Source organism: Streptomyces sp. NPDC007863 (assembly GCF_040633895.1).
Taxonomy (GTDB): Bacteria; Actinomycetota; Actinomycetes; order Streptomycetales; family Streptomycetaceae; genus Streptomyces.
The window spans coordinates 1-113,190 of sequence record NZ_JBEYEI010000010.1; the positions used below are offsets into that span (position 1 = coordinate 1).

General features: G+C 73.2%; 96 protein-coding genes, 7 pseudogenes and 1 riboswitch (1 of these 104 only partly in view). Of the genes and pseudogenes, 42 read left to right on the plus strand and 61 right to left on the minus strand.

Going from position 1 to position 113,190, the window contains the following annotated elements; all coding sequences use genetic code 11:
- Positions 1-185: 185 nt before the first annotated feature.
- Positions 186-515: pseudogene (locus ABZ621_RS16980) on the minus strand (DUF4265 domain-containing protein); the annotation flags it as partial.
- Positions 516-864: 349 nt separating this feature from the next.
- Between ABZ621_RS16980 and ABZ621_RS16985 the strand changes: the two are divergent.
- The 3 genes from ABZ621_RS16985 to ABZ621_RS16995 all read left to right on the plus strand — a co-directional run bounded on the left by ABZ621_RS16985 (position 865) and on the right by ABZ621_RS16995 (position 6,499).
- Positions 865-1,368: an N-acetyltransferase gene (locus ABZ621_RS16985; protein WP_360605130.1), complete on the plus strand. Its 504-nt coding sequence runs from the start codon at positions 865-867 to the stop codon at positions 1,366-1,368.
- A 461-nt stretch (positions 1,369-1,829) separates the two neighbouring features.
- On the plus strand, positions 1,830-2,843 hold the full coding sequence (locus ABZ621_RS16990) for an EcsC family protein (protein WP_360605132.1): 1,014 nt from the start codon (positions 1,830-1,832) through the stop codon (positions 2,841-2,843).
- A 200-nt stretch (positions 2,844-3,043) separates the two neighbouring features.
- Complete coding sequence (locus ABZ621_RS16995; RefSeq protein ID WP_360605133.1) at positions 3,044-6,499, plus strand: ATP-binding domain-containing protein; 3,456 nt, start codon at positions 3,044-3,046, stop codon at positions 6,497-6,499.
- A 118-nt stretch (positions 6,500-6,617) separates the two neighbouring features.
- Here the strand turns inward: ABZ621_RS16995 and ABZ621_RS17000 are convergent, their stop codons facing one another.
- Positions 6,618-7,238 carry a DUF4865 family protein gene (locus tag ABZ621_RS17000; protein ID WP_360605135.1) on the minus strand — a complete coding sequence of 207 codons (621 nt, stop codon included), beginning with the start codon at positions 7,236-7,238 and terminating at the stop codon, positions 6,618-6,620.
- 115 nt (positions 7,239-7,353) lie between these two features.
- The gene (locus ABZ621_RS17005) at positions 7,354-7,929 is read right to left on the minus strand and encodes a TetR/AcrR family transcriptional regulator (RefSeq protein ID WP_360605137.1); all 576 of its coding nucleotides are present in this window, start codon (positions 7,927-7,929) and stop codon (positions 7,354-7,356) included.
- Between the two features lie 168 nt (positions 7,930-8,097).
- Here ABZ621_RS17005 and ABZ621_RS17010 point away from each other — a divergent pair, with 168 nt between their 5' ends.
- Together ABZ621_RS17010 and ABZ621_RS17015 are read left to right on the plus strand one after the other, a co-directional pair.
- Positions 8,098-9,000, plus strand: coding sequence for a hyaluronoglucosaminidase (locus ABZ621_RS17010; RefSeq protein WP_360605139.1), 903 nt, complete (start codon positions 8,098-8,100; stop codon positions 8,998-9,000).
- Between the two features lie 2 nt (positions 9,001-9,002).
- Positions 9,003-9,161 carry a hypothetical protein gene (locus tag ABZ621_RS17015; RefSeq protein WP_360605141.1) on the plus strand — a complete coding sequence of 53 codons (159 nt, stop codon included), beginning with the start codon at positions 9,003-9,005 and terminating at the stop codon, positions 9,159-9,161.
- A gap of 92 nt (positions 9,162-9,253) precedes the next feature.
- Here the strand turns inward: ABZ621_RS17015 and ABZ621_RS17020 are convergent, their stop codons facing one another.
- From ABZ621_RS17020 to ABZ621_RS17035, 4 genes are all read right to left on the minus strand, one after another.
- Positions 9,254-12,967 carry a hypothetical protein gene (locus ABZ621_RS17020; RefSeq protein ID WP_360605143.1) on the minus strand — a complete coding sequence of 1,238 codons (3,714 nt, stop codon included), beginning with the start codon at positions 12,965-12,967 and terminating at the stop codon, positions 9,254-9,256.
- Between the two features lie 251 nt (positions 12,968-13,218).
- The gene (locus ABZ621_RS17025; protein ID WP_360605145.1) at positions 13,219-13,650 is read right to left on the minus strand and encodes a hypothetical protein; all 432 of its coding nucleotides are present in this window, start codon (positions 13,648-13,650) and stop codon (positions 13,219-13,221) included.
- A 16-nt stretch (positions 13,651-13,666) separates the two neighbouring features.
- Positions 13,667-15,934, minus strand: a complete 2,268-nt coding sequence (locus tag ABZ621_RS17030; RefSeq protein ID WP_360605147.1) for a PQQ-binding-like beta-propeller repeat protein — start codon at positions 15,932-15,934, stop codon at positions 13,667-13,669.
- A 10-nt stretch (positions 15,935-15,944) separates the two neighbouring features.
- A complete protein-coding gene (locus tag ABZ621_RS17035) occupies positions 15,945-16,589 on the minus strand; it encodes a toll/interleukin-1 receptor domain-containing protein (RefSeq protein WP_360605149.1) in 645 nt (214 codons plus the stop codon).
- A 124-nt stretch (positions 16,590-16,713) separates the two neighbouring features.
- Between ABZ621_RS17035 and ABZ621_RS17040 the strand changes: the two genes are divergently transcribed.
- Positions 16,714-17,943 carry a helix-turn-helix transcriptional regulator gene (locus tag ABZ621_RS17040; RefSeq protein ID WP_360605151.1) on the plus strand — a complete coding sequence of 410 codons (1,230 nt, stop codon included), beginning with the start codon at positions 16,714-16,716 and terminating at the stop codon, positions 17,941-17,943.
- A 407-nt stretch (positions 17,944-18,350) separates the two neighbouring features.
- On the opposite strand, the gene ABZ621_RS17045 is transcribed toward ABZ621_RS17040, so the two are convergent.
- The gene (locus ABZ621_RS17045) at positions 18,351-19,091 is read right to left on the minus strand and encodes an alpha/beta hydrolase (protein ID WP_360605153.1); all 741 of its coding nucleotides are present in this window, start codon (positions 19,089-19,091) and stop codon (positions 18,351-18,353) included.
- Between the two features lie 240 nt (positions 19,092-19,331).
- Between ABZ621_RS17045 and ABZ621_RS17050 the strand changes: the two genes are divergently transcribed.
- The 5 genes from ABZ621_RS17050 to ABZ621_RS17070 all read left to right on the plus strand — a co-directional run bounded on the left by ABZ621_RS17050 (position 19,332) and on the right by ABZ621_RS17070 (position 24,761).
- Positions 19,332-20,183, plus strand: a complete 852-nt coding sequence (locus tag ABZ621_RS17050) for a hypothetical protein (RefSeq protein ID WP_360605596.1) — start codon at positions 19,332-19,334, stop codon at positions 20,181-20,183.
- Between the two features lie 410 nt (positions 20,184-20,593).
- Positions 20,594-21,040: a TIGR03618 family F420-dependent PPOX class oxidoreductase gene (locus ABZ621_RS17055; RefSeq protein WP_360605155.1), complete on the plus strand. Its 447-nt coding sequence runs from the start codon at positions 20,594-20,596 to the stop codon at positions 21,038-21,040.
- Positions 21,041-21,588: 548 nt separating this feature from the next.
- Positions 21,589-21,770: riboswitch (cobalamin riboswitch) on the plus strand.
- Positions 21,771-21,814: 44 nt separating this feature from the next.
- Complete coding sequence (locus ABZ621_RS17060) at positions 21,815-22,834, plus strand: ABC transporter substrate-binding protein (RefSeq protein WP_360605157.1); 1,020 nt, start codon at positions 21,815-21,817, stop codon at positions 22,832-22,834.
- Positions 22,831-23,955 (plus strand): iron ABC transporter permease, encoded by a 1,125-nt coding sequence (locus ABZ621_RS17065; protein WP_360605159.1) that lies wholly within the window; start codon positions 22,831-22,833, stop codon positions 23,953-23,955. Before ABZ621_RS17060 ends, ABZ621_RS17065 begins: the two co-directional genes overlap by 4 nt.
- Positions 23,952-24,761, plus strand: coding sequence for an ABC transporter ATP-binding protein (locus tag ABZ621_RS17070; protein WP_360605161.1), 810 nt, complete (start codon positions 23,952-23,954; stop codon positions 24,759-24,761). Before ABZ621_RS17065 ends, ABZ621_RS17070 begins: the two co-directional genes overlap by 4 nt.
- 23 nt (positions 24,762-24,784) lie before the next feature.
- On the opposite strand, the gene ABZ621_RS17075 is transcribed toward ABZ621_RS17070, so the two are convergent.
- The 3 genes from ABZ621_RS17075 to ABZ621_RS17085 form a co-directional block, all read right to left on the minus strand.
- The gene (locus tag ABZ621_RS17075; protein ID WP_360605163.1) at positions 24,785-25,642 is read right to left on the minus strand and encodes a PRD domain-containing protein; all 858 of its coding nucleotides are present in this window, start codon (positions 25,640-25,642) and stop codon (positions 24,785-24,787) included.
- A gap of 134 nt (positions 25,643-25,776) precedes the next feature.
- Complete coding sequence (locus ABZ621_RS17080; RefSeq protein ID WP_360605165.1) at positions 25,777-27,885, minus strand: glucose PTS transporter subunit IIA; 2,109 nt, start codon at positions 27,883-27,885, stop codon at positions 25,777-25,779.
- Positions 27,886-28,187: 302 nt separating this feature from the next.
- A complete protein-coding gene (locus ABZ621_RS17085) occupies positions 28,188-29,075 on the minus strand; it encodes an NAD(P)H-binding protein (protein WP_360605167.1) in 888 nt (295 codons plus the stop codon).
- Between the two features lie 54 nt (positions 29,076-29,129).
- Between ABZ621_RS17085 and ABZ621_RS17090 the strand changes: the two genes are divergently transcribed.
- On the plus strand, positions 29,130-29,726 hold the full coding sequence (locus tag ABZ621_RS17090; protein ID WP_360605169.1) for a TetR family transcriptional regulator: 597 nt from the start codon (positions 29,130-29,132) through the stop codon (positions 29,724-29,726).
- Between the two features lie 838 nt (positions 29,727-30,564).
- Here ABZ621_RS17090 and ABZ621_RS17095 read toward each other — a convergent pair.
- The 4 genes from ABZ621_RS17095 to ABZ621_RS17110 form a co-directional block, all read right to left on the minus strand.
- Positions 30,565-31,005, minus strand: coding sequence for a pyridoxamine 5'-phosphate oxidase family protein (locus tag ABZ621_RS17095; protein ID WP_360605171.1), 441 nt, complete (start codon positions 31,003-31,005; stop codon positions 30,565-30,567).
- Between the two features lie 598 nt (positions 31,006-31,603).
- A complete protein-coding gene (locus ABZ621_RS17100) occupies positions 31,604-31,744 on the minus strand; it encodes a hypothetical protein (protein WP_360605173.1) in 141 nt (46 codons plus the stop codon).
- 397 nt (positions 31,745-32,141) lie between these two features.
- Positions 32,142-32,747 carry a hypothetical protein gene (locus ABZ621_RS17105; RefSeq protein WP_360605175.1) on the minus strand — a complete coding sequence of 202 codons (606 nt, stop codon included), beginning with the start codon at positions 32,745-32,747 and terminating at the stop codon, positions 32,142-32,144.
- Positions 32,747-34,426: an acyltransferase gene (locus ABZ621_RS17110; RefSeq protein WP_360605177.1), complete on the minus strand. Its 1,680-nt coding sequence runs from the start codon at positions 34,424-34,426 to the stop codon at positions 32,747-32,749. The genes ABZ621_RS17105 and ABZ621_RS17110 overlap by 1 nt, the downstream gene beginning before the upstream one ends.
- A gap of 387 nt (positions 34,427-34,813) precedes the next feature.
- On the opposite strand from ABZ621_RS17110, the gene ABZ621_RS17115 reads away from it, so the two are divergent.
- Positions 34,814-35,569 carry an SDR family oxidoreductase gene (locus tag ABZ621_RS17115; protein ID WP_360605179.1) on the plus strand — a complete coding sequence of 252 codons (756 nt, stop codon included), beginning with the start codon at positions 34,814-34,816 and terminating at the stop codon, positions 35,567-35,569.
- 13 nt (positions 35,570-35,582) lie between these two features.
- Here ABZ621_RS17115 and ABZ621_RS17120 read toward each other — a convergent pair whose 3' ends face one another.
- Entirely contained in the window at positions 35,583-36,176 is a 594-nt protein-coding gene (locus ABZ621_RS17120; protein WP_360605181.1) for a TetR family transcriptional regulator C-terminal domain-containing protein, read from the minus strand.
- 155 nt (positions 36,177-36,331) lie between these two features.
- Here ABZ621_RS17120 and ABZ621_RS17125 point away from each other — a divergent pair, with 155 nt between their 5' ends.
- Entirely contained in the window at positions 36,332-37,765 is a 1,434-nt protein-coding gene (locus ABZ621_RS17125) for an amidase (protein ID WP_360605183.1), read from the plus strand.
- A 27-nt stretch (positions 37,766-37,792) separates the two neighbouring features.
- Here ABZ621_RS17125 and ABZ621_RS17130 read toward each other — a convergent pair whose 3' ends face one another.
- Positions 37,793-38,065: a hypothetical protein gene (locus tag ABZ621_RS17130; protein ID WP_360605185.1), complete on the minus strand. Its 273-nt coding sequence runs from the start codon at positions 38,063-38,065 to the stop codon at positions 37,793-37,795.
- A 113-nt stretch (positions 38,066-38,178) separates the two neighbouring features.
- Here ABZ621_RS17130 and ABZ621_RS17135 point away from each other — a divergent pair, with 113 nt between their 5' ends.
- The gene (locus tag ABZ621_RS17135; protein ID WP_360605187.1) at positions 38,179-38,331 is read left to right on the plus strand and encodes a hypothetical protein; all 153 of its coding nucleotides are present in this window, start codon (positions 38,179-38,181) and stop codon (positions 38,329-38,331) included.
- A 208-nt stretch (positions 38,332-38,539) separates the two neighbouring features.
- On the opposite strand, the gene ABZ621_RS17140 is transcribed toward ABZ621_RS17135, so the two are convergent.
- The gene (locus tag ABZ621_RS17140; protein ID WP_360605189.1) at positions 38,540-39,448 is read right to left on the minus strand and encodes a LysR family transcriptional regulator; all 909 of its coding nucleotides are present in this window, start codon (positions 39,446-39,448) and stop codon (positions 38,540-38,542) included.
- Positions 39,449-39,575: 127 nt separating this feature from the next.
- Between ABZ621_RS17140 and ABZ621_RS17145 the strand changes: the two genes are divergently transcribed.
- A complete protein-coding gene (locus ABZ621_RS17145) occupies positions 39,576-40,406 on the plus strand; it encodes an oxidoreductase (RefSeq protein ID WP_360605191.1) in 831 nt (276 codons plus the stop codon).
- A 99-nt stretch (positions 40,407-40,505) separates the two neighbouring features.
- Here the strand turns inward: ABZ621_RS17145 and ABZ621_RS17150 are convergent.
- The 16 genes and pseudogenes from ABZ621_RS17150 to ABZ621_RS17225 all read right to left on the minus strand — a co-directional run.
- A pseudogene (locus tag ABZ621_RS17150) lies at positions 40,506-40,787 on the minus strand (long-chain fatty acid--CoA ligase); the annotation flags it as partial.
- Between the two features lie 122 nt (positions 40,788-40,909).
- Positions 40,910-41,764: pseudogene (locus ABZ621_RS17155) on the minus strand (aldehyde dehydrogenase family protein); the annotation flags it as partial.
- Positions 41,765-41,938: 174 nt separating this feature from the next.
- On the minus strand, positions 41,939-43,300 hold the full coding sequence (locus ABZ621_RS17160; protein ID WP_360605193.1) for an MFS transporter: 1,362 nt from the start codon (positions 43,298-43,300) through the stop codon (positions 41,939-41,941).
- A 150-nt stretch (positions 43,301-43,450) separates the two neighbouring features.
- Positions 43,451-44,377, minus strand: coding sequence for a TauD/TfdA family dioxygenase (locus ABZ621_RS17165; protein WP_360605195.1), 927 nt, complete (start codon positions 44,375-44,377; stop codon positions 43,451-43,453).
- Positions 44,378-44,778: 401 nt separating this feature from the next.
- The gene (locus ABZ621_RS17170; protein ID WP_360605197.1) at positions 44,779-45,387 is read right to left on the minus strand and encodes a TetR/AcrR family transcriptional regulator; all 609 of its coding nucleotides are present in this window, start codon (positions 45,385-45,387) and stop codon (positions 44,779-44,781) included.
- Positions 45,388-45,571: 184 nt separating this feature from the next.
- On the minus strand, positions 45,572-47,401 hold the full coding sequence (locus ABZ621_RS17175) for an ABC transporter ATP-binding protein (protein ID WP_360605199.1): 1,830 nt from the start codon (positions 47,399-47,401) through the stop codon (positions 45,572-45,574).
- Positions 47,398-49,137, minus strand: a complete 1,740-nt coding sequence (locus tag ABZ621_RS17180) for an ABC transporter ATP-binding protein (protein ID WP_360605201.1) — start codon at positions 49,135-49,137, stop codon at positions 47,398-47,400. The genes ABZ621_RS17175 and ABZ621_RS17180 overlap by 4 nt, the downstream gene beginning before the upstream one ends.
- Positions 49,134-50,237 (minus strand): SagB/ThcOx family dehydrogenase, encoded by a 1,104-nt coding sequence (locus tag ABZ621_RS17185; RefSeq protein ID WP_360605203.1) that lies wholly within the window; start codon positions 50,235-50,237, stop codon positions 49,134-49,136. Before ABZ621_RS17185 ends, ABZ621_RS17180 begins: the two co-directional genes overlap by 4 nt.
- 6 nt (positions 50,238-50,243) lie before the next feature.
- Positions 50,244-51,623 carry a YcaO-like family protein gene (locus ABZ621_RS17190; RefSeq protein ID WP_360605205.1) on the minus strand — a complete coding sequence of 460 codons (1,380 nt, stop codon included), beginning with the start codon at positions 51,621-51,623 and terminating at the stop codon, positions 50,244-50,246.
- Complete coding sequence (locus ABZ621_RS17195) at positions 51,620-53,125, minus strand: CocE/NonD family hydrolase (RefSeq protein ID WP_360605598.1); 1,506 nt, start codon at positions 53,123-53,125, stop codon at positions 51,620-51,622. Before ABZ621_RS17195 ends, ABZ621_RS17190 begins: the two co-directional genes overlap by 4 nt.
- A gap of 20 nt (positions 53,126-53,145) precedes the next feature.
- Positions 53,146-54,006 (minus strand): hypothetical protein, encoded by an 861-nt coding sequence (locus ABZ621_RS17200; RefSeq protein WP_360605207.1) that lies wholly within the window; start codon positions 54,004-54,006, stop codon positions 53,146-53,148.
- An 81-nt stretch (positions 54,007-54,087) separates the two neighbouring features.
- Positions 54,088-54,201, minus strand: a complete 114-nt coding sequence (gene amiA / locus ABZ621_RS17205) for a streptamidine family RiPP (protein WP_360605209.1) — start codon at positions 54,199-54,201, stop codon at positions 54,088-54,090.
- Positions 54,202-54,283: 82 nt separating this feature from the next.
- Positions 54,284-55,081 carry an ABC transporter ATP-binding protein gene (locus tag ABZ621_RS17210; protein WP_360605211.1) on the minus strand — a complete coding sequence of 266 codons (798 nt, stop codon included), beginning with the start codon at positions 55,079-55,081 and terminating at the stop codon, positions 54,284-54,286.
- A 69-nt stretch (positions 55,082-55,150) separates the two neighbouring features.
- Positions 55,151-56,143 (minus strand): iron ABC transporter permease, encoded by a 993-nt coding sequence (locus tag ABZ621_RS17215; RefSeq protein WP_360605600.1) that lies wholly within the window; start codon positions 56,141-56,143, stop codon positions 55,151-55,153.
- 398 nt (positions 56,144-56,541) lie between these two features.
- Entirely contained in the window at positions 56,542-57,480 is a 939-nt protein-coding gene (locus ABZ621_RS17220) for an iron ABC transporter permease (protein WP_360605602.1), read from the minus strand.
- Between the two features lie 92 nt (positions 57,481-57,572).
- On the minus strand, positions 57,573-58,580 hold the full coding sequence (locus tag ABZ621_RS17225) for an ABC transporter substrate-binding protein (protein WP_360605213.1): 1,008 nt from the start codon (positions 58,578-58,580) through the stop codon (positions 57,573-57,575).
- Between the two features lie 104 nt (positions 58,581-58,684).
- On the opposite strand from ABZ621_RS17225, the gene ABZ621_RS17230 reads away from it, so the two are divergent.
- Positions 58,685-59,878, plus strand: coding sequence for a hypothetical protein (locus tag ABZ621_RS17230; protein ID WP_360605215.1), 1,194 nt, complete (start codon positions 58,685-58,687; stop codon positions 59,876-59,878).
- A 126-nt stretch (positions 59,879-60,004) separates the two neighbouring features.
- On the opposite strand, the gene ABZ621_RS17235 is transcribed toward ABZ621_RS17230, so the two are convergent.
- The 3 genes from ABZ621_RS17235 to ABZ621_RS17245 all read right to left on the minus strand — a co-directional run bounded on the left by ABZ621_RS17235 (position 60,005) and on the right by ABZ621_RS17245 (position 62,430).
- Positions 60,005-60,415 carry a Fur family transcriptional regulator gene (locus ABZ621_RS17235; protein ID WP_360605217.1) on the minus strand — a complete coding sequence of 137 codons (411 nt, stop codon included), beginning with the start codon at positions 60,413-60,415 and terminating at the stop codon, positions 60,005-60,007.
- Positions 60,416-60,526: 111 nt separating this feature from the next.
- Positions 60,527-61,360, minus strand: coding sequence for a TIGR03943 family protein (locus tag ABZ621_RS17240; protein ID WP_360605219.1), 834 nt, complete (start codon positions 61,358-61,360; stop codon positions 60,527-60,529).
- The gene (locus ABZ621_RS17245; RefSeq protein WP_360605221.1) at positions 61,357-62,430 is read right to left on the minus strand and encodes a permease; all 1,074 of its coding nucleotides are present in this window, start codon (positions 62,428-62,430) and stop codon (positions 61,357-61,359) included. Before ABZ621_RS17245 ends, ABZ621_RS17240 begins: the two co-directional genes overlap by 4 nt.
- 439 nt (positions 62,431-62,869) lie before the next feature.
- On the opposite strand from ABZ621_RS17245, the gene ABZ621_RS17250 reads away from it, so the two are divergent.
- Together ABZ621_RS17250 and ABZ621_RS17255 are read left to right on the plus strand one after the other, a co-directional pair.
- Positions 62,870-63,736 (plus strand): alpha/beta fold hydrolase, encoded by an 867-nt coding sequence (locus tag ABZ621_RS17250; RefSeq protein WP_360605223.1) that lies wholly within the window; start codon positions 62,870-62,872, stop codon positions 63,734-63,736.
- 252 nt (positions 63,737-63,988) lie between these two features.
- On the plus strand, positions 63,989-64,345 hold the full coding sequence (locus tag ABZ621_RS17255; protein WP_360605225.1) for a hypothetical protein: 357 nt from the start codon (positions 63,989-63,991) through the stop codon (positions 64,343-64,345).
- A gap of 115 nt (positions 64,346-64,460) precedes the next feature.
- Here the strand turns inward: ABZ621_RS17255 and ABZ621_RS17260 are convergent, their stop codons facing one another.
- Entirely contained in the window at positions 64,461-65,282 is an 822-nt protein-coding gene (locus tag ABZ621_RS17260) for an NAD(P)H-binding protein (protein WP_360605227.1), read from the minus strand.
- Between the two features lie 87 nt (positions 65,283-65,369).
- On the opposite strand from ABZ621_RS17260, the gene ABZ621_RS17265 reads away from it, so the two are divergent.
- Complete coding sequence (locus ABZ621_RS17265; RefSeq protein ID WP_360605229.1) at positions 65,370-65,792, plus strand: helix-turn-helix domain-containing protein; 423 nt, start codon at positions 65,370-65,372, stop codon at positions 65,790-65,792.
- Between the two features lie 105 nt (positions 65,793-65,897).
- On the opposite strand, the gene ABZ621_RS17270 is transcribed toward ABZ621_RS17265, so the two are convergent.
- The 3 genes and pseudogenes from ABZ621_RS17270 to ABZ621_RS17280 all read right to left on the minus strand — a co-directional run.
- Positions 65,898-66,422, minus strand: coding sequence for an ATP-binding protein (locus ABZ621_RS17270; protein WP_360605231.1), 525 nt, complete (start codon positions 66,420-66,422; stop codon positions 65,898-65,900).
- Positions 66,423-66,744: 322 nt separating this feature from the next.
- The gene (locus ABZ621_RS17275) at positions 66,745-67,056 is read right to left on the minus strand and encodes an immunity 53 family protein (protein ID WP_360605604.1); all 312 of its coding nucleotides are present in this window, start codon (positions 67,054-67,056) and stop codon (positions 66,745-66,747) included.
- Positions 67,057-67,143: 87 nt separating this feature from the next.
- Positions 67,144-67,702: pseudogene (locus ABZ621_RS17280) on the minus strand (helix-turn-helix domain-containing protein); the annotation flags it as partial.
- A gap of 59 nt (positions 67,703-67,761) precedes the next feature.
- Here ABZ621_RS17280 and ABZ621_RS17285 point away from each other — a divergent pair.
- Positions 67,762-68,106, plus strand: a complete 345-nt coding sequence (locus tag ABZ621_RS17285; protein ID WP_360605233.1) for a hypothetical protein — start codon at positions 67,762-67,764, stop codon at positions 68,104-68,106.
- A 49-nt stretch (positions 68,107-68,155) separates the two neighbouring features.
- Here the strand turns inward: ABZ621_RS17285 and ABZ621_RS17290 are convergent, their stop codons facing one another.
- The 5 genes and pseudogenes from ABZ621_RS17290 to ABZ621_RS17310 form a co-directional block, all read right to left on the minus strand.
- Complete coding sequence (locus ABZ621_RS17290; RefSeq protein WP_360605606.1) at positions 68,156-68,920, minus strand: GNAT family N-acetyltransferase; 765 nt, start codon at positions 68,918-68,920, stop codon at positions 68,156-68,158.
- A gap of 110 nt (positions 68,921-69,030) precedes the next feature.
- A pseudogene (locus tag ABZ621_RS17295) lies at positions 69,031-69,503 on the minus strand (transposase); the annotation flags it as partial.
- Positions 69,504-69,602: 99 nt separating this feature from the next.
- Positions 69,603-69,884, minus strand: a complete 282-nt coding sequence (locus tag ABZ621_RS17300) for a hypothetical protein (protein ID WP_360605235.1) — start codon at positions 69,882-69,884, stop codon at positions 69,603-69,605.
- Positions 69,885-70,283: 399 nt separating this feature from the next.
- Positions 70,284-71,174, minus strand: coding sequence for a glutamate ABC transporter substrate-binding protein (locus ABZ621_RS17305; RefSeq protein WP_360605237.1), 891 nt, complete (start codon positions 71,172-71,174; stop codon positions 70,284-70,286).
- 427 nt (positions 71,175-71,601) lie between these two features.
- Positions 71,602-71,736 (minus strand): annotated as a pseudogene (locus ABZ621_RS17310) (barstar family protein); the annotation flags it as partial.
- Between the two features lie 292 nt (positions 71,737-72,028).
- On the opposite strand from ABZ621_RS17310, the gene ABZ621_RS17315 reads away from it, so the two are divergent.
- Complete coding sequence (locus tag ABZ621_RS17315; protein ID WP_360605238.1) at positions 72,029-72,634, plus strand: dihydrofolate reductase family protein; 606 nt, start codon at positions 72,029-72,031, stop codon at positions 72,632-72,634.
- Between the two features lie 317 nt (positions 72,635-72,951).
- Here ABZ621_RS17315 and ABZ621_RS17320 read toward each other — a convergent pair whose 3' ends face one another.
- Positions 72,952-76,740 carry a hypothetical protein gene (locus tag ABZ621_RS17320; protein WP_360605240.1) on the minus strand — a complete coding sequence of 1,263 codons (3,789 nt, stop codon included), beginning with the start codon at positions 76,738-76,740 and terminating at the stop codon, positions 72,952-72,954.
- 202 nt (positions 76,741-76,942) lie between these two features.
- On the opposite strand from ABZ621_RS17320, the gene ABZ621_RS17325 reads away from it, so the two are divergent.
- Positions 76,943-77,461, plus strand: a complete 519-nt coding sequence (locus tag ABZ621_RS17325; protein WP_360605242.1) for a hypothetical protein — start codon at positions 76,943-76,945, stop codon at positions 77,459-77,461.
- 55 nt (positions 77,462-77,516) lie between these two features.
- On the opposite strand, the gene ABZ621_RS17330 is transcribed toward ABZ621_RS17325, so the two are convergent.
- Positions 77,517-78,119: a TetR family transcriptional regulator gene (locus tag ABZ621_RS17330; protein WP_360605244.1), complete on the minus strand. Its 603-nt coding sequence runs from the start codon at positions 78,117-78,119 to the stop codon at positions 77,517-77,519.
- Positions 78,120-78,218: 99 nt separating this feature from the next.
- Here ABZ621_RS17330 and ABZ621_RS17335 point away from each other — a divergent pair, with 99 nt between their 5' ends.
- Positions 78,219-79,076 (plus strand): haloalkane dehalogenase, encoded by an 858-nt coding sequence (locus tag ABZ621_RS17335; RefSeq protein WP_360605246.1) that lies wholly within the window; start codon positions 78,219-78,221, stop codon positions 79,074-79,076.
- A gap of 488 nt (positions 79,077-79,564) precedes the next feature.
- Positions 79,565-81,130 carry an amidohydrolase gene (locus tag ABZ621_RS17340; RefSeq protein WP_360605248.1) on the plus strand — a complete coding sequence of 522 codons (1,566 nt, stop codon included), beginning with the start codon at positions 79,565-79,567 and terminating at the stop codon, positions 81,128-81,130.
- A 28-nt stretch (positions 81,131-81,158) separates the two neighbouring features.
- Here the strand turns inward: ABZ621_RS17340 and ABZ621_RS17345 are convergent, their stop codons facing one another.
- Positions 81,159-81,992, minus strand: a complete 834-nt coding sequence (locus ABZ621_RS17345; RefSeq protein WP_360605250.1) for a hypothetical protein — start codon at positions 81,990-81,992, stop codon at positions 81,159-81,161.
- Positions 81,993-82,127: 135 nt separating this feature from the next.
- Here ABZ621_RS17345 and ABZ621_RS17350 point away from each other — a divergent pair, with 135 nt between their 5' ends.
- Together ABZ621_RS17350 and ABZ621_RS17355 are read left to right on the plus strand one after the other, a co-directional pair.
- Complete coding sequence (locus ABZ621_RS17350) at positions 82,128-83,018, plus strand: LLM class flavin-dependent oxidoreductase (protein ID WP_360605252.1); 891 nt, start codon at positions 82,128-82,130, stop codon at positions 83,016-83,018.
- A gap of 586 nt (positions 83,019-83,604) precedes the next feature.
- Positions 83,605-84,225 (plus strand): GNAT family N-acetyltransferase, encoded by a 621-nt coding sequence (locus ABZ621_RS17355; RefSeq protein WP_360605608.1) that lies wholly within the window; start codon positions 83,605-83,607, stop codon positions 84,223-84,225.
- Between the two features lie 116 nt (positions 84,226-84,341).
- Here ABZ621_RS17355 and ABZ621_RS17360 read toward each other — a convergent pair whose 3' ends face one another.
- Positions 84,342-85,427 carry a ParB/Srx family N-terminal domain-containing protein gene (locus ABZ621_RS17360; protein ID WP_360605254.1) on the minus strand — a complete coding sequence of 362 codons (1,086 nt, stop codon included), beginning with the start codon at positions 85,425-85,427 and terminating at the stop codon, positions 84,342-84,344.
- Positions 85,428-85,612: 185 nt separating this feature from the next.
- Complete coding sequence (locus tag ABZ621_RS17365) at positions 85,613-86,236, minus strand: LysE/ArgO family amino acid transporter (RefSeq protein ID WP_360605256.1); 624 nt, start codon at positions 86,234-86,236, stop codon at positions 85,613-85,615.
- 70 nt (positions 86,237-86,306) lie between these two features.
- Here ABZ621_RS17365 and ABZ621_RS17370 point away from each other — a divergent pair, with 70 nt between their 5' ends.
- On the plus strand, positions 86,307-87,230 hold the full coding sequence (locus ABZ621_RS17370; protein WP_360605258.1) for a LysR family transcriptional regulator ArgP: 924 nt from the start codon (positions 86,307-86,309) through the stop codon (positions 87,228-87,230).
- 50 nt (positions 87,231-87,280) lie between these two features.
- Here the strand turns inward: ABZ621_RS17370 and ABZ621_RS17375 are convergent, their stop codons facing one another.
- Positions 87,281-87,661 (minus strand): hypothetical protein, encoded by a 381-nt coding sequence (locus ABZ621_RS17375; protein ID WP_360605260.1) that lies wholly within the window; start codon positions 87,659-87,661, stop codon positions 87,281-87,283.
- Positions 87,662-87,882: 221 nt separating this feature from the next.
- On the opposite strand from ABZ621_RS17375, the gene ABZ621_RS17380 reads away from it, so the two are divergent.
- Both ABZ621_RS17380 and ABZ621_RS17385 read left to right on the plus strand, forming a co-directional pair.
- A complete protein-coding gene (locus ABZ621_RS17380) occupies positions 87,883-88,983 on the plus strand; it encodes a glutamate--cysteine ligase (protein WP_360605262.1) in 1,101 nt (366 codons plus the stop codon).
- A gap of 60 nt (positions 88,984-89,043) precedes the next feature.
- Positions 89,044-89,781, plus strand: coding sequence for a VOC family protein (locus tag ABZ621_RS17385; RefSeq protein ID WP_360605264.1), 738 nt, complete (start codon positions 89,044-89,046; stop codon positions 89,779-89,781).
- Here the strand turns inward: ABZ621_RS17385 and ABZ621_RS17390 are convergent.
- Complete coding sequence (locus ABZ621_RS17390; protein WP_360605266.1) at positions 89,768-90,664, minus strand: helix-turn-helix transcriptional regulator; 897 nt, start codon at positions 90,662-90,664, stop codon at positions 89,768-89,770. The two genes, ABZ621_RS17385 and ABZ621_RS17390, sit on opposite strands and share 14 nt — an antisense overlap.
- Before the next feature lie 155 nt (positions 90,665-90,819).
- Between ABZ621_RS17390 and ABZ621_RS17395 the strand changes: the two genes are divergently transcribed.
- Positions 90,820-91,836 (plus strand): zinc-dependent alcohol dehydrogenase family protein, encoded by a 1,017-nt coding sequence (locus tag ABZ621_RS17395; RefSeq protein ID WP_360605268.1) that lies wholly within the window; start codon positions 90,820-90,822, stop codon positions 91,834-91,836.
- A gap of 72 nt (positions 91,837-91,908) precedes the next feature.
- Here ABZ621_RS17395 and ABZ621_RS17400 read toward each other — a convergent pair whose 3' ends face one another.
- Together ABZ621_RS17400 and ABZ621_RS17405 are read right to left on the minus strand one after the other, a co-directional pair.
- Positions 91,909-93,156, minus strand: coding sequence for a helix-turn-helix domain-containing protein (locus ABZ621_RS17400; RefSeq protein WP_360605270.1), 1,248 nt, complete (start codon positions 93,154-93,156; stop codon positions 91,909-91,911).
- Positions 93,153-93,305 (minus strand): hypothetical protein, encoded by a 153-nt coding sequence (locus ABZ621_RS17405; protein WP_169092054.1) that lies wholly within the window; start codon positions 93,303-93,305, stop codon positions 93,153-93,155. The genes ABZ621_RS17400 and ABZ621_RS17405 overlap by 4 nt, the downstream gene beginning before the upstream one ends.
- A 179-nt stretch (positions 93,306-93,484) precedes the next feature.
- On the opposite strand from ABZ621_RS17405, the gene ABZ621_RS17410 reads away from it, so the two are divergent.
- The 8 genes and pseudogenes from ABZ621_RS17410 to ABZ621_RS17445 all read left to right on the plus strand — a co-directional run bounded on the left by ABZ621_RS17410 (position 93,485) and on the right by ABZ621_RS17445 (position 104,277).
- A complete protein-coding gene (locus tag ABZ621_RS17410; protein ID WP_360605272.1) occupies positions 93,485-94,468 on the plus strand; it encodes a DUF3068 domain-containing protein in 984 nt (327 codons plus the stop codon).
- Between the two features lie 319 nt (positions 94,469-94,787).
- Positions 94,788-95,996 carry a glycosyltransferase family 4 protein gene (locus tag ABZ621_RS17415; RefSeq protein WP_360605274.1) on the plus strand — a complete coding sequence of 403 codons (1,209 nt, stop codon included), beginning with the start codon at positions 94,788-94,790 and terminating at the stop codon, positions 95,994-95,996.
- A complete protein-coding gene (locus tag ABZ621_RS17420) occupies positions 95,993-96,733 on the plus strand; it encodes a class I SAM-dependent methyltransferase (RefSeq protein WP_360605276.1) in 741 nt (246 codons plus the stop codon). The genes ABZ621_RS17415 and ABZ621_RS17420 overlap by 4 nt, the downstream gene beginning before the upstream one ends.
- Positions 96,730-100,932: an alpha-(1->3)-arabinofuranosyltransferase family protein gene (locus tag ABZ621_RS17425; protein ID WP_360605278.1), complete on the plus strand. Its 4,203-nt coding sequence runs from the start codon at positions 96,730-96,732 to the stop codon at positions 100,930-100,932. The genes ABZ621_RS17420 and ABZ621_RS17425 overlap by 4 nt, the downstream gene beginning before the upstream one ends.
- On the plus strand, positions 100,932-102,236 hold the full coding sequence (locus ABZ621_RS17430) for a condensation protein (RefSeq protein WP_360605280.1): 1,305 nt from the start codon (positions 100,932-100,934) through the stop codon (positions 102,234-102,236). The genes ABZ621_RS17425 and ABZ621_RS17430 overlap by 1 nt, the downstream gene beginning before the upstream one ends.
- A gap of 83 nt (positions 102,237-102,319) precedes the next feature.
- Positions 102,320-103,072: a class I SAM-dependent methyltransferase gene (locus ABZ621_RS17435; RefSeq protein WP_360605610.1), complete on the plus strand. Its 753-nt coding sequence runs from the start codon at positions 102,320-102,322 to the stop codon at positions 103,070-103,072.
- A 4-nt stretch (positions 103,073-103,076) separates the two neighbouring features.
- A pseudogene (locus ABZ621_RS17440) lies at positions 103,077-103,970 on the plus strand (hypothetical protein); the annotation flags it as partial.
- Between the two features lie 154 nt (positions 103,971-104,124).
- Positions 104,125-104,277, plus strand: a complete 153-nt coding sequence (locus ABZ621_RS17445) for a Trm112 family protein (RefSeq protein WP_360605612.1) — start codon at positions 104,125-104,127, stop codon at positions 104,275-104,277.
- Positions 104,278-104,336: 59 nt separating this feature from the next.
- On the opposite strand, the gene ABZ621_RS17450 is transcribed toward ABZ621_RS17445, so the two are convergent.
- Complete coding sequence (locus ABZ621_RS17450; RefSeq protein WP_360605282.1) at positions 104,337-106,604, minus strand: Dyp-type peroxidase; 2,268 nt, start codon at positions 106,602-106,604, stop codon at positions 104,337-104,339.
- 329 nt (positions 106,605-106,933) lie between these two features.
- Here ABZ621_RS17450 and ABZ621_RS17455 point away from each other — a divergent pair, with 329 nt between their 5' ends.
- Positions 106,934-108,934 carry a galactose oxidase-like domain-containing protein gene (locus ABZ621_RS17455; protein ID WP_360605284.1) on the plus strand — a complete coding sequence of 667 codons (2,001 nt, stop codon included), beginning with the start codon at positions 106,934-106,936 and terminating at the stop codon, positions 108,932-108,934.
- Positions 108,935-109,042: 108 nt separating this feature from the next.
- Here the strand turns inward: ABZ621_RS17455 and ABZ621_RS17460 are convergent, their stop codons facing one another.
- Positions 109,043-109,609 (minus strand): DNA-binding protein, encoded by a 567-nt coding sequence (locus ABZ621_RS17460; protein WP_360605286.1) that lies wholly within the window; start codon positions 109,607-109,609, stop codon positions 109,043-109,045.
- Between the two features lie 97 nt (positions 109,610-109,706).
- Here ABZ621_RS17460 and ABZ621_RS17465 point away from each other — a divergent pair, with 97 nt between their 5' ends.
- Both ABZ621_RS17465 and ABZ621_RS17470 read left to right on the plus strand, forming a co-directional pair.
- Positions 109,707-110,159, plus strand: a complete 453-nt coding sequence (locus ABZ621_RS17465) for a hypothetical protein (protein ID WP_360605288.1) — start codon at positions 109,707-109,709, stop codon at positions 110,157-110,159.
- Between the two features lie 35 nt (positions 110,160-110,194).
- Positions 110,195-111,379: a serine/threonine-protein kinase gene (locus ABZ621_RS17470; protein WP_360605290.1), complete on the plus strand. Its 1,185-nt coding sequence runs from the start codon at positions 110,195-110,197 to the stop codon at positions 111,377-111,379.
- Positions 111,380-111,418: 39 nt separating this feature from the next.
- On the opposite strand, the gene ABZ621_RS17475 is transcribed toward ABZ621_RS17470, so the two are convergent.
- The 4 genes from ABZ621_RS17475 to ABZ621_RS17490 all read right to left on the minus strand — a co-directional run.
- Complete coding sequence (locus tag ABZ621_RS17475) at positions 111,419-111,679, minus strand: hypothetical protein (protein ID WP_360605292.1); 261 nt, start codon at positions 111,677-111,679, stop codon at positions 111,419-111,421.
- Positions 111,676-111,981 (minus strand): DUF6247 family protein, encoded by a 306-nt coding sequence (locus ABZ621_RS17480; RefSeq protein WP_360605293.1) that lies wholly within the window; start codon positions 111,979-111,981, stop codon positions 111,676-111,678. The genes ABZ621_RS17475 and ABZ621_RS17480 overlap by 4 nt, the downstream gene beginning before the upstream one ends.
- 385 nt (positions 111,982-112,366) lie before the next feature.
- Positions 112,367-113,053 (minus strand): alpha/beta hydrolase, encoded by a 687-nt coding sequence (locus tag ABZ621_RS17485; protein WP_360605296.1) that lies wholly within the window; start codon positions 113,051-113,053, stop codon positions 112,367-112,369.
- A gap of 18 nt (positions 113,054-113,071) precedes the next feature.
- A protein-coding gene (locus ABZ621_RS17490; protein ID WP_360605298.1) for a hypothetical protein crosses the window boundary here: on the minus strand, positions 113,072-113,190 show its final stretch. The gene runs 331 nt beyond the window's last position; the window shows 119 of its 450 coding nt (coding positions 332-450); its start codon lies off the right edge, out of view; its stop codon occupies positions 113,072-113,074.

Consider the following 113,190-nt stretch of genomic DNA (forward strand, 5'->3'; position numbering starts at 1 on the left):
GTCCACACATCCCGCAAGACCGGCACCACCACGTCCCGGACCACGCAGTCGACCACTCCGCGACCACGCCGCTCAGGTTAAAGATCAAGCTAGCGGCCGCTTCGCGGGGAATCGGGTCCGTCGCGGGAGCGGAGCCGCTGGCGGCCGAAGGCGGCCGGGCCGATAGCCGTGGCCTCTGCCCCGGATCAGGCGCTCCACCATTCGTCGGTGCCGCAGCCGACCTCGTAGTGCCACCAGCCGTCGTCCTGCCCCTGGTCCAGGAGCGTCTTGATCCCGGCGAAGTCCGCTCCGGCCGGTACGTTGAAGGCCACCATGGGGAAGTCCGCGCTCATGACCTCGCCGCCGAGGCGGAAGGCCGCCAGGCGCTGATGCACCGCCTGCGGGCTGCGGCCCAGCGGCCCCGAAGGGACGGGCAGAACCCGAATCGAGCAGTTACCGGCCGAACTGACCCGGCCGACCGCCGAGTGCTGCCCGTCCGAGTCGGTCCGGAACCGCACGACGTCGCCCTCGGCCAGCGTCCGCGCCTGCGCGTCCGTCCTGTCTCTCCGCTTCGACTCGGACATCAACGTCCTCCTGATCGGTCAGATCTGGGCGTGCTCGGATTCCGTGTGCTCGCAGGTCCTGGTGGGCGATCCCGTGCCGAAGTCCGGACCGGTGAAATCGGTCCAGGTGTTGAGGCAGGGTTCCTCGCCTCCCGGGCCGCCGTGCGCCCGCGCGGCACCTACGGCCCATCCGTCAGGGGCAACCAGAAGACGAACAGCAAGCACGGTCTCCCGCGCGGCCTCGCCCGCAGGAGAGCAGGGCCAGGCGCCGGGCGGGAAATCCAGGGGAGCGGACGGCCCGGCGCTGTTACGGTCGGGCGCCATGAGCTGGCTTCCCGATGACTTCGTCCACCCCGTCCTGGTTCCGCTGCCGGGCGGTGATCATCACCTGCGGCCGATCCGGGAGGCGGACACCCCGCTCGACTATCCGGCTGTGATGGGTTCGCGCGAACGGCTGTGGACCATTTTCGGCCCGGCCTGGGGCTGGCCCGCGGACACCATGACCTACGAGGCCGACCAGGCCGACCTCTTGCGGCACGAGAAGGAGATCGCCGCGCACCAGTCCTTCAACTACGCGCTGTTCGACGCGGCGGAGACGGTTCTGCTCGGCTGCGTCTACATCGATCCGCCGGAGAGGGCCGGAGCGGACGGCGAGATCTCCTGGTGGGTGGTGGACGAGCTGGTGGGCAGCAAGGTCGAGCAGGCCCTCGACGCGCTGGTGCCGCAGTGGATCGCCGCCGACTGGCCTTTCGAGCAGCCGCGCTTCCTCGGCCGTGGGATCTCCTGGTCCGACTGGCTCGCCCTGCCGCGGCATCCCGACGCGTAAGCGGTTGTCACCCGTACCGATCTCGAAGGCTGCCCGTCGAACGGGAGTCTCGATCGGCCGCGCGGGACGGTCGCCTCGCTCCGCTACGACGGAGGGAAGAGGGGAGGGTCGTCACGACCACTTGTACGAACTCGGACCCATGTACGACCAGGTGAGGGCCTGCCCGGCGGAAGTCGGCGCGATCGTGCGGAAGCCCGCCCACTGATCGCTTGAATGACTGTCCGTCACCACTGGGTTTCTGGTAGTTGTTTCCGTGGGGTACGGGCGCACGCCCGGGGCGGTGTCTCTTCCGGCACCGTGGGGAGGGCGAGTTTGAGGGTCACCACGCGGGATGGCCTCTGCACGCCGGTCGGCGAGGAGAGGCCCATGCCGGACATCGATCCGCCTGCTGCGGCCCCCTCCACGTATCGGCCCATGGGACACCGCTCCCCCAGCGATCACAGTCGAGAGGGAGAGACCCCATGAGCACCTACGTCGCCCCCGTGGTCGACGCCACGACCCCGATGAACGCGTACGAGGAGCAGGTCTGGCGGGCGCTCGACGAACACTGGGAGCGCCGTATGAACCGCCGCGTCCTGCCGAGTTGGGCGAGCACGGCGCTCGGTCGCACCGGTGAGGTCGCGGGCAACGCCATGGGCCGGGTCAAGGGCGCTGTGCCGGAATCGGTCAAGGAGCCGATGCGGCGCGTGGGCGACGCGATCGCCGACACGGCCATGCGACCGGCGGTCGGAGCGGCGACAGCACTGCTCGAGCTGGTCAACGACCTGGCGCTGGAGCTCAACGACCCGAAGAGCGTCGAGAAGCTCGCTCGCAAGCGTGGCATCGAGCTGGACGATTTCACGGAGCTGCGACAGCAGGACCTCAAGGTCTGTGACCGGCTGCTGACCGCCAACACCCTGAAGTGGCGCACCGCCGGCGCCCTCGAAGGGGGCGCCATGGGACTGCTGGCCATGGTCCCCGTCGCCGGAATCCCCGCCGCGATGACGGCTGACATCCTCGTGATCCAGGTCCTGAGCGCGTCGATAGCCTCGCGCATCGCGTACTCCTACGGCTACGACGCGAAGGACCCCGACGAGCAGCTCTTCATTCAACGCCTGGTGCGCCGGTCCTTCATGACGCAGGCGGCCAAGGCCGAGCCCTTGCACAAGACCGCGCAGGCGGCGCAGGCGGTCAAGGGCCGCGTGAGGTGGTCGAGCAAGCTCCGCAACGATCACCAGCTCCTCGCCGCTCTCGAGAAGTTGATGCAGCAGCTGAGCCCGGCCGGCTCCAAGGTGTCGGTTCAGAGCGTCGCCAAGGTCGTACCGTTCGTGGGCGTCCTCATCAGCGCGGGCATGAACTCCGCGGTCCTCGGCAGAGTGGCCGCCGACGCCCAGCGGTACTGCCAGACCCGATTCCTGTGCGACAAGTACGGGCTGCCGCTACCCGCGGCGCTGGCGGCCGATCAGGGTGACGAACCCCGGGCCGCCACCCTGTAGGTGACGGTCGCCGTCGCATACCCCCCGACGGGGCGGGACATCCCCGGTCGGCCGGTTCGCCGGTTCGCCGGGGGCAGGGCGCGGACCGCCGCCGGTCGATCCGTGGACACCCCGTCACCGCTTCGTTTCTGACAGATGTTTCCGTGGGGCACGGGCACATGCCCGTGGCGGTGTCCTTTGGCACCGCAGGGAGGACGCACATGAGCACCACCATTCGGGACGAGGTCCTCGCCGGCGAACAGCGGGCGGTGGATCACGCGTACGAGTGCTACGCGGCGAAACTCGCCGAGCTGAGCGGTGGTTCGGCGGCCACCGCGTCGGCCACCGGCAAGGACGGGATCGCCAACCGGGCCCAGGCCGAGGCCACTGCCGAGGCGTACGGCGGGCTCGGCGGCGAGGCGCTGGTCTTCGCCCGCGTCGACGCCCCGGAGGACCCGGGCGGGGAGCCCCAGCCGTGGTACATCGGGCGCCGGGGCGTGAAGGACAGCGCGAACGATCCAGTGGTCCTGCTGTGGACCAGCCCGCTCGCGAAGAAGTGGATCGAGGCACGGGCCGAGAGCCCGGGCGAGGTGGTCCTGCGGCGGCAGCTCCGCTGCGTGGAGCGCATCGTCGAGAGCTACTTCGACGAGATCTCCTTGTCGGCGCCTGCTCCCGCGCCCGAGGCCGTCGTCGCACCCGAGCCGCTGCCGGTACCGGTGCCGGTACCCGCACCCGAGCCCGTACCGGAACTCGTACCCGTTCCCGTACCCGAGCCCCGGCGGGCCGACGACGGCGCGGAGGATTCCGCCGTCCCGGACCGCCCGTCGGCGCCCTCCCCCGGTGATGTCGTACGGCGGCAACGGCGGAGGGCGCTCCAGCCGGACGACTTCCTGCTGCGGGAGCTCCAGCGGTCACGGGGCGGCCGGATGCGGGACATCGTCGAGACCATCCGCCGCGACCAGATGGAGTTGGTCACCGGTTCCCCCTCGGACATCCTCGTCGTGCAGGGCGGCCCCGGAACCGGCAAGTCGGCGGTCGGTCTCCACCGGGTGACCTGGCTGGTCAACAACGGGCACTTCAAGGCCCAGGACATCCTCGTCATCGGCCCGCACCAGCAGTTCCTCGACTACGTCGGACAGGTACTGCCCACCCTCGGCACCCGGGACGTCAACGCCGTCCAGCTGGACCGGCTGTGGGAGGGCGAGGTCCTCGGCACCGACTCGCCGGCGGCGCGCCTCGTGAAGTCGGACGAGCGCATGGCGGCCGTACTGCGGCGCCGTGTGGAGAGCGACTACCGCCCCGAAGCCCTCGACGCCCTCACGGTCGAGCCCTCCTTCGAGGGCGACGAGCCCGCGGTCGTCGTCACCGCGGGCAGTACGACCCTGCGCGTACCGAAGTCCGAGGTCCTCGCCCTGCTCGACCGGGCCCACACCGGCGACGGTCCCTTCCGGGAACGGCGCGACCGCTTCCGCGGCCTCTTCGTCGACCGGCTGCTCCAGGCGCTCGCCGACATCGCGCCGCGGCGCGGGCAGACCGGCACGATCCGCCGTGACCTGGAGCGCAACCGCCGGGTCGAGCGCCTCGTCGAGCGGGTCTGGCCGTCCCCGGGCCCCCGGGAAGCCCTGCGTACGCTCTACGACTCGGCGGACCTGTTGCGGAGCTGCGCCGACGGCGTGCTCGACGAGGACGAGCAGGCGGCTCTGCGGCGTGCCCGTGCCGCCAGCGCCGACGCCGACCCGTGGACCCTCGACGACCTGGTCTGTCTGGAGGAGCTCCGCGTGCTGATCAGCGGTGACACCCCGAGGCGGTACGGGCACATCGTCGTCGACGAGGCGCAGGACCTCACTCCCTTGCAGGCCCGCGCGCTGCGGCGGCGCTGTGCCGTGGGCGGTTCCATGACCGTGCTGGGCGACCTCGCGCAGGCGACGGGCGCCCACATCCCGACGAGTTGGGACCGGCTCGGCGCGCTCCTCTCGGACCACGGCGACTGGAGCGTCGCCCGGCTCACCACGAGCTACCGCGTCCCTGCCGAGATCATGGAGTTCGTCGCCCCGCTCGCCCGGACGATCGCGCCGTCCCTGCCGTATCCGCGGGCCGTCCGCGAGGCGGGAGCGGACGCCGTACGGACCGTGGCGACCGAGCCGTGGAAGCTGCTCGACGACACCGTCGCCCACGTGGCACGGCTCGTCCGCACCAGTGACGGCAGCACGCCCCGGTCGGTGGCCGTCGTCGTCCCCGACGACTCGGACTGGCTGGAGGCGATCAGCCGCGGGATCGAGGAGGGCGGTGACGGAGGTGGTGACGAGGGCGGTGCCATCGCCGCGCGGGACCGCGAGAACGTGTCCGTAATGGCCGCCGCCCAGGCCAAGGGCATGGAGTACGACCACGTCCTGGTCGTCGAACCGGCCACGATCGCCGACCGCGGCCCCGCCGGACTGCGGCAGTTGTACGTCGCTCTCACCCGCAGCACCCAGAGCCTGACCGTCCTGCACACCGCCCCGCTGCCGACGGCACTCACCGCCGGCGGTCACGACGACGCACCGGTGGTGTCCGGCTCCGGTGCCGAGGAGGGCGCGGAGGCAGCGCTCCCCCGGATCGGCGCCGACGTCGAGGTCGAGGTCGTGGACCGGGCCCCGGGCGGCCGTTACAAGGTGCGGGCTCTGAAGCCCGTGCTGGACCGGCCGCTCGTCCTCACCGTCCGCCACGGCTCGGTCCCGCCGAAACGGGGTGAGAGGCTGGGCTGCTGGGTCTTCGCCAACGAGACGAACCAGACCGTGCTCACCGCCGACCAGCGTGGCCGGTCGCCCGTGTCGGAGCGGATGGCGGGACGCTACCTCGCGGCACTGCGCGTGCTCGGAGAACTGACCGGGGGCGAGGGCGACGTTCCCGACGCCCGCAACCGCCTCTCCGAGCTCCAGGGCATGGCCAACCGGATCCTGCGACGGGACCAGGCCGACTGGGTCGACGTGCTCCATCTGTTCGGGGACCCGGACCGGGACAGCCTCGGTGTGCTGCGCGACCTCGCCGCTTCGACCAGCCGTGCCCTCAAGGAAGGTGCCCTGGACACGGGCCGGCTGGCGGAACAGCTGGCGGCCTCCGGCTGGACCGGGCCCCTCGCCGCGGCCCACCGTGAGCTCGCGGCACGCTTCCCCGCGGCGTCGGAGCCCGGCTCAGACTCCTCCGTGCCCCTCGCCCCTCAGCACCCCGACCAGGAAGAGACGCAGATGACCCCTACGGACACCGAGGCGGCGCCCGCCGCGAAGGAGGGCCTCCTTCGCGCACTGGAGGCGGCCGCCGTGGCCGACCGTACGTGCAGGAAGCACGAGGCGGTCCGGCACGCGCTGAAGTCCTCGCTCCTGTGGTCGGACCTTCAACCGACCGACTCCTCCATCGTCGACGTCAGATGTGTGACCCAGCAGGGCCTCTTCCTCTACGAGGCGCTGGGCGCCGGCCGCTCCAGCTACGCGGACCTCCGTTCGGGCGCGACCCGGTTGCTCGAGATCAACCACACACTGCCTCACCCTGCCGACGGCCTCTACCTCGTCCTGCCCGAACCGCCCTCCGAGGACTGGTCCGTGGACACGATCCGCGACGTCTTCCACGTCCACGTCATCTGGCGCAGCCCCAACGGCTGGGGCGGCGAGAACGCGGACTCCGCGTTCGGCACGGCGCCGTGAGCGATCGGGAAGAGCCGAGCCGGTCCGCTCCGGCGCCGGCCGGACCGGCCGGCCGTTGACAAGGAGGACGTCGCCGCGGGCAGCCTCGTGGTGGCGTTCGTCGGGACTCAGCGGTCTGTCAGGCTTGCCAGGCCCGCCCCTCCGGCAGCTCTCCGAGGCCGGGGGCGGAGAGGTGGAGCACCTCGTAGCGCTCGGTCTCCTCCTCTTCCGGTGCGGAGGAGTCCGCCCACACCACGAAGCGCATCAGCTGCCAGTGGTGGGGGTCGACGGCGAGCGCGGCGGTGTGTACGCCGTCATGGTCGCGGAGCTGTCGCAGGTGCTCGACCTCCCGCTCGATGAACGCCGACAGGCCGAGTCCCGTGCCGTCCGGGTCCATGTCGGAGGGGATCGCGGTGAGTCGGCGCGATGCCGACGCGGGAGCTGCGGTGCGGGCGGGTCCGGCGTGGCAGGCTATGCCGGACCAGTGCCGGACGGCGGGGCGGCCGAAGTCCCGGACGATGTTCTGGAATCCCCCGCCGCCGGCGAGGAAGTGGGCCATCGCGCCGGTGTCGTTCCACAGGTAGAAGGGCGCGTACTGGTTGACGGGCGAGCCGTCGACGCCGCGTTCGCGGATCACGTACGCCTTCAGGCCCAGGCCCGCGCGGTCGTCGAGGACGTGGCCGCCGGCCGCGACCCGCTTGCGGATGATCCGCATGTCGTAGTCGGCGGGAAGGGTGATCTCGTACTGCATGGCGTGCATGGGCGAATCAGCCTTTCTTCGCAGGGTGGAGAGTGGCCGGTGCGCAGCCGGCCGGTGAGCGATCCGGCCTCCCGGAATGGATGTCTCCGGCGCGGATGAGGAGGGCGGGACGCGGCTACTCGTGGGCGGTGGGGAGAAACGCCGCAAGAAGGCCGAGTACCCCGGTGATCGCCTGGTCGAACGGCTGTACCGAGTTGGCGGCGCGGGCCAGGACGTAGCCGCCCTGCAGGGTCGCGACGACCGTGGCCGCGGTCGCCTGCGGGTCGAGCCTGGCGTCCAGTTCACCGCTCTCGCGCCCCTCGGACATCAGCTCGGCGAGACGTGCCCGCAGCCAGGCGAGGGTCTCGTCGACGGGGGCCCGCAGCGCGGGGTCGGCCATGACGTCCGGGTCCTGGGTCAGGCGCCCGATCGGGCAGCCCTTGAGGACGTCTCGCTCCCGGTGCAGGTACCCGGTGATGCGGTCCACGACAGTGCCCGGGCCGGAGAACTGCGCCTCGGCCTTGGCCCGCATCTCCTCGGCGGTGCGCACGATCGCGGCGAGCGCCAGATCCGGCTTTCCGGTGAAGTGGTGGTACATGCTGCCTTGACCGGCACCGGCTCTCTGCTGGATCGCCTTGGGACTGGTGCCCGTGTAACCGCGTTCCCACAGCAGTTCGCGCGTGCTCTCGATGAGACGTTCCGCAGCATCCATGCGGGCAGTGTACATACCAGTAGGTACAACGATGGCGAAGTCCGGCCGGCGGTACGGCCGCACCCGCTTATACGCGGGCCCGGCGGGAGGTCTCCGTTCGCTCTGGCGTGGGCCGTCGCCTCGGCGTAGCCTGCCGGACTGTCGATCAAGGCGGGACGAGGAGTGAGAGTGACCAGTACGCGCAGACTTTTCCTGGGGGCGTTCACGGCGGGGGCCGTGACGGTGGCCGCCGGTGCGGGAACCGCGTCCGCCGCCGAACAGGCCGAGGGGGACGTGACGTACCCGGGCGAGGTGCTGGCCCGCAACTTCCGCACCGAAGGCGGTACGACGTCGACGTTCAGGACCGTGTCCACGACCGCGACGTCGAAGCTCCACGCCCTGACCGTCCACCAGGCGGGTGTGGCCGGCAACGGGGTCGCGCTGAACGTCGTCTCCGACAACCCGAACGACTCGGCGATGTACCTGTCCGGGACGGAGAAGAGCCGCGGCACCCTGAAGATTCTGCACCGGGGCCACGCGGACGCCACCGACGCGGGTGCCGCGGCGATCTCCGTCTATCTGGACACCGACGGCGTCACCGACGAGTCGGGCGGCACCGCCGCACAGGGCATCTTCGTCACCCACTCCACCGGCCCCACCAAGGGCAACCTCCTCACGCTGCGGAACAACGGCGTGGACGACTTCGTGGTCAAGGGCTCCGGCGCCGTCGGCATCGGCGTCGCGATCGGCGCCACGCCGCGCGGCCGGGTGGAGATCGCCCAGCGCACCTCCCCCATCGGGCTCCTGATGCAGGCCAACGAGGACACCGGCAGCCGCCTGATCGAGATACGCGACCGGACGGGCACCGCGAAGCTGCGGGTGCTGAACAGCGGCGCGCTGGCCGTCCACAACGCCATGTTCGGCGTCACGAGCGGCGAATCGTACGGTGGCGGCGACGGCGTGATCGGCATCCGCAACGCCACGACCGTCCCGACCTCCGACCCGACCAACGGCGGTGTCCTCTACGCCGAGGGCGGCGCCCTCAAGTGGCGCGGTCCCTCCGGTACCGTGACCGAGATCGGATCGGCCTGACCATGGAACTGACCCCCCAGCAGCTCGTGGCCGAGTTCCAGGACGCCGTCATGGAGCTGTACTTCGCCCGCAAGCGCATCGCCCTCCTGGAGGCGGAGAACGCCGCTCTGCGGGAAAGCCTCGCCGGCACCGCGCGGACACCCGAACCGGACGACTCCTGACCGACCTGATGCCACAGGGCATCGTCCATCGCGGGCGCGGCCCTGCCGGGCGGAGGTCCCGGTGAGCTGGAGCCGACCGGTCACCCTGTTGATCAGGACCGTCCCTCCTCGGCGGTCGCGCAGGGTGGCGCGTACGGCAGTTGGGGGACGTAGCGGCTCCATTGCTGTGGGTTCAGGGCGCCGGAGCTCGCGGCGCAGATGCGGGTGATGGCGGAGTCGACGTTCAGGTCCCAGAGCGTGGCCACGCCTTCGTCGGTGGTGGCGGCCAGGGTGTGCCCGTCGGGGCTGAACGCGAGAACGGCGACGAAGCCGGTCTCCACGGTCAGCGGCAGGCCGATGGGGGTGGGGTGGTCGGGATCGGTGACGTTCCACAGGTTGATGGTGCCCTTGTCGGTGTGGCCGGACGCCGCGAGGGTGTGCCCGTCGGGGCTGAAGGCCACCGACCACAGGCTGCCGCCGGGCACGGTCAGGGGCGTATCCCTGCGCGTGAGGTGGTGGGGGTCGGTGGCGTCCCACAGGGTGACGATGCCGCGGCTGTTCCCGGTGGCCAGGGTGCGGCCGTCCGGGCTGAACGCCACCCAGACGCTGGTGGCGGCCGGCTGGGCGATCGGCTGACCGATGCGGACCCCGGGGTCCGTCGTGCTCCACAGGCCGACCTCACCGTTGCTGCCGTCGCCGCCGGCGGCCAGCATCGTGCCGTCGCGGCTGAAGGCCAGGGATCTGACAAACCTCGTGCGGTCGTTGGAGATGCCGGGTCGTTCGACGGGGCGCGCGGGGTCGCTGACGTCCCACAGGGCGATGCTGCCGTCCTCGCCGTCGCCGGCCGCCACCAGGGTGTCGCCGTCGGGACTGAACGCCAGGGAGAAGATGAGTCCGTCCGCCCCGGTGAGGGTCTCCCGGAGGCGGACCGGTCGGCTGGGGTCTGCGGTGTTCCACAGCGTGACGGTGCCGCCGCTGTCGCCGGCCGCGAGGATGCGCCCGTCCGGACTGAACGCCACCGCGTTGACCGGGGCGTCGGGGCCGGTGAGCGGTTCGCCGAGGGGGGCGGGGTGGTGAGGGTCGGCGGTGTTCCACAGGGAGACGGTGCTGTTCTGGTTTCCGGCGGCCAGTGTCCGCCCGTCGGGGCTGAACGTCACGGACGCCACGTTGCCGCCGGCGCCGATGATCCGGGTCGGCGGCAGATGCCACAGGTCGACGCTGCCGTCGGCGTTCCCGGCGGCGAGGGTGCGGCTGTCCGGGCTGAACACCACGTCGGTCACCGCGTCGCCGGGCCCGGTCAGCGGCCGTCCCAGTGAGCCGATGGCCGCGGGGTGGCTGACGTTCCACAGGCGGACGGCGCGGTCGGCGCTGCCGGCCGCCAGGGTGTGGCCGTCCGGGCTGAACGCCACCGCCGTGACGGGCTGGTCGGGCCCCGTCAGCGGCTTCCCCAAGGGGGCGGGGCGGCCCGGGTCCGCGACCTTCCACAGGTGGACCTTGCCGTGCTTGGATCCGGCCGCCAGGGTGCGGCTGTCGGGGCTGAACGCCAGGGAGTTGACGGGGTTCCCGGCCTTCAGGGAGCGGCCGGGGCGAGGGCGGGCCGGGTCGGTGGTGTTCCACAGGCGGATGGCGCCGGCGTCGTCGGCGCAGGCGGCGGCCAGGGTACGGCCGTCGGGACTGAACGCGACGCTGTAGGAGGGCGCGAGTTCGGTGCAGTCGAGGTGCAGGGGCGCCGGCGCCGGGGCGACGTCGTGGGGGCGCGTGACGTTCCACAGGCTGACGAGTCCGACCCTCCGTCCGGCGGCGAGGGTACGGCCGTCGGGGCTGAACGCCAGCGATTCGATGGGGGACATGGCCTCCAAGTCGCCGACGGCGGGACTCCTGAGCCGGCCGAGCAGGACCGGGTGGCTGGGGCTGGTCAGGCTCCACAGGTCGACGAATCCGCCGGAGCCGCCGTCGCCCGTGTCGCTCGTGTGACCGCCGACGGCCAGGACCCGGCCGTCCGGGCTGAACGCGAGCGCCAGGATCGCGTCGACGGCACGCTCCACGGGCACGGGTCTGCCCAGCGCCACCGGACGGTCGGGATCGGAGACGTCCCACAGGCGGAGGAGGTTCTTCCGGCTGTCTCCGGCGGCCAATATGTGCCCGTCGGGGCTGTAGGCCACGACGCCCACCGTGCCGCGCGGACCGGGAAGCCGGGTGGCCAGGGGTGTGTTCCCGGTCGTGATGAGCCGGGACGCCGCCTCCGGGGACGGATGCATGCGGTAGGCCGTCAGCGCGAGCTGGGCGGACAGCGAGGGATCGGTCGGTTCCAGTTGCACGGACGCCGAGGTGACGGCGGCGTTGACGGCCTGGTCACGGGAGCGCAGCGCCTCTTTGGCGGCGTCCCGGGCGTTCGCCTCCTGCCGGAAGGCGACCACCGCGGCCAGCGAGGCGACCACGGCCAGGGCGGTGATGGTGGCGACCGCGGCGCGCCGGAGCCGCTGCCCGCGCCGCTCGTGGTGGCGGGAGGCCGTCAGGAAGGCCCGGGCGGCGGCGCTCAGCTCCGGCCCGTGCGTGGCGGCCCACTCGCGTGCGGCCTCCAGACGGTTGCCGCGGTAGAGCGCGGCCGCCTCCCGGCCGGCCCGCTCCCAGAGCGCGGCCGCTTCTTCGAGGTCCTGCCGTACGAGGTTGCCGTTGCGGTCGTGCTCGATCCAGTCCCGCAGCCGGGGCCAGGCGCGGATGAGCACCTCGTGTGTCATCACCACCGTGTCCTGGTCCCGGGTCAGCAGCCGGCCGCGGGTGAAGTCGTCCAGGACTCCGCCGGCCGCTTCCGGATCCGGCGCGTGACGCAGCAGCTCCTCGTACGGGACGCGCCGACGGCTGTCGTCGGCGTCGCGTCCCACGATGACGAGCCGCAGGAACACCCACCGTGCGGCCTCCCGGCCGGGTGGCGGCAGGATGTCGTACAGTCTGTCGGCCGTGGTGGCGATGGCGCCCTGGATGCCGCCGGTGACGCGGTATCCGTCCACGGTGAGGGTGTGGCCGTGGCGCTGCTGCCAGGTGGCCCGCAGCGCGTGCGCGAGCAGCGGGAGCCGGCCGGAGGTACTCGTCCCGACCGGTCCCCCGGCAGCGCCCAGGTCCGCCAGCAGCACCTCCACCAGGCCGTCCTCGACGTCGAGTCCCACGTGTGCGGCCGGGCGGCGGATCGCGTCCTTCAGTTCCTCCTCCGTCATCGGCTCCAGCAGGACCGGTCCGGCCTGGAGGGCCGCTCTGAGCTGTGGATGGGCCGTGCACGCGGCGTAGAAGTCCGCGCGCACCCCCAGCACCACGACCGCGCCTCCCGCGGGCCGGGCCAGCCGGTCGAGCACATCGATGAACCACTGCCGTTCGGTCTCGTCGCCGCAGGCGGTGAAGAGCTCCTCGAACTGGTCGACCACGACGACCAGGCCCACGGAGGGGAACTCGCCGGCGGGCGTCGTGTCGGCGGGTGCGGTGAGCTCGCGCAACTCGGCGAGGCACCGGGCGGGATCGGCCCGCCATCGCCGTGCCGCCTGCCGGGCGGTCTCGGCGTCGAGGCCGGCGGCGGCCGCCAGTGCCAGGGCCGGGGCGGCCGTGGGGGTCAGCAGCAGCCGCGGCCAGGTGCTCGACCCCGCCACCGGGAGCCGCCCCTCGTCCAGGGCGGGTAGCACCCCGGCCGCGATCAGGGAGGACTTCCCGGCCCCGGAGGGGCCGATCAGCACGAGCGGGCCGCCCTCGCGCATCCGGGCGTCCAGCCGCTCGCACACGAGGTGCACCATGCGCTCACGGCCGTGGAACCACTGCTTGCGCCCCGCGTCGAACGGAGCCAAGCCCGGGTACGGGCACAGCACTTGGTCCGCACCGGGGCCGGGCACCGTTCTGCGCCCCTCGTATCCGAAGCGGACGTGAAGGTCGCGACCGGCCTGGAAGGAGCTGCCCCCGCCCGTGACGTGCGACTCCTGCCGCCTCGGCTGCCACGGAGGCGGCCCGTCGGGGGGTGGGGCGCCGGGAGGTGAGGCGCCGAGGGGTGGGGCGCCGGGGGGCGGCCCGTCGGGGGGCGGGGCGCCGGTGTCGCGGTCCGTCACGCCTGTCCGCCTCTGGTGACGTTCATGTCGCGGCCGGCCTGGAACGCGTCACCGCCGGACACGTGTGCCTCCTGCGTCAGCGATCCGGTGATCTGCCGGTCCTGGGTTCCGGCCGCGCGCGGCTCCCCGCCGAACAGGGCGCGCAGCTCGTCGACGGCTTCCGGCCGCGTGGCCATCAGCCGGGTAATGCGGGCCTGCCACTCGGCGACCAGCAGCCCCTGGAGTTCCTGGCCGTCCCCCGTCCGCCGTGCCTGAAGCAGCTCGTCGCGCGCGTCGTCGAGTTCCTCCTCGACGCGCTCCGGGTGCGCGGACCGCCACAGCGACAGGACCGAGGACCTGACCGCGGCCCAGCCGTCCGTCGCGAGCAGGTCGATCAGGCGCGCCGCGGCCACCGATGCCAGACCGGCGAGTTCCACACTCATCTCCATGTCTTCTCCTCGTCACTCACCGCGTGTGGGCCGCGATCGCGGTCATGGTCAGATGGGACGCGACGAACACCCGGTCGCCGCCCACCGTCCACAGGAACCCCACGTCCGGCTGCCCGGGGTCGCGGTATCTCCACCGGGCCCGTCCGGTGGCCGCGTCGATCGCCCACAGCGTCTTGGCGCTGTCCGTGGCGAAGACGGTGTCGGCGGAACACTGCGCGCTCCTGCCGGAGATCCTCAGGGAGGCGTTGAACAGGTTGGAGCCGCCCGTGGCGCCGGCCCCCTCCAGTCGCGCGACCCACCTGAGCGTGCCGTCCGCCGTGGCCAGGGCGGCCAGGTCGCCGCCGACCGGCACGTACACGGTCGTGCCGTCCAGGCTGGAGAACGGGGCGCCGATCCGGACCTGGTCCCCGCTCTTCGCCTGGAAGCGCTGATGCCACTTCTCCCGTCCCGTGGCCGCGTCGACGGCGAACAGGGTGTCGCCCTTGCCTCCGGCGAACAGGAACATCCCGGCGGCGTAGCAGGTCAGCGGCCAGCCGGTGCTGAAGTAGAACGCGGCGTCCGCAACGGACACCTTCCAGCCACGGGCACCTTTCCTCCCGGCGTCGAGCATCCGGACGAGGCCAGACTTCTTGCCCGGAACAGCCGAGGCGGCCAGTAGATGAGAACCGGAGGGCGGTACGAGCACGTTGTTGATGTCCGTGCCCTTGACCTTCCAGAGGCCCTTGCCCGTGGCGGCGTCGAAGGCGCGGATGTAGCCGGTCGTCGCGGACCTGGCCGAGAACTCGCCGTCCAGCTCCAGCAGAGTCCCGCACACGTAGACCGTGTTCCCCGCGACCGCCACGTAATTGCTCACGTACATCGTCGTATGCGTACCGCCGCCGCCGCGCTCGGTGGAGGCCATCGCGGTCGCCCACTTCGCCTTGCCGCTCGCGGCGTCGAAGGCCGCCAGCAGACCTGACTGACCCGGAGTGTCACAGAGCAGGTAGAACACTCCGTCCGCGTACGCCGTCGGGTACGTGAGGCCGGACGTGCCGGTGTCCCTGGTCGTGTTCAGCGCGGGGAACACGGACTTTCCGGTCGTGGCGTCCAGGAAGGACGTGGCGGTGTCCGTGACCAGCATGACCACCTTGTCGGAGGCCTCCAGGCAGGTGGGGGCGTGCTTCCCGGCGCGCGACCACGCCTTGACGGCGTCAGGCCCGGCCAGCACGATCGGTTCCGGTCCGTCCGTCGCGGACGGCGACGCGGAAGGGGCCGGCGTCGATCGCACGGCGGACGGGGAAGCCGGGCGCGTCGTGGCCCCGGGACCGACCGCCCCGCCGGCGCCCGTCTCGCCGGCGGCGGGTCCGCCGGTCGCCGGTGTCGAGTCGCCGGAGAGGGCGAGCGCCACCGCGGATCCGCCGAGTACGGCCGCGCCCCCCGCCAGACCGAAGAGCAGCTTCCGGCGGCTGACCCCCGTGCCGGCCACGGTCACCGGCGGCGGGGGAACCAGGCCCTGGCCACTGCCGTGGGCGGCCGCCGAACCCACCGCCGAGCCCACTGCCGCGGCCGCGGCGGCCATGTCGCCTGTCACCGCAGGGGGAAGCCAACTGCCCTGCGGGGCCGGCAGATCCTGACGTCGCAGGTAGTCGACGAGCTGCTCCGCGGTGGGACGGTCCGACGGTTCCGCGTACAGGCAGCCGCCGATCACCTCGCGCAGCGACTCGGGGACGGCGCCCCCGTCCGGCTCGCCTCCGGTGGCCGCGAACACCACGGTCGCCCCGAGGTCGAGGATGTCGTCCGTCGGTGCGGGTGCCGGACTGCCGGTGGCGCCTTCGATCCCCAGCGCGGTGATGCGCGGCCCGCCCATGGTGAGCAGCACCGAGTCCGGGCTCACCTCGCCGTGGACGGTTCCGGCCGCGTGGAGTACGGCAAGCGCCCGGGCGAGGCCGTCGGTGAGGACCCGCAGGGCCGGTTCGGACAGCGGGCCGTGCCGGTCCACCGCCTGCCGAAGCGGCAGTCCTGCGGAGAACTCGGTCGCCAGCCACGGAACGGGCACGTCCGTGCCGGCATCCACCACCGGTGCCAGGAAGGCACCGGACAGCGGCCGTGCCGCCTCCAGGGCGGCTCGGAACCGGTCCCGGAAGGCCGGGTCCGCCGCCGGTTCGGCCCCCACGACGGTGACCGTGACGAGTCGCCCCTCGCCTGTACGTGCCGTGAAGACGTCGTTCCCGCCGACCGTGGTCTGCCGTGCGAGCAGCGTGTACGGCCCGATCCGACGAGCGCCGTCTGCTCCGGGGTGATCCATCGTCCGCCCCTCACGCCAGCCTGATCGTCTGATCACGGGCCGCCTGGTAGGCGCTGCCGCCCCCGGACACATGAGCCGTCATGGTCACCGACGGCTCCGGATCGGCGGCCGGCTCCGGATCGGAGGGCGGCTCCGTACCGCGCCCGGCTGCGACGGCGGACCCGGAATCGGAATCGGAATCGGAATCGGAATCGGACAGGAGGTCTGCCACCGCGTCGCCCAAGTGTGCCAGTCCGTCCGGCAGATGGGTCTCCGGAACACGAAGGAACTGCAGGCGCCCCAGCTCCGTGATCTCGGCCGGCAGTGCCGAGGCGTCGGGCAGCATCGTCGCGTCACCGAGAAGGACCGGGACGACCCGGTTTCCGGCGCGCAGAGCGGTCGCGATCTCCAGCCGGACCCAGTCGTGGGCCCGGTCCAGGAGCCGCACACCGTCCTCGCCGCGCGCGTCGAGCCACCCCGGCCCGATGAGTACGCACATGAGCTCGCACTCGGCGGCCTGCCGCCGCAGGATCTCGGCGAAATCGGCCCCGGGCGGGATCGACCGGCCGGACTTGAAGATCTCGTTGGCCCCTAAGCGGTCGGACAGCGCGCGGTAGACGCGGTCTCGCATCCACCGGGAGTCCGGTTTGCGAAAGCTGAGGAAGACGCGCGGCACAAGTGCCCCCTGTCTGGCGGGTCTTGACGTCAGGGATCGTGCTCACCCTAGGGGCGGAGCAGGCGCTCGGCGCCTATTCAGCGAGGATTGAATAGCATCCGCAAGGCTCCGTACGCTGGACGGCATGGACTCTGCGGACAGCACGGCTGGGGCAGTCCCGACAGGAGCGCTCCCGACGGGGGCGGCCCAGGCAGGGAGATCGACCGACACCCGTCTCCCACCGGGCGACTTCGGCGTCGTCCTGGCCACACTGCGGGCACGCCGGGGGTGGAGCGTGCGCCAGCTCGCCCGGCGTGCGAACGTGTCCGAAGGGCAAATCTGCAATCTGGAGAGCGGGGTGCGCAACCCGACGCCCGCTGTGGCGGCGGCCTGCGACGCGGCCTTCGGCACCGGCGGGAGACTCGCCGAGCTGGCCGGGCCCGGACGCCGTGGCGCCCGCGTCGAGGAGGTCGTCGAGACCGGCCCGGTGGTCGCCGGATACGAACGGGTCCTGCGCGAGCTGAAGGACCTCGGCAGATCCACCGGTCCGAGGTTCGTCACCGCGTCGCTGAAGTCGATCACGCGGATCCTGACGGACGCCGGTCCGCACGCCGTGGGCGAGCAGCGGGCCGACGTCTGGCTGCTGGCCGCAAGGTTCGCCGAGTACACGGGGTGGATGGCCCAGGAGGCGGGGAATCCGGCGGAGGCGCTGCGCTGGACGAGTCTCGCGGTCCGCTGGGGCACCGAGGGCGGGGACGAGACGGTGGCCGCGTACGCCCTGGTCCGCAAGGCGTACATCGCCCAGCACCGTGGTGACGCCGACGCGGCGATCAGGTACGCCGACCAGGCGGCCGGGCATCCGGCGGCCGACCCGGTGATCCGCGCGCACGCCGCGCGGCGGGCGGCCCAGGGACATGCGAGCCGTGGCGACGCGGGGGCCTGCGGGGAGGCGCTGGAGCGGTTCAGAGGCCACACGGCCGAGGCCATCGGCGGCCGGGCCTCCTCCTGGGGTCCGCGCATCGGGAACGGCAGCCCTGGACTCCTCGAAGCGTCCTGCATGCTGGGCCTCTCCCGCTTCGAGCCGGCCGCCGACCTCTTCGCCGCCGAGCTCCGGCGCCGGCCGGCCGTCCCGGCGGACAGCAACTCCCAGGCCCGCTTCGCCGTCCGGCACGCGACAGCCCTCGTCGGTGTCGGGCGCCTCGACGACGCCTGTCAGATCGTCGAGGCGACGCTGCCCGTGATCAGGCGCATCGACTCGGCCACCGTCCGCACGGAGCTGGGACGTTTCGCGGAACTGGCGGCCCGGACCCGAGGAGCCACCCCGGGCCGGCTCGCCCTCATCGACGCGTCGGCCGCCCTCGCGCTGGGCTCGTAGGACGGGAAGAGGCGGAACGGCCCGGCTGCCCTGGGCGGTCACCCGGAGTCATGCGAGCGAGCCGGCATGCCGTGTTCGAACGCCGGCCCATCGGCGGAGCCACCGCCGGGACCGCCCACGGACCTACGAACGCCCGCCCTCGACGCCCCGGACCACATGCTCCCCGACCGGTCCGTCGTATGTCGACCGGTGGAAGACGAGCGGCACACATCACCTGATCCACGGGGGACGCAACTCCCGGTCTTCTCCCTCGTGGACGCAACGCGTTCGTGCCGGGCGTAGCCTCCGTCTGAGTCATCTCCCGCCCCCGCCCCCGCGTACGCGGGAAGCAGCGGGTAAGGAGGGGCCCCTGCCTGGTTGGCAGGGGCCCACGGCCTACCGTCGGCTGGGGCCCTGACGGGCCGGCCTCACCTCAGGTGTCGGACGAAGAACCGGGCCGCGGCGTCCCCCGCGTGCTGCGGGACACCGGTGTGCCCGCCCATGTTGGCGTGCAGAGTCTTCTCCTTCGAGCCGAAGGCGTCGAACAGATCCAGGGCCGCCTGCCGGTCGTTCCCTTCGTCGTCCCACTGCAACAGGACGTGCAGGGGAATGGTGACCCTGCGGGCCTCCTCGAACACGGCGCGAGGGACGAAACTCCCGGCGAACAGGACAGCGGCCGAGATGCGGGGCTCGACCACCGCCAGGCGGACGCCGATGGAGATCACGCCCCCCGAGTACCCGACCGGACCGCCGATCTCGGGCAGCGCGAGGAGGGCGTCCAGGGCGCCCTGCCATTCCGGGACCGACCGGTCGACCAGGGGGAGGACAAGGGCGTCGATGATCTCGTCGCTGACCGGCTCGCCGGCCCCCGTCGCCCGGCGCAGGTCGGCGACGGCACGCTCGGCGTCGGGCAGGCGGGGCCGGTCGCCGCTCCCGGGGAGCTCGATGGTGGCCGCGGCGAAGCCGTCCGCCACGGAGGAACGAGCCCGGTCCAGCAGTCTCGCGTACGTCGCGCGCAGACCGAGGGGCGGGGGGCTGATCAGGATCAGCGGTACGGGAGCGGACGCGGATGCCGATTCGGGCGTCCACAGGATGCCCGGAATCTCACCGAGGGTGAACTCGCGCTCGAGGACACCGTCGTCGAGGAGCTGTCGGGAAGTGATGTGCATGTTCGTTCCTTCAGGAGTGCCATGGAACGGCGCTCCCGGACGACCTATCGCCCGACCGTGACCCCGGAGGAGAGCACCCATGTCGATACGTTCACGGGTACCACCTCCTCGTTCTCTCGCACGGCCTCCGAAAACGTAGCAGCGGCCACCACGGTCCGCCAACGGGTTTTCTCCAGGCTCTACCGACGCGTGGTGAAGTGGAGGTGGCCGATACCTCGACAGCAGGGAGCGATCCTTCTGATGACCGCACAGCCCGCATGCCCTGAGCGCAACAGTCCCGAGCGCGCTGCGCGCACGGACATCCCGCCGTTCAAGCCTTCTCTCGTCAAAGCGGTGTTCAGGGACGTGACCCCGATGCACGTCTCACGGTCGGCCGCGTGGGCCGCCGCGTCGGTGACGGGGACGGTGCTGGCGGAGATCATCGACGGCGCGAGGCGAGCGGCGGCGGAAGAGGCCCGGAGGAAGCTGACGCCCGCGGACCTCGTCTCGGCGATCGACCGGAACGTCGAGGTGGAGGTGGGGACCGCGTGGTACGAGCACAGCCCGACGTTCAGGGGCCTGACCGGTGACGTACACGATGTCGAGGGCGTCCTTGTGGCTCCTCCTCGACGCCGCAGGTCGCGCAAACCGAGTGCCGTGGTCGGCGCCCACAGGTTCGAGACCGGGGTCAAGAGGCTGCTGTCGAGCCGGGGGGTGACGGCCGTCCCCGCGATGGTCCGCGACCTGGACGGAATCGCCAGCGCGTTCCTGACGGACCTCGCCCGGGACGCGGCCATGGTCGTCCGCGAGGGCGGGGTGAAGCGCTTCGGCTCGGTCACCCTGGTGACGCCGGGCGAACCGGGCACGCCCCCTCCCCTCGACGGTTCTCTCCAAGCGCTGTCCGTCCGCAGTGGGGCCAGTCGGACCATCGGCAAGGACGATGTCCTGGCCGCCACCACGATGCAGTTGTTCGGCGACGTCCGGCAGCAGGCCCTCGCCCGAGCACGCGAGGCGACCCCGAACACTCGCTTCGGGACTGACGATCCAGGGTGCGGAGGCGGCCGACCCCTTCGTCGTACCCGCACGACCCGAGGCGCCACGCTCGGGACGTGAGCAGCCAGGGGCCCGTGGCCGATGCGAGTACCGGATCGCGTGACCCCGGGGACGACGGCGGAGTCGCGTCACGGTCACCATCACGACCGTCGGCGACGAAGCGCGGCGGGGGATCTTCCCGTGGGCCGGCGCAGTGGAGATCCCTGGGTGTGGATTCGGTTGGGGTGGCCCGAGTCGGTCGAGCCACCCTGCCCGCCTCCTGCGGTCGGTTGTTCATGTCCGCGGTCTCTCCGACGGACCCGTCTCGCATTCGGCGGGACGGCTTCCCGTCAGCTCACCAAGGTCCTCATCGACAAGGCAGTCAACCAGCATCTGCTCCCATGCAGTTCACAAGCGCCGCCCTGTCCTGGATCACCGACGGCGAGATCGTCCGGCCGTTGTCTCCCCGATCCAGGTTGTACTCTCCCCGGATGACCGCGACCTTCGACGAGACCGTCCGCGCCCGTCTGCAGGCCCCCAACATCTGGTACGTCGGCACGGTGTTCGCCGACGGAGCTCCGCAGGTCAGCCCGATGTGGGTGGATCTGGAGGGCGAGGGCGAGCTGATGTTCAACACGTCGGTGGGTCGGGTGAAGGAGGAGAACCTGCGCCGCGACCCGCGCGTCTACCTCTCGCACGCGGACGCCGCCGATCCCTTCGACAGGGTGCAGATCAACGGGGTGGTATCCCGCTTCATCGAGGGCGAGGAGGCGCGCGACCGGATGGACCAGCTGGCCCGCAAGTACCTCGGCAGCGAGCGCTTCGAGTGGCTCATGCCGGGGGAACGGCGCGTCGCGGTCATCGTCCGCCCGGTCAAGGTGCGGCACATCGTCGGGGTGGAGCGCTTCCGGCCCGGCGGCCCCGTCCCCGCTCCCTGACTGACACACTCACCGCGCGCCGGTCGCCCCCTCGGCAGACGGCAGGCGGCGGGCGGCAGGACGGAGGTCTGTCGGCGGAAGCCCGACCCGTGCTTGATACGAATTTCCAGAGGAACGGGGCCTCGGACTGCCAGACGGGACCGTCCCCGAAGCAGCGGGGAGCAAAGGGGGGTTCTCTCGGGCGTCGAGAAGCTCGTCCGGTTCATCCCCTGCGGGCGCAGGGAGCAGCGCTGGACGAGTTGACCAGCGAACATGCGGTCGGGATCATCCCCGCGGGTGCAGAGAGCAGAAGCCAGCGTCCAGTAGACACTGCCCAAGGGTGACGGGTCCACCCCTACCCAGACGGGCGCGTTCCGGCTGACGTGGCCGCCGTCGCCTTCGGGGTCCACCAGCACCGGAGAAATACGAGGTACCGCGGTGTGGTTCGGGTACTTCGGGTACCTCGCGGTCGAGATGCCGGACGGCCGAGGAGGCGGGGTTCGGCCGCCGCCTCGGAGGTCACGAGGGGCGTGCACGCGCATACGCACGCCCTTTTGACGCGGGCGCCGTGGATCGTAGGATCAGCAGGTCATCACCGCGACGGGAGACAGGAAGCCGGTGCGATTCCGGCACGGTCCCGCCACTGTGACCGGGGAGTGCACCCTTCGGCATGCCACTGCGCCGTGCGTGGGAAGGCAAGGGGAGCGTCGATCCGGGAGTCAGGACACTGGCCTGTCGCGGGCCCGATCCGAGGAGCGCGGACTCCCCAGGAGGCTTCACTTGTACGACCGTTCCATGCTGTTCACCCCTGCCCGCCGGCGCCGTGCCCTGCGCGCCGCGGCCACGGCCGTCGCCCTGTCGGCGGCCCTCCTGACCGCCGGCTGCGGCTCGTCGCAGGTCACGGCCCAGGACACGAAGGCCGCCTCCCCGTCGGGCGGAGGTTTTCCCGTCACCATCGACAACTGCGGTGTGAAGACCACGTACGACAAGGCGCCCGCCCGCGTCGTCACCATCCATCAGCATCCGGCGGAGCTCATGCTCGCCCTGGGGCTGAAGGACCGCATGGTCGGCACCGCCTTCCCCGACTCCGCCGTCCTGCCCGAACTGCGGAAGGACTACGAGTCGATCCCCGAACTGGCGGAGAGGGAGCCGTCCTTCGAGACCGTCCTGGAAGCCGAACCGGACCTCGTGTACGGCGGCTACGGCAGCGCCTTCGACGAGAAGGAGGGCCGCTCCCGCAAGGCGTTCCGGGACGCGGGCGTCGACACCCACCTGAACCGCGAGTACTGCGGGAAGAAGCGGGTGACGATGGAGGACACGTACGAGGAGATCCGTACCGTCGGCACGATCTTCGGCGTGTCCGACCGCGCCGACCAGCTGGTCTCCGACCTCCGGGCGCGGGTCGGGAAGGCCTCCGCCGCCGTCAAGGGCGCGCCGCCGGTGCCCGTCTTCGTGTACGACAGCGGTGACAAGGCGGCCTTCACCGCGGGCGGCAAGAGCCTCGGCACCGAACTGATCCGGCTGGCCGGTGGCACGAACGTCTTCGCCGACCTCGACGACGTCTTCGGCGACGTCTCCTGGGAGCAGGTCGTCGAACGCCGGCCGGAGGTCATCGCAATCTACGACTACGCGGGCGCCGGGAGCGTCGAGCAGAAGAAGGAGTTCCTGCTCGGCCAGCCCGCTCTGAAGGACGTGCCGGCCATCAGGAACAAGCGGTTCGTCGTGCTGCCGTTGACCGCCACCCTGGTCGGCGTGCGGTCGGCGTACGCGGTGGACGATCTGGCCCGTGGCATCCGGCCCGAGAGCTTCCGGTGACGGCCCCGGTCACCGACGCCGCCTCCGGGCGGGTCGCGCGACCGGGGGGACGGGACGACGGGCGGGCCGGGCCGGGCCGGCCGGCCGGTCTCGCCGTCGTCCTCGTGGTCCTGGCCGTCCTGCTGGTGGTCTCCGCCACGGCGGGCCTGGCGATCGGCTCGGTCCACGTGCCGCCCGGCCAGGTGTGGGGCATCGTGACGCACGCGCTGGGCGCCGACTGGGTGGAACCGGACTGGTCGCGGGCGCGCGAGACCATCGTGCTGGACGTCCGCGCGCCCCGCGTCCTGCTCGGGGCCGTGGCCGGCGCCGGACTGGCGGTCGTGGGGACGGCCCTGCAGGCCCTGATCCGCAACCCGCTCGCCGAGCCGTACCTGCTCGGGGTCTCCTCCGGGGCGTCCCTGGGCGCCGTGGTGGTGATCGTGTTCGGGGTCACCCTGTTCGGGCCGGTGTCGCTGTCGGTCGCCGCGTTCGCGGGGGCACTCGGTGCGTTGCTGCTCGTCTACGCCACGGCCCGCACCGGCGGCAGGATCACCTCGGCACGGCTGGTCCTGTCCGGTGTGGCCATCGCCGCGGTGCTCACCGCCGTACTGGACCTGCTGCTGCTCACCACCGACCGGGGAAACGAGGCCCGCGCGGTCCTCGCCTGGACCCTCGGCGGCCTCGGCGGCGTCAACTGGGGAACGTTGTGGCTGCCCGGCGCCGCCCTGGTCCTGGGCATCTCCGTCCTCCTCGTGCAGGCGCGCCACCTGAACCTGCTGCTCGCCGGCGAGGAGGCGGCCACCACGATGGGCCTGGACGTGGCCCGCTTCCGGGCCCGCATGTTCGTCCTGCTGTCCCTCGTCACCGGCGTCCTCGTCGCGGCGTGCGGACCGATCGGCTTCGTCGGCCTGATGCTGCCGCACATCGTCCGCCTCGCCGTCGGCGGCGACCACCGCCGCGTCCTGCCGACCGCCGCGCTCGGCGGCGCGGTCTTCCTCATCTGGGCCGACATCGCCGCGCGCGTCGTCGCCGCGCCGACGGAGATCCCCGTCGGCGTGCTCACGGCCCTGTGCGGCGGACCGTTCTTCCTGTGGCTGATGCGCCGCGACGCCCGCAGGACCACCGACCGAGGAGGGGCATGACCGCCACCGAGCTCGTCGTCGACGGCGTCACCCTGACCGCCGGCGCGCACCGCCTCGTCGAGGACGTGTCCCTGACCGCACGCCCCGGCGAGGTCGTCGGTCTCGTCGGCCCCAACGGCAGCGGCAAGTCCAGCCTGCTGCGCGCCGTCTACCGCGTCCTGCGCCCCGCCGCGGGCCGGGTCGACGTCGACGGCGCCGACGCCTGGTCGCTGCCCGTGCGGCGACTGGCCCGCACCGTGGCGGCCGTGGTGCAGGATTCGGGCGCCGACTTCGACCTCTCCGTCCGTGAGGTCGTCGCCATGGGCCGTACCCCGCACAAACGGCTCCTCGACGGGGACACCCCCGAGGACGCCGAACTGATCGACGCGGCCCTGGACGCGGTGGACGCCACCGGCCTCGCCCACCGCCCCTTCGACCGGCTCTCCGGCGGCGAACGCCAACGCGTCCTCATCGCCCGCGCCCTCGCCCAGCAGCCTTCCCTGCTCGTCCTGGACGAGCCGACGAACCACCTGGACATCCGCCACCAGCTGGACGTCCTCGGCACCCTGCGGAAGCTGCCGGCCACGGTCCTGGTCGCCCTGCACGACCTCAACCTCGCCGCGTACTACTGCGACCGCCTCTACGTCCTGCGCGACGGCGGAGTCACCGCGTCGGGCCCGCCGGCGGAGGTCCTCACGCCCCGGCTGCTGTCCGACGTGTACGGCGTGGCGAGCGAGATCACCGTCCATCCGCGCACCGGCGCGCCCCAGGTGACCTTCCTCCCCGACGGGCCTCGTCCGGCCGCGGCGGACGACCGGGTCGCCTGACCGCGGCGGGGACGCCGGGGGGCTCAGGCCTCGGTGCCGTCCGGCTCCGTCTCCATGGTCATGCGGGCGACGTGGAGCGCCAGGTAGGAGACCTCGTCCTCGCTCAGGTGCGTACCCAGTCGCAGCTCGACGATCGTCGCCAGCTGCTGTGCGGTGCGGGTCGCCTCCGGGTAGTGGCGGCGGATGCCCTGGCCGATCGTGGACTCGTGCCCCTTCAGCTGCCGGTGCTGCTGGATCCGTACGAAGAGGTAGCGCACGTGGGTGATGAACCGCGCCGCGCTCATCGACTCCTGGGAGACGGACAGCCCGTGCCGTTCCCTGACGACGGCGAGCATCTGGTGGATGACGCCGGTCATCGTGTACGTGAAGGAGAGGTCGCCCGTGGCGAAGCCCGCGTTCACCAGGTGCAGCGCGAGCGCGATCGCCTCGGGGGGCTCCAGGCGCGGGTCCACGCGTTCGTTGATGGCCGCGAGGAGGCGCTGGGCCTGGGCGTACTCGGTGGCGTACAGGGCCTGGACCTCGGCGCGCAGCGGGTACTCGACGGTGATGCCGCGCGCGGCGCGGTCCAGCGCGCCGGCGATGTGGTCGGCGACGGCGATGGCCAGGGTCGGCCGGGTGGACTCGCGCCCCTCGATGCCGGACTCGTCGAGGGCGATCACGACGGCCCGCAGGACTTCCTCGTCGATGAGGGAGAGGACTTCGCTCAGGTGGTCGGGGTCACGGCCGTCCGCCGGGACGAAGACGCGGACGATCAGCGCCGGGTCGACCGGCTTGCCCTGGCGGGAGCTGAAGCCGATGCCGCGCCCGGTGAGGATGACCTCCTGGCCCTTGTCGTCGCGCGCGAGGACCACGTTGTTGTTGAGGACACGCAGCGCCTTCACAGCCTGCTCTCCTTACTCGTCCGCGGTCCGTTTCTCCCCCAATGATCCCGCATGCTCCGCGGGAGCCGCGCCGGGGCCGTGCGGGTACGCGCTCCGCGGGGTGCGCGTACCCGTGTCGGGCCGGTGGCCGCGCGTCACCGCCGTACGGTCACCACGGGTGCGCCGACGGCGACGTCCTGCCCGGTGTGCGGCTCGACCGAGGCGAGCTCCGCGGTGTTGGTGACGGTCATGAGGGTGACGGTCGGGTGGTCCGCGGCGCGCACGGCGTCGAGGTCGACCTCGACGAGGAGGTCGCCGGCCCGGACCTGCCGGCCGGCCTCGGCCCGGACGTCGAAGCCCTCCCCCTGCATCTGCACGGTGTCGATGCCGACGTGGACGAGGACCTCGACGCCGTCGGCGGTACGGATCCCGAAGGCGTGGCCGGTGTCGGCGACGACCATCAGCTCTCCGTCGACCGGGGCGACGACCCGGCCGTCGGCCGGCTCGATGCCCACGCCCTCGCCGAGCGCGCGGGAGGCGAAGACCGGGTCCCCGACGTCGTCGAGGTCCACCACGCGGCCCGCGACCGGCGCGGCGAGCTCGATGCCCTTCCCGGTGCTGGTCTCCTCGGCGGGGCCCGGGACGGGGCTGGGGGCGGGGGTGGGGGCGGGGGCGGCGGCCGAGTCCGCCGTCGTGCTCGCGGGAGCGCCGACGGTGACGAGCTCGCGGTCGTCGGCCGTCGCGCTCTCCTGGGGGACCGCCTCGGCGGCGTCGCGCTCGGCGTTGGCCCGGGCGCGGTCCTGCGGGGTGCGGAAGTCGGAGAAGTACACGAGTGCCATGGCGGTGAAGAAGGACGCCGTGATCGCGATGACGTAGACCGGCATCGGGTCGAAGACCGGGATGGTCAGCAGCGAGGTGAAGGCGAAGGCGTTGGTGTCGACGCCGCCCAGGACGCCCACGATGACGCCACCGACGAGGCAGCCGACCAGCATGCGCGGGTAGATCCGCTTGAAGCGCAGGTGGATGCCGTACAGCGAGGGTTCGGAGATGCCGCCGAAGAGGCCGGCGGCGAGGGCGCCGGTCGCGGTCTGGCGCATCTCCTTCTCACGGTGGCGCACCGAGAGGAGCAGGACGCCGGCGGTGGCGCCGAAGCAGGCGAAGTTCCACGCGCCCATGGGGCCCTGGATGAAGTCGTAGCCGAGGGTGTTGATGTTCTGCAGCATGAGCGCGTTCAGCGGCCAGTGCAGGCCCAGCGGCACCAGGAAGGGGTAGAGCAGCGGGATCATGATCGCGAAGACGAGCGGCGCGTTGTTGTTCAGCCAGGACAGCCCCTCGCCGAGGCCGTTGCCGGCCCAGATGCCCAGCGGGCCGATGAGGAAGGCGGTCACCGGGATCATGATCAGCATGCTGAAGAACGGCACGAAGACCATGTGCACGCTCTCGGGGAAGACGCGCTGGAGGCCCTTGTAGACGAGGGCGAGCAGGGCGACCATCAGCAGCGGTACGAAGACCTGGCCGCCGTAGTCGTTGAGCTGCATCGGCAGGCCGAAGACGTGCGCCACGGACTCCGTGGTGCCGAGCGTCTCGTTGGTGGTGGTGGTGACGCCGGGGATCTTGGAGTTGATCAGGCCCGTGAAGTTCGGGGTCATCACCGCGGCCATCACGGTGGCGCCCACCCACGGGTCGATCTTCAGCTTCTTCGCCGCGTTGTAGGCGACGAAGATCGGCAGGAAGTAGAGCACCGAGCGCCACATGGCGTCGACGAACACCCAGGTCGCGGACTTGTCCGCGGCGCGGAAGTCCACCATGCCCAGGGCGTCGAGGACGGAGGCGATCGCGATGATCAGCGAGGAGCCGAGCAGCACGCCCATGAGCGGGCGGAAGGAGTCCGAGAGGTACTCGAAGAAGTTGTCGAGCCAGACGTAGCGGCCGCGGCTCTTGGCCCGCGCCTCGGCCTTGACGTCGGCGTCCGACTTCGGCGGGGCCGTGCCGCCGTTCGTCATCGACGGCAGGTTCATGATCTCGGAGTAGACCCGTGCGACGGCGCCGCCGATCACGATCTGGAGGCGGTCGCCGGACTGCGGCACCGTGGCCATGACGCCGTCGAGGGCGTCGAGCGCGGCCGTGTCGGCCTTCGCCCCGTCGTGGAGCTGGAAGCGGAGCCTCGTCGCGCAGTGCGTGAGGCTCTCGACGTTCTCGGCTCCGCCGACGCCGCGGAGGATGCGCTCCGCCGGCGTGCCGTGACCGGTTGCGGGTGTGTTCATGATGCGTCCTTGCATCCTCGGGCTGTCGCCGTCTGGTTCTGTCCGCGATCTCTCACGCCCGGATCCGGGCAACAAAAAAGGCCCGGGTCGCGCACACGGCGCTACCCAGGCCTTGCCTTCCCTCGGGCGGCACCGCCATGGCGTCGCGTGAGCGACGAAGGCGGATGCCTCGGGAAGTAACAATCCTGCGATCGAGATCGATCCGATCGAACTTTAACACCGGGTCACGTCGGCAGGACACGGGCGTCCGATGTGGACCGCGTCACTCTTCCGGTGCACGGATCGGGAGGCGGGCGACGAGGTCACGTCCTGCGCGCGAAGGCGGCGGCGTGGTCGACCGCCCACTGGCGGAGGCTTCGCGGGGGCGTCCCGAGGAGGTCGGCCACCGTGGTGGTGCGGTACGCGGGCCGCCCCACCGCCGCGTGCCACGCGGCGAGCAGCATGTCGACGGCCGAGCGGGGTGCGACTGCCTCCCACAGCGCCCGGAACTCGTCCGGCGTCAGCTCCTCGTAGGCGATCCGGCGCCCCAGCGCGTCCCCGATGACGTCGAGCTGCGCGACTTGGGTCAGGGATTCGGGGCCCGTGAGGACGTAGTCGCCTCCGACGTGTCCGTCTTCGCGGAGCGTGCGTGCGGCTACGGCCGCGATGTCGCGATCGTCGACCGGGGCCGACTCGGCGGCACCGTAGGGCCACCGGACGACGTCGCCGTTCCGGAGGGCGGGCGCCCACCAGGCCAGCGCGTTCGACGCGAACATCCCCGGCCGGATGATCGTCGTCTCCAGCGCGGTCGCCGCGAGGAGCCGCTCGATGTCGGCGTGCAGCACCCCCATGGGATTGGGCTGCTGGAAGCAGGGGTGCGGCGTCTGGTGGGGGGACGAGAGGAAGACGGCCCGCCCCACGTGGGCCGCCAGCCGTTCGACGACCGCCTCGGCGGTCGCGGGCGGCGCGGTCCAGACGAGGAAGACCGCACCGGCTCCCTTCAGTGCCGGGTCGAGCGTCTCGGGAACGGTGAGGTCGCCGGTGAAGACCTCGACCGCCGACGGCAGCGTGGCCGCCGCGTCGGGGCGACGGACGAGGGCGCGGACCGGCACGCCCGCGTCGAGAAGTCGGTCGACGACGACGCGGCCGACGCGGCCGGTCGCCCCGGTGACGAGTACGGGAGAACTGTTTGTCTGATGCACGCCACCCATCGAAACGTTACCGAGTTAAAAATGCAACCTGGTAACAAATGTTACGGTGGCCGGATGAGCGAGTCGACGGGGCTGCGGACCCGCAAGAAGCAGCGCACGCGCGACGCCATCGGCGACGCGGCCGTCTCGCTGTTCCTGGAGCGCGGCTTCGACCGCGTCTCGGTCAACGAGATCGCCGCGGCGGCCGAGGTGTCCAAGCCGACCCTCTTCCGGTACTTCCCCACCAAGGAAGACCTGGTGCTGCACCGGTTCGCGGACCACCAGGGCGAGGCGGCGCGCGTCGTCCGCGACCGCGCGCCCGGCACCGGGCCGATGACGGCGCTGCACCGGCACTTCCGGGCCGGCCTCGATCGCTTCGATCCCGTCACCGGCCTCGCCGATCATCCCGAGGTGGTGGCGTTCCACCGGCTGGTGTTCACCACACCGAGCCTGGCGGCACGGCTCACGCAGTACCAGGTGGAGGACGAGGAGGCGTTGGCGGAGGCCCTCGGCGAAGGCATCCAGGCGCGGCTGCGAGCCGCGCAGGCACTCGCGGTCCGACGCGTCCTCGCACGGACCAACTGGCAGAAGATCGCCGACGGCCGCACCGCCCGCGACGTCCACCCCGAGGCCGTCGCCGACGCCGACCTGGCCTTCGACCTGCTGCGGTGACGGGGGCCACCCCCGGGCATTCTGCTGCTCCGTTGGCAGGGTGGCTCCTGACATGCGACCGCTCCGCTGGAAAGGCCGACGTCCGGGCACCCCGCCCCGCGCCCGTCAGGCGCGGGGCCCTGTCCCGGCCCCCCGGGTGTGTCTCCACCGGACCGGGTGGTGGGCGCCTGCGCCCGGTCTGGCCCTCGCGAGCGGGCCGGGGTCGGTCGCGTCCAGGAGGAGGGGCTGGTTGCCACCACGCCGGAACTCGTAGGCGACACGCATGAGCCGCGAGGGGACGCCCGGCGCCCCCAGTTCGCCACGCGGGCGGTCCGGCGGTCCGCATCGACGGTCGCTCGTGTGGAGCAGGAGGGGAAGGAGCCGGACCTCGCGGCGGGCGACCCGTACCCGCTCGGTCTCGCGGCGCACCCGGGGCAGTCGCGGACGCGCAGCGCGAGGTCGTCGTCGGAGAGGGCGAGCACGGCCTGGTACTCGTCGAAGGAGCGGTACTGTCACGTTGCCGACGCCGATCCGGCCACAGGCGATCCCGGAGGGGCGGGCGCCCTGCGAGGACCGGTCCCACATCATGCGGAACGCCTCCTGGGCGCGCTGGAACGTGCCGGTGACGGTGGTGGCCGTGATCCGGTTCGGGCGTCAGACGCCACCTCGGGCACCGGCCTGCGGGGACGACCGCGCCCGCGTTGTCGCGCAGCAGGTCGAGCCGGACTCCTCCAGCGCCTTCCCGCGCGGCCCAGTCCGCCGCCTCCGCCGGTGACTGCCGTGCCCCTGGCTTCCTCCGCTGCGCGGCCAGTGATGACGCTCGCGCCTCCATCGGGGTTCCGGGCCCGGCGCGGCGTCATCAGTCCTGCGAGGGGATGTCCAGAGCGGTCCCGTACAGGCGCGAAACGCGGAGCACGATGGTCACGCGCCGATCAGGCAGCGGCTTCTCGCCGGGGGCGGCCCCGTCGGCCGGGTCCACTATCTCGACCTCTCCCTCCGCCACGGCGAACGACCAGACATCCGGTCCGCTGACGTGCAGCGAAGCATGCGGGTCGCGGCGCAACTGGCGGACCTTGAGGCGGTTGGCGGTGGAGGAGACCCGCAGCACGCGCTCCTCGGCGTTCCAGTCGTAGAGGACGGTCGACAGGTGCGGGTGGCCGGTGCTCCTGACGCTGGCGAGTACGCCGAACTGCTGCCGGCTCAGCAGCCGGGACAGCTCCTGGTCGGTGAGCACGCGGGGGGCCGGGCCGTCGTTCTGGGTGGTGCCGGCGGTGGTCTCAGTGGCGGTCTGCTCGCTCATGACGGTCAGCCTTTCGGTGGTCTGGGTGTGGCGGGTGGGATCGGAAGGGAAGGGAGGGCGGGTCCGACAGCTGCGGTCCTGCGGCCCCTGCCGATCACGGCGACAATGAAGACCGTAGCAGATAGTTTTGTTGCAGACGATCCGGCTGGCCTCTTTTCAAGCTCCGCCTACGGGCCCAGGGATGGGCGCGCTCGGCGGGCGGCGCGCCGCCTGACGAAGAACCCGCCGCCGGAGTCGACGACTGGCCGGCCGGTCCCGTGGAGATGCCCATCGCACCGCCAAGGCTGCGGACAGGTCCTGAGCAAGGCAGAGACGCGGGAGTTGACGGCCGGATAGGCGACGGCAGCAGCGGGGCCAGTCATACCGGCGCCCAGCCATCCACCACCTCGACGCCGTAGTTCCGCACGCGCATCCGGCCAGGACGCCCGCCGCTCGTACCCGCGGGGCACCGACAGGCATGCCACGCGAAGAACCCGACGGGGGCTCCTGGGGTCGGCCTCGACACCTCGGGGCGCGGAAGAACGGCCCCCGCCCGTCACGGGAGGAGGGCCGGCCATCCGCCGCGTCCCGGTCCACGCCGGACCACCCGAGGGAGGTGTCAGTTCGCGACCCAGTCGCTCCCCTCGGAGCCGAGGAGGCCGATGAGTACGAGGATCGCGAAGATCGAGGCGAAGGCGATTCCCGGCATCATGAAGAGCAGGACCACCCCACCCACCAGGTACAGCACCTCGATGGCCACGGGTACGCCGCGCAGCGCGGCCGGGATCGGCCGGCCCAGCCGGTAGACGCCGTACGCGAGGCATCCGCCGAGGAGCAGCGCGCTCGCGACGAGAAGTGATCACGGGACTCCTTGAGGAGGGAGGGTGCACGTTCTCTCAACGAGAGGGCCGACCTGAGCCACGGGCCGTCAGTCGTCCCGTGACCCCCTTCCGGCCTCCTGGAGCCGGGGGACCGCTGAGGATCTACTGAAGGTGCATCACTTGACGGGGAAGCAACTCAATGAAGGCGGGCAGGAGTTCGGGGCCGAGCGTGCTCAGCACCCGCGCTGCGATGTTGGGTGGTCGTCGTCCGTCCACGCGTGCAGGCCGACGAGGGCGACATGGGATGCCGACCCCGGGGGGATCCCGCGTCGGCGGTCAGGCGCTGATGCCGACGGAGGAGACGTAGGCGTACGCGTTGTAGTCGGAGTCGAGGTCGGTGATGACGTCGTCCCAGATCTCGTCCACGGTGCCGGCGTCCTTGCGGGCCCAGGCGTCGACCAGGTCTCCCCAGATGTAGCGGACGGTGATGGTGCGTTGGGAGATGTTCGGGCGGGCGCGCTCGGGCGTGACCTGGCTCTGGTCGACGGGGTAGATCTCCATCCGGCTGCCCCGGCCGTCGTTGTCGAGATGGCGGGTGAGCCACCCGGAGCGGATCAGGTTGTCGCGCCGGCGGTGCCAGTAGGCGGCGTCGATCTTCTCCCGGCTCGCCGGGGTCGGGGCGATCTTGCCCTTGTCGCGCATCCACGACCGGATGGTCCGTGGCGAGACGCCCTGCTCCTTCAGTGCGTCGCGGCCGGCTCGGCTGTCGAGGTACCGCAGCCGGGCGGCCAGCCCGCGCCTGGAGGTGATGGGCGAGGAGATGCCGGAGGCGTAGACGATGCGGTTGAGTTCGAGGACGAGTGCCTCGCCGCCTTTCATGCCGCGGGCTTCGTAGCCGCCGAATCGGCCCCATCGGGCCCACAGGTCCGGCGAGCCGGCCATCACTTACCTCCGAGGGTGTAGGTGGTCTTCTCCTTGACCTCGTTGAGGTCCCGGCCTTCCTTGAAGACGGAGCGCCAGTCACCGATGACGTGGAGTTCGTCGGTGCCGGAGATCTCCACGACCTGGAGACCGGCCTTGTGTGCCTTGTGGGCCTTCATCCAGAGATTCGCGAACGCCTTCGAGCGGATGATGTGCATCCAGTCCGGCCGGCGGATCTCCCGGTTGGCGCTGGATTCCCCGATGGTGGAGACGAATTTGGAGTACATGGCCTTGACGTACGCGACGGTGAGTTCGTCGCCCTCGGCAAGGGCGGTCTTCCGGGTCTCGGCGAGCGCGCGACGCATCTTCTCCAGGAGGGCCTCCGTGGCACCGGAGACGAGGGACCGGTGGATGACCGGCGGGTCCGCGAGGCCCTGGCGGGCCACGTCGAGGAGCTGGCGGAGCGTGGACTCGGTCACCCACAGCTCGCCCGGCTCCATGCGGTTGCCCAGGGGGTTGGGCAGGTCGGCGTGATCCCAGCCGGCCGGGGTGATCAGGTGGACACCGGCCTTCTTCGGGTCGTGGACACCGCTGGTGTCCTCACGCAGCTGGCCGATAGGCAGCCAGCACTTGAGCGCGGACAAATAGGCGGCGTTCATGTCGAGCGCCGTCACCTCGAACCGCGCCCCCTGCCTCACCGCCTGGGCGACTGTCGCATTGCGCCACTTCGGGCGCCCTTCCCAGATCTCGTCCGCACCTTTCTGGGACTTCTTCCGAAGGATTTCCGCGGTCGGAGGGAACTCGGAATGCTCGTACCGGCCACTGGCCCGGGAAACCTTGAACAAGGCCATCACGTCCGGGATCGCCGCCTTGATCAATGCGGCCTGCGCGGCGTCCGTGTCCCCCGCGTGCTCGGCGACGACATCACCGACACGGTCGGTGATCTGCTCGACCAGCGTCTCCGACGCATACGCGGGGGCGGAGCGCCGGGGCGCGGCCGGGGCTGCGGCGGCCCCGGCCTGCTCCCGCGGTACGCCCGGCGGTTCTGCCGCCGCGGCTTCGGCGGGCCCACCAGGCGGTACGGGTACGGCGGGGGCGGGCTGTCCGGCCGGGGGGACGGATGCGGCAGGAGCGGCAGGCTCGGTTACGGGGAGGGGGACCGACACCGTGTCAGGTGCCGGATCGCCGTCGGCGGCGGCCTCGTCCGGGCGGGCGGCGGTCGGCCGAGGCGTGGCGGTGTCCGCGGCCGCGACGGCCGCCTCGCACTCCTCGGCGCTCAAGTGCTGCCAGAACCCGTCGACCTCGTCGGTGGCCGGCCGGCCGCACAGCACACACGGCCCGGCCGGGGCAGAGGGCCGGTCGGGCACCACCGGCTCACCACCGGAAGCGGGCAGGGGAGCGTCCGGCCTGACAACGGCGGCCGGGCCGCCGGACGAAGACGGTACGAGCGCGGGCGGCGCAACGGTGAGGGTTCCGGAGGCGAGGCTGGGCACGGCAGCGTGCAGGACGCCGACCGCGTGCGTCGGCCCGGACAGCAGATCGACCACGGCCAAGCGGTAGTGCGCGGCCAGCAGGTCGACGTCCTCCAGCGACCAGTGCGCGCTGCCGGACTGCTTACGCGACACCTGCGCCTGGGACAGCCCGAGCCCGGCGGCCAGATCGCCCTGCCTTTCGCCCGATCGCGACATGAGCGCCGCCACCGTGAGCCTGAGGACCTCTTCCGTACCCAACATGCATACCAATCTAACATTCGCCATGCGTAATTCGCATACAGGATGCAGAGTTTGGCGAGCCGCCTCCACTCCCCCGGGTCAATCGACCTCGGGACCGGCCGGCGGCACGACGTCAGACGCACCCGCCCGCCAAGAACATCAACGCCGGGCCCCACCAGAAGACACCGGGGCGGGTGGGAGGGCGTGGCCATGGAAATCGCCGACCGCACACTGACGGTGGACGTGATCGCCGCACTGACGTACTGGCCTGGCGTTATCCGGGGTCGTCCTGGTCCGCCGGGCGAAGGTGGTGGTGGCAGACCCAGGATCGTCCCGCACTGCCGATCCTCCGCCCGGCGGCGGAGGATCAACCGCATGAAGCGATTCACCGACCACACGGTCCTGATCACCGGCGGCACCTCGGGCATGGGTCTCGCCACCGCCCGCCGTCTCCTCGACGAGGGCGCCCACGTCGTCGTCACCGGACGCGACGAGGCCCGACTCGCCGAGGCCGCCGTCGAACTCGGCGCGGGAGAACGCCTGCTGACCGTCCGGGCCGACGCCTCGGACCTGGACGATCTGAACGCCCTGATGCGTCGCGTCGAGACCTGGCGGGGCACCCTGGACGTGGTGTTCGCCAACGCCGGCACCGGCGTCTTCAAGCCCAGCGCCGACATCACCGAAGCCGACTTCGACCACTCCACCGACGTCAACTTCAAGGGCGTCTTCTTCACGGTCCAGAAGGCGCTCCCCCTGCTGGAGGACGGCGGCGCGATCGTCCTCAACGCCTCCTGGACCCTCCACCGCGGCCTGCCCGTCGCCTCCGTCTACTCGGCGACCAAGGCCGCCGTGCACAACCTGGCCCGTACTCTCGGCTCCGACCTGGCCCCGCGCGGCATCCGCGTCAACTCCGTCAGCCCCGGCTACATCGACACCGCGATGTACCGCGGCGCCGCCCCCGACCCCGAGGCCGATGCCCGCAACGCGGCCCAGGTCCCGCTCGGCACCATCGGGCACGCCGACCAAGTCGCCGCCGCCGTGGCCTTCCTGGCCTCCGCCGACGCCTCCTACATCACCGGCCAGGACCTGGTGATCGACGGCGGCCTGGTCGGCTCCGTGCCCCACCACTGACGTCCAGGCGCGGTCACTCCCAGAGCCGCGCGAGGTGTGCGTGGAGGATGCCTTGCGCGTCCTGGGGGGTGAGGTGGCCGATGAGGACGTGGGTGGTGAGGCCGTCCGCCAGGGCCAGGAGGGTGCGGGCCTCGCGCCTCGGGTCGAGGGGGGCGGTGCGGCCGGCGCCTTCGGCGGCTTCCGCGATCAGGCGGGTGAACGCTTCCTCCAGGGGGGCGTAGCTCGCCCGCAGCGTGCCGGCGAGTGTCTCGCTGACGGCCGCCTGCGCCACGAAGGCGAGCCAGACCCTCGCCTCGGTGCGGTGCTCCTCCTGGAGCAGGGAGAGTTCGGTGGCGGCGTGGCCCAGGGCCGTGCCGGCCGACTGGGCCGGACTCCTGACGAGGCGGGCCTGTACGCGCTCGCTGATCCTCTCGCCGATGTGCGCGAGAGCGAAGACGAGCATCTCGTCCTTGGTACGGAAGCACCTCTGCACCGCGCCCATCGACACCTGCGCCCGGGCGGCGACGTCGCGCAGGGTCACGCCCTCCAGGCCCCGCTCGTCCGCCAGGTGGCAGACGGCCTCGGCGATGAGGCGACGCCGGCTCTCGTGATCCACCTGCTTGGGCATGTCCGGTGGCCTTCCTCTTCCTTCGCTGCGGCTCGCTTCACTCCGCTTCGTGGACCGACTTTATCCGATGCATCTGTATCGGTACCACGGTAGGGTTGCCGTCACGGTTCCGATGCGAGCGCATCGGAACGGCGGAGAGGATGGTGGAGTCAGTCATGCGGGATGCCCTGTGGAGGATGTCGGCCGCCGCGCAGGCGGAGGCCGTACGCGGCGGGGAGGTCTCGGCCGTCGAACTGGTCGACAGTCACCTGGAGCGCATCGCCGAGGTCAACCCTCGGGTGAACGCGGTCACGCAGCTCCTCGCCGAGCGCGCACGCGAGGCCGCGGCGCTGACGGACCGCCGGCGGGCCGCCGGCGAGACGCTGGGGCCTCTCGCGGGCGTGCCCTTCACGGTGAAGGAGTCCACGGCCGTCGAAGGCGTGCCGACCACGTTCGGCGCGGAGCGCTTCCGCGACCTCGTGGCGGCGGCCGACGCGCCCCCGGTGGCGCGGCTGCGGGCGGCGGGGGCCGTCCCCATCGGGCACAGCAACATCCCCACCCTGATCCTGGCGGGGATGCACACGCGCAGCGAGCTGTTCGGCGACACGGTCAATCCGTGGGACAGCGGGCGGACCCCGGGTGGCTCCAGCGGCGGCGACGCCGTGGCCGTCGCCACGGGCATGGCGGCTATCGGGCTCGGCAACGACTCCGGCGGCTCGGTGCGCGTCCCCGCCCAGTTCTGCGGCGTGGCCGGGCTGAAGCCGTCCACGGGGCGGTTCCCCGCCGACCACCGCTTCCTCGGCCCGGACGATCCGGGCCCGGCTTCCCAGATGCTGGTCACGGACGGCCCGCTGGCCCGCGGCGTGGGCGATCTCCGCCTGGCGTACGAGGTACTCGCCGGGACCGATCCGCGCGACCCGCGCGCCGTGCCGGTGCCCGCGTACGGCGAACCCCTTCCCGGACGGGTGAAGGTCGCCGTCGTGGCGGACCCCGGCGGACACGGTGTCCATCCCACGGTCCGCGCGGCCGTCGCCGCCGCGGCCGACGCGCTCCGCGACGCCGGGTACGACGTACGCGAGGAACGGGACGTGCCGCGGCTGGACGAGGCCCTCGACGCGTACGGCCGGATCACGGCGACCGAGTTCGCCCCGACGTGGCCGGCGGTACGCGCGCTGCTCGGCAAGGGCGGGGACCGGTACATCGCGATGGCGATGGAGCAGGCCCCGGCCGCCGACGCGGCCGAGTTCATGAAGCTGATGGGCGTCTGGATGAACATCCGCCGCTCCTGGGCCGAATTCCTCGACACGTACCCGCTGGTGCTGGGGCCGGTCTTCACCGAGCCGCCGGTCGAGCCGGGACTGGAGTCCCGGGACAGGGCCGGTCGCAACCGGGTGGCCTCCGGCATGCGCCTGTGCACCGTGACCAGCTTCGTCGGCGTACCGGGTGTCGCCGTCCCGACCGGGACGGCCGACGGGCTCCCCACCGGAGTGCAGGTCGTCGGGCGCGCGTTCCGGGAGGACCTGTGCCTCGACGCGGCCCAGGCGATCGAGGACCGGCTCGGCGTCCTCGCGCCGATCGACCCGCGCGACGGCGGCGACCCGGCCCATTGAACCGCCGAGACTCCTCTCCCGCCGGTGTCAGTTGGACCTGATGTCGGGGACGGCGGTGGCGGCCGGAACTGGGTCGAAGGCAAAGAGCCGGCCCGACTGCGCCTGCGTGCACGGCAGTTGGACGGCCGCAGCGCCCGGCGTGCGGTTCATCAGCCGGGCGCCTTCGGTTCTCAGGCCGGCGTCGACGCCGAGGCAGCCGTGGCCCAGGACGGGGTGCAGGGAGCGGATCGTGTACCGGTCGCCGCCCGCAGGTTCCAGGAGATGGACGGGGACGGTCGTCGGGCAGGCGTACTGCTCCACCGCGCCCCCGCCGTCCTGGGTGGTCGACTCCCCCAGGCACAGCCCGGAGCCGACCGCCCGGCTCGACCGGCCCCGGCGCGGGCTGCGACAACGCCAGCGGCTACACGCTGCAGGTGGGCACGCGGCTCGGCGGCTGGTGCTACACGTACAACGAGTCCAGGAACAAGTGGAACTTCGTCAGCGTCGGGGGCGCCGCCCCGTACGGGTGGATCTGCTCCGGCAACGTCTCCACGGACGCGAACACCATCACCACGCCCTGCTCCTGACGGATCGCGCGCGTCGACACCACGTCCACCAGGTCACCTACCTCAGGGAGAATTCCATCCGCACGACCGCACAGCGAGTCCTCGCCGCATGCGCCGCCGCGGCCGCCTTGGTCGTGACGCACGTGCCCCGTCACCGCGATCCCGTCGCGGTGACGGGGCACACCGCTTCCCCGGCGAGTCCCGGGGGCACGGCCCGTGGCGGACCGGTTCAGGCGCGTGCGGACGCGGCCGCGCCGGCTGCCGCGCGTGCGTAGTCGCGGACCAGGGGGCGCGTGTCGTCGGCGCGCCAGGCGAGGGCGAAGCGGGACTCCGAGACGCCGTCGACGGGGCGGGTGACGACACCGCCGCGGGTGAGCAGCGGGGCGTTGCCGGTGGCGACCAGGCAGATGCCGAGGCCGCCGACCAGGGCCTCGTACGTCTCGTCGGCACTGGCTGTCTCGGCACCGACGACCGGCGGCCGGCCGCGCCGCGCGTCCACGGCCAGCCAGTAGTCGCGGAGTTCGGGGCCGGTGTCCGGCAGGGCGAGGAAGGGCTCGTCGAGGAGTTCGGCGAAGTCGATCCGTTCGCGGGCGGCCAGCGGATGGCCTTCCGGCAGGGCGACGAGGCGCGGTTCGGTGGCGACGACGACCCAGTGGAAGCGCTCGGCGCCGGCCAGCGGAAGCCAGACGAAGGCCACGTCGCTGGTGCCGTCGGCGAGCCCGGCCGTCGGGTCCTCCCAGCCGATCTGCCGCAGCCGGGGCGTGGCCCGCGGATGGGCCTCGGTGAAGCGGGAGCGGATCGCGGGCAGCAGCCCGCCCCGGCCGGGGCTGGTGCTCATCCCGACGACCAGGGTGCCGCTCGCCTCCTCCCGGGCCGTCCGGACCGCGCGCTCCGCCTCGTCCCACGCGGCGAGCACCGCCCGGGCGTGCGGCAGCAGGGCCGCGCCGGCCTCGGTGAGGCGGACGCCGTGCCGGTCGCGGTCGAAGAGCGGGGCGCCGAGCTGCCGTTCCAGGGCCCGGATCTGTTTGCTGAGCGCGGGCTGCGAGACGTACAGCTTCTCCGCCGCCCGCGTGAAGTGCAGTTCCTCCGCGACCGCGACGAAGTACCGCAGATCCCGCCCGTGCACGTCCGTGGTCATAACCATGGGTTATCACGAGGGATCTTGGACGGGCAACGCCGCATGCCCGCATGCTCGTTCTGTCGCCGCCCGCCGAGCCGTCGCCGGGCGGGACGTCCCGCATCCGCGTCACGAGGGGAACACCGTCATGAGCAAGGTCTGGCTGATCACCGGCGCCAACAGCGGCTTCGGACGTGCCTTCGCCGAGGCCGCGGTCGCCGCCGGCGACGTCGTGGTCGCCGCCGCCCGCCGCGCGGGCGCCCTGGACGAGCTGGTCGCCGCCCATCCCGACCAGGTCGAGGCCGTCACTCTCGACGTCACCGACCACACCGCGGTCGACCGGGTGGTGCGCGGGGTCGCCGAGCGGCACGGCCGCATCGACGTCCTGGTCAACAACGCGGGCCGCACCCACGTCGGTTCGGTCGAGGAGACCGACGACGCCGAGCTGCGTTCGCTCTTCGACGTGCACGTCTTCGGCCCCGCCGCGCTGACCCGCGCCGTCCTGCCGTACATGCGCGAGCGCCGGTCCGGGGCGATCGTTCAGCTCAGCAGCGTCGGCGGGCAGATGTCGATGGCGGGCTTCGGCGCGTACAGCGCGACGAAGTTCGCCCTGGAGGGCATGTCGGAGGCGCTGGCCGCCGAGGTCGGACCGCTCGGCGTACACGTCCTGATCGTCGAGCCCGGTGCCTTCCGCACCAGCCTGTTCGGCAACGGCAGCCTCAGCGTGGACACGATCACCGACTACGCGGACACGGTCGGCGCCACCCGCGCCTTCGTGGAGGGCGGCGACGGCGGCCAGGCCGGCGACCCGGCGAAGGCCGCGGCGGCGGTCCTGGCCGCCCTGAACGCGGATGAGAAGCCGCTGCGGCTCGCCCTCGGCGACGACTCCATCGACACCATCTACGGACACCTGGAGCAGGTACGCGGCGACCTCGCCGCCTGGGAGAAGGTCGGCCGCGACACCAGGCTTGAGCAGTAGGGCACGGCGGCGGCGCGCCGCATCCGTGCCCCACCCTCTGCCCGTGCCCGTGCCCGTGCCCGTGCCCGTACCCGTGCCCGTGCCCGTGCCCGTGGCGGGTCAGGCGGTCGGGTGCGGCGGGGCGATCTCCCGCTTGAGGATCTTCCCGGTGGCTCCCTTGGGGAGTTCGTCGAGGAGCCAGACCACGCGGGGGTACTTGTACGCGGCGACCTGGGCGCGCACGAACTCGCGGAGGTCCTCGGCGGTGGCGGTGGCGCCTTCGTGGAGGGTGACGGCCGCGCCGACCTCCTCGCCGAGTTCGTCGTGGGGCAGGCCGATGACGGCCGCCTCGGCGACGGCGGGGTGCTCGTAGAGGACCTCTTCGATCTCGCGCGGGTAGAGGCGGCGCGGACGGCGGCGAGGCGGTCCTGGGCGCCCGGGTAGTGGTCCGTGCGGGGCGGGAGGGCGCGCAGCACGCGGCGTATCTCGGTGAGGAGCTTCTCCGTGCCGTCCCAGCCGGCCGGCACGATGAGCACCTGGCTTGCGATGCAGTTGTGGCCGGAGTTGTTCATCTTGCTGGTGACGATGTGCTCGGCCTGGTGGCGGAAGTCGGCCCGGGTCCAGGGGCCGGGGGTGACGATGCAGGGGCTGACGCCGCCGAGTTCGCTGGTGAACTCCTTGTCGAGGAGGGGGGTGTCGTCGCGGCGGCGTTCCTCGGCCCGGTCGTCGGTGCCCCACACGAGCGCGTCGTGGGTGCGTTCGCTGCCGGTGACGTGCAGGGTGTCGATGCCGTCGTGGGCGGCGAGGTAGGCGCCTTCGGCCGCGCCGCCGGCGACGAAGCGGACCCAGCCGCGCGCGGTGAACTCGGCGAAGATGTCGGCGAAGTGGGGGCGCAGGTAGTCGTTGACGGGGTTCATCTTGGCGACGACGACCTGGTTCTCCGCGTACAGCTTGTGCAGGATGTCCAGGGCGGTGATCGCGCCGACGTTGCCCGCGCCGAGGACGAGGGAGACCCGGGGGCGGGGCGCCCGGCCCCGGTAGGCGCGGGCCGCGCGGTCGCGCACCTGGCGCGGGGTGGTGCCGGGCCGGGTGTGCACCTCGGCGGTGAAGCCGTTGAGCAGGAGCCGGTCCCAGCCGGTGACGGGGAAGACGTCGACGACCGTACGACCGCGGCGTTCGCGGACGGCGTGGGCGGGCAGGGGTTCCCGCCCGGCGGCGATCCGGCGCAGCACGTGCAGCAGCGCGGTCACGTTCTGGGCCATGGCCCAGGGGGCGCCGATCCAGTCCTCGGCCGCGACGGGGGAATCGGGGGCGTACCCCTTGGCGCGGGCGCCCGCCTCGGCCATCTCGGCGGCCCGGGCGGTGATGCGCGGCAGCATCCGCTCCAGCAGGGCGATGCGTTCGGCGAGCGGCGTGGCGGCCCAGTCGTCCTGGCCGGTACGCAGGTCGGTTACGGCGCGGTCGAGGGCGCCGGTGTCGACGAGGGTGGTGGTCACGGGAGTGGCTCCAAGGGGAGGGGGCTGGGGCGGGTCGCGTACGGAGGCGGAGGCAGGTCACGCACGGAGGCGGGCGGCGTCGCGGGCCGGGTCGACGAGGGTGAACGAGGCGACGGCACCGAGGGAGAGCAGGGCTCCGGAGAGGAGGACGGCCGTTTCGTAGCCGGCGTCGCCCTGGGTGTCGATGAGCCTGCCGACGACGACCGGTGCGATGAGTCCGGCGGTGGTGACCAGCGCGTTCATCGTGCCGAGGGCGCCGCCGCGGCGGCGGGGCGGGGCGAGTTCGGCGATGGTGGTCGCGGCGATGGTGGCGTACGAGCCGCCGGTGCCGAGGCCGACGGCGAGCAGCACCGTCTTCGCGGGGGTGCCGTCGACGAGCGGTACGCAGAACAGGCTCACGGCGCCGATCAGGAGCATCGCGCCGCCGATCCGGCCGCGGGCCGTGCGGCTGCCGACGCCGCGGCGCATCAGCCGGCCGGTGAGCACGGCCTGGCCGAGGAGGACCACCGCGCCGACGGCCCAGGGGGTGACCACGAGGGTGCCGGCGGTGTCGGCCGCGTAGCCGAGGCCGTTGCGCAGGTACGACGGGAGCCAGGCCACCATCAGGCCGACGATCCAGTAGCTGGTGAAATAGGCGAGGGTGATGCCGATCCAGGTCCGGGTGGCGAGGACGCGCCGGTAGCCGGGGAGCGCGGCTTCGGGGCCGGCGGCGGCGTCCGGTGCGGCGCCCGCGTCCTGGGCGGCGGGCGCGTCCCGGCCGGGGGTGTCGTCGGTCCGGTAGGCGCCGTCTCCGCCGAACACCGACCACACGAGGGCCCACAGCGCGCCGACCCCGGCGACCACCCAGAGGGCGGCGCGCCAGCCGTGTTCCTGGATGACCCAGGTCAGACCCGGTGCGGCGGTGATGACACCGAGGGTGACGCCGAGGGTGACCAGGGCGCCGGGGAGGTTGCGGCGGTGGTCGGGGAACCAGGACAGCGCGGTCTGCTGGGCGACGGGGAAGGCGGGGCCTTCGGCGGCGCCGAGGACGAGGCGGGAGCCGATCAGGGCGGCGAGGCCGCCGCCGATCGCGGGCGGGATCTGTGCCAGCGACCACAGCACGGCCATGGTGAGCAGGAGCCACTTGGCCTTCACCCGGTCGGCGAGCAGGAGGCCGACGAGGGCGCCGGAGAGCGAGAAGAGCAGGAAGAAGGCGCTGTTGGCCAGCCCGAACTGGGTCGCGGTCAGGCCGAGATCGGCGCGGATCTCGTCGGCGGCGAGGCCCAGCACGGACTTGTCCGCGAAGTTCACCATCATGAAGACGACGAGGAGGCCGGTGACGGTCCACGCGCGGCGGCCGCTGTGCTTCGAGGTCGTTGTGGCGTCGTTCAGCGGGCGGGGTCGGGGGCCGGGGCGGGGTCGGGTCTGTGCGGCGGTCACGGGGTCCTCCGGGGGGTGCCGGGCTGCGGGGGTGCGGAGGTGCGGGGGAGCTCTGGGCGGGGGCTTCCGGCGGTGAGCCGTCAGAAGCCCCGTGGTGGGGGGCTTCACGCGACACCCGTCGGAAGCCCCCGGCGGGGCGAGCCGGGCCGGTCAGGCCAGGGGGACGCCCGCGATGGCGATGCGCTCCATGACGCGGCGCTGGGGGAAGTAGTCGTTGACCGCGTAGTGCTGGGTGGCGATGTTGTCCCAGATGGCGAGGGAGCCGGGCTCCCAGTGGAAGCGGATCTGGAACTCGGGGATGCGCGCCTGCAGGACGAGCATGTCGAGGAGGTCGCGGTTCTCGGCGTCGGACAGGCCCTTGATGAAGCGGGTGAAGGGCTCGTTGACGTACAGGGTCCTGCGTCCGCTGCGGGGGTGGCGGACGACGACGGGGTGCTCGACCCGCGGCCAGTCGGCGCGGAAGGCGGCTTTCTGGTCCTCGTCCATCAGCGCGCCCCAGCTGGCCTCCCAGTCGTGGACGGCCGTGAGGTTCTCGATGCGCGTCTTGAGGTCGTCGGGCAGGTTGTCGTACGCGGCGGCCATGTCGGCCCACATGGTGTCGCCGCCGGCCTCGGGCACCTCGACGGCGCGCAGCACCGCGCCGAGGGACGGGTTGGCCATGAAGGAGTGGTCGCTGTGCCAGATGTTCTTGTTGCCGGCGGCCTTGGCGTCCTTGGCCAGGCGGGAGACGCCGACGGTGCCGGTCTTCGGGAAGAACGGGTTGGGCTCGGTGGGGCCCCAGACGGCGGCGAGCGCCTGGTGGTGGTCGGTGGTGAAGCCGTGCTGCTCCCGGAAGAAGATCACCTTCCATTCGAGGAGGGCCTGGCGCAGCTCCTCGGCGAGGGTGCCGGTGATCGGGCGGGTCAGGTCGATGCCGGTCAGGACGGCGCCGAAGTGCGGGGTCAGCGGCTTGACGCCGAAGAGGGTGTAGGCGGTGGGGGCGGTCCCGGGCGCGGTGCGGTTCAGCTCGCGCCGCCCGTAGTGCATCAGCGGCTTGTCGAGAACGGGCTTGGGGTCGACGACGGCGTCGGTGATCATGCGGCTCCTCTTCGGGGAGGCGGGGTGGTGGACCGGCGCGGCGCACGGCGGGAGTCGGCCGGGGACGTCGGGGATGTCGGGGATCGCGGGGGACATCCGGGGCGTCCGGGGCTTCCGAGTGCCGATGGCGTGAACGGGGGTTCACCAAATTCGTTACCGGGAGTAACGATATTCGGCTGCGCCTCGGCAAGGGGGTGTGGCCGAAAATTTGCGCTACTGGCTCGATGAGCCCTTCAGGCGAGGGCTACCGGGGTCGAATATCGGCACGCAGTGCCAGATGACGGCACGAAGTGCCATGCGGGAGGAAACGGGCTACTTCCCCGGAAACCGCGCCCCGCGGCCGGAGTTCGGGCCGCACGGTGCCGGTGAACCCCGCCGGCACCGCTCCCCTGCCGCCGTCGTCAGCCCTCCGTGCCGACGGCGCGGGCCACCAGGTCGACCACCGCGTCCACGAGTCCCTGGTCCGGGACGCCCTGCTCGGCCAGCATGCGGAACAGCAGCGAGCCGGCGACGAGCGTCGAGGCCGCCGCCACGTCCGTGCCGGGCCGCACGTCGCCGCGGACGACGCCGCGTTCCAGGATGCGCCGGGTCTCGCCGGTGACCCGGCCGGTGTAGGCGCCGTACACGCTCCGCTCGGCGTCCGCCTCGGCCGCGGACCCGATCACGCCCGCCAGGAGCCGGTCGACGCCCGGCACGCGGTACTGCCGCATGCGCGCGGTGAGCAGCTCGCGGAGCTCCTCCCGGAAGCTGCCCAGGTCCGGCACGGTCAGGGTGCCGACCCGGGACTCGGCCGCCGCGATCACCAGGTCCTGCTTGGTGGGCCAGCGCCGGTAGATGGCCGGCTTGCTGACCCGCGCCCGGGCGGCGACGGCCGCCATGGTGAGTTCCGCCAGCCCGTGCTCCGCCACCAGCTCGACGACCGCGTCGAGGACGGCACCGGTCATCCGCTCGTCCCGCGGCCGCCCCGGCCCCTTGCCCTCGACGTCCGCGCCGGACTGCCTGTTGGTCATGCCCCGACCCTACGAGGCGGGCGGCCGAGCCCCGCACCCGACGCCGGGATCCGGACCGGCGAGGTCGCCGTCCGCCGTCGTGCTCACGCCGCGAGCCGTCCGGCGGGGCCGGGCCACTTCACCGACGCGCCGACCCCCTGGCGCGCCGGCCGGAGGCCCCGCGCCGTCCCCATCCGTTTCCCGCTCAACTTTCCGCTCCAGCCGCCTCGTCGTCCCCAGGGAACCGGGCGAGCCCCTCCAGTATCGCGCGCGGCTCCTTCTCGCGCCCCCGTGCCGTGTCGGCGCCCAGGAGGCGGGCGAAGGCGCTTCCCGGGCGGGTGGTGAGCTCCTCCCAGGTGCCTTCCTCGGCGACGCGGCCCGCTTCCAGGACCGCTATGCGGTCCGCCCGGCGGATGGTGACGGGGCGGTGGGCGATCAGGAGGGTGGTGCGCTGCTCGCGGGTCCGCGCCAGGACGGTGGCGAGTTCGGCGTCGCCGGTGTTGTCCAGGTGGGCGGTGGTCTCGTCGAGGACGAGGATCCGGGGCTCGGCGAGCAGCGCGCGGGCCAGGGCGATGCGGGCGCGCTGGCCACCGGAGAGGGTGGCGCCGCGTTCGCCGATCACGGTGTCGAGCGAGGCGAAGCGGTCGAGGCCGCACAGCCCGGCGGTTTCGGCCAGTCGGCCGTCGTCGGCGTCGGGGGCGGCGAGGCGGAGGTTCTCCGCGAGGGTGCCGTGGAAGAGGGGGGTGTCCTGGCCGACGACGGCGACGGCACGGCGCAGGTCGGCGTCGGTGAGCTCGCGCAGGTCCACGGGGTCGCCCGATGCGGGTACGAGCTCGATCGTGCCTTCCTGGGGGTCCCAGAACCGGGCCAGCAGGTGGGCGCAGGTGGACTTGCCGGCGCCCGAGGCGCCGACCAGGGCGAGGGTGCGGCCCGCCGGGAGGTCGAGGGCGACGTTCCGCAGGATCGGCCGCTCGTCGTAGCCGAAGCCCAGGCCGCGCAGCCGTACGCCGAGCGGGCCGGCGGGCAGCGGGCGGGCCGTGGCGGGCTCCGGGGCGAGGGCGGGAGCCTTGATCCCGGCGTCGACCCTGGCCGCGGCGGCGCGCAGGCCCATCGCCTGGCTCAGCGACCTGGCGGATTCGGCGACCGGGCCGAGTACGGACAGGGCGAGGGTCATCGCGGCCGCGGCCCAGACGGCGTCGAGGCGCCCCGTGTGCACGGCCCGGGCGGTGGTGGCCACCACGGCGAGGACGGCGAGGACGATGAGCAGTTCGCGCAGGGAGGCGGCGAGGGACTCCCCAGTGACTTCCGCCCGCTGTGCCTCCCCCAGCCTTCGCCCCTTCGCGCCGAGCCTGTTGCGGCGCTCGGGCAGGGCGCCGAACGCCAGCAGTTCCCGCAGTCCGTCGACCGTCTCGACCGTGTCGGCGGACAGGTCGGCCGCGGCGCGCCGGGTGCGCGCGCCCCGGGTCGTACGCCCGGCCGCCTCGGCGAAGGGGGCGGCGACCAGCAGCAGGGCGACGGGCAGGAGGGCGGCGAGGAGCCGGGGTTCGAGTCCGGCGAGGACGGCCGCGCCGCCGGTGAAGACGGTGGCCGACGCGAGGAGTTGGGCGGTGGTGTGCGCGTAGAAGAACTCCAGCGCTTCGACGTCGGCCATCGCGGTCGCGGCCAGGTCTCCGCTGCGCCGGCCGGCCACCCGGGCGGGGGCGCTGCGCGCGAGCCCGTCGAAGACGCGGACGCGCAGTTCGGCGAGGACCCGGTAGGCCAGGTCGTGCGACAGGTCCATCTCCCGCCACGTCATCAGGGCCCGCAGGAGGACGAGGAGGGAGAGGGCGGTGACGGTCGTCGCGGAGGGGGCGCGTCCGGTGGTGATCGCGGTGCCGACCGCGTGTGCGGCGAGGGTGACGAGGGCGACCAGGGAGCCCTGTTCGGCGAGGGCGGCGGCGCAGGTCCGCGCGATCATGGCGCGGTGTCCGGCGAGTGAGGGGAGCAGGGCGCGCAGGGTGCCCGGGCCCGGGAGAGCGGGGTCGGCGGGGCTCACGCGGCGAGTCCTTCCTGGTCGGTCCGGCCCGCCGCGGCGAGCTGGGCGTAGAGTCCGCCGGCGGCGACGAGGCCGTGGTGGTCGCCGACGGCGTCGACGCGTCCCCGGTCGAGGACGACGATCCGGTCGGCGTGCCGGACGGCCGCCAGCCGGTGGGCGACGACGAGGACGGTCCGGCCGCGTGCCGCCGTGGTCAGGTCGCGGACGATGTCCGCCTCCCTGCGTTCGTCGACGGCGCTGGTGGCCTCGTCCAAAACGAGGACGGGGGCGTCCGCAAGAAGGGCGCGGGCCAGGGCGAGGCGCTGGCGCTGGCCGCCGGAGAGGGTGGCGCCGCGTTCGCCGAGGACGGTGGCGTAGCCGTCGGGGAGGGCGGTGATCTCGTCGTGGATCCCCGCCGCGCGGGCGGCGCGCCGCAGTTCCTCGTCGGTGGCGCCGGGGCGCGCCAGGCGGAGGTTCTCCGCTATGGGGGCGGGGAAGAGGTACGTCTCCTGGGAGACGACGGCGATGCCGCGCCGCAGGGAGTCGAGGGCGTACGCGGCGGTTCCGCGGCCGTCGACGGTGACCCGGCCGTGCGCGGGGTCGTGGTGGCGCAGCAGCAGGCCGAGCAGGGTGGATTTCCCTGCGCCGGAGGGTCCGACGATCGCGGTGGTCCGGCCGGCGTCGGCGGTGAAGGTGATGCCCCGGAGCGTGGGCTCAGAGGCGCCGGAGTGGGTGAACTCGACGTCTTGGAAGCGGACTTCGGGGGCCTGGGCCCAGTCGGCCGGTTCCGTCCCGTCGTCGGCGACGGCGGGGGCGGCGGTGCGCAGGGCGGCGATGCCGTCGGCGGCGGAGACACCGAGGTAGCCGGCGTGCCATTCGCGCGCCAGGTCGCGGACGGGCCGGAAGCACTCGCCGGCGAGGAGGAGGGTCAGGTAGGCGCCGGTCGGGGTGGTGGATCCGGTCGCGGCGGACCAGCAGGCGAGCAGCGCCGCGGCGGCGGTTCCGCCTTGGACGGCGAGGTCGGTGATGCCGGTGTCGACCAGGGAGACGCGGAGTTTGGCGACGGTCGCGCGGTGCAGGTGCGCGGAGCGTTCTTCGAGGCGGCGCCGGGTGCGTCCGACGGCGCCGGCCGCGCGCAGCGCGGGCATGCCCTGGAGCGCTTCGAGGTAGTCGGCGCCGAGGCCCTCGTACGTGTCCCAGTGCTCCTTGCCGCGCTGGGCGAGCAGTCGGTCCCAGGCGCGGGGGCCGGCGAGGGCCAGCAGCAGGGCGGGGACGAGCCCGAGCAGGGCGGTGGGCTCGACGACGGCCACCACGGCGAGGAGGAGGGGTGGTGCGGCGAGGGTGACGATCAGTTGGGGGAGGTAGCGGGAGATGTAGGCGTCGACGCCCTCCACGCCGTCGACCAGCGTGGTGCGGACGGCTCCGGTGCGGGCGGTGGTCAGGTGCGCGGGGCCGAGCCGGCCGAGGTGGGCGAGGAGTTCGTCGCGCAGGCGGACCCTGACGCGCGCGCCGGCGCGGGCGGCGGTACGGCGCTGGGCGAGGCCGAGCCCGGCGCGGACGACCACGACGGCGGCTGCCGCGGCCAGGAGTGCCGGCAGGGGGCGGGTGTCGCCGCGGGCGATGGCGGCGAGGGCGAGGGCGAGCAGCACGGCCTGGGCGAGCCAGCCGAGCGTGACGGCTGCCTGGAGGCCGGTGGCCGCGAGGAGCGTGCGGCGCGCGTGGCCCGCGGCGCGGCGCAACTCCGGGTGGATGATCACGAGTTCCCCTTCTCGGGTCGGTCCGCGGACCCGGTGCCGAGTGCCAGGGCGTGGACGATCCAGTTCCGTTCGGGTGCGCCGCCCAGGGCGGCGCCCAGGTCGGCCCGCTGCCAGGAGCCGACGGCCCGGGCGGCGAGGCCGCGCCGGACGGCCGCCGTCTGGGCGCGCCCGACGGCGTATCCGGCGTGCAGGTGGTCGCGGCGGATGCGGCGGGCGTCGGCGTCGGACGGGCAGCCGTACGCGAGGAGCAGGGCTCCGGCGTGGGCGATCCAGCCCTGTCCGGCCGCCCAGGCGGCGAGGGCGGGCCGGGCGTCTCCGGCGGCGAGCCGCCGGAGGGTGCCGTCGGCCCCGGCTTCGAGGAGCGCCGGTGCGGGACCGCCGACGGCGGCGCACCAGTTCAGGTGCCCGTTGCCCGCGGTGCGGGCGAGGGCCAGGAGGTCGTACAGGTCGTCGGGGTCCGGTGTGCCAGTGAGGGGCGGTGCGGCGCTGCGGCGGGACAGGAGGTCGGACGCGGTGGCCGTCTCGGGGCCGGGCGGGGTGGTGGCGCCGGTGGCGGGGGGCGGGATGTGCAGGGAGGCCTGCGGCCGGTCGGTGGCGCCGTCGAGGCGGAGGGCGGCCGGGCGGGAGGCCAGGGCGAGGGCGGCCAGGTGCAGGGCGGCGACGGCGTGCCCGGTGTCGAGGAGCAGCAGGGGCCAGGCGCGGTGGCCGTAGTGGCTCGTGGTGCGTTGCGGGGTGACGGTGAGTTCGACGGTCGCTCCGGGGGCGGTGCCGGGGGGTGCGGGAGAGAGGGGGTGGACGCGGTGGCGCAGGGGGTCGTAGCCGTATCGCCCCGGTGGCAGGGAGCAGCCGTCGCCGACGAGGAGGGTGGCGTCGACCGGGTGCAGCGCGCCCGCGGACGGGGTGGGGCGGAGGCGCCCGGTGGGGTCGGCGGCGGCCAGGGACAGGCGCAGCAGGCCGTCCAGGTCGAGCGGTCCGGGGCCGGCCGGGGGCAGGAGCGCGCGTCCCGGGCCGGGCCAGTCGGGGACCGGGGGGCCGGCGGGGGTGTCGGGGCCCGGCGGTTCGGTCCCGCGGGCGCGGGTGAGGGCGGTGACGAGGTCCATGGGGGCTCACATGTGGGGCGGCGGGGCGAGCGTGAAGTCCTCGGGGGCGTGCGGTGCCGTGGTGCGCCAGCCGCGGGCCATGGCGGCGTCGGCGAGGCGGGGGCAGCCGAAGTACCCGAAGGCGGCCGGGGCGTTGGGGATCAGCCCGGAGACGAGGACGCGGGCGACGCGGAGCGCGGTCTCGGCGACGTCCTCCGTGGTGAGGTCGAAGGTCATGACCCGGTGGCCGCCCCGTTCCAGGGCGTGGTCCATCCGTTCCCGGCTGCCGGGCGGCACGGCGTCGAGCGGTACGGTGCCGAGCGCGGGCTCGGTGAACCGCCGTGCCTCGGCGGCCATCCGGGGGTCGAGCCACACCTGGACGTGGGCGCCCAGGTCCCTGACGTGCTCGAAGCGGTCCCCGCACGCGTCGAGGTAGCGGCGGTCCTCGCGGTGGTCGAGGTAGAGCCCCTTGGCGAGGAGCCCGGCGTCGACGGCCTGGAAGACCCAGCCGTCCGGGTCGGTGAGGCCCTGGGTGAAGACCCAGGTGTGCACGGCTTCGAGGACGGCCTTGCGGGCGGCTTCGGCCGGGTCGTACTTGCAGGCGAAGCCGGCCGCGTACAGGTCGAGGCGCGGGTCGTGGACGAGGGCGGCCACGCAGGGGGCGAACTCGGAGGGCATCTCGACGAGCCACACCCGGAGTCCGGATCCGGCGAGGTCGTCGGCGAGTCCCGGCACGGTACGCGGGTCGATGCCGCGTGCGGGGCCGTCGAGGTGCCACCACAGCTCCAGGGCGTCGCGTTCGGCGATCTCCAGCAGGCCGCGTCCGACGGCGTCGTCGAGGCCCTGTCCGGTGGCGATGCCCGCGTAGTTGAGGTGGTGGGTGCGGGGCAGGGAACGGAGTTCGCCCTGGCGCCAGTTGAGGTGGGTGAACGCGACCGGGGCCCACACCTCGTCGGTCGCCCCGCCGGGCAGTCGCTCGGTGCCCCGGGTCCACAGGGCGGGGGTGTCCTCGGTGAGGGGGCGGTAGGGGAACCCCGGCCGCGTGTACTGCCAGTCGGCGTACGAGGGGAGCCGGTCGGGTCCGTAGATCCGCAGGCCCCGGCCGGTGAGTGCGGCGGCGGTGGCGCGCAGGGGCGCGTCGGGGTGTCCGGGCGGCGGGACGCGGTTGCCGCAGTAGCGTTCGACCCCCTCGGCGATGGCCGCGACGCGGGCGGTCTCGGGGTCGCCGAAGGAGGTGCCGAGGGAGACGCGGTCGGCGGGCCAGAGGCCGAGGCGGCGGGCGTCGGCGACCTCGGCCGTCATCGCCGTGTAGCGGGGAGGCGCGCCTTCGGGGTGTTCGACGGGCTTGACCTTGCGGACGATCCCGCAGACGGGATCCACCAGGGTTTCCATGGGCAGCGGTGTCATCGCAGGATCTCCTCCGCGGGATCGGTGGGGACGGGTCGGGTGCGCAGCGCGCTCAGCACGAGTTCGGTGGATGCCGGGTCGACGTCCCGCCGGGAGGCGAGGAGCCGGGTCGCGGTGACGGGGTCCTCGCCGGTGTGCGGGTTGCGGGCGTGCGCCGGGAAGTGGTGGCCGGTGATTTCGAGGCGGAGCCGGGTGCCCGCCGTCAGGCGCCGCGCGAGCCGGCCGAGGGGGACGGTGAACTCCGTGGTGTGCCCGGGCGGTCCGCCGCCGCGGACCGCTCCGACGGCGAGCCGCTCGGCCCGTCCGTCGGGTCCGAGGGCGACCAGGCGCGCGAACCAGTCGGCGGCCGGGGTGTCGGCGCGGGCGCGCAGCCGCAGCCGCGCGGGGCCGAGGAGGTCGAGGGGCCGGGGCAGGGGCGGGGAGACCAGGACGCAGCGGTCGCGCGGCCCGTCGGGCGGAACGGCGAGTTCGGCCGAGGAGGCGGGGTGTTCGGGGTCCGAGGTGAAACCGGGGCCGCTCGCGGGGCGCAGGCGTGGCGTATGGGAGTCGCCCTCGGCGTCGGCCGCCGTCCACAGCGGACTGCCGCCGAGGGCCACCGCTCCGGCCCGGCCCGGCCGGAGGGTTCCGGCGAGCGCGGCGGACGCCCAGCGGGCGTACAGGTCACCGAGGTGGACGTGGTGGGCGGGGGCGGCGTCGGGGCCTGGGGCCGCGACGAGGCCGTGCCCCCAGGGTCCGCTCAGCAGGCGTGCCGACGGGCCGCCCCAACGGTGCCACAGGTCGAACGTCTCCTCGGCGAAGTGGTCGTGGTGGCCGCCGACGGCGAGCAGCGGCATCGCGGCCTCCGGGGCGCGGGCGAGGAGGCGTCCCCGGTCACGGGAGCGCCATACCTCCGGCCAGGAGGGCAGGGCGCGGCCGAGCCGCCGCGGCAGGTCGAGCAGGGGGAGGTGGGCCAGTGCCCCGGGGTCCGCGGCGAGGGCCTTCGCCAGCGCCGTGTCGTCGGAGTCGGCACGGTCTCCGTGCGCCGCCCACCAGCCGGCCCGGGTCAGCAGCCGTTCGACTCCGGTGGGTTCGCGGGCGGTGTCGGCGACGCCGAGGGCGGGCACGGCGGCGATGACGGCGTCGGGGCGTGCGTCCTCGGGCGCCTCCAGGGCGAGGGCGAGGGCGCAGTGGGCGGCGTAGGAGGAGCCGACGGCGACCAGGCGGCCGTCGCTCCACGGCCGGTCCCGGATCCAGCGGGCGGTGTCGGCGCCGTCGGCGGTCTCGTGCGTGTAGGGCCGCCACTCCCCCGGCGAGCCGTGGCGGCCACGGACGTCCTGTGCCACGGCGGCGAACCCTCTGCGGGCCCAGCCCCGCAGTTCGGCGCCGTGTGCCCGGCGGTCGTAGGGGGTGCGGATCAGGACGGCCGGGAAGGGTCCGGGGCCGTCGGGCAGCCGGACGTCGGTGGCCAGGCCGTTCACGGTGACGGTGACGGCGGCGGTGGGGGCGGAGGAAGCGGTGGGCATGGCGGGCGTGGCGGGCGCGGTCATGGGGTGGCTGTCGGTGTCGGCGTGCGCGCGACGTCGGGGACGGGCAGGACGGGGTGTTCGGTGACGGTCAGGGTGCGCAGGTCGACGCGGCGCAGCCGGCGGCGGGCGGGGAGCGCACCGGTGTCGGGTGCGTCGGCGGCCCACCGGGCGAGGTCGTCGGCGAGGAGCGCGGCGAGCAGTCCGGCCGCGGCCGCGGTGAGGGGTACGGATACGCCGCCGGTGCGCGGTCCCCTCCAGTAGGCGGCGAGCTCGCGGTGGGCGGGGGTGACGGCGAGGCGGCGGGCCCGGACGTGGGCGGAGGTGACGTCCCCGGGGGCGGCCGCGACGGGTTCCAGATACGCCTGCCAGCCCTCGCGGTGGCACCGGAGCCAGGCGGTTCCCCGTGCGGGCAGCCGGTCCGCCTCGTCCCACAGGCCGTCGGGTACGGGTCCGTCGAGGCACCAGACGACGGCGGCGACGTCCGGCCGCGTCATCGCGTCCTCGGGCGTGCCGGACCGCGGGGACGCCCCCGCTGCCCGCAACTGCCGGGCGAGCGGCTCGGTGAGGGCCGGGTCGCCGAGGAGCAGGACGTCGCGGCGCCCGGCGGGCCACGCCGGGGCGGCGTCGGTGGCCTCGTCCTTCGTGGCCGGCCGGCCGCTTCCGGTGAGGTAGCCGGCCGCGTCGAAGGCCGAGACGAGGCGGTCCAGTCCGGCGTCCGGGCCGGTCGCGGGGGTCCCGGCCAGCCGGTGGCGGAGGTCGTCGCCGTTCACGTCGCCCGTGTGGACCCGGAGGAACTCGCCGTCCGCCGTGCGGACGGCGAGCCCGTCGCCGTCGACGGCGACGATCTCGACGCCGGGTGCGAGCTGTCTGTGGGGCACGGGTTCTCCTACGGATCGGGGCGGAACGGGCGCGGGCCCGCCCGGGAGGGCGGGCCCGCGGGAGTGAGGGAGAACCCTCGACTACTCCTCGGTGTCGTCGAACGGGTTCTCGACGAGGGCGTTGGAGTGGGACGCCGAGTCGTGGGCCAGCTGGCCCGGGTCGACGATCGGAGAGAAGACCTGCTCGTTCTCCATGAACGTTCCTCCTTCACAGGGGAGTTGTGGCGTTCGGTCGAGCGCCATGATCTGAACATTAATGAATATGATTATCGTTTTCCTAGTGGGGCAGAGGGTGATCTGGGTAACACACCGGCCAGCCGCCCTCGGGATCGCGGCCGACCCGGCCGGACACCTTCAGGACGTCGGCCAGGAACGCAGGCGTGACCACGTCCTTCGGCGTCCCGTCGGCCACCACCCGGCCGTCCCGCAGCGCCACGATCCGTTCGGCGAACCGGGCCGCGTGGGCGAGGTCGTGCAGCACCATCACGACGGTCAGCCCGCGCTCCTCGCGCAGACGCACCACCGTCCGCAGCACGTCGAGCTGGTGATGCAGGTCCAGGTAGGTGGTCGGCTCGTCGAGCAGCAGGACGCGGGTGTCCTGCGCCAGCGCCATGGCGAGCCGTACGCGCTGCCGCTCGCCGCCGGAGAGCGCCTCGACGGGCCGCTCCGCCCAGTCCCCCACCCCGACGTCCTCCAGCGCCCGGCGCGCCACGGCGTCGTCGCCCTCGCGCAGCATGCCGAGCGGGCCGCGCGCCGCGTACCGCCCCTGCCGCACGAGTTGACGTACCGTCATGCCCGGTACCGCCGGGGCGGATTGGTGGAGCAGCGCCACATGCCGGGCGGCGGCGCGCCGGGAGAGCCGGGCCAGGTCGTACGGGCCCAGCAGCACCCGTCCCTCACCGGGCCGCAGCAGCCCGGCCGCGAGCCGCAGGAGGGTCGACTTGCCGCAGCCGTTCAGGCCCACCAGCGCGGTGAGTTCGCCCGGCTCGACGGTCAGGTCGACGCCGCGCAGCACCGGCCGTCCGGCGTATCCGAAGTGGACTCCCTCGACATGGATGCCGACGGGTTCGCTCATCATCTGTCCTTCACATCCGAGTGCGGGAAGCGCCGGCCGGACCGCGAGCCCGGCCCGGCCGGCACGCCCCTAAGAACTCCGGCTCGCGGTACGGCGCACCACGACCAGCAGGAGGACGGCGCCGGCGCACGTGGTCAGCGCACCGACGGGCAGCGTGATCCGGTCCGCCTCCTCCCCGGCCAGCGCCAGCAGCCGCGACGCCCCCTGGGCCGCCGCGTCCGCTCCGCACACCACGACCGCACCCAGCAGCGCGGCGCCGGGCAGCGCGAGCCGGAGGTCGGCGCCGAAGAGCGCCACCGCCAGGTGCGGGACGAGCAGCCCCACGAACCCCAGCGCGCCCACCGAGGCGACGGCGCCCGCCGTCAGCGCCACCGCGCACAACAGGGCGAGCGTCCGAGCGCGGGCGACCGACAGGCCCGCCGCGGAGGCGAGTTCGTCGCCGCAGCGCAGCAGGGTCAGCGGCCCCGTCATCAGCCACGTGCCGAGGAACCAGGGCAGCGCCCAGGGCCAGAGCAGGTGCCAGTGCTCCCAGACCCGGCCCTCCGTGCTGCCGACGAGCCACTGCACGACGCTGCCGAGTTCGCCGGGTGCGACCAGGAGCACCATCGCGGTGAGCCCGCCGAGCACCGCGGAGACGAGCACGCCGTGCACCACGGTCTGCGCGGGGTCGCCCCCGCCCCGTCCGCTGAGCAGCCACAGCAGCCCCGCCCCCGCGCAGCCGCCCGCGTACGCCGCGACGACCACGGCGAACGGCGACTGCCAGCCGGCGAGTCCGAGCCCGGTGGCGGTGACGGCACCGAGCACCGCGCCCGGGGTCACGCCGGTGACCTCGGGTCCGGCCAGCGGATTGCGCAGGGCCGACTGGAGGACCAGTCCGGCCGCCCCGAGACAGGCCCCCGCACCGAGGGCCACCAGCATGCGCGGCAACCGCAGCCGGAAGAACACGTGGCGGGCGAGTGCGTCTCCCCCGCCCGTCAGCACGTCCACGACCGCGCCCAGGGAGAGGGCCCGGCCCGCGAGCAGCGAGGCGCCCGCGGCCAGGAGAAGCAACACACCGAGCAGGGCGAACCGCCGTACGGCCTTCGCCGAACGCCGTACCGCCGGGGCGGTCGGGGCGGCCGGAGCAAACGTCCCGGCAGGAGCAGGCGTCTCGGCCGGAGCGGTCGGCACGGCCGGAGCAGGCGTCTCGGCCGGAGCGGTCGGCACGGCAGGAGCAGGCGTCTCGGCCGGAGCGGTCGGCACGGCAGGAGCAGGCGTCTCGGCCGGAGCGGTCGGCACGGCAGTCTCCGGCAGCACGGCCGTCTCAGTCGTCCTGGTCGTCCTGGTCGTCCTGGTCGTCTCGGTCGTCTCAGTCGTCTCGGTCGTCTCGGTCGGCGCAGCCGTCCCGGTCGGCGCATCCGTCGGGCTCTCCGCCGCCCCGGTCCCCGGACGCTCCGGCTTCCCACGCTTCGAGGTCTCCGTCATCGTCGCCTCCGTAGGAGCGCCACTCCGACCGGGACACCGAGCAGCGCCGTCCAGGCGCCGGCCGGTGTCTCCACCGGGGCCAGGGCGAGCCGGGCCGGCACGTCGGCGACGGCCACCACGGCCGCGCCCCAAGCCGCCGACCAGGGAAGCCAACCCACCGCGTCGGTAAGCGGGTTGAGGCGGCGGGCCAGGTGCGGGGCGAGGAATCCGACCCACGCCACGGGGCCGCACACGGCGGTCACCGGGGCGATGAGGACGACGGCGACGGCGAGGGCCGTGAACCGCGCACGCCGCACGCGCACGCCAAGCGCCTCCGCGTCGTCGTCGCCGAGCCGCAGCACCGCCAGCACCGGTGCGCACAGGACGAGGGCGGGGGCCGCGACGAGCAGCCACGGCCACAGGCCCGTCACGTCCTCCCACGTACGCGCGGAGAGCGAGCCGAGGAGGTACCGGTAGATCAGCTGGAGGTCGAGCTGGTCCGCCATCACCATGAGGACGAGCAGGGCGGCCTGCAGGGCGGCGGCGACCGCCGCCCCGGTGAGCAGGACGGCGGACGGGCTGCGGCCGAGTCCCGCGGCGAGCAGGGTCAGCCCGCCGCCGAGGGCCGCCCCGCCGATGGCCAGCAGCGGCTCGACGGCGGCGGGCACCGACACGGCGAGGACCAGGGGGGCCGCCACTCCGAGGGCGGCCCCCGAGGACACGCCCAGCATCTCGGGGACCGCGAGGGGATTGCGCAGGGCCTCCTGCAGCACGAGCCCGGCGGCCCCGAGGCAGGCGCCGGCGACGAGCGCGAGGACCAGCCGCGGGACCCGGAGTTCGGTGACGACGACCCGGGCGATCTCGTCCTCGCCGCCGAAGAGCCGGTGCGGCGGTACGTACGGCGTGCCGAGGCACAGGGCGCACCACGCGGCCCCCGCGAGGAGGGCCACGAGCACGGCCGGCTGCGCCCAGGCCCGTACCGCCACCGGCCCTTCCCGGGGCCCGGCGGCGGAACGGGCCCGCGGCGCCGCGGTCTCGACGGGCCCGCTCACCTCAGCGCGGCCGTGGCCTCGTCGAGGACGAGGCCCATGGAGCGCGTGCCGCGTCCCTTGGCCCACACCTCGGAGTCCACCTCGTGGACGTCTCCGTTCCGGACGGCCGGGATCTTGCCCCAGAGCGGGTTCTTCGCCAGCTTCTCCGACAGCTGCCCGTCCGGCGGGCCGAAGCTCATCGTCTCGACGAAGAGCACGTCCACGCCCTTCGCCAGGATCTCCTCGAGGCTGTAACTGCCCTCGACGCCACGGGACTTCCAGGGGTAGTCGGCGACCTTCGGGAACAGGCCCGCGACCACGTCGGTGCCGGGGGTGGCGACTCCGAAGTTCTCGTCGCTGCCGTAGATGATCAGCGCCGTCTTGTCACTCCTGGGCCGCTCGGCCGCGGCGAGCTTGGTCCGGAAGGTCCGCTCCGCCTTCTCGCCCTGCGCCGTACGCCCGGTGAGGGCGGCGACGTCCCGCAGGTAGCCGACGCTCTCCTCCCAGGTGGTGGGCTGCACGGGCCAGAAGGTGGTCGCGCCCTGGAGGGCGGGGGCGAGCTTGCCGTGGGTGTCCTGGAGACCGATGACGAGGTCGGGCTCGTGGGAGAGGATGGCCTCGACCTCGGGGGCTATGAATCCGCCGGGGACGACCGCCACCTCCTTCGCCTTCTCCTCCCCCAGGAACCCCGGGTGGGCGAGGAGTTTGCTGTTGGTGGCCACGGGCACGATGCCCAGCTCGGTCAGGATGTCGTCGCAGAGCGCCACGAGGCAGACGATGCGCTCGGGCTTCCGCTTCGGCGCGACGTCGACGCCCCGGGCGTCCGTCAGCCGGCGGGTCTCCTCGATGGGCCTCACCGTGACCTCGGTGACGGCGCCGCCCGCTCCTCCAGCCCCGGCCCCGGCCCCTTCGGCCTCGGCCTTGCCAGCGGGGGCCTCCCCGGTCGTGCCGCAGCCCAGCAGGACGGATCCCATGATCAGTGCGGCAAGTCCGCTTCGTGTGCGTCTGAGGAGTGAACGCGGCATCGGTGCCCTCGCTTCTTTTCGGGTCTTGTCAGGATCGGGAAACGCACCGACCATACATGATAATCATTTTCATCATGCTCCAAGATGCCCACGGAGGACCCCTGATGACCGACCCCCTGCTCCTGGTCTCCGACCACGTCGACGGCGCCGTCCACCTCGTCACCGCGCGGGACGGCACCGTGGCCGGACGGATACCGGGGCGCCACCTCTCCGAGCACGCCGGCTTCCTGCCCCTGCCGGGGGGCCGGGTGGCCTGCGTCGACGACCGGCGCGGCGAACTGCTCGTGCTCGACCCGTACGGCCGGGAGCCGGTGCGGTCCGCGATCCCCGTGGCCACACCGGCGGAACACCTGGCGAGCGACCCCTCCGGCCGGTGGGTGGCCGTCACGACCGGCCTCGGCAGGAACACCGCCCCGTGGTCCGACCTGCTCACCGTCGTGGACCTGGAGACGGGGGACGCGGCCCGGGTCCGCACCCGGCCGGGAGAGCCCGGCGTCACGGTGCTGGGCTCCGACGAACCGCTCGTCGTCCTGCGGCACCGCGAACCGGGAGCCCTCGCGGTCCACCGCTTCGCCGAGCTCCTCGCCGCACCGCCCGGCTGCCCCGAGGTCACGCCGATCGCGTCCCACTCCCTGCCGGACGACGGACACGGCGACGCCCAGGACCCCTCGGCCGAGCGGGTGTTCGCCGCCACGGGCCAGGGGGTCCACCGGGCGCGACGGAAGGACGGGGACCTGGCCATGGAGGAGCCGATCCCGTGGGGGGCCGCCGCACGCGGCTGGTACCTGCGGCTGGATCCCCGCCGGCGCGCCCTGTGGTCCACCCTGCGCGGCGGGCCGACGGATCCGCTGCGCTGGCCGGAGTGGACGAACCAGGCCTGGTGCCACCACCTGGACACCGGAGCAACGACCCTGACGGAGCTCGGACGGGGCCTCGTCTTCCGCCTGGCCCTCGCCCGCAACGCCACCGCCTTCGCCCGCATCCACCCCGACGGTGACGAACTGGTCCTCCTGGACGCCGACTCGACGATCCGTCAGATTCCCCTGCCCGCCATGGAGGGGGCACCGGGCCGCGGCCACACGCCCTGGGAGGGCGTGCAGCGCCGCGCGGTGACCGCCTCCCCGAACGCGGACACGGTGGCCGTGACCCGGGGCGGCCACGGCGAGGTCCACCTCATCGACACGGAGTCCGGCGAGGAGGCCCACCGGGTGAAGCTGGACACGCCCCTCCACCACGGCGGCCACGCGATCCTCCTCCCCCAGCCCGACGGCCCGGACCGCGACACCGTGGGACGCTGAACCCGCCAGGCCCGGGGACCCGGACCGGGCCACGACTCCCCGACGACTCACGGGCGATCGAGCGTCCGGTCGGCCGCCCGGCCGGCTGGCTGGCTGGCTGGCTGGCTGGCTGGTGGAGCCGGACACCTACGGGGCCGCCGCCCGGAGGCGACGGGCATGGCAAGGCCCACAGACACCGACGAGCTCGACGGTGTGCTCCACCGCCGTGAAGCCCCGCTCACCGGCCACCCGGACCGCCCACCGCTCGACGGAACGCGCGTCGACGGGCCGGCTGACGCGGCAGAACCGGCAGATGAGGTGATGGCGGTGGCCCTCCACCCCGCGCAGCCTGAACAGCCGCTCTCCGCCCTGCACTTGGACGACGTCGACGCGCCCCGTGGCCTCCAGGTACCGGAGCACGCGATAGACCGTCGTACGCCCCACCCCCGCCCCGGCCTCCGAGAGCACGCCGTACAGATGCCGGGCGGAGACGAACCTCAGGGACTCCGTCAAGGCGGCGACAACCGCCGCCCGCTGCCGTGTCGACCTCTCGGCCACCTCGTACCACTCCTTTCACACGTGACGGCACAGAGCGTATGTGCTCATGAAATTCATGTCCATGTTCGATCGGCGACGGCGCCGTTCCTCGACGGCGCGACGAGGTCCGGCTCAGTCACCCGCGGGCGGTGCGTCCTGATAGGGATTGCGGGGCTTGGCGACCGGCTCGACGGCGCCGACGTCCATGGTCGGGACCGGCCGGTCGGAGGAGACGTCGGCGACGCGCCAGACACCGGTGACCTCGACCCAGGTGTCCACCCCGGGCGCCCGCGCTCCCCGCATCTCCACGCGGAGGGTCCGGGCGTCGCCCGCGCAGCAGCCGACCTTCAGCCGGTTGAGGTACCACGTCTCCGGGCTCTCGCCCGCGGTGACGAACCCGAGGAGTCGGATCTTGCGCCCGCGCAGGCCCATCGGGTCGTACACGGAGCGCCCGATGAACTCCTCCAGGGCCATCGGCGTGGTCGGCCCGTCCGCCAACTCCTCGTAGGCGGAGCGTTCGACCCGGGCCCCCGCACCGTCCCGTGAGGCCGTGAAGGAACCGAGCGCGGGAGGGGCGACGAAGAGGAGGGTGAGGGCGGGTCCGGCGAGGAGCCAGGCGACGCGCGGCGCACCACCGTGGTCGTGCCCGTGCCCGTGCCCGTGGTGGGCCTCCGCGTAGTCGTCGGACGGGTCGCGCCAGTACCCACGACCGGAGGCGTCCCGCCTCAGGACGGGCTGGCGGAGGCGGCGCACCACCTCGGCGCCGGTGCCGGCGAGGCCCAGCAGGACGAGCAGGACGCCGGACGCGACGAGGTAGGGCCACAGACCCTCCTTGACGTACCGGAGGTACATGTCGCTGCCGACGGTGGCGCGCAGCAGGGCCGCGCCGGTGAGCACCAGCAGGACGGGCAGGGCGAGTTCGCCCAGGGGACGCGGGGGTCGCGTGGGGGTGGGTCGTCCGCTCACAGGAACAGGCCTCCGACGAGTACGCAGCACAGGACCGCCACGACGAACGTGGCGGCGCAGAAGCGCACCGCGAACGCCCGCCCGAAGGCTCCCGACTGCAGGGCGATGAGCTTCATGTCGACCATCGGCCCCACGACCATGAAGGCGAGGCGGGCGGTGGGCGAGAAGCCGGCGAAGGAGGCGGCGACGAACGCGTCCGCCTCCGAACACACCGACAGGAGGACCGCGAGCACCGCCGCCACGAGGACGCCCAGCCAGGGCGATCCCGAGAAGACCTCCAGTACGGAGGGCGGCACGAGCACGTTGAACGTCGCCGCCGCCATGGCGCCGACCACCAGGAATCCGCCCGCGTGCAGGAAGTCGTGCTGCAGCCCGCGCCGGAAGGCCCTCAGCCGGCTCGCGCCCGGAGCGGGGTCCCCCTCCCCCGTCGGCAGCCGCAGCCACTCCTCGCGTCCCAGCCTGAGCCACAGCCAGCCCATGGCGACCGCGGTGACGAGCGAGGCGGCGAACCGAGCGGCCACCATCTCCGGGCTGTTGGGGAACGCGATGGCCGTCGAGACGAGGACCACCGGGTTCACGGCGGGTGCGGCGAGCAGGAAGGTCAGAGCGGCGGCGGGGGTCACACCGCGGCGCATCAGACTCCCCGCGACGGGCACCGAGGCGCATTCGCAGCCGGGGAGGACCACCCCGGCTGCCCCGGCGACCGGAACCGCGAGGGCGGGGTTGCGGGGCAGCACCCGGGAGAAGACCCGGGCGGGGACGAAGGCGCCGATGGCCGCCGAGACGACGGTCCCGAGAAGGAGAAACGGTACGCCTTGTACGACGATGGCGACGAGCAGCGTCCGCCAGGCACCGATCGCCGCGATCCCGAACAGCCTCTCCAGCCAGGGCCCCGCGAGCACCGCGCCCACCGTCACCGCGACCACCACCGCACCCGCCCCGCCACGGCGCGGGCGCGCCTCCCCGGCCGCGCGCTTCCCGGCCGGCGGCCCGAAATGCGGTACGAACGGCGATTTCGCCTTCACCTCGGGCTTCACCCTGGCCTTCGCCTTCGCCGAGACCTCGGCCATGCCGCGCCCCCTACCCTCCAGTCCGCCGTGGTCCGGCGGAACGATCGAACTCGTTCCGGAGGTCACCCGGCGCGAGCGGGCACACACTAGCCGATGATAATCATCTTCATCTAGACCTGCCGGACCGGTCCTGATCCGACGACGTAGCCGGCGGCGCCGGCCCCCTCGACCGCAGAACTCACCCCGGCAGGGCCCCTGTTCTCGCGTGCGCGTGCATGCCGCGCAGGCGAGGGCGAGGCCCTCGGGAGTCCTACCGAAATTCCGCGCCGAACGCCTTCGGCAGACCCGGGGGGCGGCTCCGAACAGTGGCCACGAGGTTCGACGGACCGCCGGTCTTCGTCGACGCCACCGCCCAGGTCGACCGCCAGGTCGACGCGGTCAACGCATGGCGGCGACCTGCTCCTCATCGTTCGGGCCGAACCGAACCTACGATGTCGCCATGACGATCCCCGAGCGGCAGCGACTGATACGTGTCCTCTACGACGAGTCCCGGAGCGACCTGCGGGAGCCGGCCCGTCCGAGACCGGTCCGTATCTACCAGTGGGAACCGGACCGGCCGCCGGCTCGGCCCGCGCCACTGGTGGTCGTCTCGCACGGCACCGGAGGTTCCGGCAGCCGTATGGGCTGGTTGGCGCGACCGCTCCGCGAGGCGGGTTTCCGCGTCGTCGCTCTGGACCACCACGGCAACAACTTCGTCGACGGGTACGAGCCGGAAGGCTTTCTCCACGTGTGGGAACGGCCTCGCGACGTCTCTTTCGTCCTCGACGTGCTTGCCCGCGAGCGGCCCCTCGGGCCGATCGGTGCGGCGGGCTTCTCCCTCGGCGGCTACACGGCGGCGGCCCTCGCCGGAGCTCGTGTCGATCCGCGGATTCTGTGGGCGGTGCTGGCGGGGGAGGTTCCCTTGCCGGAGATCCCCGAGTTCCCCGGCGCGCTGGAGGCGCTGCGGAAGAAGTACCCACTCGACGAGTCCCTGCGGCACACGCTGGACGGCGCCGGGGCGGACCTCTCCGACCCCCGGGTCCGGGCGGTCTTCCAAGTGGCTCCCGGAGTCGGCGGTCTCGTGACCCGCGAGAGCCTGGAGAACGTACGGGTGCCGGTGGGCGTCCGCTGGGGCGGAGCGGACGCGGTCAACCCCTACGAGGTCGACACCCGCCCCTACCTGGACCACATCCCCAGCGCCAGCGGCTGCTCGGCCGGCCCCGACGTTCGCCACGACGACTTCTTCATGCCGGAATCCGCCCGCACCGCCATCCGTGACAGGGTGGGCGGGGAGGCCGCCGCCTTCTTCCGGCAGCACCTCTCCTGAACCTCGCTCGGACGCGTCGAGGGCCCTGACCTGACGGTCAGAGGCGTTGTCCTCTTCCCTTCAGCGGCATCCCCCGGCCGACCCCATCGGCCCCCTCTCGGCCCGCAGCACGGCCACCGGCCCGCCGAAGCAGCCGAGTGGACCCCGTGCCACTGCCCGTTCGCAGGCTGCCTGGTCAGGTCCTCACCCGAGACTGCACCATGCTTATAGCGCCGCCGGAGCGGCGCGAGGGCCTCTGAGGAGGGGCAGGTTGTGGGAAGTCTGTTGAGGAGCGTCTTCACGGTCCGCTGGGGAGAACTGCGCGACGCGACGGGGGCCGGGGCCGGCGGCATTCCTCCTCTGCTGTCCCGGATCGCCTACGGGGATGAGGACACGACCCGCGTCGCCATCGATGACCTGGGCGACGCCGTCTGTGCGCTGGGTTTCATCGTCGGCGAGGCGACGGCTCCCACGGTTCCGTTCCTTACCGGCTGGGAGACGGCTGCAAGGGCAGCTGTGCAAGCAGGCCGACCAGTCATCGACGGTGTCGCTTCCTCCGTGCGGCCGGAGGAGGCGATGCCTGCCCGGAAGTTGTTGCAGACGATGGACGACACTCCACCGTTGCCGTAACCACGAGCAGTCATGGCGGGACGGCCCTTGGCCGGCCGCACCAGACGCCACAGCCCTCGTCACCGCCCACGCCTGCGCCCAGGCGTCACCACTGAAGGGGCTCGCTTCGCGGCCGCTACACACTCGCTCCCGGCCTGCCGGCGGACGCGGCCGCTGCGGCCGCTGCCAGGGGATCGCGGGCCGCGCGGCCGAGGAGGTCGGTGAGGTCGGGTGCGGTGCCGTCGAGGAAGCCGTGCCGGATACCGGTGGCGATCGAGGCGAGCATCGGCGGCTGGAACGGCAACAGCCCCGGCGTCTCGTCGAGCAGCCTGCGACGGTACTCGCCCAGACTGATCGCTCCATGCGCGACGCCGAGTTCGTCGGCCACCTGCCGTGCCGTGATCGGCGTGCCGACGAGGTCGTAGACCCGCCCGCTGTGAGGTGCCGCGTTCGCCGCCACTATCGCCGCGGCCTCGGCCAGGTCCTCTCGTACGACCGCGGCCAGGGCTCCGTCCCCGAACGCGGACTCCACACCGCTACCGGTCCACATGAGCAGACCGCCGAAGAGCTCGGCGTAGAGGCCGTTGCGCAGGATGGTCCACGGCAACCCGCTCTCCCGCACCAGGCGTTCGGTCGCCCGGTGAGCCAGCGCGAAGCCGAGGTGATCGCCGGCCGTGGTCAGGCTCGTGTAGACGACGTGGCGGACGCCGTCGCGGACGGCGGCGTCCAGTACCGCCGCGTGCCGCCCGACGACCTGGTCGTCTTCGGCATACCCGGCGGAGACCAGCACCAGAGTGGACACACCGGCGAGGTCGACGCTCGCGTGGTCGTCGAAGTCAAGACCCCGCATGCCCTCACCCGGCGTACGGCTGCCGCCCATCGCCACGGCACCACGGGCACGCAGCGCCGCAAGCGTGGCCGAGCCGAGGTTTCCGTTCGCTCCGGTCACCAAAATCATGATCGATCAATTCTTCCGTCGTGGTTCTCATCGGTAACTACGCTTGATCCTCGACCGCACGCCCATCGGCCACAAGAAGGCAGTTCGATGTCACTCACGCACACCGGGGTAACCACCACCCCCGCCGAACTCGACCCCTGCGGACGCGAGGACCACCCCGACTGCGGCATCCGCGACGTCCTGGACCGCATCGGGGACAAGTGGTCGGTGCTCGTGATCGTCGAGCTCGCCGGCGGACCCCGCCGCTTCCGCGAGCTCCAACGCGCCATCGACGGCATCTCCCAGCGCATGCTCACCCTCACCGTGCGCAGACTCGAACGCGACGGCCTCGTGCTCCGCACCGTGTACGCGACCGTGCCGGCCCAGGTCGACTACCGCCTGACCGAGACCGGTGCCGACCTGACCCACCTGGTCAAGGCACTCGCCGACTGGTCCCTCGCCCACCGTCCCGTCATCGCCGAGGCCCGGCACGCATACGACCGTGCCCACCCCGACCACGACATCCGCTAGCGATCCGGGTCGGGGATCCGCCGACAGTGGACGGCGACCTCGTCGAGGATCGCTTCGGGCACTTGCGGACACGCGTGGTGCGGCTGCGTGCGTGGGCCCCGGCGGTCAGGCGAACGACGGCCACCGGTCGGCCGCCCACTCCCGCCAGTCCGCCCAGCCGGGCGGCGGGTCGACGGCGCTGCGGCCCTCCAGCTCCGCCGCGTCGGGCTCCTCGAAGTGCGCCCGCCCGTACAGGATGTCGGCCTCGGACATCGGCAGCGTCTCTTCGGGTGCGGTCGCCCGGCGATGGGCGATACGGGCGCGCTGGGTCCCCGCGTCCACCGGCAGGTAGACCATGCGGAAGCACGCCTCCTCGGCCTCGGCCAGCCAGCGGATCGCGGACCGTTCGTCCCGTGACCAGCAGCCGTAGTCCACGACGACGTCGGTGCCCAGCCTGACCGCCTCCAAGGCGAGCCAGAGCATGCGCCCCTCCAGCACGTCGCGCTTCCCGCCCGCCTCCGCCTCCCCGAACAGAGGCAGCATCCAGTCGTCAGGAGTCAGGCGCAGAGCACCCTGCTCCGCGGCGAGCTGTCGAGCCCGCGTGGTCTTGCCGGCCCCGGGCAGGCCGACCATCAGGAACAACGTGGTCACGCCTGGATCGTGACAGAGCGGCCGATCAGACGGCCACCGGGTTTTCCGCCCCGCCTGATCACGGACTGAGCCACAGGCCCGGCGTGGGCAATTACCCCGGACACGCTCCAGAGTTCCAGCAACCGCAACGCGACTTCACCCGCACAGCGGCCCACGACTTCGACTACTTCACCAACGCCCACATTCGTGCGGGCATCACCTGAATCCTCGGGCCCCAGGCACGGATGCCGCGCACTCCGGATCATGAGGTGCGATGGCGTCTTTCTTGGCTAGTGCTCTGACCGCAAAGGTTCGCCGGGTCCCCGCACCCGTCTCTGCAGCATCAGGGAGCGCTGGTGGTCGCCCATGTACGGAAGATCGTAAGGGCCTCGCCAAGGTTCCCGGGGCCGCACGCCGCGTGGAAGGTCTTCTCAGCGGTCCAGGCCCAGACCCAGTCCTGGGCGTTGCGATTGACGTCTTGGCGAGGGTACTCACGTCCCTCGAGGTCCGTCTCCTCCAGATCGATTTCGACGGTCCAGCCGGGGTTGTCGAGCGTGGCGATCTTCACGCCCCACTCGTGCTCCCAGTCGCCGTCGCACTGCTTCGCGTACCAGTCCTGTAGCCAGGCAAGAAGGTGCTGCTCCGAATCGCTCATGACAGGAGAGGCTACTGCTGGGACCGTGTGGCGCCCTGGGCTGGGTGGTCGGGCTGCTGTTCGTAGTGGTCTGCCGCCCCAGCGGAGGTCGGGATGGCGCGCGTTCTTGTTGCACCAGCGCAGGTAGGCGTGCGGGGCCCGGGTCTGGACGGTGTGGTTGGGGTGGTGGGAGTTGGCGGGGTGAACTGCCGCAGGGGACCGAAGTGGGCCGACACGTAGATCAGGGCGCCGTCCGGGCGCGTGGCGCGGATCGTTCGCAAGCGAGCCCACGTGTGGTCGATGCCCTTGCGGCGCCGGTTGATCCCCCACAGCTTGTCGTCGCCGACGGAGTGGCAGCCGTGGAAGTAGGTGATGCCGTGGGTCCGGCGGTAGGTGGCCGGGAGCCGGTCGGGCCGGTTCTGTTCGGCCACTGAGGGTTGAGGCATACGAGCCCGATGTCGTTGAAGCGGTGGATTACTTCGCGGACGGTGTCCTCGTCCGCCTGGACCAGCCGCGCGATGACCGGAACGGTGTTGCCGCCGGCCGAGGCCAACTGCATCATCGCCCTCCGGAACCGCACCGAACTGGTACTGCCCCGCCGAACGATCTGCTGGAGCTTCTGCCCCTCCTGCTCCGTCAGCCTCCAGACCCTGACCGGTGGTGCCACCCCGCCTCCCCTGCTGGTTGGAAGCGCCGTTGCTTCCCACCAGCACAACGAGCGATCCGGTGAACCTGTGCGGTCACAGCACTAGGGGCAGCGGATCCTCGTGGCGCTGCACCCGCACGCCGTCGGGCACGGAAGAGGGGGACCCGCAGAAGGAGCCGCCCGGCGGGATCCGCGTCGAGCCGGACGACCACGCGCTCGGCCGCCTGACCACCAAGCTGTACCTGGCTGTTGAGCGGGGTCAGAAGCCGATGTCCGTCGTGATCACGGCCAAGGTGTACGCCTCCCGCCACACGCGCGCCCACCTGCGCAGGCGCGGAATCCGCTGCACCCTCCCGGACAAGGCCGATCAGGCGGTTCGCTACGAGGCGACCGCCCTCGCCGCGGCCATCAACGAGTGGCTGTGACCAGCACATTCAAGGATGGCGGACGGACTGGCCGCGGAGTCCGGACGGCTCAGAGGGTAAGGGCATGTTCGACGAACTGGCCGCAGGAGCGGAACCCCAGGCGCCGGTAGACGGGCTCGCCCTCGGCCGACGCCTGGAGAACCGCGATGTGGTGGTCATGGTCTCGGGCCGTGTGGAGTGCCGCGAGCGTGATGGCACCGCCGTAGCCGCGCCGGCGATGGGAGGCCAGGGTGGAGATGTTGTAGATGCCGGCGACTCCCGCGTGCAGGAACACCTCGGCCGAGCAGACCGGCCGGCCCCCGGCGTAGCCGACGAGGTACCGGGCCGGGCAGTCCTCGGCCAGTGCCTGCGCGGCGTTCCGGGCGAAGAAGCTGCGGACGGTGTCGGCGGGCGGGTCCCAGTTCGCGGCGAGGACCAGGGCGTAGTCGGTGAGCTGTTCGGGCTCGGTCACCTGCTGGATGTCCAGGCCGGGGAGAGCCGGCGACGCCAGGGTCTCGTCGAGTTCGGCCCACATCGCCGCCTCGGTCTCGGAGGCCGGCAGACCTGCCGCCGTCAGCCCGGCCGAGAGCTCCGATGGCGTCGAGGCCGGGCCCACCCACCAGGAGAAGGGTCGGCCGGTGCGGGTCAACGTGCTGATGGTTTCGGCGACGCGCGCTGTGGCGTCGGCTGCGGTGAAGCGGGCGGCGGCCACGATGTTGAACGTGTCGTCGTCCAAGCCGCTGTCCGCGACCAGCAGGTCGTCGGTCTCCGTGACGGTCGCGCCGGACATGCGTCGGTGCAGATGGCAGGCGTGTTCCGCCAGGTTCTGTTCCATCTTGTCCATCAAGTCGGCTTCACCAGAGAAGTAATCACTCATGGTGATGGATCCCAGCACGACCGAGCGAGGAGCGCATGCCATTTCAGGCAGTGTCACGGCGGTGTCGTCCCGGGTGCCAGACGCCGGGCGTCCAGGGGTGCGGTCCACGAGCTGCGGCCGGGTTCCGGCGCCGGATGATCGAGTAGGGTCGGCCGGGGACCGGAATGTGCTGGTCCTTGCCCCGGCCGTAGGTGTGGCACAGGATCGGCTGCGGTGAGGTGTGGGCGTCCGGCCGCAGCCGGCAGGTGACGTCGACGGCCAGGACCAGCCGGCCGGCCGCAGCCCGCGACAGCGGCACCGCGGCCAGGGCTCGCCGCCTCCGGTCCGTGTCGATCCGGCCCTGGGCGAGCCCGGCGTGGAGCCCTCCCGGACCGCGGCGGTGTTCGCCCACCAGCGACACCTCGGCCAACGACCTCACCGGCCCGTCACCGCACAGAACCGCGTCGGCCAGCTCGAACAGAGCATCCGAACGGGCGGTGAGACAGGAAGAGAACTCGCCCCGGAAGCCGGACAGTTCTGCCGGCGGGCTCTCCCCGGCCATCGCGGTGCAGCAGACGCATCCTCACGGCCTTCGTGCCGAATGTGTGTGGCCCTTGGTCGGAGCACCTGTTCAGACGAAGGCCGCTTCCGTGGACGGCGGTTACCGTGCCGAGTGATCAAGTACGACGCACCGTTCGAGGAGCCGCTTCTCCCGGCGGCGCGAAGATCCGGGCCCGCAACGAGTGGACCAGTCACCGGCCGGCGACAGCCGCACTCCACCGGCCCGCACGACGACAAGCCGGCCGTCTTCGAACGCGATTCGATCCCCAGCAGCCAGGAAGAGCGGGCTCGCCAGCTCGAAGGCATAACCGTCGTCGGTTTCGAGGTCCTTGACCAATACCAATCGCGAGGAAGGCGTGACCCCGTCAGCTACCAGGCGCATGCCGAGATGATCCCACGCGGCCTGAGATCACCTCGACCCCATCCAGCAGCTGACCGACGGCCCACACGTTGAAGGTCAAGCCAGCGGATGGGACCGTCACGAAGGACCGGCCGACCGTGAGGCCGTCCGGCCTCTCGCCCGGTCGTCCTGGGCCGGGTCTGGACGACGCTCTGCCGTGAGGCCCTCGGCGCATCCCGAGCGCGGGGCGAGCCGGTCGGTGGCCACCGCTCGTACGCGGCATCCCATCGGTCCGGCCCCGCCTCAGCCCGCGCCGCCGGCACCCGGCGAAGCGGCCTGCCGACAAGGGGGACCGCGCGAGGAGGGCCGACGGGCGGGAGCAGCCCCGCGCGTGCGGGGAGCGGCGGTACTCGACGGCCCCGGTCGCCCGCGAGAGGAGCGTCAGCTCGGGATGGCCGGCGGGGGTTCGCTCTGGTAGCTCGACAGACTGAAGTGCTTCCTCACGAGCTTCCGCCAGGTGCCGTCGGCCACCATCTCCCCCAGGGCCTTGTTGATCTTCCCCTTGAGCTCGGTGTCGCCCTTCTTGAGGCCGATGCCGTAGTTCTCGTCGCTCAGGGACAGGCCCACGAGCTTGAACTTGCCCCAGTGCTGCTGCTGCGAGGCGTAGCCGGCGAGGATGGCGGCGTCCGTCGTCAGAGCGTCGACCTTCTTCTCCTCCAGGCCCTTCAGGCACTCGGAGTAGCCGCCGAGCTGCTGGAGGCCGGCCTTGGGGGCCAGCTTCTCCTTGACGTTCTGCGCGGAGGTCGAGCCGGTGACCGAGCAGAGCTTCCTGGAGTTGAGGTCCTCGACCTTGGTGATCGAGACCTCGTCGCCGCGGACCAGCAGGTCCTGGTGGGTCAGGAAGTACGGGCCGGCGAAGTCGACCTCCTTCAGGCGCTTCTCGTTGATCGAGTAGGTCGCCACGACGAACTTGACGTCACCGCTCTTGATGAGGTTCTCGCGCTGCGCCGACGGGGCTTCCGTCCAGACGATGTCGTCCGCGGAGTAGCCGAGCTTCTTGGCCACGTACGTGGCGACGTCGACGTCGAAGCCGGTGTAGCCGTCCGCGGTCCGCTGGCCCAGGCCCGGCTGGTCGAACTTGATGCCGATGGCGATCTTCTCGCCCTCGCCCCCGAGGTCCGACCCTAGGCCGCCGCACCCGCTCGCGGTCAGGGCAAGAACGACGACGCCTGCGACGGCGCCGAAGCGCTTCCTCACTCCGGACAGTACGACCGGACCCTCCTGGGCCGGGGAAGACTCCCCGTACTCCTCGGTCACTGCCACTCTGCTCATGTGCCTCTTGCTCCGTCCGGATCGATGGAGTGGACACTAGAGACACATTCGGAGAATCGTCATCACATCTGAGCGGAAATTGAGGTGGCCACATCACTCCACCCACACATCGCACCCCCAAAACGGGTCATCCACCCCCTTCCCGTCCCCGGCGGCGCGAGGGACGTCTCCCTTCCTCGTACCGAGCCGCAGCTCAGCGCCCCGCCCATCGCGGACAGCCTCGCCCGGCGAGGAGCAGCTCCAGCCGCTGCCAGGCAGGACCATCCCCGCGGGAGCGGGGAGCGGGGAGCGGTGTCCGAGGGTGATCCGGGCGCGCTCGGCGCCGGGGACCACCCGTCACCTCACGACCGCCGACGGGTACGCGCCCCGCCCACCGTGCCCGAGCCTCGGTCGCGAATTCCCCGTGCGAGGTGAAGGAAGCATGGGCGCCGAACCCGCCGCTCAGGCGGTCGTCCAGAGCGGCGAGGTTCCAGCCGAAGTATCCGCCGGGTCCGTCGACGGCCTCCCCGATGGCGCAGGAGAAGCCGTCTTCGTCCACGATGTGCCGGCCGTCCAGGGCGAACACCTCGCCGACGAAGAGCTCGTACCTCCATCCCCCGCCGCCCCGCACCGCTGCTCCCCCACTCCCCCCTCCCCCAGCAGGGCCGCTGATCATACCGACGCCCGACACGCCGCCGGGCAGGTGCGGGCGCGCTCCCCCGCCCTGGCACCCGGCCGGAGCCACGCGCCGAGCCGAACGGCCCGTCTGTCCGGCCGCGGCCTCATGGCCTTTCCAGCGACACCACAGCGTGGCCGATGAGTTCCCGGCTCCCGCGCGGTCCACACTCGTGTACCTCCCAGGAAAGGACACCGCCATGTCGGAGCTTCTCGTCGACTTCATCACCTCCCTCGACGGCAACGCATCGGGAGAAGGATGGCCCGGGTTCTGGGGCCTGGAGGGCCCCGAGTACCTCGCCTGGCTCGGCGAGCAGCCCAAGGTCACCTACCTGATGGGAGCGAACACCTACCGCCTGATGTCGGGCTTCGCCGCGGGCCAGGTCCCGAGCGGACAGGACGAGTTCAGGCCCGAGGAGGAGGCGTCCGTCGACGAGCTCACGCAGGCCACCAAGGTGGTGTTCTCCTCCTCGCTCCAGGAGCCGCTGACGTGGGCCAACTGCACGCTCGTCCGCGACGATGCCGTCGAGGCGGTCCGCGCCATGAAGTCGAGCGGCTCGGGGCTCCTGAGCACGATCGGCAGCCTCAGCCTGTCCCGGTCCCTGCTCCGAGCCGGGCTCGTCGACCGCTTCCGGGTCGTGATGTTCCCGGTGATCACCGGCGCCACGGGCGAGGAACGCATCTACGACGGCTACCCGGACGTCGCCCTCGAAATGACCGACCACCGCACCTTCGACGGCCGCATCCAGCTGGTCGAGTACGAGCCCCGCGTGCTCGACCACCCGCCGCTCGGCGCCCCTGCGTGAATCGGCCGCGCAAGCGGCGCCGGTCGGGTGGCGGTGCATGGCCCGGCCAGGGCAGAGGGGCGAAACCGACACGTACCCACCCCTGCCGGACGGGAAGCCGGCGACGGCTTCGGTGGCCGTGCCGACGGGGTGCGATCGCCGTGTGCGGGCAGGCCGACAGGCCCACGGCCCCGGGCCCGAACTCGGCTGAGGAGCTCGCACGGCTCCTGGCCCGGCACGGTCGGGGCGGCCGTTCGTACGCCTGGGCCGGGCAGGTGCCGTCGCGACAGCACCGGGTGGTTCGGGCGTTGCCGTCCAGCCGCGGTGTACGGGTGCGGTCAGCAGGTGGATCGGTAGGGCAGCCCGTTCACGAGGGTGCGCCACTCCTCCCGGTCGAGGCCGCCCGCCGCCCGCCGGCACGCGTCGGCCGCGGCGGCGGCCGGGGTGACGTCGATCCGCCGGAGCGGCGTGTGCGCCCCGGCCACGCGGAGGGTCGCTCCGTCGGAGCTGAAGGCCAGGTCGTGCACGCGGTTGCCGCCGGTGGAGATCGGGGAGCCGACGGGCAGGTGGGAGTCGAGGTCCCAGAGTTGGATGACGTCGTCGAAATAGGCGGCCGCCAGCGTGCGGCCGTCCGGGGAGAAGGCGAGGGCCGTGACGTGTCCCTCGCCCGCGGCGGCACGGGTGAGTCCGCCGAGGCTGCGTTCGAGGCCGCCGTCCCACAGGGTCACCCGCCCCGACCGTTCCCCGACCGCGAGGAACCGGCTGTCCGCGCTGAACTCCAGCGACGAGATGCCCGCGCCAGGGCCCTGCTCCCGAGGAGCCGTCGTCAGGTCCGGCAGCTCGACGGCCTCGCCCGCGAAGGTGACCAGCAAGCGCCCGTCGGGGCGGACGGCGTAGGAGCGGCCCTGGAGGCCGGTCGCCTTCCCGGTCGCCCGCCCCCGTGAAGGATCCCAGAGTTCGATGCCTGACGGGCGGCCCCAGAGGACCAGCCTGCCGTCCGGCGCGAGGGCGATGTCCGTCCAGCGGGTCGTCGGCCGGCCCCGCAGGGCGACCGGGCGCCGCCGCCCGACGTCCCAGAGACCGACGCTCAGGTCCTGCCCCGGACCCTTGGTGGAATAGGAGAGCATCCCCCCGTCCGGGCGGAAGGACAGCGACACCTCACAGGGTGGTCCGACCTGCTCCTCCGGTACACCGGGGATCGGCCGGGACCGGCAGGGCAGCCCCGGCAGTTCGGCGATCGGCGCTCCGGTCCTCCCGTCGGCGAGCCCGAAACGGGCCTGCCCGTCCGAGCCGGGCGGTTCCACGGTGACGAGCAGGCTTCCGTCCGGGCTGAATCTCGCGCCCGCCGAGGCGACGGGCTTCCAGTCGGCCCGCACCGCACGGCTGACGTCCAGCGTGTGGACCGCGCGCTCCGCGCCCGGCTCCGGTCCGGCGAGGAACCGCAGTCGGGCGGTCCTCGGGTCCACCCTGGGTTCGGCGGGGTACCCTCCGTTGGCCTGATGGATCACGACCGGCCAGTCCGGGGTGTCCAGGCGCCAGAGCAGCACGTCCGTCGTGGTGTGCGCGACGAGGTAACCGTCGTCCGTGCTGACCCCGAGCCGCACCACCCTCCGGTACTCGAGCAGCGGCCGTTCGGTGCCGTCGACGACGTCGCGGAGCCGGATGTTCCCCTCGTGGACCTGGGCCAGCAGACGTCCGCCGGCGACGAACTGGTACCTCTCCTCGTGGCAGTCCCGGCCGGAGGTCCATCCGATGGCCGCCTTCTTCCGCCGGGCGACATCCCAGATTTCGAGCGGCCGACCGGGAACGCAGAAGGCGAGCATCCGGCCGTCCGGGCGGAGGGCCACGTCCGGGCTGTCCGGCGCGAGCGGGCGGCGTTCCCTCGAACGCCGCTGCGACACCCCCTCGGTGACTTCCATGCCCGTCGGGTCCGCCTCCGGGTCCCTGGGCGCCCGTAACTCCATGAGTACCCGCCCGGTGCGCGCGTCCCACAGCGTGACCGCGTACTCGGTGGCCGTCCGGTCGTATCCGATCACCTGCCGCCCGCTCGGGCTCATCTCCGCCCCGCCCGCCGCCGGGCCGAGCACGAGGTCCGGCCGACGGCCCGACAGGTCACGGACCGCGACCGCGCCGGCGTTCTCCCCCGTCCCCGCGTGCGGGAAGTAGGTCACCAGGTCCCCGTCCCCGCGCTTCCATCCGACCTTCTCCAGGTCCTCGCCGAGCCCGTCGAAGGAACGGAGGACCGTACCGGTCTCCACGTCGCGGACGGTGACGCGGTCGCGGCCGATGCTGGTGAGCGTGCGGCCGTCGGAGCCGAGTGAACGGATCGCGCGTGGGTCGCCGTCGGGGTCGGTGAAGACGTCCAGTTCTTCCTGGGCCATTCCGCTCAGCACGGCGGACCGGGTCTCCGGCAGGTCGGCGAGGCGCCAGGCCGCCAGCCCGAGCCGCATCGCGGTGCGCGGGTCGGAGAGCCGCAGGCTGCTCGCGACTCCGGCCATCCGGCGGGCCTCCACCTCCACCCGGCGCCGCTCGCCGACCCGGTTCTGCTGCCAGGCGAGCAGTCCGGCCGTCAGGGCGAGCACCAGGACCGCGCAGAACACTGACGTGAGGGACCGCCGACGGCGCCGCTCCCGGTCGTGCGCCGCGGCGCTCGTGGTGAGGAACTCCCGCTCCACGGGGGTGAGGTCGTCCGGAGAGTCGCCACCGGCCGGAAAGCTCTCCGCCGCCGTGGAGAGCCGCACGCCCCGGTACAGCGCGCCGCCGTCCCGGCCGAGGGTGACCCAGGCGTCGGCGGCCTCGGTGAGCCGGCGCTGGGTGTGCAGGCGCTCGCGGTCCTCGTCGACCCAGTCGCGCAGCCGGGGCCACGCGGTGAGCAGCGCCTCGTGCGCGAGGTCGACGGTCGAGCCGTCGAGGGTGACCAGCCGGGCGCGGGCCAGCATCTCGATGACGAGCGCGGTGCCGGGCCCCGCGGTCTCGAACTCCGCGCGTTCGGCGGGGCGTCGGGTGTCCTGTGTTCCCCGGCCCGGCGCGACCAGCCTCAGCAGGACCCGGCGGGCGGTGACGGCCTGCGCGGGGGTGAGCCCGGCGTGGAACTCCTCGGCGGTGCGGGCGAGCGCACCGTGCAGCCCGCCGGCCGCCTCATAGGCGTCCTCGGCGAGGGTACGACCGTGCCGGCGGCGCCAGGTCTCGCGCAGCGCGTGCGACAGCAGCGGCAGGCCGCCCGGTTCGTCGGCGAGGTCGCGGACGATGCGGGCGGTGAGCGAGCGCTCGACGACCAGGCCGCGGACGGCCGCGGGCCGTACGACCACCGCGCGCAGCTCGTCCGGGCTCATCGGAGTGACCAGCTGGGTGGTGTCCCGGATGGCCTCCGCGAGCGGGCCGTGGGCGGCGCAGTGGCCGAAGAAGTCGGCCCGCACCGCGATCACGACCCGGGCGCCGTTCCCGGCGGCGGCGAGCAGCCGGTCGATGAACCGGGTGCGCTCGGCGGCGTCGGCGCAGAGCGTGAACGCCTCCTCGAACTGATCGACGAGCAGCACGGCGCCCCGGCCGACGCGTTCCCGCGTGAGCAGTTCCGCGTGGGTGCGGGCGGGGCGCGGGCCGGGGGTGAGGAGGTGGATCCCGGTGGGCCGGTGGGCGCCTGTCGCCTCGCGCAGGACGGGCACCAGTCCGGCCCTCAGCAGCGAGGACTTGCCGCTGCCGGACGGCCCGACGAGCGCGACGACGCGCCCTTCGCGTGCCAGCGGGACGAGCCGGGCGAGCAGGCGCTCGCGGCCGAAGAACAACTCCCGGTCCTCGGCCTCGAACCGGGCCAGGCCGAGGTAGGGCGCCTCGGCCGGGTCGTCGGCCGCCGCCGCCCGCTCGGTCAGTTCACGGCTCGCCTGCCGCCAGCGCTCGGCCCACTCGCCTACGTCGCCGCCGCACGCGCCGACGTAGGCGAGCGCCACCGGCAGGGTCGCCAGCCGGTCGCCCGAGGCGGCCTGGGCGAGGGCGGCGGCCGAGTAGTGCGCGCGGGCGGCCATCGCCCGGTAGGTGAGGCCGCCGGCCTTCTGCCGGAGCAGGCGTAACTCGTACGCGAACTGCTCGACGGGCCCGTCCGCCGGATCCAGCGGCCGCTCACGACGTCCCACCCGACTCCCCCGTCCCCCGATGGCGGTCCGGGCCACGCTAGGCCCGTGATCGCGGGCACGACAAGACCACCCGACGCTCCGGCGGCGCATTGTCCACACTGGTCGGAGGGGTCTGCTGGACAATGCCGCGGCGGCGAAAACTGAGGTCACGGCGACAGTCGCCGACCGGATCGACCCGATCCGCGGACCGAGGGGAACCCACATGAACGCACGCAGGAAGACCGCATTCGCGCTGACGTCGGCGGCCGCCATGGCCGGCATCCTGTTCGGGACGGCGGCGCCGGCCCAGGCGTACGGGACGCTGGACATCCGCTACGCCCGGGTGGACACGGATGACTGCACCAGGCTCGCCGGAACCCTCACGGTCACGCCGGCCAGCGGCGGGTGCTACCTGTACGACTCCGTGGACGACACGTACTTCGTGAAGGACGCGGGCGGCGAGGCCCTCAAGGTCGAGCTGCGGAACGGGGGCACGCTCGTCTCGAAGGTGGAGTTCCACCCGAACGGCGAGTCGCTCTACGCCTACGACACCGCCGCCGACGGCGACACCGTCTACGTGCAGATCTGGACGGCGACCCACGGTTCGTCGGACCGCTTCCGCGCCGTGGGCAGCCCGAGCCCCATCGGCTTCAGCTTCGCGGAGGGCGAGAACGTCCTGGTCAAGATCTACGACGACGCCGGCGGCACCGACCTGATCACGAGCTACTGGGCTCGCGCCTGACCCAGGCCGCGTGGCCGGCCCGGGGGCTGTGCCCCCGAGCCGGCCGCTCGCGTGTCTAGGCCAGGGCCGTGCCCCGCAGGTACGCGGCGAGAACGGCCCGGGGCGACGCGGTCGGGTCGAGCGCGGTCCGGTGGAACAGCAGCGAGTCCGTGAGGGCGATCAGGTCCTCGACGTGCGCGTCCGAACCGGGCAGTCCCGCTCTGGTGAGGGCCGTCGCCGCCACCCGCCGGCTCAGGGCGTGCACGTCGGAGTCCGCCGTCAGCTTCGCCCGGACGCGTGGCTCGTCGTGGAGTTCGAGGAGGAGGGCGTAACGGGCTCTCATGTCGTCGCGGCGCGACGCGAGAGCCTCCACGAGTCCTGCGATCAGCGCGGCGAGCGCGTCGGCGTCGAGGGGGCGTCCGGGTGCGAACCCCGCGTCCAGAGCCGCCGCGAGCCGTTCGGCGTCGGCCTTCGCCCGGGCGGCGAGCGCGTCGACGACGAGTTCCACGAGCGCGAGCCGTGTCTTCGCGTGGTAGGAGGTCGACCCCTGCGGGATTCCCGCCTCACGGTCGACGGCTCGATGGGTCAGGGCGCGGACGCCGTCACGAGCGATGACACGGATCGCGCTGTCGGCGATCGTCTCCCGCCGTTTGCTGCCGTTCGTCGTAGATGAAGACACGGTTCGATGCTACAGGTGTAGAGTTCCTCGCACTCTACACCTGTAGTGGAGAGGTGTGTCGCACCGTCAGGTGCAGCGGCAGAACAGGAGAAGAGCGCGATGGTCGACTTCGTTCCCGATCCGAGCCTGTATCCCTTCACCTCACGGTGGTTCGACTCGTCCGCCGGCCGGGTCCACTACATCGACGAGGGGGCGGGACCGCCGATCGTGTTCTGCCACGGCTCTCCCACCTGGAGTTTCCTCTACCGGAACATCGTGAAGGAGCTGCGCGGCCGCTACCGTTGCGTCGCCGTCGACCACCTCGGCTTCGGCCTGTCGGAGCGCCCGGCGGGCTACGGCTACACGATCGCGGAGCACACGGCGGTCCTGGGCGAGCTGATCGACCATCTGCGGCTCGACGACTTCGTCCTGATGGGACAGGACTGGGGTGGTCCCATCGGTCTCGGCGCGGCGGTCCCGCGCGCGGATCGCGTCAGGGGAATCGTGTTGGGCAACACGGCGTTCTGGCCGATCGAGCAGCTGGCGAACCGGGCGTTCAGCGTGGTCATGAGCAGCCGCCCCCTGCAGAGGCGCATCCTCGAACGGAACCTCCTCGTCGAGCGGTTCCTCCTCGGGAGGAGCGGCCCCGCCCTGACCACGGCCGAAGCCGATCACTACCGCATGGCGCAGCCCACGGAGGAAGCGCGGCGCGGACTCGCCGCCATGCCGGGAGAGATCCGCGCCGCTCGTCCGCTGCTCGAAGACCTCGCCCGCGACGTGCCGACCCGCCTCGGCGCCAAACCCGCCCTGGCGATATGGGGCATGCGGGACGTGGTGTTCCGGCCGCGGGCGTGTCTCCCGCGGGTCCGCTCCGCGTTCACCCGGCTCGACGTCGTCGAACTCCGCCACGCGAAGCACTTCATCCAGGAGGACGCACCCGGCGAGATCGCGGAGGCGATCGCCGATCGATTCCGCTGACGCCTGACACCGCCGTTCCTCACGGCGTTCCCGCTCCACCTCAGGGGCGTCGCCCGATGGCGAGGAACCCCAGGAAGCGCGGCGCCGAGCGGTCGGCGAACACGGCCGGCATGCGCCGCGGTCTGCGGCCCCGCTGACGCACGGGGAGTCGAACGTCGGTACGGCACCGGCACCGGCGCCGGCGCCGGCAGGTCGCGGAACGGCGCCCGCGTCTCCACCGGCACGCGATCGTCGCGGGCAGCAGCGCTCGTCGCAGACGTTCAGGCGCCGCACGCGAGTACCGCGGGTCACCGCGCCCACCGCTCGGCGGCCGGCCCGAGCGGGCGAGTGGCCCGCCCGCTCGGTCCTGTCTGCTCCGAGGCGTGGCCGGCTCTCCGGTCCTGTCCCCGCTCGGCCGCCATCCGGTTGCACCAGCAGCGGCGGTGGCGCGGCGAGCGAGCCCATAGCGTTCACATGTCAGCAGGAGCGCCTTCCGAAGGAGGCCGCGGATGAGCGGCGATCCGGTCCACGCAGCACTCGACACGCAGGCCGCGGCCGTCGAACCGCAGGTCATCGCATGGCGTCATCACCTCCACCAGAACCCTGAGCTGTCCAACCGTGAGGTGAACACGGCCAGGCTGATCGCGGACCACCTGACCTCCCTGGGACTCGACGAGGTCCGCACCGGGATCTCCGGCCACGGCGTGGTCGGCGTCCTCAGGGGCGGCCTGCCGGGTGACCGGGTGGTCGCGCTGCGCGCCGACATCGACGCGCTGCCCGTGAAGGAGGAGAGCGGGGAGAGCTTCGCCTCCACGGTCGTGGACGCGACGTATCCGGGCGGACCGTTCCCGGTCTCGCACGCCTGCGGCCACGACGGGCACACCGCCATGCTGCTCGGCGCGGCCACCGTGCTGGCCGGCCTGCGCGACCGGCTGCCCGGCACGGTGCTGTTCGTCTTCCAGCCCGCCGAGGAGGGCGCGCCGGCCGGTGAGAAGTCGGGCGCGAAGCAGATGCTCGACGAAGGGGCGTGCGACGACCCGGTGCCGACGATGGCGTTCGGCATGCACCTCGCCCCGCTGCCCGACACGTACGTCGGCTACCGGGTCGGCAACCAGTTCGGCGCCTCGTGCATGATCAGGATCGTGCTCACCGGTCAGCAGGTGCACGGCTCCACCCCGTGGATGGGTGTCGATCCGATGCCCGCCGCCGGCGCGATCATGGTCGGGATCGGGCAGCTGTACCGGCAGGTGCCCGCCTTCGATCCGGTCACCGTCACCATCGGGCACGTCGAGGACATCGGCCGCTTCAACATCGTGCCCGGCACGGTCACGCTGTGGGGCACCATCCGCTGCTCGGTCGAGGACGACATGGCGGACCTCCAGAAGCGGCTCACCACCCTGGCCGAGCAGACGGCGGCCGCGTACGGCTGCACGGCCGAGGTGGCGTACCTCCAGGACGTGCCGGCCGTGCACAACCTCAGGAAGTGGATCGACGCCGTCCTGCCGACCGTCGAGCGTGTCGTCGGCAAGGAGAAGGTGTACGAGACCCCGCCGACCCTGGGGTACGACGACGTCTCCGAGTTCGTGAACGCGTACGGCGGCGTCTATCTGATGCTCGGAGCCCAGGACGGCGAACTGGACGACGACGGGAAGCCGCGGCCCACGCCCGGCGGACGTGGCCTCGTCCAGCGGACGGGACCCCTGGCAGGGCATTGCGCCCCTGACGCGACCGGCTTTCGCCTCCCGACGTCGGGCGCACCTCGCGGCCCGGACGCCGCGACGAGCCCTTCGGTGCAGGTCGTCGCGAGCCTGGCCCGGGCACTGCACCTGCAGCCCAGGGAACGCGAGCGCGCCTTCCGGCCGGCGGGGGTCCGACGGATGCCGGCTCGACAAGGGTGCGGTCGGTCCGCACGTATCGGCCCGCAAGACCGTCGTGCACCCCGACTCGTGTACACCGTGGCCGCTGGTTCCGTCGACGCCGAAAGGCTGGAGTTCCTGCGCGTCGCGAACGGCGCCCGCGCGGGCGGCTCTCCGCGGCCGGGACGGCGCACTCACGTCGTCACCGGTTCGCGGTGAGCGTGCGGGATCGGTCGCGACGAGGCGGTCAGCCGCGGTCGAGCCTCGGGAGCGACGCGCAGAGGCGGTCCGGCAGCTCCGGCAGGACCTTGTGGATGCCCGCGCAGCCCGCGCCGCCGTTCATGGCCGCCGGCCGCCAGCCCTCGGTCTCGGCCCGGTAGAACCAGCGTTGCGAGACCGACGAGGACGAGCAACCGGCGTCGGCTTCGCCGCACACCGGCCCCATGCGGGTCGACAGGTCCAGCACCAGCCACGTGTCGTCACAGCCGCGGTACTCCCAGCTCGTGTGCCGAGGGATGTCCGTGTCGTTGACAGCCTGCTGATAGGAGGACGAGGTGCACCGCGGGGGTGTGGGGTCGCAGCCGTTCTCGTCACACAGCCGCAGGGCGGGCGGGGTGGCGCCGGCGGGGGTGTAGACGTTCAGGCTGTTCACCATGACCGTGCGGGTGCCCAGGGGCTCGCCGAGCTTCACCGTCGTCTCGACCCGCCGTGTCCCGGTGCAGCCGGAGTCCCGGTCCAGGGCCGGCGTCTCGTACGTGACCTGCACGTACAGGGTGCCGTTCGCGACGGATTCGAGCGCACCGCGCAGGTCGCGTACGCACTCGCCCGCGCCGTCGGGCACTTCGGCGACGACCTCAAGTGACCGTCCCCCGTCGGCGGTTCGGACGCCGGCGATGCGGATCGGGGCGGCGCGCGTCCAGGACAGGGCTGTGGCCGCAGGTGCCGTGGCCGTGCCCCTTGCCGTGGGCGCGCCCGGCACCTCCTCGGCGGTACCGGCATTCTCGGCCGCCTGGGAACCGCAGCCCGCCAGGACCACCAGGGCCGCACCGACCACGACCGCCCGCATCCTCCGCTGCCACATGCCGTTCCCCCCAGTTCCCGAAGATCAGCAGCCTAGCCTGCCCCCACATCCCGCCGATGGTTGCCGGTTGCCGGTTGCTCCGACGCCTGGACGCAGTGTTGATCACCTGCCGGGAGCGGGCCTACGGTGCGTCGCATGACTACGGTTCGAATCGGCGTGATGTACGACCGTGACTGGGCACCGGAAGGCCTGCCGGCCTTTGCGCGGGATGCCGAGGCGCTCGGGGTGGACGATCTGTGGGTGGTCGAGGATCTCGGGTGGAACGGTGGCGTGTCGGCCGCCGCGGTGGCCCTGGCGTCCACGGAGCGGCTGCGGGTGGGCATCGGGATCACACCGGCGCCCCTGCGCAGTCCGGCGCTTCTGGCCATGGAACTGGCCACGCTGGCAAGGGTTTTCCCGGGGCGGCTGACCGCGGGGATCGGGCACGGGGTGGCCGAGTGGATGGCGTCCGTCGGTGTCGCGCCGAAGTCACCGCTGGCGCTGCTGGAGGAGACGATCCGGTCCGTACGGGCTCTGCTGCGCGGCGAACGGGTCGAACTGGACGGTCGCGAGGTCCGGTTGGACGGCATCAAGCTGGTGCACCCGCCGCAGGAGCCGCCGCCGGTGGTCGCCGGCGTGGTGCGTCCTCGTTCGCTTGAGCTGTCGGGCCGGATCGCGGACGGGACGCTGATCGCCGAGGGGCACGGGCCGCGGGATCTCGAACGGGTACGGGAACTGACCGCGCTGGGCGGCGCGGGGGCCGACCACGACCTGATCGTGCTGGCCTTCTGCTCCGTCGACGAGGACCGCGAGCAGGTCGCGCGAACGCTGCGGCCCAGCGTCGAGGGGCACGCGGCCTGGCTGGGCCGCCCGCCGGAGCAGGTGTTCACGGTCTCCGGGCGCGCCGGGGACGCCGCGGAGCGCGTGGGCGAGCTCGCCACGGCCGGAGCGGGGACGGTGGTGCTGCGGATCGTGGGCGACGAGCCGTTGAAGCAGCTCGGAAACGTACTGGAGACGCTGGCGGCGGCCGGCCTCCGTACCGGCTGATCAGCGCGGCGGGCGGGCCGCCGCGCGCGCCGTCCGCCGCCCTTCGCCCTTCGGCCGCCCACCCTTCGCCCGGCGCCGCCGGAAGGCCGAACACGGTCGGGCGGAGTCGCCGTGGTGGGCGCGCGCGGCGGACGTCCGGTGCCTTGTTCTCGGAACCGCGCCCGTGAGCACTGCCCCCGCCCATGCCGGGCGCGGCGGCCTGGTGCCGTGCCTGCCACCGGAGCCGTCGGCGGGTACGCACTCGTACGTACCGGCGTCGCCGACGCCCCGCCAGGGCCTACGCCCAGTCCAAGCTCGCCGACCTGCTGATGATGACCCACCTCGCCGACCTCGCGGCCGCGCACGGACGGCCCCCCTGTCGGCCGGCGCCCACCCCGGCCACACCCGGACCGACCTGATGACCTCCGGCCCGACCCTGAACGGCGGCCGCCCCGGCCTGGTGGAGTCACTGCTCTACAAGATCGTGCCGTCCCAGGGCGCGGAACCGCTGCTGTACGCCGCCACCAGCCCCGACGCCACGCCCGGTCCCCGGCCGCGCGGACAAACCCTGGTGCGGGAGCGCTCCCATTCTGGGATCGTGGGGCGGATGATGCCACCATTCATACGCCGCTACCGCCCCTCCGACCGCGCCGCCGTGGCGGAGATCTGCGTCAGGACGGCCCACAGGGGCGGTGACGCCTCCGGGCTCTACCCCGATCCCGAGCTGCTGCCCGTGATCTTCGCCTACCCCTACGTCGAGCTTGAGCCGGACTTCGCCTTCGTTCTGGACGACGGGACGGGGCGGGCCGTCGGGTACGTCCTCGGCGCGCCGGACACCGCGGGCTTCGCCGCCCGGTTCCGCACGGAGTGGCTGCCCCGGGTGACGGAGCGCTTCCCGCCGCCCGCCGGGGCGGCGGCCGACACACCCGCCGACGCGATGACGGTCCTCCTGCACACGCCGCAGCGCATGGTCCACGGGGAGCTGTCCGGGCATCCGGCGCACCTGCACATCGACCTGCTGCCCGCCTGGCAGGGCCAGGGGTACGGGCGCGCGCTCCTCGACACTCTCCTCTCGGCGCTGCACGAGCACGGCGTGGGCGCCGTACACCTCTGTATGGACCGGGCGAACGCACCGGCCCGCGCCTTCTACGACCGGCTGGGGTTCACGCCGCTGGAGGTGCCGGACCCCGGGCCCGTCTGGTACCTGGGCCGCCCGACGGCCCGGTAGCCGGGGGCCCGGCTCCGAGGGCCTGGCGGCGGGACGGCGCGACGGCCCGGCGCGACGGCGCGCCGGCTCACGATCCCCGCGCGGGCGGGCGCGGGGATCGGGTCGGGAGCCGGTCGTCAGCGTTCGGTCAGCCGGGCCTTGTAGGCGAGGGCGTAGGCGAGCTTTCCGGGCTTGGCGTCGCCGTACGGCTTGGCCAGCTTGCCGAACTCGCCCTTGTCCCTGGCCTTGCCGTCGTTCCACGCCGCCAGGACGCCGAGTTCCCCGGCGGTCTTTCCGCTGTCGACGACGCTGTCCGGGGACAGCGCCGTCTGCGCCTTCGTCAGGGCCTCGACGGCGCCGAGGTAGCCGGCGAGGTCGTCCGTGTTCCAGTGGTCGAGTCCGGCGGGACGGGTGTCGCGCAGCCAGGCGCCCCAGTAGAACTCCTGGAACGGGATCGTCCCCGCCTCGTAGCCGATGTCACGGCCGAAGTAGAGGAGGCTGCGGTAGGGGTCGTCGCCGAAGTTGTCGAGTCCGACGCTCCCGGGCAGCTTGTTGACCTCGACGGCGTCGCCCTGGGCGTCGCGCAGCCACACCCACTTCTCGGCCTTCATGCGGTCCCAGAACTTCTGCCGGGGCAACTGGCCGAGGTTGGCCACGACCCGGAGCCGTATCCGCAGGTCCGCCCCGCCGTCGGGGAGTTCGTACAGGGAGGTGAGGGTGTGGTGGCCGTCGGTGAGGTACAGGCTGCCGCCGGGGCCGATGACCACGGTCTTCATGGCCGCGATGCTCTCGGGCGTCTCCTCGCCGACGGGCAGTTCACAGGTGAAGGAGGTCGGGTCGTCGAGTCGTGCGTCCGGAGCGGCGCTCGCCGCCTCGGCCTGGCCGTTCGTCTCGCACCACTCGTCGAACTTCTTGTTGATCTCGTCCTTGCCGAGCGTGAAGCGGCCGAGCTTGTAGTAGACCTCGTCGTATCCGAGCGACGGCTGGGTCGGGCGTACGTCCCCGATCCTGACCTCGACGAGGTCCCCGGGCTTGGCGCAGAGGTACTCCTGCGGGACCTTCCGCTGGTCGTGGCCGCAGAGCGAGGGGCGGAGGCCCGGCTCTCCGGGCGCGGCCGTGGCGGGTCCGGCGGACGAGAGGGCGGTGCCGCCGGCCAGGGCGGTGACGGCGAAGGCGGCGAGCGTGCCCGTCAGCGGGCGACGGACGGGCTTCGGGGAGGACATCGGTGACGGTTCCTCAGGGGATCGCGGAGCGTGGGAGTGGGACAGCGTGGGAGGCGCGCCCACGGTCCTGATCACACGCGACGCGCGGGAAGCCGCCGCCCGTCGTCACGGTGAACGTCCGCCCAACGTCGGTGGCGCGCCGCCCCGCGCCCGGAGCCGCGGCCTCCCTCGCCCGCTGGACCGGGTCAGACGGTACGGGCCAGCAGCATGGCGCCCATCGCGAGCATGGTGGTGGCCACGAGGGCGTCCAGGACGCGCCAGGCGGCGGGGCGGGAGAGGACGCGGCTGAGGAGGCGGGCGCCGTAGCCGAGGCCGGCGAACCACGCGAGGCTGGCGAGCATCGCGCCGAGGCCGAAGACCCAGCGCAGGGAACCGCGTTCGGCGGCGACGGAGCCGAGCAGCAGCACGGTGTCCAGGTAGACGTGCGGATTGAGCCAGGTCATGGCCAGGCAGGTGAGCACGGCGGCGCGTACGGAGCCCGCCGAGGCTCCCTTCGTCGCGAGCGCCTCCCCCGCGGGCCGCAGCACGCGGCGTGCGGCCAGGAGGCCGTATCCGATCAGGAAGGCTCCGCCGGCGAGGCCTATCGCGGTCAGTCCGGCGGGCCAGGCGGTGACGACGGCCCCGAGGCCGGCGACACCGAGGGCGATCAGAAGGGCGTCGGACACCGCGCAGATGCCGACCACGGCGAGTACCGCGTGCCGGCGCACGCCCTGGCGCAGGACGAAGGCGTTCTGCGCGCCGATGGCGACGATGAGGGAGAGGCCGGTGCCGAATCCGGCGACGGCCGCCGGGAGGATGCTGCTGGTCATGGCCACGACGCTACGGTCGGCGACCGCCTTCAGTACAGCTAAAGATTCTTAGTCACCTTAAGCTGGTCTCATGGACGAGCTGCCCATCGACCAGGTCCGCACGCTCCTCGCCGTCATCGACGAGGGCACCTTCGACGCGGCCGCCGCCGCCCTGCACGTCACGCCCTCCGCCGTCAGCCAGCGCGTGAAGACGCTGGAACAGCGCACCGGGCGGGTCCTCCTCACCCGTACGAAACCGGTCCGCGCGACGGAGTCCGGTCAGGTGGTGGTGCGGTTCGCGCGCCGGCTGGCCGCGCTGGAACGGGACGCGCTGACGGAACTGGGCATCGCGGGAGGCTCGGGTCCGGCGCGGCTGGCCATCGCGGTCAACGCGGACTCCCTGGCCACCTGGTTCCTGCCGGCGCTGACCCGGGTGCCGCAGGACCCGCCGATCTGTTTCGAGCTCCACCAGGAGGACGAGGCGCACACCGCGACGCTGCTGCGCGACGGTCAGGTGATGGCGGCGGTGACGTCCTCGTCGGATCCCGTCGCGGGCTGCACCGTGAGCCCCTTGGGTGCGGCACGCTATCTGCCGGTGGCGAGCCCGTCGTTCGCGTCCCGGTATCTCTCGGGCGGACCGCTGGAGTGCGTCCTGCCGGACGCGCCGGTGATCGTCTTCAACCGGCGCGACGAACTGCAGGACCGGTTCGTCGGCGCCCTCACCTCCGGCGCCTCGGGGGCGAGCCTGCTCCGGCACCACGTGCCCACCTCGGAGGGATTCGCCGGGGCCATCACCGCCGGCCTCGGCTGGGGCCTGGTCCCCGAGCCCCAGGCGGAACCCCTGCTCCGCTCCGGCGCCCTCGCCGAACTGGCGCCGGACCGCTGCCTGGACGTGCCCCTCTACTGGCAGCAGTGGAAGCTCGACGTGCCCGCCCTGGCGCTCGTGGCCCGGACCGTCGCCGCGGCCGCGGCCGAGTCCCTCCACGCCCTGGACCGCCCTCGCCCGCAGGCCTGAACGGCGGGCGCTCCGTGGCGAGTTCGGCAGGCGCGGCGGTTCCCCGACGGTCAGCCGCCGGGCTGCCCGGCCCGGCGGACACGGAGCGCCCACAGCACCAGCGGCACCTGGAGGGGGAGCCGGGCCAGGGCCGCCGCCTTGGCGGGGGCCGGGCGGTGGCGCCAGTCGTACGCCATCTTCACGTTCGCCGGGAACACGGCGGTGAACAGGCCGGCCGCGGCCAGCGCGCCCGCGCGCCGCGAGGCCGGATGCGCGACCGCCGCGCCGACGGCGATCTCGGCGAGCCCGCTCAGCCGCGTCCAGGTGCGCGGCGGACCGGGGAGGGTGCGGGGCACCATCGCGTCGAACTGCCGCGGAACCACGAAGTGGGCCACGCCGGCCCCCACGAGCAAACCGCTGAGCAGGCGAGCAGAGGTCGCGGAGCCGGGCATGTGCCGCCCCTTTCGTGTCGTGTCGTGCGGGCGGTGTCCTGTGGGGACGGCCGCAAGTTACCTGACAGTAGCGCCGGGGTGGCGGCGAGGGAAGCCGCCCTCGTTCCGCGCCCTGCCCCGTGGAGGCCGCTCGTGCCAGCATGGCCACCATGACGAGTACAGGGCAGACACCGGCCGTCACCCCGTTACCCCGTTCCGACCGGGGGTTTCCGCTTCTCACCGTGGGCGCCGAGGAGGAGTTCCTGCTGGTCGACCCGGTCTCACGCGCCCTGCGAGCCGACGCCGAGAAGGTGGTGGCCGAGGCCGCGGGCGAACTCGGCGGGCGGGTGGGACCGGAACTCACCCGCTACCAGGTCGAAACCCGAACCGACCCCCACACCAGCCTCGCCGACCTCGCCGGCCAGATCCGCGCCACCCGCCGCACGCTGGTCCGCGCCGCCGCACGCCGGGGTGTACGCATCGTCTCCAGCGGCACGCCCGTCACCGCCCCGCCCGGACCGCCGCCGCTGACCGACGACCCCCGCTACGCGCGCAGCGCCGCCCTGTTCCGGGCCCTGGACGACGAACAGATCGCCTGCGCCTGCCACATCCACGTCGGCCTCCCCGACCTCGCCACCGCCCTCAGGGTCAGCAACCACCTGCGCCCCTGGATCCCCGCGCTCATCGCCCTCTCGGCCAACTCGCCGTTCTGGGCGGGCCGGGACACCGGTTACGCCAGCTGGCGGACGACCACCTGGGGACGCTGGCCGGTCGCCGGTCCGCCGCCGTACTTCGAGTCGGCCGCCCACTTCGAGGACCTCGTCGGCGGCTTCCTCGGCACCGGCGCCATCATGGACCCCGGCGGCCTGTACTGGGACGTCCGGCCCTCCCACCACCTGCCCACCCTGGAGTTCCGGGCCGCCGACGCCACGGGCACCGCCGACGACACCGTGCTGATCGCCGGGCTCGTCCGGGCGCTGGCCGCCACCGCCCTGCGGGCCGTCGAGGCGAACGAGCCGGCTCCCCGGCCCGCTCCCGAACTGCTGCGGGCCGCCTGCTGGCGCGCCGCTCGCGACGGCCTGGCCGGCGAGCTCGTCGACCCGGTCACCGGCCGGCTGACCCCGGCCCTCCCGTACGTCGACGGGCTCCTGGCCCACGTGGGGCCCGCGCTCGGCCAGGGCGGCGACGCGGCGCTCGTCCACGAACACTGGGCGCGCCTGCGGCGTCACGGCGGCCGCGCCGACGCCCAGCGCGCCGCGCACCGCCGGCGGGGCAACCCGGACGACGTCGTCGACCATCTCATCGGCCTCACCGACCCCACCGACCTCACCGACGCCCCGTGATTCCTTCGTGAGGGCCGTCGCGTCGCCGCCGGTCCACACGGGACTTCTAGGATCGGCGGCATGACGACACGACTCGTACAGATCAACATGAAGGCCCGGGACGACTCCGCGCTCGGCCGGTTCTGGGCGGAGGCACTCGGCTGGGGTGTCGACAGCGAGGGGCCCGGCGTGACCAACCTCGAACCCGTGGGCTTCGCCTACCCCGACCCCACGGCCGTCTGCATCGACCTGGTCGCCCGTCCGGAACCCAAGACGTCGAAGAACCGCGTCCACCTCGATCTGGCCACGACGTCGGCCGCCCATCAGGCCGAGCTGGTCGAGCGTCTGAAGGCTCTCGGCGCGACACTCGCCGACGTGGGTCAGGGCGACGTCCCCTGGACGGTCATGGCCGACCCGGAAGGCAACGAGTTCTGCGTCCTCGAGCCCCGTCCGCTCTACCGGGACACCGGGCCGATCGCCGCGGTGGTGGTCGACTGCGCCGACCCGGGGGAGCTGGCCCGGTTCTGGGACGAGGCGATGGACTGGACGCTCCACGAGGTCACCGACGACCACGCGAGGATGCGGTCCGCCAAGGGAGTCGGCCCCTACCTGGAGTTCGTCCGCACGCCCGACACCAAGAGCGGGTGGAACCGCGTCCACCTCGACGTCAGGCCCTACCCCGGCGACGACCTGGCCGCGGAGGCGGACCGGCTGCGCGCCCTGGGCGCCACCGACCCCGCCCTGGACCGGTCCGCCATCCACTGGACGGTGCTGGCGGACCCGGAGGGCAACGAGTTCTGCCTCCTCAGCCCTCGCTGACCGCTCGCCGGTCCCTCGCCGGCCCGGTGGCGGCCCAGGAGGCGAGCAGGCGCAGGGCTTCCTCGGAGGGGGAGGCGGGTTCGGCGGTGTAGACGGTCATGTGGAGGCCGGGTTCGGCGGCGAGGTCGAGGGCTTCGTAGGCGAGGGTGAGGTCGCCGACGGTGGGGTGGTGGAAGCGTTTGGTGCCGGTGCCGGTGCCGTGGCGGCGGACGTCGTGGGCGCCCCAGCGGGTGCGGAAGTCCTTGCTGCGGGTGGACAGCTCGCCGACGAGGTCGTGCAGGTCCTTGTCGTGGGGGTCGCGGCCGGCTTCGCGGCGCAGTATGGCGACGGCCATGTCGGCGAAGAGGTCCCAGTCGGGGTAGAAGCGGCGGGTGGCGGGGTCGAGGAACTGGAAGCGGGCCAGGTTGGCCTGGTTGTCGGGGTTGGCGTACAGGTCGGTGTAGAAGGCGCGGGCCAGCGGGTTGACGGCCAGGACGTCCATGCGGCCGTTGGAGACGACCGCGGGCCCTGCGGTGATCGCGTCGAGGGTCCACTGCAGGCTGGGGTGGGCCTTCCACTGCCGTGGGGCCGGGCGGCGGCGGGGGCGGGTGAGGGCGTCCGTGCCGTCGGCGGCCTGGGCCAGGTGCAGCAGGTGGGCGCGCTCGGCGTCGTCGAGCCGGAGGGCGCGGGCGACGGCTTCGAGGACGGCCGGTGAGGCGCCGGCGAGGTTGCCCCGTTCGAGTTTGGCGTAGTACTCGACGCTCATGTCGGCCAGGGCCGCGACCTCGCTCCGGCGCAGTCCCGGCACCCGCCGCCGGGTGCCGGCCGGAAGGCCCGCCTGTTCGGGGCTGATCTTCGCGCGCCGCGAGGTGAGGAACTCACGGACCTGCTCCTGGTTGTCCATGTCTTCGACGGTACGACCCGCGCGCCGCGCAAGGGATGTACTGGCAGTACACGTCTCACTGGTGACTCGCTGCCCTCCGGAATCAGCGGTTCCCTGGAATCCGGACTGCGGGGGCCGCCAGGCGTGCGGCCCCTTCGACGACGGAAGGTTTCACCATGCGCGGTGCAGTGATCCACGCCCCCGGCGACGTGCGTTTCGAGGAGCTGGACGACCCCACGATCCTCAAGCCGACCGACGCGATCATCCGGACGGCCGTCACCTGTGTGTGCGGTTCCGACCTGTGGCCCTGGCGCGGTCTGGACGCGACCACCGACCCGCACCCGATGGGCCACGAGTACGTGGGCTTCGTCGAGGAGGTCGGATCCGAGGTCAGCGGCCTCGCTCCCGGCCGGTTCGTCGTCGGCTCCTTCGCCACCTCCGACAACACCTGCGCGAACTGTGCCCGCGGTTTCCAGTCGAACTGTCTGCACCGGGAGTTCATGTCGACCTGCCAGGCCGAGTACATCCGCGTCCCGAACGCCCAGGGCACCCTCGTGGCGCTCGACGAGACGCCGGACGAGTCGCTGTGGCCGGGCCTGCTGGCGCTGTCGGACGTGATGGGCACCGGCTGGTGGGCCGCCGACGCCGCCGAGGTGCGGCCCGGCTCGACCGCCGTGGTCGTCGGCGACGGCGCGGTGGGTCTGTCCGGCGTGCTCGCGGCCAGGGAGATGGGCGCGGAGCGGATCATCGCGATGAGCCGCCACGAGTCCCGCCAGAAGCTGGCCGTCGCCTTCGGCGCCACCGACATCGTCACCGAGCGCGGCGAGGAGGGCGTCGCCCGGATCAAGGAGATGACCGGCGGCATCGGCGCCGACTCCGTCCTGGAGTGCGTCGGCACCGCCCAGGCCATGAGCCAGGCCCTCCGCTCCACCCGCCCCGGCGGCAACGTCGGCTTCGTCGGCGTCCCGCACGACGTGACCGTCGACGGCGAGGAGCTGTTCCACTCCCACGTCGGCCTGCGCGGCGGCCCCGCCCCCGTCCGCCGCTACCTCCCCGACCTCATCGACCGCGTCCTGTCGGGCCGCATCGACCCGGGGAAGGTCTTCGACCTCACCCTCCCGCTGGAGCGGGTCGCGGACGGCTACCGGGCCATGGACGAACGCCGCGCGATCAAGGCCCTCCTCAAGCCCTGACGGCAGGCCTCCGGCCGGGCGCCGGCTCGCCCGGGGCGGGGGGGGCCGGCGCCCGGTCTCCGGGCAGGTTCCCTACGACCTCGCCGCCCGGACCGTCGAGCCTGGGTGGGCGCCGTCCGTGGGCGGCACGGTGCGGAGGCGCCGGGAGCGGAGGACCAGGAGGAGTTCGAAGCGGCGGTCGGGGTCGTCGAGGGCGTCGCCCCACAGTTCCCGGATCTGGCGGAGGCGGTAGCGGGCGGTCTGGGGGTGGACGCCGAGGCGGTGGGCGACCTCCGGGGCGCCGCCGGAGGTCTCGATCCAGGCCAGGAGGGTGTCGGCGAGGCGCCTCGCCTGGGTGGGGGCGACGTCGTTCAGGGGGGTGAGGCACCGCGCGGCCACGGCGTCGACCAGGTCGTGGGAGGGGAGCAGGAGCAGTTCCTCCATGCGGTCGGTGCAGTGCTGCACCTCGCCGTGCGGCAGGAGGCCCTCCTCGGTCAGGGTGACGGCGGTCTCCGCCCAGCGGAGGGAGGCCACGGCGGAGGCGAGGGGCACGGTCGGGCCGATGGCCCCCGACCAGCCGGCGGTGGCGTGGCGGACGTGGTCGACGCGCCCGGCGGTGTCCGGGTCGGGGATGACCAGGCGCGGCTGTTCGCTCTCCATGTCGAGGAGGATCCCCCGGCCGAGGGCGGGGGCGACGGCCTCCCGCGCGGGCCGGATCAGGAGCCCGACGGCGACGGTGGCCGGGAGCTCCCAGCCGATCCGCGCGGCGCGCTCTCCAAGGGCCTGGGCGGGGTCGGCGTGCGGGCCGGACAGGAGCCGGTCGATCAGTCTGCGCTGCAGGCGCAGGCGCTCGCCCTCCTGGCGGGCCGCCGCCTCGGCGTAGCCGCGTACCGACTGTTCGACCAGGCCGTCCAGGTACTTGAAGCCGGACTCGGCGAGTTCGTACATGGCGGGCGCGGCGATGTCGACCTGCTGGCCGATCTCGGCGAACCTGCGCCAGGCCAGGCGTACGCCGAGGCGGTAGACGGCCTGGAGGGAGTCCAGACTGCGTCCGTTCAGGCCCTCTCCCCGGCCGAACTCCTGGAAGACCTCGGACGGCACGCGCGGGTCGGCGGCTCCGGCGCCGGACGCGAGGTGGTGGACGAAGCCCTCGATGGCCCGCCGGATCCCGACGAGGGCCTTGGGCTCGCCGGACTCCCCCTCCACGAGGCGCAGTTCGGGGAACTCCTGGCGGATGGCGCGGAGGATCTCGTGGGCCAGGGCGGACGATTCGGCCAGTGCGACGTCGGCGAACCGGTCCATCTGCGGGCGGGGCACCTCACTCCAGGCGAGTCGGGTCATCGGCTCGCCGGGGTGGTCTCGTAGGTGACCAGGGGGACGTTGGGCTGCTCCGGAACGCTGTCGAGCAGGGACACGATCCCGAAGGAGGCGCCCACGGCGCACATCGCGGCGATCACGACGGTTCCTGTTGCTGCGATCAGTCTGCGCATGGTGTCGGGTCAGCTCCTCGCTGGAGTCGTCCCCCTCCCGGCGCCCCCACGCCGACCGACAGTGTTGACAGTACATTGACAGCGAGTCAAGTGCTGCCTAGCGTCTTCGGCCACAAGGACCTCGACCGGGTCCTGGGGTCCGTGCGTCTCCGCGAGAGTTCTCGAACCAGGAGTCCCGGATGCGCCGTACCGCTTCACCCTTGTCCCTGATCCTGCTGGGAGCAGGAGTCTTTCTGCTGGTCCTCGCGCCGCTGCTGGTGGCGCATGTCCTGCCGGAGGCGAAACGCACTCCGCTCGACATCGACACGACGACCGTCTTCACGGGTACCGGCAGCTACTTCGACACCTCCCTGCTCACGACCGTGGACGACCGGCGGATCACCATCACCCGGCAGGTCCGCGGCGACGTCTCCGACGGCGTGCGGAGCGGGAAGGCCGTGTGGAACGTGTCGACGTCGGTGGACACCGACGCCACGCTGCCCGCCTCCGACACCCGCGACTCGCTCCAGTGGTCCCTGGAGCGCTGGGTGACGGACCGGCGCACCAACGAGCCGGCGCACTGCTGCGGCGAGACGCCGGTCTTCGACGGCGAGGCGTACCTGAAGTTCCCCTTCGACGTCGAGCGGCGCGATTACCGCTGGTGGGACGGCACGCTCGGCGGCGTCGTCCTCCTCCGTCACACGGGTCCCGGCACCGTGCAGGGGCATCGGGGCCTGCGTTTCACCGGTACGGTCCCCGCCACCCGTACGGGCGTGCGCCAGGTCCCGGGCAAGCTCGTCGGCCTGCCGGAGCGGCCGCAGGTCCTCGCCGAGGAGTGGTACGAGAACACCGGCATCGAGCTGGTGGTCGACCAGCCCACCGGCCGCATCCTGTACGCGGCCATCGGGCCCCGGAAGACGCTGCGGGCCCCGGAGGCGGACGAGGACGCCGTCGTCCTGCTCTCCAGCGACAAGATCGCGTTCACCGAGGCGACCCAGCACCGTCAGGTGGAGCTGGCGGCCTCGGACGGCAGGCGGCTGAAACTGCTCGGCAGCGTCGTCCCGGCGGTGGCCGGGTTGTTCGGCGCGGTGCTCGCGCTGGTCGGCGGGATCCTGGTGGCGCGCGGGCGTGTCCGGCCGATCGGCGCGACGGATGCTCACTTGTCGACACATCCCCGCGCCTGAGCGGTCACCAAGTTGTCATACCGGTGAGTAGCCCCGGGGTGATCGGCTGGCGAAGACTGGCGTTCCCCATCAAGCACGGCCCCACCCCGGTCGCCCCTGTCCGCCTCCCTGCCTGCCCGTTCCACCGTCCCCGTCTCACCGTCCCCGTCCCCGTCCCCGTCCCCGTCCCCGCCCGTCGGAGCCGGCCTTCCCTGGCCGGTCCGCCGGTTCCGTTCCGTCCCCTTCCGGCCTCGCCGGGCCGCACCGACTCCCTTCCCGTCGGTTCCCCGCCCTTCTCTCTCCCCGCCGCTTCCCCGCGCCCGCACGAGTTGGAGCACGCATGCCCCAGCACGTCCCACCCCCGCAGCTCACTCCCGCCCCGCCGCCCCCGCTCCCCCAAGCCCTGACGGGACGCGTCCAGAGCCGCGCCCGCCGGAGCGAACCACCGCGGCGTGTCGTCTTCCTCGCCCACCGTGGCGTCGGGAACCCCGCCGCGGGCGGCTCGGAACTCCTCATCGACCAGATCGCCACCGGGCTGACCGAGTTCGGCCACGACGTCACGCTGCTGTGCGGCGGGACGGCGGCGCCGCGCCCGTACCGCGTCGTGTCGGCCGGAGGCCCGTTCGGGCACTTCGTCACCGCGCGCTCCGCCTTTCGGCGGCACATCGGGTCGTGCGACCTGCTCGTCGAGGTGTGCAACGGCATGCCGTACCTGTCGCCTCTGTGGCACCGCGGTCCTACGGTGTGCCTCGTCAACCACGTCCACACGGACCTGTGGGGGATGCGGTTCCCCCGGCCGATGGCCCGCACCGGCCGGCTGCTCGAACAGTGGGCGCTCGCCCGGGCCCACCGGGGCAACCTCCTGGTCGCGGTCTCCCCCTCGACGGAGGCGGCGCTGCACGGCATCGGAGTGCCCCCGGAGCGGATCCGTGTGGTGCACAACGGCGTTCACGATCCGGCGCCGCGCACGGCACGGTCGCCGGAGCCGGTGTTCCTCGCCCTCGGGCGGCTGGTCGACTACAAGCGCGTCGACCTGCTGCTGCGCCTGTGGGAACGCGTCCGACCGGTGACCGGCGGCCGGCTGGTCGTCGTCGGCGACGGCCCCGAACGCGAGCGGCTGCGGCGGCTCGCGGGCGACGGCGTCGAGTTCACCGGCCACGTGTCCGAGGAGGAGAAGCACCGTCTGCTGTGCGAGGCGTGGCTCCTGCTGCACCCCGCGGCCGTCGAGGGCTGGGGCCTCGTCGTCACCGAGGCGGGTGCCCGCGGCACGCCGACGCTCGGGTTCGACGTGCCCGGTCTCCGGGACTCCGTACGCGACGGCGTCACGGGCGTCCTCGCCCGGGGGGAGTCGTCGTTCGCGGCCGCGTGGTGCGCCCTGGCCCTGGACACCGGCCGACGCGAGGCGATGGGCGAGGCCGCGGCTCGGCTCGCCGCGGAGTTCCGGTGGAGCCGTACCGTACGACGGTTCCGCGCCATCGCGTCGGAGGCCGTCGAGACGGCCGGGCCGCCTCCGGGCCGGGGCGGGCGCGCGGAAGGCGCGCGCCGATGAGAGATCCGTCCTTCGGCCGTTCCCTGGCGCTGTTCCGGGCCTTCCTCCGCGAGCAGGACGACCCCCGGGCGGCGTACGAGCTGCTCGCGCGGGACGCGGCCGACCAGGTCGAGCGGCTGGTGCCGCTGAAGGGCCGGGTCGTCGTGGACGTCGGCGGCGGGAGCGGCTACTTCACCCGGGAGTTCCGCCGCCGGGGCGCGCACGGCTACCTCTTCGAACCCGATCCGGCCGAGCTCGCGCCGGCCGGGTTCGAACGGGTGGCGGGGTCCGCGCGGACGGCCGTCGTCGCGGACGGCTATCTCCTCCCGCTCGCCGACGGCGTCGCGGACGTCTGTTTCTCGTCCAACGTCCTGGAGCACGTGCGGGACCCCGCCACCTTCCTCAGCGAGCTGGTGCGGGTGACCCGGCCCGGCGGCCTGATCTACGTCTCGTTCACCAACTGGCTCTCGCCGTGGGGCGGTCACGAGTGGGCGCCCTGGCACTACCTGGGCGCCGAGCGGGCGCGGGCCCGCTACGAGCGGCGTACCGGCCGGGCGGCCAAGCACCGGCTCGGCGAGAACCTGTTCGCGATCGGCGTCGGCCCCACCCTGCGTCATGTCCGGGGGCGGGACGACGTCGAGATCCTCTCCGCGCGCTCGCGCTACTGGCCGGTGCTGCCCGGGGTCGTCACCCGGATTCCGGTGGTCCGCGAGTTCGCGACCTGGAACCTTCTCCTTCTCCTTCGGCGGTGCCCATGACCAGCCTCGTTCCTGTCCGCCCACCGGCCCCGCCCGGGCGTGCGTCCCGGCGGTGGCTGTTCGGTTTCTGGGCCGCGGTGTTCGCGGCCTTCCTGGCGGTCTCGCCCGGCCGGATGACGTTCGACACGAAGCTGGGCGTCGTCACCGATCCGTGGAAGTTCCTCGCGGACCTGGGTCAGTTGTGGCACGACCGGGCCGGATTCGGGGGGATCGCCGACCAGTACATCGGCTACGTGATCCCGATGCTGCCGTTCCACGCGGCGGCCGACCTCGTGCGGCTGCCGGTCTGGCTGGCCGAGCGGCTCTGGCTGTCGGTCGTGGTCACGACCGCGTTCTGGGGCGCCCTGCGGCTGGCGGAACGGTTCGGCGTCGGGTCGTCGGCGTCGCGTGCGGCCGGCGCGGCCGTCTACGCGCTGTGGCCGACGTACACGATCATCGTCGGCTCCACCTCGGCCGCCGCGCTGCCCGGCGCGCTGCTGCCGTGGGTGCTGCTGCCGCTGACGCACCCGGGCACGAGCCCGCGGCTCGCCGCGGCCCGCTCGGCGCTGCTCATCCCGCTGATGGGCGGGGTGAACGCCGCCTCCACGCTGGCCTCGCTGCTGCCCGTGGGCCTGTATCTGCTGTCCCGGCCGGCCGGTCCCCGCAAGCGGGCGCTGATCGCCTGGTGGACGCCGGGCGTGATCCTGGCGACGGCCTGGTGGATCGTGCCGCTGCTGCTCCTCGGGGCGTACGGCGAGAACTTCATGCCGTACGTGGAGACCTCCCGTACGACGACGGCGACCATGTCGGCGACCGAGGTGCTGCGCGGCGCGGGGAACTGGGTGGGCTACCTCCACTTCGGCGAGGCGTGGCTGCCCGCCGGCTGGACGGTCGCCACCTCGGCCGTCGTGGTGGCCGGTTCGGCGCTGGCCGCGGCCCTCGGCCTGGCGGGGATCGCCCGCCGGGACGTGCCGGAGCGGCGATGGCTGGTGCTGACCGTCTCCGTCACCGCGCTGATCACGCTGGCCGGGTACGGGGGCGCTCTCGGCGGCCCCTTCCACGCGACGGTGCGGGAGTGGCTGGACGGGCCGCTGGTGCCGTTCCGGAACATCTACAAGTTCCAGACCGGGGTGGCGCTCGCGCTGGCCCTCGGGGTGGCACACCTGCTCGCCGTGGCGCTCCCCCGGGCCGTGCCGGTCCGGGTCAGGCGTCTGGCGCCCGCCGTGGCCGCCGTGCTCGTCCTGCCGGGGCTGGCCTGGCCGTACCTCAACGGCACGATCCTCCAGCCCGGCGCGTTCCGGAAGCTTCCCTCGCACTGGGAGGCGACCGCGGACTGGCTGGCGGAGCACGCCCCCGAGGACCGTGCCCTCGTCGTGCCGGCGACCGCCCACGGCATCTACACCTGGGGGTCGCCGATCGACCAGCCCCTGGACGTGCTGGCCCGGTCCCCCTGGGCGCAGCGCGACTACGTGCCCTTCGGCACGCCCGGCAACCGGCGCGTCCTGGACGCCGTGGAGCAGGCGCTGGCGTCCGGCGGCGAGGTCCCCGGCCTCGCGGCGTACCTCGCGCGGGCGGGGCTCTACCACGTGGTCGTCCGCAACGACCTCGACCCGGACCAGGTCGGGCACGTGCCCACGGCGACGGTGAAGCGGAGCCTGGAGGCGTCCGGCTATCGCCGGGTGACCGGCTTCGGTCCGCTGCTGACCGACGGCCGCATCCCGGACGGCACGCCGTTGCAGGTCGAGGGGCTGTACCCGCGTCAGCGTGCGGTCGAGATATACGCTCCGCCGGCCGGCACCCCGCGTCCGGGACCGGTGCGGATGTCGCCGGCGGCGGACACGGCCGTGGTCAGCGGCGGGCCCGAGTCGCTGCTTCCCCTGTCGGCGTCGGGCGCCGTGACCGGCCGGCCGACGGTCCTGGCCGGTGACGCCCACCCGGGGGTGGACGCGCCGTCGCTGTACGCGGCCGGCGACGGGCTGCGCCGGGCGGACACCCGGTTCGGTCTCGTGAACGCCGGAACGTCCCACACCTACACCGCCGAAGAGCGCAACGCTCCCGAAGCGGAGCAGGACCCGGGCGCGGAGCCGCGCCAGATCCTGCCCACGTCCGACGCCGCCCGCCAGACCACCGCCGTCCTGCGCGGCGCGCGGTCCGTGACCGCGTCCTCGATCGGCAACTGGCTCTTCCACCTGCCCCAGTACGACCCCGTCAACGCCTTCGACGGAAACCCGGACACCGCCTGGGCCGAGGGTTCCCCCGGGGCGCCCCGGGGCGAATGGCTGCGGATCGCCTTCGACACCCCGGTCACGATCCCCGCGACGCTGGACCTGACCCCGCTGCCCAGCGGCGAGGTGCGTGCCGCGCCCACGCTGGTGAAGGTCGAGACCGATCGCGGCAGCGCGGTCGTCCCGCTGAGGCCCGACGGCGGCACCCAGCGCGTCGCCGCGCCGCAGGGCGAGGCGACCTGGCTGAAGCTGACGATCCTCGACGCCCAGCAGGGCCGTCCCGGGCTCACCGGCGCCGGTTTCGCCGAGGTCTCGGTGCCGGGCGTGCAGGTGACCCGGATGCTGCGGCTGCCGGCCGACGCGCCGCCGGACGTCGACGGGCCGGTGACGTACACGCTGAACCGCGGCAGCGACCCCGGCGGCCTGTCCGCCGTGCCCGCCGAGGTGGGGCTGCACCGGCAGTTCACCGCCGCCAGGTCCGGCGACTACACCGTGCGGGCCACCGCCCTGCCCGTACCGGGCAAGGAACTCGACGACCTGCTGTTCGCGCTCACCGGGCGGCGGGAGCAGATCGTCGTGAGCGCGGACTCGACCGCGCGGCTCGGCACGAACCTGAGCCCGCGCAACCTCACCGACGGTGACCTGACCACGGCGTGGGTGGCCGGCGACCGGCCCGTGCTCCGGCTGTCCTGGCCGGAGAAGACCGCGGTCGGCGAGATCGTGCTCGCCGCGTCCGGCGGCCTCGCGACCCGCCCCGAGCAGCTGCGGATCAGCTCGCCGGACGGCGCCGCCATCGCGTCCGTGGACGACAACGGGGTGGCGCGGTTCGCCGCCATCACCACCGACCGGATGGACATCACCATCTCCAGGGCCGCGCCGCTGACCCTGCACCATCCGGTCGCGGACCGGCAGCTGCAGCTGCCGGTGGGGCTGAGCGAGCTGCACATCCCGGCCCTGGAGAAGTACCGGGCGCCGCAGCCCGACCCCGCACGGCGGTTCACCCTGCCCTGCGGGAAGGGCCCGGTCGTCTCCGTCGACGGCCGGTTCCTGGAGACGCGCGCCGAGGGCCGGATCCGGGACCTCACCGAGCGGCGTCCGATCGCCGTCTCCCTCTGCACCGACGGCGGCGGGATCTCGCTCGCCCGCAGCACCCACACCGTCGAGGCCGGGGACACCGGCCCCCTCGCGGTCACCCGCGTGGACCTGACGAGCGGTACGCCTCGGGCCGCCGCGCCCGCGCCGCGCGAGGTGGAGGCCGTCTCGGGCGGCGGCGACCGGCGCACGGTGCGGGTCGGCGCGGGCGAGGCCTCGTACCTCCAGCTCCACGAGAACCACAACGCGGGCTGGACGGCCGTGCTCGGCGGACGGGAGCTCGACCCCCTGCGCGTCGACGGCTGGCAGCAGGCGTGGCTGGTCCCGGCCGGCGCGGGCGGGACCGTGACGCTGGTGTACGAGCCGTCCCGCCTGTACTCCGCCGGTCTGACCGTCGCCGCGGTGTCGCTGCTGGTGCTCGCCGGGCTCGCGCTGTTCCGCGCCCGGCGCCGGACGGCCGGCGGCGACGGCCCCGGCGGCGGGACCAGGCGCGGGAGCGGAACCGAGGGTGCTCTCGGCGCCGCGCCCGAGCCGCCCGCGCCCGGGCTGCTGCTCGGCACCGTGGTCCTGACCCTCGTCGGGGTGGTGATCGCGGGACCGGTGGCGGCGCTCGTCCCCGTGCTCGCGGTGGTCGCCTGGCTCCGTCCGGCCCTGCTCGCGCCGCTCGCCTTCGCGGCGATGACGGGCGCGGGGGTGGCCGCCCTGACCGGTGGCGCGGCCGTCCTGGACGAGGGAGCGTACGGGGCGACGGCCCAACTCCTCGCGCTGACCGCCCTGTTCGCCGCGCTCGTGACGGTACGCCGGGGGTACGACTCCGGGACCGGCGCCCACCGCGCCGGGTCGGCCGGTCCACGCCCCGGGTCGTACGGACCGGGGGCCCGTCCCGGAGAGGAGAAGGACTGATGGCCACCGACCGGCGGACGCGCGCCGCGGGCCCGCCCGTACCGGAGCCGCTCCCACGGGTGCCGTTCACCGTCGCGGACGAGATCGCCCGGCACTGCGCCGACGCCCGCGAGCCGAACACGGTGCACATCGAGCTGCATCTGCCGGGCCGCGTGGCGCGGGACCGGCTGTGCGCGGCGTTCGACCAGGCGCTTTCCCTGCACCCCCGGGTGCTGATGCGGGAGCGGCGGCGTGGGCCGTTCGCCCGGCGCTACGAGTGGGAGCTGACCGACCGGGCCCGCCCGGACGTGGTGGTCTTCCCGCCGTGCGAGCCCGGCGCGCTCGCCCGGGCCCGGCTCCGGGCCCTCGCCGAGCCCCCGTCGCTGGCGGACCCTCCGCCGCTGCGTCTGGAGGTCGTCGAGGAACCGGACGCGGAGGGCTGCGTGCTGCTGCTCGCGCTGCACCACACGGCACTCGACGGGCCCGCCGGTCTGCGGATCGTCGCGACGGCCGCCGAGCTCTACGGCGGCCGGACCTCCCCGCCGGCCGCCCCGCCGACCCGTCCCCCGGCCGGAGCGCCGCCCCGGCCCGGGGGCCGGGGGGCCGCGGTCGCCCGTGTCGCGGCCGGAAGCCCCGGCCCGGCTCCCGGCAACTCCCTGCTGGTCACCGAACTGCCGGTGCCACGCCGCCCGTCCGGCGCCGCGCACACCGTGAACGACCAGCTGATGGTCGCCACGGCACTGACCGTCGCCGACTGGAACCGCCGCCAGGGGGCGCCCGAACGCCCCCTGCGCCTCACCATGCCCGTCGACGACCGAGGCCGGGGGCCCGAGATGCCGATCGGCAACGGCACCCGGCTCGTCGAGGTCGCCTACGACCCGGCGGAGGTCCGGCCGGGCACCGACGTCGGCGCCCTGCTCCGGGCCACGGCCGGACGCACCCGCGCGCTCAAGGCCCTGGACCGGCCGCCCCTGGGGCGTACCGCCGAACTGCTCACCTCCCCGGTCCTTCCGGTCGCCGCCCGCGCGGTCCTGGCCCGGGGCGCACGCCGGCTGGGGACCCCGTGGATCTCCACCACGCTGCTCAGCAACCTCGGCAGGATCCCCTATCCGATGGACTTCGGCGACGCGGGCCGGGCCTCCGCCGTGTGGGTGTCGGCGCCGGCCGCCATGCCACGCGGCCTGACCTTCACGACCGCCTCGACGGGCGGCCGGCTGCACCTGGTGGTGCGGTGGTCCCGGACCCTCCTGGGGGACGAGGACGGCCGCCGGATCACCGAGACCTTCGCCGACCGGCTGGCGGCGACCGATGCGGAGGCACTGTGAACCCGGACCGGGGCGAGGCCGCGACGACCGGCGGTGCGAGGGCGGCGACGGCCCCGGTGGACACCGCCACGGCCGACGGCGGGGTGGGACAGGGCACGCGGGCCCACGCTGACGCCCCCGGCTCCGCCCCCTCGGCCGGGCTGCGCGACTTCTACGAGAACCCGGCCGTGCCCGTCGCGTCCGGCGACGCCCGCAGCCTGCGTCAGGCGCGGCTCCTGGCCCGGGCGCTCGCCCGGCCCGGGGCGCTGGTGCTCGACGTCGGCTGCGGCGACGGCACCGCGGCGGCGACGGCGGGCCCGGTCCTCGCCGGGCACCGGATCGTCGGCGTGGACTGGTCGCAGGACGCGCTGCGCCGTGCCCGGCCGCGGATGAGCGCCGTCGTCCGGGGCGAACTGGACGACGGGAGGCTGCCGTTCGCCGACGGCTGCGCGGACGCGGTGCTGTTCAGCGAGGTCGTCGAGCACCTGGTCGACCCGGACGGCGCCCTCGACGAGCTGCGGCGCGTGCTGCGCCCGGGCGGCCATCTGATGCTCTCCACCCCCAACCTCGCCGCCTGGTACAACCGGGCGTTCCTGCTGGCCGGCCGGCAGCCGGTGTTCTCGGAGGTGAGTCTGCGCGGCATCCACGGGCGGCCCGGCACCGAAGTGGTCGGTCACCTGAGGCTGTTCACGGCGGGGGCGCTCCGCTCGTTCCTGAGGTCGGCCGGGTTCGAGGACGTCCGGATCTCCGGTGCGCCGTTCCACGGCGTCCCGCGCGGGCTGCGCCTGGTCGACCGGGCGGCGTGCGCGGTGCCGTCCGCGGCGTCCATCCTGCTGGCGCACGCCCGGCGGAGGTGACGCCGTGTGGTGGGGAGTGGCGGCGGCGCTGACGGCCAACGTGCTGTACAGCGTCGGCTTCGTCCTGGAGAAGCGGGCGCTCGGGGCGCTGCCCGCCCTCTCGGCGGGGCGGCCGGTGCGCGCCGTCGCCGCGCTGCTCACCAGCCCTCTGTGGACGGCGGGCGCGCTGGCGCTCGCCGCCGGGTTCGCCGCCCAGCTGTTCGTGTACCGGGCGCTGCCGATCGCCGCGGCCCAGGGAATCTTCGTCTCCGGGCTCGTGCTGCTGCTCCTGCTGTCGTCCTCGGTGCTGGGCGAGCGTCCCTCGGGCCGCGAGCGCCAGGCGGTCGGCGTGGTGCTGGTGGCCCTGCTGATGGTCGTGGCGTCGGTCCGCGAGGACGACGAGGTCGCGAGCGGGGACGCGCCCTGGTCCGTGGCGCTCCTGGTGTCCGTGCCGACGCTCGCGGCCGGCGTGGCCCTGTACGGCCAGGTGGAGCGGCGGGCGCGCCGCCGCCACCGCGTGCCGACGAACGGCATCGGGTACGGCGTCGCCGTCGGCCTCCTGTACGGCGTCAGTTCGCTCGCCATCAAGGGCGTCTCGGGGCGGCTCGCCGCCGCGGGCGTGCCCGAGGCGGCGAAGGCGCTGCTCGGTTCGCCGTACCCGTACCTGCTCCTGTTCACCGCCGGCGCCGGGCTCGTCATGTCCCAGACGGCGCTCCAGCGTTGCCGTGCCACCTTGATCGTGCCCGTGTGCACCACGGTGACGTGCCTGTACACCGCCGTGGTGGGGACGCTGGCCTTCGGCGAACGGCTACCGGACGATCCGCTCCTGCTGTGCCTGCGCACCGCGGGCACGGCCCTGGCCCTGGCCGTCCTGCTCCTGCTGCCCCGCCACGACCCGCCGCCCGACCCGGCGCCGGCTCCCCCGTCGCCCGACCGGCGCCGCCGAGGGCGGCGCCGTCACTCACCCGACAGCGAGGACCCCCATGTCTCCCCTCTCTCCCACGACGCCCACGCCTCCTCCTCCGTCCACTCCTCCCGCTCCGTCCACCCCTCCCCCGGCGTTCGACGCCACGCTGCTCCGTATCCTGGCCTGCCCTCTCGACAAGGGCCCGCTCACGCTGACGGCCGACCGGGACGCGCTCCATAACCCCCGGCTGCGGCTCCGCTACCCGATCGTGGACGGCATCCCCCAGCTCCTGCCGTCGTCCGGGCAACGGGATTCCTGACCGACCGGTACCCACCGCCGCCGGCCGTGGCGGTGGGGACCGGTCGGCCCGTCGGTCCGTCAGCCGGTCAGGGACGTCCACATGGTCAGGGGGCGGTCCTCGACCGTGATCTGGTCCTCGTGGCCGCGGCCGTCGCGGATCACGATGATCCGGTACTTGTCCTGGTGGAAGACCCAGAAGAGGCTCAGGCCGTTGATCCGCTGCATGTCGGGGACGGCCAGGAACTCGTCGACCCGGGTGATCCCGGTCAGCGAGCGCCACAGGTCCAGCCCGCGGTCGCCGCGCTCGACGGCGTCCTGGTGTCCCCGGCCGTCGGCGACCGAGATGAGGCGGTAGACCTGGGCGCCCATCAGGGTGTGGAACACCCAGTAGTAGCTCTTGCCGCCGGTCCGCTGCATGTCGGGGACCGGCAGGAAGGCGTCGACCTGCTCCACGCCGTTGAGCGAGACCCACGCGGAGAGGGAGCGGTCCGCGCGGTCGATCCGGGCGGCCTGCTCGGGCGGGAGCCCGCTCTCGGCGCCGTCGGCGATCGAGATCAGCCGGTAGACCTGCCGGCCCTCGACCGTGTGGAACAGCCAGAAGCGGCTGCGGCCGTCGACCCGCTGCTCGTCCGGGACGGGCAGGATCGCGTCGACCTTCGTCACCCCGGCGTAGCAGGGCCAGGTGGTCAGGGGCCGATCCGGGCGTTCCCGGACGTCCGTGTGGTCGTCGCCGTCGGCGATGGAGAGGGTCCGGCAGACGGGGGTGCCGTCGCCGCCCGTCCCGTACGCCCAGTACCAGCTCTTGCCGCCGGCCCGCTGGAGGTCGGGGATGGGCAGGAAGGCGTCGGTCGTGCGGACGACGGCGGGCGGCTTGTCGGTGAGCCGGCCGTCGCCCAGGAGCCGTAGCAGTCGAAGGGACGGCACGAAGGCGTACACGGACCCTTCGGTGACCACGAATTGACTGAGCGTCAACTTTGTGGTCTTCCCCGGCGTCTCGAAGCTGAGCGTGCCGGCGGCGCCGACCATTCCGTCGGGCCCCGGCTTCTCGGTCCGGTTCGGCGGGAAGTTCGGGCTGTCGATCCATGCCTTCTGGATGAACTCGAACTGCTGGACGAGGTCCGACTGGTAGCAGACGAAGAGCAGGCCGCGCTTCTCGTCGGGTCCGCCGGGCCCCTCCGAGGCGGGGTCGAAGGGCGCGCCGTAGGGGGCGCCGCGGCGGATGATCCGACGGCGGTCCATGACCGGGTTCTCGTCGAACGGCCGGTCCCCCGGCCGTTCCTGGAGGCCGTCGCGGGGGTTGGTCTTGCGCAGGTGCGAGAAGAGCGGGGTGCGGAAGCCCTCGGGGTCGTCGCGGTAGCCGAAGTCGTTGTCCTCGCCGGCCAGCGCGTTGGAGGGGCGGTCGGCGTTGGGGCAGGTGGCGACGGGGGTGCCAGAGCGCCACCGGCCGACGAGGCGGGCGGCCAGCCATTCGGACGTGGCCTCGGGCGGCACCACCTTCGCGTTCTTGAGCACCTTCAACTGCCCGGCCACCTGCGACCAGAAGCCCGGGACGTCCTGGCCGAGCCGGCGCACCACCTGGAAGGTGCCGTTGTCGGTCCACTCGGGGGTCTCGCGCGGCTCGCCGTCGACCCGGTCGAGACCGACGACGAATTCGCCGGGCGGGATCAGCCGGGTACCGTGGTGGCCCTTGACGTACTCGGGCTTGACCGGGTCCGGTTCGTCGAAGCCGATCACGCCGGGCTCGCTGACGCCGTCCTTGAAGCCGAAGTGCTCCTTGCCCCTGCGGGTGCCGGGGAGGGTGGCGGCGTCCTGCTGGAAGACGATCACGATCTTCGCCCCGGCGCAGGCCTCGCGCTGCTGCCGGACCGCCGTCTGGAGGTCCTGGAGCGTGTCGGAGGCGACGGTGAGGACGGCGTGGACGGACTCTCCCTTGCCGTTGCCGAAGAGCCACATCTCGGGCGAGCTGTCGCCGGTGTCGCCCAGGGCCCGCTTGTCCGAGCCCTGCTTGAAGGCCTCCAGGCCGCTGCCGGCCGCGACGGACGGCAGCGGGTCCTTCCCGGTCAGCTCGCGCAGCCCCTCGTAGGTGAAGCTCACGTTCATCCACGTGGCCCGCAGCGCCTTCGGATCGTCGCCCGCCGACGCCTTCCGCGCCATGCTGAACGCGGCGTTGAAGGTCGCCACCTGCCGCGTCGTGGAGATCTGCGGTTCCAGCGCCTTGACCCAGGCGCGCGCCCTCGCCGGATCCTCGAATTTGAGGAAGAGCAGGGTCATCTGGTCCTTCTTGAATCCGGCGAGCACATCGCCCTGGATGTCGTCGCTCTCGCGCAGCCTGAGATCGTCCGCCATGGTCCCTCCAGAAGATCGACACCTCCACGCCGTCGTTGCGCAGAGTGATCTGCAACGTATGCGACCCCTGGAGGCCGAGGGGACGCCGATCGCACCCTTCACTCGTTCACCGCCGACAAACGGGCTGGTCAGGGGGCGCACGGGGCGCATCGGGGCGCTTTCGGCGCTCGGATCACCCACCTGCGTCGGCCAGGGCGACAGCCCGTCGACGCGCCGGAACACTGAGTCGCGTCACTGTCCGTGAACACGCGGCAGTCCTGTCACCGGCGTTCCCCGACGAGTCCCCGTCGCCGGAACCGCCGCGCCGTCCCCACCCGACAAGGAGCCCCATGCCCCCCGGAAACCCACCGCCGTCCGCCCGCCGCGGACTGGCCACGGCGATCTCCCTCTGCGTGGCCACCGCCATGGCCGCCTCCATGGCCGTGATGTCGGCCGGACCCGTCGCCCACGCCGGTCACGGAGAGGCGGACCACGGCGACGCGTTCCCGTACGCCCCCGCCTCCCGTGCGGCGAAGGCCCCCGTGGCCGTCGACCCGGCCGAGGCCGCGACGCTCGGCGAGGAGCACGCCGAGGATCACGCCCGCACCCGCAAGGCGATGGCCGACGTGGGCGAGTACCCGCAGACGACCCGGACGGCGCGGCTCGGCGCCCTGACCGCCTCGCAGGAGAAGGCCAACGCCTCCTTCGACGCCTCGGAGTTCGGCCGCTTCCGCGAGTACTTCCAGTCCCCGGACTTCGCGGCCCACATCGCGCTGCTGCCCACCGGCAAGGTCCTGCTGTTCTCCTTCGAGCGGATCGAGGTCAACCCGCAGAAGGAACCGGCCCCCACCGACACGATCGGCAAGCCGAACGCCGGCCGCGCCTGGATCTGGGACCCCGCCAAGGGGACCGGCGCCGACGCGTTCACCGAGAAGAAGCCGCCGGTCGTCAACATGCCCGACGGCAAGAACGAGCCCCGCCCCGCCCCGTTCTTCTGCGCCGGCCACTCCTTCCTGCCCAACGGCATGCTCGGGGTCTTCGGCGGCAACCTCGGCGGCAACGGCGGCTCCGGCGCCAAGCTGTCGCTGGTCTTCGACCCCTGGGCGGAGGAGTGGTACCTGAACAAGGACATGTCCGTCGGCCGGTGGTACCCCAGCGTCGTCACCGGCGCGGACGGGCGTCAGGTCATCATGTCCGGGCAGTCGGAGCTCGGCTGGGGCACCCCCACCCCGGTGGTCGAGCGCTTCCCCGCCGCGAACCAGGCCGTGCCCTTCGACAAGTCGGTCAAGCCGAATGGCTGGCCGGTGGACAAGCTCAAGACCGAGGCCCCGTTCAAGTGGGACTACCCCCACCTGTTCTCCCTGCGGGACGGCAAGATCTACGGTCTCGGCCGCTCCGTGGACCAGCAGTGGACCTTCGACACCGCCACCGACACCAGGTCCGACCTGCCGAACCGTCCGGACGTCAACAAGAACATGCCCGGCCCCGACGGCGGGGAATGGCGGCGCAACTACGGCTCCGCGGTCCCCCTCCCGGCCGGCTTCCGGGGCCCCGACTCGGTCCTGGTCCTGGGCGGCGACCGCAACGACCCCCACACCTACCGCCTGGCCGGCGGCAAGTGGAACACCGAGAAGCCCCGCGCCTTCGGCCGCACCCAGGACGACACCCTCCTCCTGCCCAACGGCAACCTGCTCACCGTCAACGGCGCCTTCGACATCCGCGACTACGGCAACGGACCGTACAACCCCAACGCCGACCTCAAGTACCGCCAGGTCGAACTGCGCGACGAGAACGGCGACTGGAAGCTCGGCCCCGTGCAGCGGCTCCCGCGCGGTTACCACTCCAACGCCGTGGTCCTCCCGGACGGCCGCGTCATGATCACCGGCGACGAGCTCCAGCAGCTCGCCAACGACCCCGACATCACCGACAACAACAACGGAAGCATCGAGATCTACGAGCCGGCCTACCTCCACCAGGGCAGCCGCCCCCAGCTCGGTCTGGTCTTCAACCCCACCGTCGGCTACAACGAGAAGATCACGGTGAGCACCAGTACGCCGGGCGACGTCACCCGCGCCGTGCTGCTCGCCCCGACCACCGCGACGCACTCGGTCAACACCAGCCAGCGCCACCTCGAACTGCGCATCAAGAGCCGCGGCGGCAACTTCCTGGAGCTCCAGGCCCCGCCGAACGCGGCCGCCGCCCCGCCCGGCCACTACATGCTCTTCCTCCTGAACGAGGAGGGCGCCCCGAGCAAGGCCGGCTGGGTCCAGCTCAAGCCGCCGACGGCGGCCACCGCCAAGGCCGCGGCTTCCGCTGCCGCCACCGCCAAGACCAAGGCGTCCGGGGACTGACCTCCACCCCCGCGATTCGGGCCCCCAGCCTCGTCCCCGGTGCTGGGGGCCCTGCGCGTGCCGCCGAGGGCTCCGGTGCGACGGATCGATCGGCGTACCGCCGGCCCGTCAGCCCGTCAGCCGGCGCACCAGGGCCACCGCGTCGTCCGTACGGCCCGCTCCGCACGTGCGCAGGATCTCGGCGAGTCCGGGGTGGCGGGCCGCGACCAGGTCGGCGGCGTCCAGGAGGTCGACCGCGCCCGAGGCCGCGGTGAGGAGTTCGCGCAGCCTCCGGACGAACCGGAGGTCGGCTTCCGGACCCGGCCCGGTGGCCGTCTCGGCGGGCGGGGCCGCCGACACGACGGCGGCGCCGAGGGAGTCCTGTCCGGGGGTACGGCTGGACCGCACCTCCGCGAGCCGCCCCGCCACGGCGTCGGGGGGTACGGAGCCGGCGCGGACCTCGTGGGCGAGGTGGAGCGCGGCGGAGAGCCGGGCCGCGGCGTCGGGGTTGGCGATGCGGGCGCGCTGGCCGCGCATCACGAGGCTGAGCATGGCGGGCGAGATCCCGAGGACCTCGGCGAGACCGGACTGGGTCACTCCGAACAGGGCGCACAGGTCCCGGCAGAGCTCCCCGAGAGGGGCGCCGTACCACTGACGCTGGAGTTCCAGATTGCGTGCTGTCGTGGTCTGGTCCATCCCGACACGCTAGGAGCAGGGATTGACACTTGTCAAAGGGAGTTTTCATGTGTCAATCTCTCGGGCGAAGGACACCTCTAGCTGATTGGTCGTCACCATGCCCTGGAAGCGCACCTCTTCGGTCCTCGCCGCGACTCTCGTCCTGGGTCTCGGGCTCACCGCCTGCGGAGGCGGCTCCGACGCCAAGGACGACGCCGCCCCCTCGGCCAAGCCCCCGACCACCTCCGCGCCCGAGGACCCGACCGCCTCGGATCCCTCGGCGACGGCATCGGACGCCCCCGCCGGAGGCACGTCGCTCCCGCAGGACCTGCCGCAGGGGCTGCCCCTGCCGGACGGCCGGCTCACCTCGGTCACCGGCGGGAAGGGCGCGTACGTCCTGACCTACACCACCTACGACCAGCCCTCTGCCGTGGACGCGTACCGCAAGGCCCTGGAGGGCCAGGGTTACACCGTCATGGAGGTCGCCGGCACGGTGACCGCCACCAAGGGCACGGACGCCGTCTCGGTCGTCGCCACCGGCACGACGCTGGTGGTCACGGTCTCCTCCTGAACATCCGCCTCCCGCGCCGGAGTACGCTGCGGCGCATGGAGCCAGGGGGGATGCTCGCCGACCGGTACCGGCTCGTCGCGCCGATCGCGCGCGGCGCGCAGGGGACGGTCTGGCGGGCGGTCGACACACGGGCCGCCGGGGGTCCGGGGGCCGGGGACGTGGCCGTGAAGGTGTCGGGGGGCGCCGGGGTCGAGTCGCTGCTCAGGCTGGTCTGCGAGCTGTCGGTCCGGGTGGGGCACCCGCATGTGCTCAGCCCGCTCGACTGGTTCGTCCGCGCGGACGAGGCGTGGCTGGTGCTCCCGCTCGTCCGGGGCGGAACCGTGGCGAGCCTCCTCGCGGACTACGGCGAACTCCCGCCCACAGTAGCCCTGTTGATCGCGGAGCAACTCCTCGACGCGTTGACGGCCGTACACGCCTCCGGTCTCGTGCACCGCGACGTGAAGCCGTCGAACGTCCTGCTCGCCGCGACGGGCGAGGGCCGCCCGCACGCCTACCTGGGCGACTTCGGCGTCGCCCGCGTCCTCCCGCACGTCCACCTCACCTCCCCCGGCTTCGTGACGGGCACGGCCGCCTACCTGGCACCGGAAGTCCTCGCGGGCGGGGCGAGTTCACCCGCGCAGGACGTGTACGCGGCGGGCCTGGTCCTCCGCGAGCTGGGCGCCCCTCCCGCGCTCGTCACCGCGATGACCGCCACCCGCCCGGAGGCCCGCCCGACGGCGGCGGCGGCCCGCGACGCCCTCGCGCGGGCGAGGCGCGAGCTGGGCCCGGAACGCTGGCCGGTGACGTGGGCGGGCGAAGCCTTCACCATCCCCGACCAGTTCCCGGACGACGCACCGGACCTCGTCCTCGGCGTCCCCGTCCGGCCCGTCACCGCACCGGGCGCCACGACGGCGAACGCGGCCCGGCACAGCCCGCTCGCCCGGCGGGCGGTCGTGGCGGCGGCCGGAGCCACGGCACTCGCCGTGGCCGCCGCCCTGGCCCTGGCGCTGGCCCCGACCTTGACGGCAGGGCACGACCACGACACCGGGAACTCCCCTCCCCCACCGACCCCGATCCCCAGCGACGCCGCCCGGGGCCTCCCGGACCCCGACGGCCCGACGCCGTTCACGCCGTGCGGGGCGGACGAGGCCCTCGCCGTCGGATTCAGCCCGGAAGGCTACGCCCTCCTGTGCACCCACCTCCCCGGCACCCGCACGTACGAGTGGCGGCCCGCCCCCTGACAGCGCCCCACCCGGGCGTCGGCCGCTCCGCCGGAGTGCCTAGCCGAGCCAGACGACGCTGAGGACGGTCAGATGTCGCAGGGGCCTGTTCACCCAGTAGGTGAGGGACGTCCGGCCCACGGAGGCGTAGCGGATGTCGTCACCCTCGGGGTCGTCGGCGTTCCACTGGCGGAAGCCCCACGGATCGGCCGCGGCGGCGTCCAGGACGTCCCACACCGTGTCCTCGACCCGACCGGGCAGGGTGTCGAGCACCTTCGCCGCCACCGAGGTGAGACGAACCGCGTACGGGCCGCCGGTCACCGCCGCCTTCCCCTCACTTCCGCCATGTCGACGGCGTCGCTGTCGTCGTAACCGGAGGTGATGAACGCGTCGACCGCCGAGGCGTGGGCAAGACGCCCCTGCCAGTCCTGCACGACCCGGTACAGCCCGGCGAGGGAGAAGGTCCGACGGGACTCCTCCAACGCGGCCGTCCACTCCCGCTCGAAGGCGGGTGCCCACCGCTCCGCGCGGTCGCTGGAACGGAGCCGCGCGAGGAGCTCGGCCGGCGCGCCGGGCGCGGGTGCGCGGGGTGTGTCGAGGCCGTGGTCGGGCTTCGCGCTCATCGGCACCTCCAGGAGGGACGTGGTCTCGCCACTGTACGTGCGGGGCGGCGCGGCGGGGATGGGCAACGTGGGGATTCCCTCCGTTCGGGGCGTCGCGGGCGCGACGGCGCGGACCTGTGCGGTGATTCCCAAGTCCACTGAGCAGGGCCGGCTGAGCGAACTGACCGCGCTGTACGGCCGGCTCTCGCCCCCGCGCATGCTGATCACCGGTGGCGGCCTCCTCGTGGACCGGTCAGGACCTGGAGGAATGGCTGGTCCGGCAGATGGTGAACGTGTTCGGTGCGGGCCGCACACAGCCGGCCGCCGCACGGCGGGGGCCGCCTACCGGTTCCGTCACCATGAGCTCCAGGACCACCTGGCGGGTCGGCGCCCTCACTGACGCCCGTCAGTCGGGGGCTTCGCCGGTCAGGATGTCGGCCAGCTCCACCGGGCGGCTGAGCGCGACGCAATGGCTCGCGGCGATCTCCCGAGGGACCAGCCCGAGACGCTCCCGCACCACTCCACGCAGGAAGTCGGGAGGGAAGAGGCGGTCCTCGGTGCACAACACGAACGTGGTCGGCACGTCCGGCCAGGCGTCGAGTGGCCACGGCTGGGCCGAGGCGGCCACCGACGGATGCGGACGCTCCCTCCCCAGCGCCTCCTCGGCGAGCGCACGGGGCACGTCGTGGTAGTAGGTGACGTACGGATCGTCGCTCCCGGTGAGGCCCCCGTCCCGGGCCGCCTGGCGTCTCACGGCGTCGGCGAATCCGGTGTCGCTCCACCAGTCGTCCGGTGACTCGCCCGGCCTGGGCACCATCCCCGCGACGAGCACCAGCTCGTCGACCGGGCGGCGTACGGCGACCAGGGGCGCGGTGAACGCCCCGAACGACTGCCCCACGACCACGAGGCGGCCGGGCCGGTCACCCACCGCCTCGACCACGGCGTCGGCGTAGTCGTCGAGCGTCAGCGACTCGTCCCCGCCCGGAAGGTCCACCGCCACCACCCCATGACCACGCGCCCTGAGCTCCTCCTCGACGAGGTGCCAGTACCACCCGCCATCACCCGCACCATGGATCAACACGAACGTACTCATCACGCGGTCCTCGTCTCTCTACTCGCCGGCGCGGGACCTGATGTCCGCGAGCCCGGCCTCGGTCGCGAGGCCGGACAGCCGGTCGTGGCCGAGCACCCAGGAGGTGGTCCGGCGGGCCCGGACGCGGAACTCCCCGT

Excerpts from the sequence above, each read along its gene's own strand:
- ABZ621_RS16985 (WP_360605130.1), top strand. The coding sequence starts at position 865 with ATGAGCTGGCTTCCCGATGACTTCGTCCACCCCGTCCTGGTTCCGCTG.
- ABZ621_RS16990 (WP_360605132.1), top strand. The coding sequence starts at position 1,830 with ATGAGCACCTACGTCGCCCCCGTGGTCGACGCCACGACCCCGATGAAC.
- ABZ621_RS16995 (WP_360605133.1), top strand. The coding sequence starts at position 3,044 with ATGAGCACCACCATTCGGGACGAGGTCCTCGCCGGCGAACAGCGGGCG.
- ABZ621_RS17000 (WP_360605135.1), bottom strand. The coding sequence starts at position 7,238 with ATGCACGCCATGCAGTACGAGATCACCCTTCCCGCCGACTACGACATG.
- ABZ621_RS17005 (WP_360605137.1), bottom strand. The coding sequence starts at position 7,929 with ATGGATGCTGCGGAACGTCTCATCGAGAGCACGCGCGAACTGCTGTGG.
- ABZ621_RS17015 (WP_360605141.1), top strand. The coding sequence starts at position 9,003 with ATGGAACTGACCCCCCAGCAGCTCGTGGCCGAGTTCCAGGACGCCGTC.
- ABZ621_RS17025 (WP_360605145.1), bottom strand. The coding sequence starts at position 13,650 with ATGGAGATGAGTGTGGAACTCGCCGGTCTGGCATCGGTGGCCGCGGCG.
- ABZ621_RS17030 (WP_360605147.1), bottom strand. The coding sequence starts at position 15,934 with ATGGATCACCCCGGAGCAGACGGCGCTCGTCGGATCGGGCCGTACACG.
- ABZ621_RS17040 (WP_360605151.1), top strand. The coding sequence starts at position 16,714 with ATGGACTCTGCGGACAGCACGGCTGGGGCAGTCCCGACAGGAGCGCTC.
- ABZ621_RS17045 (WP_360605153.1), bottom strand. The coding sequence starts at position 19,091 with ATGCACATCACTTCCCGACAGCTCCTCGACGACGGTGTCCTCGAGCGC.
- ABZ621_RS17050 (WP_360605596.1), top strand. The coding sequence starts at position 19,332 with ATGACCGCACAGCCCGCATGCCCTGAGCGCAACAGTCCCGAGCGCGCT.
- ABZ621_RS17055 (WP_360605155.1), top strand. The coding sequence starts at position 20,594 with ATGACCGCGACCTTCGACGAGACCGTCCGCGCCCGTCTGCAGGCCCCC.
- ABZ621_RS17060 (WP_360605157.1), top strand. The coding sequence starts at position 21,815 with ATGCTGTTCACCCCTGCCCGCCGGCGCCGTGCCCTGCGCGCCGCGGCC.
- ABZ621_RS17070 (WP_360605161.1), top strand. The coding sequence starts at position 23,952 with ATGACCGCCACCGAGCTCGTCGTCGACGGCGTCACCCTGACCGCCGGC.
- ABZ621_RS17080 (WP_360605165.1), bottom strand. The coding sequence starts at position 27,885 with ATGAACACACCCGCAACCGGTCACGGCACGCCGGCGGAGCGCATCCTC.
- ABZ621_RS17085 (WP_360605167.1), bottom strand. The coding sequence starts at position 29,075 with ATGGGTGGCGTGCATCAGACAAACAGTTCTCCCGTACTCGTCACCGGG.
- ABZ621_RS17090 (WP_360605169.1), top strand. The coding sequence starts at position 29,130 with ATGAGCGAGTCGACGGGGCTGCGGACCCGCAAGAAGCAGCGCACGCGC.
- ABZ621_RS17095 (WP_360605171.1), bottom strand. The coding sequence starts at position 31,005 with ATGAGCGAGCAGACCGCCACTGAGACCACCGCCGGCACCACCCAGAAC.
- ABZ621_RS17105 (WP_360605175.1), bottom strand. The coding sequence starts at position 32,747 with ATGGCCGGCTCGCCGGACCTGTGGGCCCGATGGGGCCGATTCGGCGGC.
- ABZ621_RS17115 (WP_360605179.1), top strand. The coding sequence starts at position 34,814 with ATGAAGCGATTCACCGACCACACGGTCCTGATCACCGGCGGCACCTCG.
- ABZ621_RS17120 (WP_360605181.1), bottom strand. The coding sequence starts at position 36,176 with ATGCCCAAGCAGGTGGATCACGAGAGCCGGCGTCGCCTCATCGCCGAG.
- ABZ621_RS17125 (WP_360605183.1), top strand. The coding sequence starts at position 36,332 with ATGCGGGATGCCCTGTGGAGGATGTCGGCCGCCGCGCAGGCGGAGGCC.
- ABZ621_RS17140 (WP_360605189.1), bottom strand. The coding sequence starts at position 39,448 with ATGACCACGGACGTGCACGGGCGGGATCTGCGGTACTTCGTCGCGGTC.
- ABZ621_RS17145 (WP_360605191.1), top strand. The coding sequence starts at position 39,576 with ATGAGCAAGGTCTGGCTGATCACCGGCGCCAACAGCGGCTTCGGACGT.
- ABZ621_RS17165 (WP_360605195.1), bottom strand. The coding sequence starts at position 44,377 with ATGATCACCGACGCCGTCGTCGACCCCAAGCCCGTTCTCGACAAGCCG.
- ABZ621_RS17170 (WP_360605197.1), bottom strand. The coding sequence starts at position 45,387 with ATGACCAACAGGCAGTCCGGCGCGGACGTCGAGGGCAAGGGGCCGGGG.
- ABZ621_RS17185 (WP_360605203.1), bottom strand. The coding sequence starts at position 50,237 with ATGGACCTCGTCACCGCCCTCACCCGCGCCCGCGGGACCGAACCGCCG.
- ABZ621_RS17190 (WP_360605205.1), bottom strand. The coding sequence starts at position 51,623 with ATGACACCGCTGCCCATGGAAACCCTGGTGGATCCCGTCTGCGGGATC.
- ABZ621_RS17195 (WP_360605598.1), bottom strand. The coding sequence starts at position 53,125 with ATGCCCACCGCTTCCTCCGCCCCCACCGCCGCCGTCACCGTCACCGTG.
- amiA (WP_360605209.1), bottom strand. The coding sequence starts at position 54,201 with ATGGAGAACGAGCAGGTCTTCTCTCCGATCGTCGACCCGGGCCAGCTG.
- ABZ621_RS17210 (WP_360605211.1), bottom strand. The coding sequence starts at position 55,081 with ATGAGCGAACCCGTCGGCATCCATGTCGAGGGAGTCCACTTCGGATAC.
- ABZ621_RS17225 (WP_360605213.1), bottom strand. The coding sequence starts at position 58,580 with ATGCCGCGTTCACTCCTCAGACGCACACGAAGCGGACTTGCCGCACTG.
- ABZ621_RS17230 (WP_360605215.1), top strand. The coding sequence starts at position 58,685 with ATGACCGACCCCCTGCTCCTGGTCTCCGACCACGTCGACGGCGCCGTC.
- ABZ621_RS17245 (WP_360605221.1), bottom strand. The coding sequence starts at position 62,430 with ATGGCCGAGGTCTCGGCGAAGGCGAAGGCCAGGGTGAAGCCCGAGGTG.
- ABZ621_RS17250 (WP_360605223.1), top strand. The coding sequence starts at position 62,870 with ATGACGATCCCCGAGCGGCAGCGACTGATACGTGTCCTCTACGACGAG.
- ABZ621_RS17260 (WP_360605227.1), bottom strand. The coding sequence starts at position 65,282 with ATGATTTTGGTGACCGGAGCGAACGGAAACCTCGGCTCGGCCACGCTT.
- ABZ621_RS17265 (WP_360605229.1), top strand. The coding sequence starts at position 65,370 with ATGTCACTCACGCACACCGGGGTAACCACCACCCCCGCCGAACTCGAC.
- ABZ621_RS17275 (WP_360605604.1), bottom strand. The coding sequence starts at position 67,056 with ATGAGCGATTCGGAGCAGCACCTTCTTGCCTGGCTACAGGACTGGTAC.
- ABZ621_RS17290 (WP_360605606.1), bottom strand. The coding sequence starts at position 68,920 with ATGGAACAGAACCTGGCGGAACACGCCTGCCATCTGCACCGACGCATG.
- ABZ621_RS17300 (WP_360605235.1), bottom strand. The coding sequence starts at position 69,884 with ATGCGCCTGGTAGCTGACGGGGTCACGCCTTCCTCGCGATTGGTATTG.
- ABZ621_RS17305 (WP_360605237.1), bottom strand. The coding sequence starts at position 71,174 with ATGAGCAGAGTGGCAGTGACCGAGGAGTACGGGGAGTCTTCCCCGGCC.
- ABZ621_RS17315 (WP_360605238.1), top strand. The coding sequence starts at position 72,029 with ATGTCGGAGCTTCTCGTCGACTTCATCACCTCCCTCGACGGCAACGCA.
- ABZ621_RS17325 (WP_360605242.1), top strand. The coding sequence starts at position 76,943 with ATGAACGCACGCAGGAAGACCGCATTCGCGCTGACGTCGGCGGCCGCC.
- ABZ621_RS17335 (WP_360605246.1), top strand. The coding sequence starts at position 78,219 with ATGGTCGACTTCGTTCCCGATCCGAGCCTGTATCCCTTCACCTCACGG.
- ABZ621_RS17340 (WP_360605248.1), top strand. The coding sequence starts at position 79,565 with ATGAGCGGCGATCCGGTCCACGCAGCACTCGACACGCAGGCCGCGGCC.
- ABZ621_RS17345 (WP_360605250.1), bottom strand. The coding sequence starts at position 81,992 with ATGTGGCAGCGGAGGATGCGGGCGGTCGTGGTCGGTGCGGCCCTGGTG.
- ABZ621_RS17350 (WP_360605252.1), top strand. The coding sequence starts at position 82,128 with ATGACTACGGTTCGAATCGGCGTGATGTACGACCGTGACTGGGCACCG.
- ABZ621_RS17355 (WP_360605608.1), top strand. The coding sequence starts at position 83,605 with ATGATGCCACCATTCATACGCCGCTACCGCCCCTCCGACCGCGCCGCC.
- ABZ621_RS17360 (WP_360605254.1), bottom strand. The coding sequence starts at position 85,427 with ATGTCCTCCCCGAAGCCCGTCCGTCGCCCGCTGACGGGCACGCTCGCC.
- ABZ621_RS17365 (WP_360605256.1), bottom strand. The coding sequence starts at position 86,236 with ATGACCAGCAGCATCCTCCCGGCGGCCGTCGCCGGATTCGGCACCGGC.
- ABZ621_RS17370 (WP_360605258.1), top strand. The coding sequence starts at position 86,307 with ATGGACGAGCTGCCCATCGACCAGGTCCGCACGCTCCTCGCCGTCATC.
- ABZ621_RS17375 (WP_360605260.1), bottom strand. The coding sequence starts at position 87,661 with ATGCCCGGCTCCGCGACCTCTGCTCGCCTGCTCAGCGGTTTGCTCGTG.
- ABZ621_RS17385 (WP_360605264.1), top strand. The coding sequence starts at position 89,044 with ATGACGACACGACTCGTACAGATCAACATGAAGGCCCGGGACGACTCC.
- ABZ621_RS17390 (WP_360605266.1), bottom strand. The coding sequence starts at position 90,664 with ATGGACAACCAGGAGCAGGTCCGTGAGTTCCTCACCTCGCGGCGCGCG.
- ABZ621_RS17395 (WP_360605268.1), top strand. The coding sequence starts at position 90,820 with ATGCGCGGTGCAGTGATCCACGCCCCCGGCGACGTGCGTTTCGAGGAG.
- ABZ621_RS17400 (WP_360605270.1), bottom strand. The coding sequence starts at position 93,156 with ATGACCCGACTCGCCTGGAGTGAGGTGCCCCGCCCGCAGATGGACCGG.
- ABZ621_RS17405 (WP_169092054.1), bottom strand. The coding sequence starts at position 93,305 with ATGCGCAGACTGATCGCAGCAACAGGAACCGTCGTGATCGCCGCGATG.
- ABZ621_RS17410 (WP_360605272.1), top strand. The coding sequence starts at position 93,485 with ATGCGCCGTACCGCTTCACCCTTGTCCCTGATCCTGCTGGGAGCAGGA.
- ABZ621_RS17415 (WP_360605274.1), top strand. The coding sequence starts at position 94,788 with ATGCCCCAGCACGTCCCACCCCCGCAGCTCACTCCCGCCCCGCCGCCC.
- ABZ621_RS17420 (WP_360605276.1), top strand. The coding sequence starts at position 95,993 with ATGAGAGATCCGTCCTTCGGCCGTTCCCTGGCGCTGTTCCGGGCCTTC.
- ABZ621_RS17425 (WP_360605278.1), top strand. The coding sequence starts at position 96,730 with ATGACCAGCCTCGTTCCTGTCCGCCCACCGGCCCCGCCCGGGCGTGCG.
- ABZ621_RS17430 (WP_360605280.1), top strand. The coding sequence starts at position 100,932 with ATGGCCACCGACCGGCGGACGCGCGCCGCGGGCCCGCCCGTACCGGAG.
- ABZ621_RS17450 (WP_360605282.1), bottom strand. The coding sequence starts at position 106,604 with ATGGCGGACGATCTCAGGCTGCGCGAGAGCGACGACATCCAGGGCGAT.
- ABZ621_RS17455 (WP_360605284.1), top strand. The coding sequence starts at position 106,934 with ATGCCCCCCGGAAACCCACCGCCGTCCGCCCGCCGCGGACTGGCCACG.
- ABZ621_RS17460 (WP_360605286.1), bottom strand. The coding sequence starts at position 109,609 with ATGGACCAGACCACGACAGCACGCAATCTGGAACTCCAGCGTCAGTGG.
- ABZ621_RS17465 (WP_360605288.1), top strand. The coding sequence starts at position 109,707 with ATGCCCTGGAAGCGCACCTCTTCGGTCCTCGCCGCGACTCTCGTCCTG.
- ABZ621_RS17470 (WP_360605290.1), top strand. The coding sequence starts at position 110,195 with ATGGAGCCAGGGGGGATGCTCGCCGACCGGTACCGGCTCGTCGCGCCG.
- ABZ621_RS17480 (WP_360605293.1), bottom strand. The coding sequence starts at position 111,981 with ATGAGCGCGAAGCCCGACCACGGCCTCGACACACCCCGCGCACCCGCG.
- ABZ621_RS17485 (WP_360605296.1), bottom strand. The coding sequence starts at position 113,053 with ATGAGTACGTTCGTGTTGATCCATGGTGCGGGTGATGGCGGGTGGTAC.